The 115,343-nt window shown below is 41.6% G+C and carries 105 protein-coding genes, 1 tRNA gene and 1 pseudogene (1 of these 107 running past the window's edge); 72 read left to right on the top strand and 35 right to left on the bottom strand.

From position 1 onward, the window contains the following. From ulaG to J5M87_RS09180, 8 genes are all read left to right on the top strand, one after another. Nucleotides 1-538 carry the 3' end of an L-ascorbate 6-phosphate lactonase gene (gene ulaG, locus J5M87_RS09215; RefSeq protein ID WP_154607565.1) on the top strand. The gene continues 554 nt to the left of window position 1, outside the view, so only the last 538 of its 1,092 coding nucleotides appear in the window; the start codon falls outside the window, past its left edge; the stop codon is at nt 536-538. 121 nt (nt 539-659) lie between these two features. Further along, nucleotides 660-2,630: a transketolase gene (gene tkt, locus J5M87_RS09210; protein WP_154607564.1), complete on the top strand. Its 1,971-nt coding sequence runs from the start codon at nt 660-662 to the stop codon at nt 2,628-2,630. Nucleotides 2,631-3,055: 425 nt separating this feature from the next. After that, on the top strand, nt 3,056-3,361 hold the full coding sequence (locus J5M87_RS09205; RefSeq protein ID WP_067087181.1) for a PASTA domain-containing protein: 306 nt from the start codon (nt 3,056-3,058) through the stop codon (nt 3,359-3,361). 35 nt (nt 3,362-3,396) lie between these two features. Then, the gene (locus J5M87_RS09200) at nt 3,397-4,116 is read left to right on the top strand and encodes a PASTA domain-containing protein (protein ID WP_154607563.1); all 720 of its coding nucleotides are present in this window, start codon (nt 3,397-3,399) and stop codon (nt 4,114-4,116) included. A 67-nt stretch (nt 4,117-4,183) separates the two neighbouring features. Continuing rightward, nucleotides 4,184-4,882, top strand: coding sequence for a 2,3,4,5-tetrahydropyridine-2,6-dicarboxylate N-acetyltransferase (gene dapD, locus J5M87_RS09195; RefSeq protein ID WP_154607562.1), 699 nt, complete (start codon nt 4,184-4,186; stop codon nt 4,880-4,882). A gap of 9 nt (nt 4,883-4,891) precedes the next feature. Continuing rightward, nucleotides 4,892-6,022, top strand: a complete 1,131-nt coding sequence (locus tag J5M87_RS09190) for an N-acetyldiaminopimelate deacetylase (protein ID WP_154607561.1) — start codon at nt 4,892-4,894, stop codon at nt 6,020-6,022. A 73-nt stretch (nt 6,023-6,095) separates the two neighbouring features. After that, the gene (locus J5M87_RS09185; protein ID WP_154607560.1) at nt 6,096-6,635 is read left to right on the top strand and encodes a 5-formyltetrahydrofolate cyclo-ligase; all 540 of its coding nucleotides are present in this window, start codon (nt 6,096-6,098) and stop codon (nt 6,633-6,635) included. Next, a complete protein-coding gene (locus J5M87_RS09180) occupies nt 6,619-7,296 on the top strand; it encodes a rhomboid family intramembrane serine protease (protein ID WP_154607559.1) in 678 nt (225 codons plus the stop codon). The genes J5M87_RS09185 and J5M87_RS09180 overlap by 17 nt, the downstream gene beginning before the upstream one ends. A 67-nt stretch (nt 7,297-7,363) precedes the next feature. Here the strand turns inward: J5M87_RS09180 and galU are convergent, their stop codons facing one another. Both galU and J5M87_RS09170 read right to left on the bottom strand, forming a co-directional pair. Continuing rightward, nucleotides 7,364-8,263: a UTP--glucose-1-phosphate uridylyltransferase GalU gene (gene galU, locus J5M87_RS09175; RefSeq protein ID WP_154607558.1), complete on the bottom strand. Its 900-nt coding sequence runs from the start codon at nt 8,261-8,263 to the stop codon at nt 7,364-7,366. Nucleotides 8,264-8,274: 11 nt separating this feature from the next. Continuing rightward, complete coding sequence (locus J5M87_RS09170) at nt 8,275-9,291, bottom strand: NAD(P)H-dependent glycerol-3-phosphate dehydrogenase (protein WP_154607557.1); 1,017 nt, start codon at nt 9,289-9,291, stop codon at nt 8,275-8,277. Between the two features lie 152 nt (nt 9,292-9,443). Here J5M87_RS09170 and J5M87_RS09165 point away from each other — a divergent pair, with 152 nt between their 5' ends. Further along, the gene (locus J5M87_RS09165; RefSeq protein ID WP_154607556.1) at nt 9,444-11,153 is read left to right on the top strand and encodes an ABC transporter ATP-binding protein; all 1,710 of its coding nucleotides are present in this window, start codon (nt 9,444-9,446) and stop codon (nt 11,151-11,153) included. Then, a complete protein-coding gene (locus J5M87_RS09160) occupies nt 11,154-12,917 on the top strand; it encodes an ABC transporter ATP-binding protein (protein ID WP_154607555.1) in 1,764 nt (587 codons plus the stop codon). It abuts the gene before it with no gap. A gap of 165 nt (nt 12,918-13,082) precedes the next feature. Here J5M87_RS09160 and J5M87_RS09155 read toward each other — a convergent pair whose 3' ends face one another. The 8 genes from J5M87_RS09155 to J5M87_RS09120 form a co-directional block, all read right to left on the bottom strand. Then, nucleotides 13,083-14,087 (bottom strand): LacI family DNA-binding transcriptional regulator, encoded by a 1,005-nt coding sequence (locus tag J5M87_RS09155; protein WP_154607554.1) that lies wholly within the window; start codon nt 14,085-14,087, stop codon nt 13,083-13,085. Between the two features lie 80 nt (nt 14,088-14,167). Further along, nucleotides 14,168-16,066 carry a heparinase II/III domain-containing protein gene (locus tag J5M87_RS09150; protein ID WP_154607553.1) on the bottom strand — a complete coding sequence of 633 codons (1,899 nt, stop codon included), beginning with the start codon at nt 16,064-16,066 and terminating at the stop codon, nt 14,168-14,170. A gap of 213 nt (nt 16,067-16,279) precedes the next feature. After that, on the bottom strand, nt 16,280-16,573 hold the full coding sequence (locus J5M87_RS09145) for a preprotein translocase subunit YajC (RefSeq protein WP_154607552.1): 294 nt from the start codon (nt 16,571-16,573) through the stop codon (nt 16,280-16,282). Next, on the bottom strand, nt 16,573-17,391 hold the full coding sequence (locus J5M87_RS09140) for a PTS system mannose/fructose/sorbose family transporter subunit IID (RefSeq protein ID WP_154607551.1): 819 nt from the start codon (nt 17,389-17,391) through the stop codon (nt 16,573-16,575). The genes J5M87_RS09145 and J5M87_RS09140 overlap by 1 nt, the downstream gene beginning before the upstream one ends. Further along, the gene (locus tag J5M87_RS09135; RefSeq protein ID WP_154607550.1) at nt 17,378-18,151 is read right to left on the bottom strand and encodes a PTS mannose/fructose/sorbose/N-acetylgalactosamine transporter subunit IIC; all 774 of its coding nucleotides are present in this window, start codon (nt 18,149-18,151) and stop codon (nt 17,378-17,380) included. The genes J5M87_RS09140 and J5M87_RS09135 overlap by 14 nt, the downstream gene beginning before the upstream one ends. A 14-nt stretch (nt 18,152-18,165) precedes the next feature. Then, nucleotides 18,166-18,657, bottom strand: coding sequence for a PTS sugar transporter subunit IIB (locus J5M87_RS09130; protein WP_154607549.1), 492 nt, complete (start codon nt 18,655-18,657; stop codon nt 18,166-18,168). 10 nt (nt 18,658-18,667) lie between these two features. Then, the gene (locus tag J5M87_RS09125) at nt 18,668-19,858 is read right to left on the bottom strand and encodes a glycoside hydrolase family 88 protein (protein WP_154607548.1); all 1,191 of its coding nucleotides are present in this window, start codon (nt 19,856-19,858) and stop codon (nt 18,668-18,670) included. Nucleotides 19,859-19,869: 11 nt separating this feature from the next. Next, entirely contained in the window at nt 19,870-20,298 is a 429-nt protein-coding gene (locus J5M87_RS09120; protein ID WP_181351438.1) for a PTS sugar transporter subunit IIA, read from the bottom strand. Between the two features lie 261 nt (nt 20,299-20,559). Here J5M87_RS09120 and J5M87_RS09115 point away from each other — a divergent pair, with 261 nt between their 5' ends. Genes J5M87_RS09115 through J5M87_RS09100 form a run of 4 tightly spaced genes read left to right on the top strand, consistent with a single transcriptional unit; the run spans nt 20,560 to nt 23,714 of the window. Further along, complete coding sequence (locus J5M87_RS09115; RefSeq protein WP_154607546.1) at nt 20,560-21,375, top strand: gluconate 5-dehydrogenase; 816 nt, start codon at nt 20,560-20,562, stop codon at nt 21,373-21,375. A 16-nt stretch (nt 21,376-21,391) separates the two neighbouring features. After that, on the top strand, nt 21,392-22,033 hold the full coding sequence (locus J5M87_RS09110; RefSeq protein WP_154607545.1) for an RpiB/LacA/LacB family sugar-phosphate isomerase: 642 nt from the start codon (nt 21,392-21,394) through the stop codon (nt 22,031-22,033). Between the two features lie 38 nt (nt 22,034-22,071). Then, nucleotides 22,072-23,073, top strand: a complete 1,002-nt coding sequence (locus tag J5M87_RS09105; protein ID WP_154607544.1) for a sugar kinase — start codon at nt 22,072-22,074, stop codon at nt 23,071-23,073. An 11-nt stretch (nt 23,074-23,084) separates the two neighbouring features. Further along, nucleotides 23,085-23,714 carry a bifunctional 4-hydroxy-2-oxoglutarate aldolase/2-dehydro-3-deoxy-phosphogluconate aldolase gene (locus tag J5M87_RS09100; protein ID WP_154607543.1) on the top strand — a complete coding sequence of 210 codons (630 nt, stop codon included), beginning with the start codon at nt 23,085-23,087 and terminating at the stop codon, nt 23,712-23,714. Nucleotides 23,715-24,182: 468 nt separating this feature from the next. Here J5M87_RS09100 and J5M87_RS09095 read toward each other — a convergent pair whose 3' ends face one another. Both J5M87_RS09095 and J5M87_RS09090 read right to left on the bottom strand, forming a co-directional pair. Continuing rightward, nucleotides 24,183-24,461 carry a hypothetical protein gene (locus J5M87_RS09095; protein ID WP_154607542.1) on the bottom strand — a complete coding sequence of 93 codons (279 nt, stop codon included), beginning with the start codon at nt 24,459-24,461 and terminating at the stop codon, nt 24,183-24,185. Between the two features lie 396 nt (nt 24,462-24,857). Continuing rightward, nucleotides 24,858-28,202 carry a polysaccharide lyase family 8 super-sandwich domain-containing protein gene (locus J5M87_RS09090; RefSeq protein ID WP_154607541.1) on the bottom strand — a complete coding sequence of 1,115 codons (3,345 nt, stop codon included), beginning with the start codon at nt 28,200-28,202 and terminating at the stop codon, nt 24,858-24,860. A 219-nt stretch (nt 28,203-28,421) separates the two neighbouring features. Between J5M87_RS09090 and J5M87_RS09085 the strand changes: the two genes are divergently transcribed. The 8 genes from J5M87_RS09085 (at nt 28,422) to gltX (ending at nt 35,632) form a co-directional block, all read left to right on the top strand. After that, nucleotides 28,422-28,865 carry a dUTP diphosphatase gene (locus J5M87_RS09085; protein ID WP_154607540.1) on the top strand — a complete coding sequence of 148 codons (444 nt, stop codon included), beginning with the start codon at nt 28,422-28,424 and terminating at the stop codon, nt 28,863-28,865. Nucleotides 28,866-28,867: 2 nt separating this feature from the next. Next, nucleotides 28,868-30,229 carry a DNA repair protein RadA gene (radA, locus tag J5M87_RS09080; protein ID WP_154607539.1) on the top strand — a complete coding sequence of 454 codons (1,362 nt, stop codon included), beginning with the start codon at nt 28,868-28,870 and terminating at the stop codon, nt 30,227-30,229. A 179-nt stretch (nt 30,230-30,408) separates the two neighbouring features. Beyond that, nucleotides 30,409-30,903 (top strand): beta-class carbonic anhydrase, encoded by a 495-nt coding sequence (locus J5M87_RS09075; RefSeq protein WP_067087142.1) that lies wholly within the window; start codon nt 30,409-30,411, stop codon nt 30,901-30,903. 429 nt (nt 30,904-31,332) lie between these two features. Next, nucleotides 31,333-32,088 (top strand): TIGR00266 family protein, encoded by a 756-nt coding sequence (locus J5M87_RS09070; protein WP_154607538.1) that lies wholly within the window; start codon nt 31,333-31,335, stop codon nt 32,086-32,088. A 48-nt stretch (nt 32,089-32,136) separates the two neighbouring features. Further along, on the top strand, nt 32,137-32,778 hold the full coding sequence (locus J5M87_RS09065; RefSeq protein ID WP_154607537.1) for a ribonuclease P: 642 nt from the start codon (nt 32,137-32,139) through the stop codon (nt 32,776-32,778). Nucleotides 32,779-32,943: 165 nt separating this feature from the next. Next, nucleotides 32,944-33,390: a LytTR family DNA-binding domain-containing protein gene (locus J5M87_RS09060; RefSeq protein ID WP_154607536.1), complete on the top strand. Its 447-nt coding sequence runs from the start codon at nt 32,944-32,946 to the stop codon at nt 33,388-33,390. A gap of 4 nt (nt 33,391-33,394) precedes the next feature. Next, complete coding sequence (locus tag J5M87_RS09055) at nt 33,395-34,078, top strand: LiaF transmembrane domain-containing protein (protein ID WP_154607535.1); 684 nt, start codon at nt 33,395-33,397, stop codon at nt 34,076-34,078. A gap of 93 nt (nt 34,079-34,171) precedes the next feature. After that, the gene (gltX, locus tag J5M87_RS09050) at nt 34,172-35,632 is read left to right on the top strand and encodes a glutamate--tRNA ligase (RefSeq protein WP_154607534.1); all 1,461 of its coding nucleotides are present in this window, start codon (nt 34,172-34,174) and stop codon (nt 35,630-35,632) included. 298 nt (nt 35,633-35,930) lie between these two features. Here gltX and J5M87_RS09045 read toward each other — a convergent pair whose 3' ends face one another. Further along, nucleotides 35,931-36,296, bottom strand: coding sequence for a MerR family transcriptional regulator (locus J5M87_RS09045; RefSeq protein ID WP_154607533.1), 366 nt, complete (start codon nt 36,294-36,296; stop codon nt 35,931-35,933). 227 nt (nt 36,297-36,523) lie between these two features. Here J5M87_RS09045 and J5M87_RS09040 point away from each other — a divergent pair, with 227 nt between their 5' ends. After that, entirely contained in the window at nt 36,524-36,838 is a 315-nt protein-coding gene (locus J5M87_RS09040; protein ID WP_154607532.1) for a hypothetical protein, read from the top strand. Here the strand turns inward: J5M87_RS09040 and J5M87_RS09035 are convergent. Beyond that, the gene (locus tag J5M87_RS09035) at nt 36,824-37,330 is read right to left on the bottom strand and encodes an NUDIX hydrolase (RefSeq protein WP_154607531.1); all 507 of its coding nucleotides are present in this window, start codon (nt 37,328-37,330) and stop codon (nt 36,824-36,826) included. The genes J5M87_RS09040 and J5M87_RS09035 overlap by 15 nt on opposite strands. 154 nt (nt 37,331-37,484) lie before the next feature. On the opposite strand from J5M87_RS09035, the gene rnpA reads away from it, so the two are divergent. From rnpA to purR, 16 genes and pseudogenes are all read left to right on the top strand, one after another. After that, entirely contained in the window at nt 37,485-37,844 is a 360-nt protein-coding gene (rnpA, locus tag J5M87_RS09030; protein ID WP_067087108.1) for a ribonuclease P protein component, read from the top strand. Beyond that, a complete protein-coding gene (locus tag J5M87_RS09025) occupies nt 37,828-38,640 on the top strand; it encodes a YidC/Oxa1 family membrane protein insertase (protein WP_154607530.1) in 813 nt (270 codons plus the stop codon). The genes rnpA and J5M87_RS09025 overlap by 17 nt, the downstream gene beginning before the upstream one ends. Before the next feature lie 18 nt (nt 38,641-38,658). After that, the gene (gene jag / locus J5M87_RS09020) at nt 38,659-39,615 is read left to right on the top strand and encodes an RNA-binding cell elongation regulator Jag/EloR (protein ID WP_154607529.1); all 957 of its coding nucleotides are present in this window, start codon (nt 38,659-38,661) and stop codon (nt 39,613-39,615) included. A 242-nt stretch (nt 39,616-39,857) separates the two neighbouring features. Continuing rightward, complete coding sequence (gene rpmH / locus J5M87_RS09015; RefSeq protein WP_018368178.1) at nt 39,858-39,995, top strand: 50S ribosomal protein L34; 138 nt, start codon at nt 39,858-39,860, stop codon at nt 39,993-39,995. Between the two features lie 577 nt (nt 39,996-40,572). Next, nucleotides 40,573-41,346, top strand: coding sequence for a TatD family hydrolase (locus J5M87_RS09010; protein WP_280113867.1), 774 nt, complete (start codon nt 40,573-40,575; stop codon nt 41,344-41,346). Between the two features lies 1 nt (nt 41,347). Further along, entirely contained in the window at nt 41,348-41,908 is a 561-nt protein-coding gene (gene rnmV, locus J5M87_RS09005) for a ribonuclease M5 (RefSeq protein ID WP_154607526.1), read from the top strand. After that, nucleotides 41,901-42,405 (top strand): annotated as a pseudogene (locus J5M87_RS09000) (DUF1697 domain-containing protein). Before rnmV ends, J5M87_RS09000 begins: the two are co-directional and overlap by 8 nt. A gap of 454 nt (nt 42,406-42,859) precedes the next feature. Further along, the gene (rsmA, locus tag J5M87_RS08995) at nt 42,860-43,732 is read left to right on the top strand and encodes a 16S rRNA (adenine(1518)-N(6)/adenine(1519)-N(6))-dimethyltransferase RsmA (RefSeq protein WP_154607677.1); all 873 of its coding nucleotides are present in this window, start codon (nt 42,860-42,862) and stop codon (nt 43,730-43,732) included. A 388-nt stretch (nt 43,733-44,120) separates the two neighbouring features. Continuing rightward, nucleotides 44,121-44,984, top strand: a complete 864-nt coding sequence (locus J5M87_RS08990; protein ID WP_154607525.1) for a helix-turn-helix domain-containing protein — start codon at nt 44,121-44,123, stop codon at nt 44,982-44,984. A 547-nt stretch (nt 44,985-45,531) separates the two neighbouring features. Further along, nucleotides 45,532-47,124, top strand: coding sequence for an ATP-binding cassette domain-containing protein (locus J5M87_RS08985; protein WP_154607524.1), 1,593 nt, complete (start codon nt 45,532-45,534; stop codon nt 47,122-47,124). Nucleotides 47,125-47,340: 216 nt separating this feature from the next. Next, complete coding sequence (gene rsgA / locus J5M87_RS08980) at nt 47,341-48,216, top strand: ribosome small subunit-dependent GTPase A (protein ID WP_154607676.1); 876 nt, start codon at nt 47,341-47,343, stop codon at nt 48,214-48,216. A 15-nt stretch (nt 48,217-48,231) separates the two neighbouring features. After that, nucleotides 48,232-48,891 (top strand): ribulose-phosphate 3-epimerase, encoded by a 660-nt coding sequence (gene rpe, locus J5M87_RS08975; protein WP_154607523.1) that lies wholly within the window; start codon nt 48,232-48,234, stop codon nt 48,889-48,891. After that, nucleotides 48,884-49,516 (top strand): thiamine diphosphokinase, encoded by a 633-nt coding sequence (locus J5M87_RS08970; protein WP_154607522.1) that lies wholly within the window; start codon nt 48,884-48,886, stop codon nt 49,514-49,516. Before rpe ends, J5M87_RS08970 begins: the two co-directional genes overlap by 8 nt. A gap of 1 nt (nt 49,517) precedes the next feature. After that, entirely contained in the window at nt 49,518-50,753 is a 1,236-nt protein-coding gene (locus J5M87_RS08965; RefSeq protein WP_154607521.1) for a DNA recombination protein RmuC, read from the top strand. Further along, nucleotides 50,743-51,684 carry a 3'-5' exoribonuclease YhaM family protein gene (locus J5M87_RS08960; protein ID WP_154607520.1) on the top strand — a complete coding sequence of 314 codons (942 nt, stop codon included), beginning with the start codon at nt 50,743-50,745 and terminating at the stop codon, nt 51,682-51,684. The genes J5M87_RS08965 and J5M87_RS08960 overlap by 11 nt, the downstream gene beginning before the upstream one ends. Before the next feature lie 164 nt (nt 51,685-51,848). After that, nucleotides 51,849-52,661: a pur operon repressor gene (purR, locus tag J5M87_RS08955; protein ID WP_154607519.1), complete on the top strand. Its 813-nt coding sequence runs from the start codon at nt 51,849-51,851 to the stop codon at nt 52,659-52,661. Nucleotides 52,662-52,829: 168 nt separating this feature from the next. Here the strand turns inward: purR and treC are convergent, their stop codons facing one another. Both treC and treP read right to left on the bottom strand, forming a co-directional pair. Further along, complete coding sequence (gene treC / locus J5M87_RS08950) at nt 52,830-54,455, bottom strand: alpha,alpha-phosphotrehalase (RefSeq protein WP_154607518.1); 1,626 nt, start codon at nt 54,453-54,455, stop codon at nt 52,830-52,832. 195 nt (nt 54,456-54,650) lie between these two features. Then, the gene (treP, locus tag J5M87_RS08945; RefSeq protein WP_154607517.1) at nt 54,651-56,633 is read right to left on the bottom strand and encodes a PTS system trehalose-specific EIIBC component; all 1,983 of its coding nucleotides are present in this window, start codon (nt 56,631-56,633) and stop codon (nt 54,651-54,653) included. Between the two features lie 190 nt (nt 56,634-56,823). On the opposite strand from treP, the gene treR reads away from it, so the two are divergent. The 6 genes from treR to trxA all read left to right on the top strand — a co-directional run bounded on the left by treR (nt 56,824) and on the right by trxA (nt 62,314). Beyond that, complete coding sequence (gene treR / locus J5M87_RS08940; protein WP_154607516.1) at nt 56,824-57,537, top strand: trehalose operon repressor; 714 nt, start codon at nt 56,824-56,826, stop codon at nt 57,535-57,537. Nucleotides 57,538-57,605: 68 nt separating this feature from the next. Beyond that, nucleotides 57,606-57,917, top strand: a complete 312-nt coding sequence (zapA, locus tag J5M87_RS08935; protein ID WP_154607515.1) for a cell division protein ZapA — start codon at nt 57,606-57,608, stop codon at nt 57,915-57,917. After that, nucleotides 57,914-58,462, top strand: coding sequence for a CvpA family protein (locus tag J5M87_RS08930; RefSeq protein ID WP_154607514.1), 549 nt, complete (start codon nt 57,914-57,916; stop codon nt 58,460-58,462). Before zapA ends, J5M87_RS08930 begins: the two co-directional genes overlap by 4 nt. 413 nt (nt 58,463-58,875) lie before the next feature. Then, nucleotides 58,876-61,209: an endonuclease MutS2 gene (locus tag J5M87_RS08925; RefSeq protein ID WP_154607513.1), complete on the top strand. Its 2,334-nt coding sequence runs from the start codon at nt 58,876-58,878 to the stop codon at nt 61,207-61,209. A gap of 73 nt (nt 61,210-61,282) precedes the next feature. Beyond that, nucleotides 61,283-61,933, top strand: coding sequence for a GNAT family N-acetyltransferase (locus J5M87_RS08920; RefSeq protein WP_154607512.1), 651 nt, complete (start codon nt 61,283-61,285; stop codon nt 61,931-61,933). Between the two features lie 66 nt (nt 61,934-61,999). Beyond that, a complete protein-coding gene (gene trxA, locus J5M87_RS08915; RefSeq protein ID WP_067087935.1) occupies nt 62,000-62,314 on the top strand; it encodes a thioredoxin in 315 nt (104 codons plus the stop codon). 60 nt (nt 62,315-62,374) lie between these two features. Here the strand turns inward: trxA and J5M87_RS08910 are convergent, their stop codons facing one another. Beyond that, nucleotides 62,375-62,674, bottom strand: a complete 300-nt coding sequence (locus J5M87_RS08910; protein WP_154607511.1) for a YbaB/EbfC family nucleoid-associated protein — start codon at nt 62,672-62,674, stop codon at nt 62,375-62,377. 69 nt (nt 62,675-62,743) lie between these two features. Further along, nucleotides 62,744-63,490, bottom strand: coding sequence for a MurR/RpiR family transcriptional regulator (locus J5M87_RS08905; RefSeq protein WP_154607510.1), 747 nt, complete (start codon nt 63,488-63,490; stop codon nt 62,744-62,746). A 131-nt stretch (nt 63,491-63,621) separates the two neighbouring features. On the opposite strand from J5M87_RS08905, the gene pfkB reads away from it, so the two are divergent. The 4 genes from pfkB to J5M87_RS08885 all read left to right on the top strand — a co-directional run bounded on the left by pfkB (nt 63,622) and on the right by J5M87_RS08885 (nt 68,047). After that, nucleotides 63,622-64,554: a 1-phosphofructokinase gene (gene pfkB, locus J5M87_RS08900; protein WP_154607509.1), complete on the top strand. Its 933-nt coding sequence runs from the start codon at nt 63,622-63,624 to the stop codon at nt 64,552-64,554. A 2-nt stretch (nt 64,555-64,556) separates the two neighbouring features. After that, entirely contained in the window at nt 64,557-65,951 is a 1,395-nt protein-coding gene (locus J5M87_RS08895) for a PTS fructose transporter subunit IIC (protein ID WP_154607508.1), read from the top strand. A 19-nt stretch (nt 65,952-65,970) separates the two neighbouring features. Then, nucleotides 65,971-66,417, top strand: a complete 447-nt coding sequence (locus tag J5M87_RS08890; protein ID WP_154607507.1) for a PTS sugar transporter subunit IIA — start codon at nt 65,971-65,973, stop codon at nt 66,415-66,417. 463 nt (nt 66,418-66,880) lie between these two features. Beyond that, nucleotides 66,881-68,047, top strand: coding sequence for an SIS domain-containing protein (locus J5M87_RS08885; RefSeq protein WP_154607506.1), 1,167 nt, complete (start codon nt 66,881-66,883; stop codon nt 68,045-68,047). Between the two features lie 712 nt (nt 68,048-68,759). Here the strand turns inward: J5M87_RS08885 and J5M87_RS08880 are convergent. Continuing rightward, on the bottom strand, nt 68,760-71,030 hold the full coding sequence (locus J5M87_RS08880; protein WP_154607505.1) for a Xaa-Pro dipeptidyl-peptidase: 2,271 nt from the start codon (nt 71,028-71,030) through the stop codon (nt 68,760-68,762). 92 nt (nt 71,031-71,122) lie between these two features. On the opposite strand from J5M87_RS08880, the gene gla reads away from it, so the two are divergent. The 3 genes from gla (at nt 71,123) to J5M87_RS08865 (ending at nt 73,769) form a co-directional block, all read left to right on the top strand. Further along, the gene (gene gla / locus J5M87_RS08875) at nt 71,123-71,974 is read left to right on the top strand and encodes an aquaglyceroporin Gla (RefSeq protein ID WP_154607675.1); all 852 of its coding nucleotides are present in this window, start codon (nt 71,123-71,125) and stop codon (nt 71,972-71,974) included. Between the two features lie 134 nt (nt 71,975-72,108). Further along, on the top strand, nt 72,109-72,840 hold the full coding sequence (locus tag J5M87_RS08870) for a CppA family protein (RefSeq protein WP_230089008.1): 732 nt from the start codon (nt 72,109-72,111) through the stop codon (nt 72,838-72,840). Next, complete coding sequence (locus J5M87_RS08865) at nt 72,837-73,769, top strand: serine hydrolase domain-containing protein (protein ID WP_154607504.1); 933 nt, start codon at nt 72,837-72,839, stop codon at nt 73,767-73,769. Before J5M87_RS08870 ends, J5M87_RS08865 begins: the two co-directional genes overlap by 4 nt. Before the next feature lie 513 nt (nt 73,770-74,282). On the opposite strand, the gene pflB is transcribed toward J5M87_RS08865, so the two are convergent. Next, nucleotides 74,283-76,625 (bottom strand): formate C-acetyltransferase, encoded by a 2,343-nt coding sequence (gene pflB, locus J5M87_RS08860; RefSeq protein ID WP_154607503.1) that lies wholly within the window; start codon nt 76,623-76,625, stop codon nt 74,283-74,285. Between the two features lie 212 nt (nt 76,626-76,837). On the opposite strand from pflB, the gene dinB reads away from it, so the two are divergent. Together dinB and J5M87_RS08850 are read left to right on the top strand one after the other, a co-directional pair. Further along, nucleotides 76,838-77,908, top strand: a complete 1,071-nt coding sequence (gene dinB / locus J5M87_RS08855) for a DNA polymerase IV (RefSeq protein WP_154607673.1) — start codon at nt 76,838-76,840, stop codon at nt 77,906-77,908. 239 nt (nt 77,909-78,147) lie between these two features. Then, complete coding sequence (locus J5M87_RS08850; RefSeq protein ID WP_154607502.1) at nt 78,148-79,068, top strand: 1-phosphofructokinase family hexose kinase; 921 nt, start codon at nt 78,148-78,150, stop codon at nt 79,066-79,068. Nucleotides 79,069-79,817: 749 nt separating this feature from the next. Here J5M87_RS08850 and J5M87_RS08845 read toward each other — a convergent pair. From J5M87_RS08845 to J5M87_RS08805, 9 genes are all read right to left on the bottom strand, one after another. Then, nucleotides 79,818-80,900: a DUF4097 family beta strand repeat-containing protein gene (locus J5M87_RS08845; RefSeq protein ID WP_154607501.1), complete on the bottom strand. Its 1,083-nt coding sequence runs from the start codon at nt 80,898-80,900 to the stop codon at nt 79,818-79,820. Beyond that, a complete protein-coding gene (locus tag J5M87_RS08840; RefSeq protein WP_154607500.1) occupies nt 80,897-81,484 on the bottom strand; it encodes a DUF1700 domain-containing protein in 588 nt (195 codons plus the stop codon). Before J5M87_RS08840 ends, J5M87_RS08845 begins: the two co-directional genes overlap by 4 nt. Beyond that, complete coding sequence (locus J5M87_RS08835; protein WP_154607499.1) at nt 81,471-81,797, bottom strand: PadR family transcriptional regulator; 327 nt, start codon at nt 81,795-81,797, stop codon at nt 81,471-81,473. The genes J5M87_RS08840 and J5M87_RS08835 overlap by 14 nt, the downstream gene beginning before the upstream one ends. A 916-nt stretch (nt 81,798-82,713) precedes the next feature. Next, nucleotides 82,714-85,077, bottom strand: coding sequence for an SF1B family DNA helicase RecD2 (gene recD2, locus J5M87_RS08830; protein WP_154607498.1), 2,364 nt, complete (start codon nt 85,075-85,077; stop codon nt 82,714-82,716). Nucleotides 85,078-85,176: 99 nt separating this feature from the next. Then, nucleotides 85,177-85,770 (bottom strand): signal peptidase I, encoded by a 594-nt coding sequence (lepB, locus tag J5M87_RS08825; protein ID WP_154607497.1) that lies wholly within the window; start codon nt 85,768-85,770, stop codon nt 85,177-85,179. 10 nt (nt 85,771-85,780) lie between these two features. Then, nucleotides 85,781-86,680 (bottom strand): ribonuclease HIII, encoded by a 900-nt coding sequence (rnhC, locus tag J5M87_RS08820; protein ID WP_154607496.1) that lies wholly within the window; start codon nt 86,678-86,680, stop codon nt 85,781-85,783. Nucleotides 86,681-86,980: 300 nt separating this feature from the next. After that, nucleotides 86,981-87,748 carry a CPBP family intramembrane glutamic endopeptidase gene (locus J5M87_RS08815; protein WP_154607495.1) on the bottom strand — a complete coding sequence of 256 codons (768 nt, stop codon included), beginning with the start codon at nt 87,746-87,748 and terminating at the stop codon, nt 86,981-86,983. Between the two features lie 23 nt (nt 87,749-87,771). Next, complete coding sequence (locus J5M87_RS08810; protein ID WP_154607494.1) at nt 87,772-88,629, bottom strand: RluA family pseudouridine synthase; 858 nt, start codon at nt 88,627-88,629, stop codon at nt 87,772-87,774. 4 nt (nt 88,630-88,633) lie between these two features. Beyond that, nucleotides 88,634-89,602: an NAD(P)/FAD-dependent oxidoreductase gene (locus J5M87_RS08805; RefSeq protein WP_154607493.1), complete on the bottom strand. Its 969-nt coding sequence runs from the start codon at nt 89,600-89,602 to the stop codon at nt 88,634-88,636. 913 nt (nt 89,603-90,515) lie between these two features. Here J5M87_RS08805 and pbp2a point away from each other — a divergent pair. From pbp2a to J5M87_RS08775, 6 genes are all read left to right on the top strand, one after another. After that, nucleotides 90,516-92,699: a penicillin-binding protein PBP2A gene (gene pbp2a / locus J5M87_RS08800; RefSeq protein ID WP_154607492.1), complete on the top strand. Its 2,184-nt coding sequence runs from the start codon at nt 90,516-90,518 to the stop codon at nt 92,697-92,699. A gap of 48 nt (nt 92,700-92,747) precedes the next feature. Further along, nucleotides 92,748-92,900: a 50S ribosomal protein L33 gene (gene rpmG, locus J5M87_RS08795; protein WP_075104965.1), complete on the top strand. Its 153-nt coding sequence runs from the start codon at nt 92,748-92,750 to the stop codon at nt 92,898-92,900. Between the two features lie 9 nt (nt 92,901-92,909). Then, complete coding sequence (gene secE, locus J5M87_RS08790) at nt 92,910-93,086, top strand: preprotein translocase subunit SecE (RefSeq protein WP_160463113.1); 177 nt, start codon at nt 92,910-92,912, stop codon at nt 93,084-93,086. Between the two features lie 86 nt (nt 93,087-93,172). Further along, on the top strand, nt 93,173-93,712 hold the full coding sequence (nusG, locus tag J5M87_RS08785) for a transcription termination/antitermination protein NusG (RefSeq protein ID WP_075104967.1): 540 nt from the start codon (nt 93,173-93,175) through the stop codon (nt 93,710-93,712). Nucleotides 93,713-93,926: 214 nt separating this feature from the next. After that, nucleotides 93,927-94,205 (top strand): DUF4298 domain-containing protein, encoded by a 279-nt coding sequence (locus J5M87_RS08780; RefSeq protein ID WP_181351434.1) that lies wholly within the window; start codon nt 93,927-93,929, stop codon nt 94,203-94,205. 636 nt (nt 94,206-94,841) lie between these two features. After that, a complete protein-coding gene (locus J5M87_RS08775; protein ID WP_230082336.1) occupies nt 94,842-94,991 on the top strand; it encodes a hypothetical protein in 150 nt (49 codons plus the stop codon). Between the two features lie 151 nt (nt 94,992-95,142). On the opposite strand, the gene J5M87_RS08770 is transcribed toward J5M87_RS08775, so the two are convergent. After that, nucleotides 95,143-95,213 (bottom strand) — tRNA-Cys (locus J5M87_RS08770). A gap of 240 nt (nt 95,214-95,453) precedes the next feature. Here J5M87_RS08770 and rpsB point away from each other — a divergent pair. Both rpsB and tsf read left to right on the top strand, forming a co-directional pair. Next, nucleotides 95,454-96,236 carry a 30S ribosomal protein S2 gene (gene rpsB / locus J5M87_RS08765; protein WP_067086819.1) on the top strand — a complete coding sequence of 261 codons (783 nt, stop codon included), beginning with the start codon at nt 95,454-95,456 and terminating at the stop codon, nt 96,234-96,236. An 82-nt stretch (nt 96,237-96,318) separates the two neighbouring features. Further along, the gene (tsf, locus tag J5M87_RS08760) at nt 96,319-97,359 is read left to right on the top strand and encodes a translation elongation factor Ts (RefSeq protein WP_154607490.1); all 1,041 of its coding nucleotides are present in this window, start codon (nt 96,319-96,321) and stop codon (nt 97,357-97,359) included. A 44-nt stretch (nt 97,360-97,403) separates the two neighbouring features. On the opposite strand, the gene J5M87_RS08755 is transcribed toward tsf, so the two are convergent. Continuing rightward, on the bottom strand, nt 97,404-98,120 hold the full coding sequence (locus J5M87_RS08755; protein WP_154607489.1) for a GNAT family acetyltransferase: 717 nt from the start codon (nt 98,118-98,120) through the stop codon (nt 97,404-97,406). Between the two features lies 1 nt (nt 98,121). Continuing rightward, entirely contained in the window at nt 98,122-98,472 is a 351-nt protein-coding gene (gene traF / locus J5M87_RS08750; protein ID WP_154607488.1) for a conjugal transfer protein TraF, read from the bottom strand. A gap of 215 nt (nt 98,473-98,687) precedes the next feature. On the opposite strand from traF, the gene J5M87_RS08745 reads away from it, so the two are divergent. Next, nucleotides 98,688-99,146: a CtsR family transcriptional regulator gene (locus tag J5M87_RS08745; RefSeq protein WP_154607487.1), complete on the top strand. Its 459-nt coding sequence runs from the start codon at nt 98,688-98,690 to the stop codon at nt 99,144-99,146. Nucleotide 99,147: 1 nt separating this feature from the next. Continuing rightward, nucleotides 99,148-101,598 carry an ATP-dependent Clp protease ATP-binding subunit gene (locus tag J5M87_RS08740; protein ID WP_154607486.1) on the top strand — a complete coding sequence of 817 codons (2,451 nt, stop codon included), beginning with the start codon at nt 99,148-99,150 and terminating at the stop codon, nt 101,596-101,598. A gap of 1,133 nt (nt 101,599-102,731) precedes the next feature. Here the strand turns inward: J5M87_RS08740 and dusB are convergent. The 3 genes from dusB to gshAB all read right to left on the bottom strand — a co-directional run bounded on the left by dusB (nt 102,732) and on the right by gshAB (nt 106,965). Beyond that, nucleotides 102,732-103,724, bottom strand: coding sequence for a tRNA dihydrouridine synthase DusB (dusB, locus tag J5M87_RS08735; RefSeq protein WP_154632437.1), 993 nt, complete (start codon nt 103,722-103,724; stop codon nt 102,732-102,734). Next, nucleotides 103,717-104,583, bottom strand: coding sequence for an Hsp33 family molecular chaperone HslO (gene hslO / locus J5M87_RS08730; RefSeq protein WP_154607484.1), 867 nt, complete (start codon nt 104,581-104,583; stop codon nt 103,717-103,719). Before hslO ends, dusB begins: the two co-directional genes overlap by 8 nt. An 84-nt stretch (nt 104,584-104,667) precedes the next feature. Then, entirely contained in the window at nt 104,668-106,965 is a 2,298-nt protein-coding gene (gene gshAB, locus J5M87_RS08725) for a bifunctional glutamate--cysteine ligase GshA/glutathione synthetase GshB (RefSeq protein WP_375138170.1), read from the bottom strand. Nucleotides 106,966-107,084: 119 nt separating this feature from the next. Between gshAB and mvk the strand changes: the two genes are divergently transcribed. The 8 genes from mvk to J5M87_RS08685 all read left to right on the top strand — a co-directional run bounded on the left by mvk (nt 107,085) and on the right by J5M87_RS08685 (nt 114,794). Then, nucleotides 107,085-108,020 carry a mevalonate kinase gene (gene mvk, locus J5M87_RS08720; protein ID WP_154607482.1) on the top strand — a complete coding sequence of 312 codons (936 nt, stop codon included), beginning with the start codon at nt 107,085-107,087 and terminating at the stop codon, nt 108,018-108,020. Further along, on the top strand, nt 108,013-109,047 hold the full coding sequence (gene mvaD / locus J5M87_RS08715; RefSeq protein WP_154607481.1) for a diphosphomevalonate decarboxylase: 1,035 nt from the start codon (nt 108,013-108,015) through the stop codon (nt 109,045-109,047). The genes mvk and mvaD overlap by 8 nt, the downstream gene beginning before the upstream one ends. Further along, entirely contained in the window at nt 109,040-110,116 is a 1,077-nt protein-coding gene (locus J5M87_RS08710) for a phosphomevalonate kinase (protein ID WP_154607480.1), read from the top strand. The genes mvaD and J5M87_RS08710 overlap by 8 nt, the downstream gene beginning before the upstream one ends. A 9-nt stretch (nt 110,117-110,125) precedes the next feature. After that, the gene (gene fni / locus J5M87_RS08705; RefSeq protein WP_154607479.1) at nt 110,126-111,220 is read left to right on the top strand and encodes a type 2 isopentenyl-diphosphate Delta-isomerase; all 1,095 of its coding nucleotides are present in this window, start codon (nt 110,126-110,128) and stop codon (nt 111,218-111,220) included. Between the two features lie 120 nt (nt 111,221-111,340). Further along, on the top strand, nt 111,341-111,775 hold the full coding sequence (locus J5M87_RS08700) for a MarR family winged helix-turn-helix transcriptional regulator (RefSeq protein ID WP_154607478.1): 435 nt from the start codon (nt 111,341-111,343) through the stop codon (nt 111,773-111,775). A gap of 15 nt (nt 111,776-111,790) precedes the next feature. Further along, nucleotides 111,791-112,153 carry a DUF1304 domain-containing protein gene (locus tag J5M87_RS08695; RefSeq protein ID WP_154607477.1) on the top strand — a complete coding sequence of 121 codons (363 nt, stop codon included), beginning with the start codon at nt 111,791-111,793 and terminating at the stop codon, nt 112,151-112,153. 444 nt (nt 112,154-112,597) lie between these two features. Next, nucleotides 112,598-113,173 carry a DUF6287 domain-containing protein gene (locus J5M87_RS08690; RefSeq protein WP_154607476.1) on the top strand — a complete coding sequence of 192 codons (576 nt, stop codon included), beginning with the start codon at nt 112,598-112,600 and terminating at the stop codon, nt 113,171-113,173. A 334-nt stretch (nt 113,174-113,507) separates the two neighbouring features. Then, entirely contained in the window at nt 113,508-114,794 is a 1,287-nt protein-coding gene (locus J5M87_RS08685; protein ID WP_154607475.1) for an adenylosuccinate synthase, read from the top strand. The last annotated feature ends 549 nt before the right edge of the window (nt 114,795-115,343 follow it).

Raw genomic sequence — 115,343 nt, 5'->3', positions numbered from 1 at the left:
CCGGACATGTTTAGTGACGCTTCCAGTAGAAGGTGCTGATGCTCAGGATGGTGAATTAGCAGGACTTGCTGTGACAGATGAAGAAATGGCGCGCAAGGCAGTAAACTATGTCTTTGAAACTCCAGGCGGAACCGTATACCACGGAGCAGATTCTCATTTCTCTAATTACTTTGCAAAACATGGTCGCGATTTCAAGATTGACGTTGCTTTGAACAATTATGGTGAAAATCCATTGGGAATCCAAGATAAGATGACGTCTATTGACCTACTTCGCATGGCTGAAAATCTTCGTGCAAAGGTCATTATCCCTGTTCACTATGATATTTGGTCTAATTTTATGGCTTCAACGGATGAAATTTTGGCCTTGTGGAAAATGCGAAAAGAACGGTTACAATATCAATTTCATCCATTCATCTGGGAAGTGGGTGGTAAATACACCTATCCGCTTGACCAAGACCGTATTGAATACCATCATCCTCGTGGCTTTGATGATTGCTTCTTAGAAGATTCCAATATTCAATTCAAGGCCTTGTTATAACATTGTAGAAAGAAAGGGGAATGATGCGCTGGCTAATTCCCTTTCTAGCTTGTCCGCATACCGTTGCGTTATGCGGATATTTTTCATATAATAGTAGGTAGAACAAATGAAGGAGAACCTTATGTCAAACTTATCAGTAAATGCGATTCGTTTCCTTGGTATTGATGCCATTGAAAAATCAAAATCAGGCCACCCAGGGGTAGTGATGGGGGCTGCACCAATGGCTTATAGCCTATTTACCAATCAATTAGCAATTAATCCTCAAGTGCCAAACTGGATCAATCGTGACCGTTTTGTCTTGTCAGCAGGACACGGTTCTATGCTCCTTTATGCCCTTCTTCACTTATCTGGTTTTGAAGAAGTAAGCATGGATGAAATCAAGAATTTCCGTCAATGGGGTTCTAAAACACCAGGACATCCAGAATATGGTCATACTGCTGGAGTGGATATTACGACGGGTCCTCTTGGACAGGGAATTGCGACTGCTACAGGTTTTGCCCAAGCAGAGCGTTTCCTAGCAGCTAAGTACAATAAAGAAGGATATAACCTTTTTGACCACTATACCTATGTTATTTGTGGAGATGGTGACTTGATGGAAGGTGTCTCTGCCGAAGCGGCTTCTTATGCTGGTTTGCAAAAACTAGACAAGCTCATTGTCCTCTATGATTCAAATGATATTAACTTAGATGGGGAAACGAAAGATTCCTTTACAGAAAATGTTCGTGCCCGCTACGAAGCCTATGGCTGGCATACCGATCTTGTAACGGATGGGACAGATGTTGTCGCGATTAATCAGGCAATCGAAACAGCAAAAGCAGCAGGCAAGCCAGCTCTTATCGAAGTGAAAACGATTATCGGATATGGTTCTCCAAATAAGCAGGGGACAAATGCAGTACATGGCGCCCCACTCGGAGCAGAAGAGACAGAAGCAACTCGTAAAGCGTTAAACTGGAACTTTGCTCCATTTGAGATTCCAACAGAAGTGTATGCAGATTTCAAGGAAAAAGTCGCTGACCGTGGTCAAGCAGCTTACGTAGCATGGGAGCAGTTGGTAGCGGATTACAAGGCGGCCTATCCAGAATTGGCAGAAGAAGTGACTGCCATTATTGAAGGTCGCGATGCAGCAGAGTTGAAACCGAGCGATTTCCCAGTACATGAAGCAGGCTTCTCACAAGCCACTCGTAATTCAAGTCAAGATGCGATTAATGCAGCAGCTAAAGTTCTTCCAACTTTCTTGGGTGGTTCGGCTGACTTGGCTCATTCAAATATGACCTACATCAAGGAAGATGGTTTGCAAGACGACGCTCATCGCCTCAATCGCAATATTCAATTTGGTGTACGTGAATTTGCGATGGGAACTGTGTTGAACGGTATGGCAGCACACGGTGGACTTCGTGTTTATGGCGGTACCTTCTTTGTCTTCTCGGATTATGTGAAGGCAGCGATTCGTTTGTCAGCCCTTCAAGGACTTCCAGTAACCTATGTCTTTACACATGATTCAATTGCTGTTGGAGAAGATGGTCCAACGCATGAGCCAATTGAGCATTTGGCAGGACTTCGTGCGATGCCAAATTTGACGGTCTTTCGTCCAGCCGATGCGCGTGAAACACAGGCAGCATGGTACTTGTCATTGATGAGCACATCAACACCTTCAGCTCTCGTTCTCACTCGTCAAAATCTGACAGTAGAAGAAGGAACGGACTTTGACAAGGTGGCAAAAGGTGCTTATGTTGTTTACGAAGAAGCAGGATTTGATACCATTCTTCTTGCCTCTGGTTCAGAAGTCAACTTGGCAGTGAGTGCTGCGAAAGCCTTGGCAGCAGAAGGTATCAAGGTTCGTGTCGTCAGCGTGCCTTCGACAGAACTCTTTGACGCGCAAGATGCAGCCTATAAGGAAGAAATTCTACCAAATGCCATCCGTCGCCGTGTAGCCATTGAAATGGGTGCCACTCAAAGCTGGTACAAATATGTTGGTCTAGATGGTGCGGTACTTGGTATTGATACCTTTGGAGCTTCTGCGCCAGCAGCAAAAGTCATCGAAGAATATGGCTTTACTGTAGAAAATGTGGTAAAAACAGTTAAAGGATTGTAAAATTTCTCATCAGTAGATGCATGATAGGGAGTGAGACAAAAATCGGTATTTGGCAGAAATCGATTTTGTCAATTTTGCTTTCTTATTTCTAGGCTCAAGTATTAACAGTCCATTGGACTGTCCTCGCTCTCTAGTTTCTAAGCTCGGGTATTGACAGTCACTCCTCTGACTGTCAATATCCGCAAGGTTGATGCGGCTTGTAGAATGTTGATTTATCAACGTTTTACAAGTCCGACAACTACTACGTAAAACTGTTAAATCTATAAGGGAATCGGGGCTGGACACTTTTGTCTCAGCCTCTTTTTTGATCAAGGTTTTGTCTAATTTTCAAAGAGTATCAGTGATAAAATCTAGCATTCTTTCTTGAAAGTTTAGCTTGAAAAACCTATAATGGTAAGAAAGAAGATAAAAAAAGGAAATAAGGCATGTTGGAATCATGGCTATGGTTGGCAGGAAGTGCTATTCTAAATGGGATTGACCATATTGGTAAAAAAGAAGTGCCCAATGTTATCGAGTTGGATTTGGCTGAAGCTAAGAAACACCTGACAGATATGGGCTTTCGAGTCAGCGCAGTCTTGCTCAAACCTGAGCGCAAGTATGCCAAGAAACGCTATAATGAAGTCGTTGATTACAGTCCAGGTTGGGTAGAGAAAAAGGGGCTTGTTAAGATCTACTATGTGGATGAAGAAGTTGTAGAAGCGAGCAAGAAAATTGGCTTTTTCCACCGCTGATACTGGTGAGATAGATTAGGAAAAAGAGGTAGTAAATGGCGAAAAAGAAATTACCAGTCAATGGAAAAATGATTGGTGAGGTGGCGAAGATTTTGGATATTATTCCAGATACGACTCGAGTTATCGGAGAAGCTGTCCATGCTGTCGTTCCGCTAGTAGATAAGGTTTTAGAACAAAATTATGAGAAGAAAAATCGCTTGCTTCGCCTGCCTAATCTGATAGATATGAATGTCCAGGAAGCTCAAGAACATTTGGAGAGTCTAGGCTTTACAGTCAGCAAGATTCTTGCGAAACCTCAGCAAACCTATGCAAAAAAACGTGCTGACGAAATAGTTGCTATGGTTCCAAAGTCAGGGAATTTTGAGCCAGGAACCTTAGTAAAACTGTATTATGTGACTCCAGAGATTATTGAAGCTAGTGACTTGAGCATTCCTTTGCCAAACCTCATTGGCTTGTCCTTAGATGAAGCACAAGAACATGTGACAAAGATTGGTTTAAAACCCATTGGCATTCCTCTAAAAGCTCAGGCGAAATATGCCCACCAGCAAGCAAATCTGATTCTAGATATGCAGCCTAAACCTAATATGCTTGTCACTAGTGTGGCAAAAGGAAGTTTGGTCAAACTGTATTACCTAACAGAAGAAGGTTTACAAACTAGCAAACTCTTAGCTCAGACTGCTAATAGCAAGGCACTGAGTCTTCCAAGATTTGTCCAACAGGTGCCAAAACTGCTTCCGAAAAGAAAGAAAAGATAATTATTTCAAATATTCTGAAAATTTGGTATAATAGAAAGCGAATTATTTATTTGAGAATGGAGATGCTATGACAGCAACAAAAATGAACGCCCAAGAAATTATTCAATTTATTGCCCAAGCAGAGAAGAAGACAACCGTCAAAGTAACTTTTGAGGGAGAATTGGTAGCTGCAGTTCCTGAAACAGTTGTAAAACTTGGTAATGTCTTATTCGGTGATTGGAAAGATATTGCACCACTTCTTGCTCATTTGAGGGAAAATAAAGATTATGTAGTAGAGCAAGATGCGCGTAATTCAGCTGTTCCTTTGCTCGATAAACGTGCCATTAACGCTCGAATTGAACCAGGAGCTATTATCCGTGATCAAGTGTCAATTGGTGATAATGCCGTTATTATGATGGGGGCTGTCATCAATATTGGTGCTGAAATTGGTGAGGGAACAATGATTGATATGGGAGCCATTCTTGGTGGACGTGCCACAGTTGGGAAAAACAGCCACATCGGTGCGGGAGCTGTCTTAGCTGGTGTGATTGAGCCTGCTAGTGCAGAGCCTGTTCGCGTGGGTGATAATGTCTTAGTTGGTGCGAACGCTGTGGTAATTGAAGGCGTGCAGATTGGTAGTGGTTCTGTTGTGGCAGCAGGAGCCATTGTTACGCAAGATGTTCCTGAAAATGTCGTTGTGGCAGGAGTTCCCGCACGTATTATTAAAGAAATTGATGAAAAAACCCAACAAAAAACAGCCTTGGAAGATGCCCTTCGGACACTTTAGGAGATAGTCATGCTTGATTTGATTGCGATTCGGCGTGCTTTGCACCAAATTCCTGAAATTGGAATGGAAGAGTTCAAGACCCATGCCTTTCTCATGGAGACTCTTGCTACTCTCTTAAAAGATTGTTCCTTTGCCCAGATTCGAACGTGGGAAACTGGGATTCTCGTTTATTTGACAGGAACAATTGGAGAAAAAACGATTGGCTGGCGGACAGATATTGATGGTCTCCCAATTGTTGAGGAGACAGGGCTTGATTTTGCTTCGACCCATGATGGTCGTATGCATGCGTGTGGGCATGATGTTCATATGACGATTGCTCTGGGAGTGTTGGAGCAGATGATTGCCCAACAGCCTCGTCAGAATATGCTCTTTTTGTTCCAACCTGCGGAGGAAAATCTTGCAGGAGGAATGCTGATGTATGAAGCGGGAGCTTTTGGTGAGTGGTTGCCGGATGAGTTTTACGGTTTGCATGTGCGACCGGATTTGAAAGTAGGACAAATTGCGACCAATCGTGCGACTCTCTTTGCCGGTACTTGTGAGGTGAAGATTCGCTTTATTGGACGTGGTGGTCACGCGGCCTTTCCTCATACGGCAAATGATGCCTTGGTGGCTGCGAGTTATTTCATCACGCAGGTCCAATCGGTGGTTAGCCGAAATGTCGATCCAATTGAGGGGGCGGTTGTCACTTTTGGCTCCATGCATGCGGGAACAACCAATAATGTCATTGCAGAAACTGCCTTTTTGCATGGAACAATTCGCTCTTTGACTCAAGAAATGAGCTTATTGGTCCAAAAACGAGTGCGAGAAGTAGCACAAGGGATTGCTGCTTCATTCGGTCTTGAAGTTGAGATTGAATTGAATCAAGGTGGTTACTTGCCTGTGGAAAATAATCCACAATTGGCTGGCGAGTTAATGACTTATTTTGAGGCAATTCCTGAAGTTGAAGTGATCGATTGTCCCCCTGCTATGACAGGGGAGGATTTTGGTTATCTACTCAGCAAGGTGCCTGGTGTGATGTTTTGGCTAGGAGTAGATACTCCGTACCCTCTGCACAATCCACGCTTAAGTCCCAAGGAAGAAGCCATTCCTTTTGCGGTTGAACATTTGGTAGCGTTTTTGAGATATAAGGTAGAAGAGTAAGACATCAAGAGAGCCAATCCGTCGGTTTACTGCCTATTGGATTGGTTTTTATCGTTGAGAAGGGGAAATAGAAATGGAAAAAGAAGCCATCCGTAAGGAAATTATTGCTCGATTAAAAACTCTGTCCAAGCAGGAAATCAAAAGGTGGAGTGAATGGTCCTGTCAAGCGATTTGTAGTTTATCAGCCTATCAAGAAGCCGATACGATTGCAACTTTTTTATCCATGCCACATGAAATGGATACCTCATTTTTGATTCGTCAGGCACAGCTGGACGGAAAGAAGATTGTGGTTCCAAAAACCTATGGTAAGGGGCGAATGGTCTTTGTTCCCTATGATGAGAATGACTTGGTTCTCAGTTCTTTTGGCGTTTGGGAGCCACGTTCAGATGCAGCTCTTGATCCGTCAGAGATTGATGTGATACATGTTCCAGGACTTGCTTGGAATCAGGCAGGCCATCGGATTGGATACGGTGGTGGATTTTATGATCGCTATTTGGCACAATTTCAAGGAATGACAGTGAGTACCCCGCATGATTTTCAACGGTATGAGTTTAGAGAAGAAGAGTTTGATCAAGCGGTGAGAAAGGTTTTATATTATGAAACAAATGATTAATACACGCCATCCTGTGACCAATGGCCTATTGTTGCTGACGGCGGTGGTGTTTGTGGCTATGCAGATACTGCGGTTTGGTCAGGCAACGACAGCGCAGACCATTTATGATTTTGGTGGTATGTATGGGCTGATTGTAAAAGTGGATCCGACCCAGTTATGGCGCTTGATTTCGCCCATTTTTGTTCATATTGGCTGGGAGCATTTTCTTTTTAATAGCATGACTCTTTATGTTTTTGGTTATCAAATGGAAGCTATTTTCGGCTCAAAGCGCTTTTTTCTACTTTATCTTCTAGCAGGAGTGATGGGGAATCTATTTATTTTATTTTTAACCCCCAGTGCGGTAGCGGCGGGGGCCTCCACTTCCTTATTTGGCCTGTTTGGAGCTATGGTTGTCTTGCGTTTCCAGAGTCGTAACCCATACTTACAGCTCTTAGGACAACGCTATATCGCTCTGTTGCTCCTTAATCTTGCATTAGGCTTATTCAATCCAGAAATCAGCCTAGCTGGTCATGTCGGCGGTGCTGTGGGTGGTGCTATTGCTACTGTTTTCTTACCGACTACTAGTGAACCTTATCTCTTTACACATCAGCAAAGAAGAATGGCCTTGGGAGTTTATCTTCTTTTAGTAATTGGCTTAGTTGCCATTAGCCTTGGCCTATAAAATGAGAATAGAAAAACACGAGCACTCCTACAGATAATTTGCTGTTAGAGTGTGTTCGTGTTTTTTTCTATTTGGTATCGTCTAGTTTTTTGCCTAATTCAATCAGGTATTGTTTGAGGTCATCTTTGACCTGCGGGTGTTGTAGGGCGTAGTCAATGGATGTTTTCATGAAACCAAATTTGTCGCCAACATCATAGCGGTCTCCCTTAAATTCACGAGCAAAGACACGTTGAGTCTTATTGAGTGTATCAATGGCATCTGTCAGCTGAATTTCGTTTCCGGCACCTGGTGCTTGGTTTTCTAAAATAGCAAAAATTTCTGGAGTCAGGAGGTAGCGCCCAATAATGGCTAGATCAGACGGAGCTTCGTCAGGAGCTGGTTTTTCCACAAAGGTATCCACGCTGTAAAGACCGTTGATTCCTTCCCCTTGCGGTGCAATGACACCATAAGCAGAGACTTCTTCATGAGGAACAGGCATGACAGCAATAGTCGAAGCATGGGTTTTCTCGTAGTCGTCCATTAGTTGTTTAGTCAATGGTACAGCATTTGGATTGGTAATATCCATTAAGTCATCACCTAACATGACAACGAATGGTTCATTTCCGACAAAGGCTTTGGCTTGTAAAACAGCATCTCCTAGTCCACGTGGATAACTTTGGCGAATGAAATGTAAGCGAATAGCAGTTGCTTCATCTACTAGTTTTAAGAGATCATTTTTCTCTTTTTCTTTCAGATTGTATTCCAATTCAAAGTTGGAATCAAAGTGATCTTCAATTGAACGTTTCGCTTTATTGGTGACAACTAGGATGTCTTCAATTCCAGACTTTAGCGCTTCTTCTAGAATGAATTGTAGCGTTGGTTTGTCTACGATTGGCAACATTTCTTTTGCCAAGGCTTTGGTGGCAGGTAGGAAGCGAGTTCCCAAACCAGCGGCTGGAATGACAGCTTTTCTAACTTTTTGTGTCATATTTTTCTCCTTTATGACCATTCATTTTCCTGACGGAATTCGCTAGACATGATTTGTTTAATGGCTTCTTCGATACTAGCTCCTTGATAGATGACACTATAAATCGCCTGAGTAATCGGCATGTAAACTCCCAGTTCTTGTGCGAGCTCATAGGCTACCTTAGTGGTAGAAATTCCTTCGATAACCATACCCATATTGCGTTCAATATCTTCTAACTTTTCACCACGTCCTAGTTGGTCTCCAGCACGCCAGTTCCGTGAATGGACAGATGTTCCTGTTACAATCAAATCACCAACACCAGACAGGCCACTGTATGTAAGGGGATTGGCCCCCATTTCAACTCCTAGTCGGGTAATTTCGGTCAAGCCACGCGCAATAATAGCTGCCTTGGCATTGTCTCCATATCCAAGCCCGTGAAGGGCACCTGCTCCGACTGCAATGATATTTTTCAATGCACCAGCCGTTTCCACCCCGATGATATCATTGTTGGTATAGAGACGGAAGTAATGGTTACTAAAGAGTGTTTGGACATATTGAGCGACTTCTAGGTCTTTGGATGCTGCTGAGATCAGCGTTAAATCGCGAATAATGGTTTCTTCTGCATGGCTTGGACCAGACACGACAACTACTTCGCTCCGTAATTCAGCAGGAATTTCTTCTTCTAAAACTGTCGATAAACGCTTGTGGCTTTCTGGCTCGAGACCTTTGGAAGCATGCATCACTACCACCTTGTGGTCTAGGGTTTCAGCGACTTGTTTTGCAACTAAACGCATGACCTTAGTGGGTACGACCAACAGCACAGCATCAACACCGTCTAAAGCCTCGCTTAATTCTTTGTAGGCTGTGATAGCAGAATCTAGGACGACATCTTTGAAATAACGCGTATTGGTATGGTGTTGATTGATTTCGTCGATTTGTTCAGGGATATTTCCCCAAATACGGACTTCGTGGCCATTGTCGTTAAGGACCTGCGACAGGGCTGTTCCCCATGATCCTGGGCCGAGAACGGCAATTTTTTGTTTGTTCATCTTGCTTCCTCTCTGTGGGAGTAATCCTGTTTTTATTTTATCATATTTAGGAAAAATTTGCATAGGCAATTCCTTTTGAGGCTAGCAAAAAGATTGAAAGTCAAGGTTAAATGTGATACGATGGAAGATACTATGTATTCAAAGGAGTTTCTATGCTGATTCGAGCAATTATGAAATACAAATGGTATGCTCTTGCTTCCGTTTGTATGGTTTTCTTATATGTAACCAGCAGTTTATTGCAACCACGATTTTTACAAAATGTCTTAGCAGCTGTAGCAGAAAATGACCAAGCAGGTATCTATCAGCTAGGTGGCTGGTTGCTTGGAATTGCAGGTATGGGATTACTTGCAGGAGCTACTAATACGGTGCTTGCAGCCTATCTTGCCCAATCTGTATCGGCTGATTTACGAGAACAGATGTTCAAGAAAATCCAAACCTTTTCTTATGCCAATATTGAGGCCTTTAATGCAGGAAATTTAGTAGTGCGGATGACCAATGACATTTCTCAAGTGCAAAATTTGCTCATGATGACCTTCCAAGTCTTATTACGTCTTCCCTTGATGTTTGCAGGAGGGGTTTTCTTTGCCATTATGACCATGCCGTCTTTATGGTGGATTGTTCTGCTCATGATTATCCTCATTGGGGCAACGATGACAGTCATTATGGGCGTTATGGGACCGCGTTTTGGTCGCTTCCAGCAATTAGTGGATAAGATTAATGCCATTGCAAAAGAAAATCTGCGTGGGGTGCGAGTGGTTAAATCTTTTGTCCAAGAGAAAAAACAGGCAGAAAAGTTTGAAGCAGTATCGGACGATTTGTTTGCTTTAAATCTCTTCATCGGACGTGGCTTTTCCTTTTTAGAACCTGTCTTTATTCTTATTTCCTATCTGGCTATTTACGCGGCTATTTATTCGGTTTATGGTATGTTGGGACATAATCCAGAAGCTATTAATAAACTCGCTTCTTTCAATACCTATTTGATTCAAATTATGTTTGCCATTATTATGGTTGGGTTTATGGGAAGTAATGCTAGCCGTGCCATGATTTCCATTCGTCGGATCAAGGAAGTCTTGGAAACAGAGCCTGCTTTGCTTTATCAAGATGTGCCAGATCAAGCATTGACAGGAAGTATCCGATTTGATCATGTGACCTTTACTTATCCGACAGATGAACAGCCGACCTTGAAAGAGATTAGTTTTGAGATTGAAGCGGGTCAAATGGTTGGTGTGGTCGGAGCAACAGGTGCAGGGAAATCAACCCTTGCCCAACTGATTCCACGTTTATTTGATCCTCAAGAAGGACGAATTGAAATTGGTGGGGTAGACATTAAAACAGTTAGCCAAACAACCTTGCGCCAAACTGTTTCGATTATTCTACAAAAAGCCATTCTCTTTTCAGGGACCATTGCTTCAAATATCCGACAAGGCAAGCGAAATGCTGATGATACAGAGTTGGAGCGGGCTGCGCGGATTGCACAGGCGATGGAATTTATCCACCGTATGCCAGATCGTTATCAGAGTGGAGTTGAAGAGCGAGGGAATAACTTCTCAGGTGGTCAGAAACAACGGATGTCGATTGCTCGTGGCTTAGTTGCGAATCCGAAAATCCTCATTTTAGATGATTCTACCTCAGCTCTTGATGCCAAGTCTGAAAAACTTGTTCAAGAAGCCCTGAACAAGGACTTGAAAGGAACAACAACGATTATCATTGCCCAAAAGATTTCGTCTGTTGTGAAGGCAGATACAATTTTGGTTTTAGATGAAGGACGCTTGATTGGTCAAGGTACCCATAAGGAATTAGTTGCAACCAATAGCGTTTATCGGGAAATTTTTGAAACCCAGAAAGGAAAGGAGGAAGAGTAGATGAAAACAGCACGATTTTTTTGGACCTATTTTAAACAATTCAAGCTATCCTTTGCCATTATCTTCCTAGCCATTCTTCTTTCGACAGGTATGCAAGTGATTGCCCCTGTTTATATGGGAAAAGCGGTGACGGAGTTGACAGAGTTAGCTCAGAAAATGGCCGCAGGACAGGCTGTAGATCCTTCCGTCTTTTTTGTCACCTTACGGAGTTTGCTTGTAGCCGTTTTTCTCATGGCAGCTAGTGCTGTGACCTATGCCCTTTTGTTTACTAGAATCATTTCCTACTCAACCAATCAGATGCGAAAAGGTTTATTTGGGAAGCTTGAACGTTTAACGGTTCGCTTTTTTGACCAACATCAAGATGGCGATGTCCTGTCTCGTTTTACTTCGGACTTGGATAATATTCAAAATGCCTTTAATATGTCTTTGACCAACGTTGTAACCCAGTCTATTTTATATATTGGTATTGTCATCATGATGTTTGTTCAACATCCGAAAATGGCACTGGTGGTTGTGGCAACGAGTCCGATTGCCTTTGCTTTTCTCGTCTTTATTATCCGTATGTCACGGAAATACACAGATTTGCAACAAAAGGAAGTTGGTCAATTAAATGCTTATATGGATGAGCATATCTCAGGACAGAAGGCGATTATTGTACAAGGATTGCAGGAAGAAGTCATTGAAGGATTTATGGAACGCAATGCCAAGGTTCGACAAGCAACTTTCAAAGGGCGTATTTTTTCAGGATTGCTTTTTCCTGTTATGAATGGTCTTAGTCTTGTCAACACAGCCATTGTCATTTTTGTAGGGTCAACCATTGCCTTGTCTGACAGTAAGTTATCAACAGCAGCAGCGCTGGGCTTAGTAGTAACCTTTGTCCAATATTCGCAGCAATACTACCAGCCAATGATGCAGGTTGCATCCAGCTGGGCGGAAATGCAATTAGCCTTTACTGGAGCGCACCGGATTCAAGAAATGTTTGATGAAACAGAAGAAGTGCGCCCGCAGGCAGCACCAGCCTTTACAGAATTGAAGGATAAGGTTGAGATTGACCAAATTGAGTTTAGTTATGTACCAGGTAAGCCTATTTTAAAACAGGTTAGTATGGTAGCACCCAAGGGGCAGATGACAGCCGTTGTTGGCCCAACTGGTTCTGGTAAGACGACGATTATGAATCTGCTCAACCGATTCTATGATGTCGATGCGGGGAGTATTCGTTTTGACGGAAGAGATATTCGAGAATTTGATTTAGACAGTCTCCGCCAAAATGTTGGAATTGTCTTACAGGAATCAGTCCTCTTTTCGGGAACCATTCGTGACAATATTGCTTTTGGGGCAGATGATGTATCGCAGGAGATGGTAGAAACCGCGGCACGCGCAACCCATATCCATGAGTTTATTATGAGCCTGCCAGAGGGCTATGATACCTATGTAGATGATGAGCACAATGTCTTTTCAACAGGACAGAAGCAGTTGATTTCCATTGCCCGCACTCTTTTGACGGATCCACAAATTTTAATCCTAGATGAAGCCACATCAAATGTGGATACCGTGACCGAAGCCAAGATTCAATCGGCTATGGAAGCTATCGCAGCAGGTCGCACGAGCTTTGTGATTGCCCACCGCTTAAAGACCATTTTGAATGCAGACCAGATTATCGTCTTAAAAGATGGAGAAGTTATCGAGCAAGGCAATCACCACGAACTCCTCAAACTAGGCGGATTCTACGCAGAACTGTACCATAATCAATTTGTCTTTGAATAAACCAAAACAGCACCGTCGGGGTGCTGTTTTTAAATCGCTAAATTGTCTTTACCCCACTAACATCACCAAGAGGATGTAGCCGAAAATGGAGAGGCTATTGAAGATGAAGATTACAGTGTAGTGAATCAATGGTATTAGGTGAGCTTGTTTTGTAATGAAAGGGAATTACCCCATCGTAGACTCCTGCCAGTTGACGCTACAATCAAGGACTTGTTGTTTTTCTTCTTGGTGTCGTCCTTCAATCTGATCGATGAGAATCTTAGTTGCCTGTTGTCCTTCCTCAAAAGCAGGTTGGACAATGGTTGTAATGCTAGGAGAGGAAAGTCCTGTCCATTCAGTATTATCAAATCCCAACAGTCCTACTTGAGGAGCTGTATAGTCTAGTTCTTTCATAGTTTTGAAGACTAAAGGGAGTGCCCAACAGTTGGGAGCAAATACGAGTGTCCTCTGTTCAGGTTGAATTTCCTTTTGTAAAAACTGTTTTATTCGTTCTAAATTGGTGTGTTCGTCTTCAATGGTTAAGCTAGAGTAAGTATGGTTTGCATCGGCCAAGGCATCAATAAAACCAGTTGCTCTTTCGATACGAGTGCTTAAACGACTTGTGTCAGCAGTAATCAGTATGAATTTTTCGTATCCTTTTTTGATACAAGCTTGGGTGACATCGTAGACAGCATCGTAGTTATTGGTTTTGACCCAGCTTGTCCGGTGTTCGTACAATTGACTATCAAAGAAGACCATGTGTTTCTTTTTCTCTTCGATAATACGAGAATATTTCCGGAAGTTAGATGTTGGCTGAATAATAAAACCATCTACTCCAAGGAGCAACATACTTTCTATATAACTGTCTTCACTTTCTTGTTCGTAATTACTATTGCCTATAATGACCTGGTAACCGTTCTGGTTCGCGATATCCTCAATCCCTTTTACAATCTGATTGGAGAAGCTATTTGTAATATCTCCAATAAGGACACCGATTAAGTTGGTCTGTTTTGAATTGAGACCCCGAGCAACGATACTTGGTTTGTAGTTGGTTTCTTGAATCACTTTCTCAATTCGTTCTCGGGTTTCTTGCGACATTTTCTCATATTTTCCATTCAAGTAGAAAGAAATTGTCGTTTTTGATGTTTGGGCCATCTCAGCAATATCTTTTATTGTAAATTTTCTCACCAATCTTGTCCCTCCTAAGCACCTATATTATAACACATTCCTTTTTAAAATGAAGGAGAATAGGCCTGATAAGTGAAGTGTTTCTATGATTTGAGTCGGGAAGAGATTCCAGTTTGTTTGTCATAGACAATAACCTTTCCTCTCATCTTAATTCCGTCAACTAGACAAAGCTTTTCTCCCTTGAAGATATCATCATTTACGAATAAGACTAATTTGTTCCATTCAGAATGACGAATGTCAAAAGCAAAAGCACTTTCTAATAATTGCCCATCAGACTGGTAAACAGGTAATCTTTTTATGATACAATCTTGATTGGCTATAATCGTATAATCGATGATTCGGTTAGAGAATGTCTGAGTTTTGATGAGTTTTTGTCCGGTGACAAGTTCGTTATAGCGTTTCGAAATAAGAGTTGGCTCTACTTCTAGAGGAACATCGCTTATCAATTGCAATTTTCCAAGTTGTTGTGGGTTCGCGACAACTTCTGGGCTTACTATAAACTGCGTCGCAAGTGTGTGCTTACCTTGGCATTGGAGATCGTCAATAATGAACCACACCTTATCAGAAATCATGAGAATTTTTCGTAGATGTAAATAAGATTTAGCATAAGCAGTAGCCTGATAGGCTCCTTCTATGTAATGGTTGTTTAATTGAGTCTGATACTGACAAAAGAGGTGTTGGGGATAGCGATTGTAGGACCAAGATCCAGTAATATCCTCTGGAGGAGTTTGGTCAATGATACAACCTGTATGTCCCAAGGCGCTTTTCAAGAACATCCGTTCTTTGTTATCTTTGTAGGAATAGCGACCGGGATCAATAAAGATTGGCTGTCCTTGGTACTGCAAACAAAAACTATTTTGATCACTGTGTGTATGAGCGCTTCCCATCGGACCGTTTTTAAAGAAAAAGTAACTAGAAGGACTTTTAATACAGACATGTCCAGAATTGTTGAAAAAATGCGCTTTAGGCAGTAGTGGTTGTGACTTCCATTGTTTCCATTGTTCAATTCCTTTGCGCCCTAGAAAAAGAATCGTATGTAAATCGATAGTGGAAGATTTGGAGCATAGGGTTTCATCATTTAGAAAGAGGGCAGATAAGGTGAGAATATCTTGTGTCGCACAAGCATCGCTATCTCCTACAGCAACTGTTTTTCCATCTAGGCCAGTCATCATCTCAATGTAGTAGGCCATTTTCTTTAACAAGGGTTTCAAAAAAATAGCTTTCTCAGGAATCAAGATAGAAAGTTCTAACAAGGCTTTGTAGACTTCTACGTGATATAAAATAGACTGCTCAAATTGTGTGCCATCTTCTAAAATCTGAACTTGAATTTGTTGTTCGAGCTCTTGAACGGAAAATTGATATTCTTCTTCAATATCTAGCTTGTCGGATAAAAAATAGTAGCAGGCGATGATTGGGATGGTCTGTAAAATTCCCCAATTACTCAACGTATATTTGTCTATATAACTAGCCTTCATAAATTGAATCTGCTTCGTCATGGATTGGCAAATCGTCTCTAATTCAGTATCATGGATGACATCAAAATGAATAAGGAAAAGAAGGCATTTTAACCAGGTAAAGCAACGGATACCCGTGTCTAGTGTCCGAGTGGTGAGGGACTGTGGATGGAAGGTAGGAACGTGCTCAATCCAATGAAGGATAAAGTATTTGAGTTGTTGAATGTAGATTACTTTTTCTTCTACGAGGTAGCCTAAAAGAAGAGCGGATAGGTATTCCTGCCTATTGAGCATGTAAGCCCACTCGGGATCATCCTCAAAAAAGCTTTCCCAATTCAGGGGTTGTAGTCGATATTCGTGCGGACAAGGTTCCATGTCCCAGTTTCCATTAAATAAAAAACGGTTATCCATTAGACGCTGATTGGTCTCTTGGATTTTTTGATATTCTTCTTGACAGTGGTTGAGAATGTATTGTTGACAGAATGCTCGGTCAAAATCTTTTAAGTAATTCGTTATCGCTTGTTTCATAGTTCTTCTCCAAAGAAAGAAGCTGGGCAGAAAGCCAGCTTCTCTTACCAAATTTAGTAAAAACACATTGACGCAGTGGTTGATTGACAGGATGTTTGCTTTTTAAGTTACAAAGATTGTCTAATCAACTGTGTAGGGGGTGGTAGTAACATTATCTAGTGGATTATGTTAGTTTAAGCTCAGAAACTAGAGAGAGGACTCTTTTGATAGTTCCTAGTTCTTCCCCACTCCCCTTGTTTTACCCATAATACTTTCTTTTTCAACATATATTGTTACATGGTCAGCGATTTGTAAGATGATGAGCTCTTCTTTTATGGCTACAATTTTTCCATGTATTCCAGATAAAAGTAGAACGTCGTCTCCGACCATTAGGGAGGCAAGATAGTTGTGTCGTTGTTCCAGTTGTTCTCTCAGTAATCGTTGTTGACGAAAATGATGGAGAGATAATAGCAAAAGTGGACTAGCTGCTAATAGAATTAGTAAAATTGAAAAGATCGATAGATGCATTAGCCTAAAATCTTCAACCAGCTACCGATGATTCCGATGATAACGGTAAGGATAACAAGTTTATAGGTTGTCCATTTTTTCTTTTTGATGAGATAGTAGACAACTAATGTGTAAAGAGCAGGTAGTAGAGCCGGTGCCACTTTATCCAACATGCCTTGGATGCTGACAATACTTTGTTTTGCTCCCTCTTTTAGTTCTCCTGCTGCAAAAGTAAATGGCACGTTGATTTTTACAGAAGTTGCTGCTAATCCTGAGATAACGGTAACACCGATAATATTGGCAATGTTCGAAATGGTTGCCATTTGTTCACTTAATTTATCGATAACAGTCGTTCCTAGTTTATATCCATATAAACCAGTAGAGATTTTAATGGTTGTTAGGATAATATTCATCGCTAGGAAGAACATGATTGGTCCTAGAATCAAGCCGTCCCCTGCTAATGATGCTGCTATTGTGGAGAATAATGGAGCTAAGCAGAATTGTGATAGGGAATCACCAATACCAGCTAGTGGCCCCATTAATGCCATCTTGATGCTTCGTGTTTCTTCAGCAGGTCGGTCATTTTCGAGCATGACCAAATGTAAGCTTGTTACGAATGGAACAAAGTGAGGATTCGTATTATAAAACTCGCAGTTTTCTTCTAGAGCTTTATAGAATCCCTCTTTATCGTCTCCGTAGTGTTTTTTCAAGGCTGGATAAAGAACATTTGCATATCCAAGACCTTGGTAATTACTATAGTTAAATCCATTTTGTAGGAAGAACGCTCGTAGGGAAGTTCTTACATAGTCTTTCTTTTCTAATTTTTTAGATCCAGTCATCGTGTGCTTCCTCCTTCACAACAGTTTTTTCTGGTCGATGATAAAATTCAATCAAGGCAAAGATTGTTCCTACGAGAGCGATACCGATTGTTGGGATTTGTAGATAGGCAGCACAGACGTAGCCGAGTAGAACAAATGGAATCAATTCTTTCTTCGCCATAACAGATAGAATCATAGCAAATCCGATTGCAGGAAGCATTTTTCCAGCAACAGTTAGTCCGCTAAGTAAGACAGGAGGAATAAAATCTACAAGATGTAGGAGAGTATCCATTGATAAAGCACCTAGGCAACCGAGAGAAAATCCTAGCAAGGCAAAGAGCCAGATTGTAGCGTTGACAGACCATTTAAATCCTTTTAAATTGCGATTTTTCAATTGCTTCATGGCTGTTTCAGGAGCCCCCGCACGAATAGTGTAAGCAAAGGTTTGTAGGAACTGAATCGCTACAGCTATGGGTGTAGAAAGAGCAAGTGCTGCTTCTGGACTAACTTTTCCAGCGCTAGTAATAGCCATAAGGGTTCCGAATACACCAGGTCCGATTGGGTTAGGTGGAACGGTTCCCCCAGCTCCCACTCCAAATCCCATGTAAGCCAACTCGCCGATTGCTCCCATGGCAAGGGCAGTCGGAATATCACCTAGGATGACCCCAACTCCGAAAGAGAGAATAATACACCTGTTTGTGTAAATCCCAAGAAGCATCCCACTAAAACAAAATGCTGTCCATAAGCCGATCAAGACGGCTTGAAATACATTGATTGTCATAAAAGTCTCCTTTTTTAAATATAATCCAAAATATTAACAGCTGCAGCACCGTCATTTCCACTTGGAGTCGTTTGTGTATTAAATGTCACATGGTAAGTTTGACTTAATTCACGGAGGGCTGCCTTATCTTTTTCGCCGAGGAAGATAGAACGTGTGACCTGTTCTTTTCCTTCGGTATTATGAATGTTGCCAATGTTTGCTTCGGTGATTGGAACACCTCCTTTTACGAGTGTTAGTAGATCCTCTAATTCTTTCACAACAATAAAAATAGTTTGTGCAGGGCTAGCCTTATGAATAACATCAATAACTTTTTGAAGAGGGAAAAATCGCATCGCAACAGATTCTGGAATAACAGTTTTCATCAGGGTTTGCTGAATGCTATCTGTACTAACGGCATCATTTGCTACAATAACAGTATTGCAGCCCAGGGATTTTACCCATAATTGGCCTTGGCCATGGATGAGTCGCTCGTCTACACGAGTCATGATAATATTTGGTGTTGTCATAATTTTCCTCCTACCAGTAAATGGTCCAGTCTTTATAGAATCGCATGAGGGCTTCAAGATAATAGTAATCTCCCCAGATATTTCCTTCGTCTACTCCTTTTCCGGAGTGCCAAGAATACACACCGTGAAGAAGATTTGCTCCCCCAGGGATAGCTTTTTTGTTTGCATAATTTTCAATGAGAGAACGGAGCATTGCGTGCATAGCATACTGATAATGCTGCTTATTTTCATCCGTCTCAGGTAGGTATTTGAGCATTTCGTGGATACCACAAACAGCAATCGCTGTTGCCGAAGAATCTCTTACATGTCCACTACCATCGGAAAAGATAAGATCCCAGTATGAGACAAAATCTTTTGGGAGACGATTTAAGAAATAGTTGGTTACTCCTTTAAAAGCGTCAAAGCAATTCTCATCTTTTAGAAAACGATAAGTTAAAGGGATACCATAAATTCCCCAAGATTGTCCACGTGCCCATGAAGAATCATCGCTATATCCTTGGCGAGTCACTCCTTTTACTGGTAATCCCGTCTCAGGATCGAAATAGAAGGTGTGATAAGAAGAAGCATCATCGCGAACAACAGTATTAATAGAAGCATAGAAGTGATTGTAGGCAACATCATAATATTCTTGTTTACCAGTTTGCTCGTAGGCAAAGAAGAGGAGTTGAATATTTAATAAACAATCAATAATCAAGCGATAGTCTTCTTTTTTGCCAAGTTCTCCCCATGCTTGTATGAAGCCTCCTTTTTCTTGATAGCGTTCCATCAGCTTGTCTGCAGCTTTTAATGAAGCTTCCAGAGCCTGTTTGTTGCCATTTAATTTGAATTCACTCATGCAAGAAGGAGTATAGAGGAAGCCAAGATCATGGTGATCTAATTCAATTCGTTCATTGACTCGATTTAAAAAAGAGAGGACATTTTTATGAGCTAGTACTTGAAACTGCTCGTTTTTACTGTATTCATAGGCAAGCCATAATTCCCCTGTCCAGAATCCATTTGTCCACTCGGTATTGTCCATGATTGGGTAGACATTTTGAGAAGTGGCAGGAGTTGGAAAATTCTCCTGAAAATAATCTAGATTTAGCTGGAGTTGGCCAATCACACGCTGGATAGCCTGCTCTACTTCTGCTTTTGATAACAGTGGAACTTCGGCATATCTCTCTGGGTTGCGTAGTGGTTCAATTGTAATTGTTTTAATCATATTCTCACCCCTCAAATCCCATCGTCTACTGTATCGTCTGCTTGGCAATTACGAAATAGTTGTCGTGCATCTACAATTCCTGTTTGACCGGATGAAATAGCTCTTTCAACAACTTCTTCTAAAGAGCATTCGATTCGAGAAAAAGCGACTTCAAGTAGCATAGAAAGGTTCAAACCCGAAAGCACACAGATGTTTTTGGATTGTTGTTCGAGCATCAGTGTTGAAGCAACTTTGAATGGAGTTCCACCTAATAAATCACACAAGATGAGTGTTTGAGAAGTCTCCGTAATGGATTCTAATAGGTGGTCTTTGACTTGATCGGCAGACATATCTGCGACAAAATCAATAATATGAAGATTTTCTTGGGGTCCAGCAATTAGTTCTAGTGAACTTTTTATACCGGAAGCGAAGTGGCCATGTGCTACAAGTACAAGGTTAATCATAGGTACTCCTTTCTTTGAGTTTACCGGTTTACTTTATATCACTCATTTTATACCAACGGATTCTGCTTGTCAATACTTTTTTCAAAAAAATATAAGCGTTTACACAAAAAAGAGCAGTTCGCTAAAAGGCCATATATAAGAAGAAATAGCGAGTATTAAGAAAAAATAAAAAAACAAGGTCTATTTATTGACAAAACCGGTTTACTAGAATATAATTTGGATATAACGACTTTATATCAAGTGGAAAGGAAGTATCTTATGACAACTCAAAGATTTTCATTAAGTCAATTTTCTTTACAAGGGAAGATTGCACTGATTACAGGAGCTTCTTACGGCATTGGATTTGCGATTGCGACGGCCTATGCGGATGCTGGCGCAACAATCGTTTTTAATGATGTGACGCAAGAGTTGGTAGATAAAGGATTGGCTGCTTACAAAGAACTAGGTATTGATGCTCATGGTTATGTATGTGATGTAACAGATGAAGATGGCATCATTGCGATGGTGAAACAGATTGAGCAAGAAGTTGGTATTATTGACATCCTTGTCAACAATGCAGGAATCATTCGTCGCGTACCGATGTGTGAAATGAGTGCTGCAGATTTTCGAAAAGTGATTGATATTGATTTGAATGCCCCATTTATTGTTTCCAAAGCAGTAATCCCGTCTATGATTGCAAAGGGACATGGGAAGATTATTAACATTTGCTCTATGATGAGCGAACTTGGAAGAGAAACAGTTAGTGCCTATGCAGCAGCTAAGGGCGGGTTAAAGATGTTAACGCGTAATATTGCTTCAGAATATGGTAGTGCAAATATTCAATGTAATGGAATTGGCCCTGGCTATATTGCAACACCTCAAACAGCTCCTCTACGTGAATTGCAAGCAGATGGTTCTCGCCATCCATTCGACCAATTTATCATTGCAAAAACCCCGGCAGCTCGTTGGGGCGAAACGCAAGATCTAACGGGTCCAGCAGTCTTTTTGGCAAGTGATGCCAGTGATTTTGTCAATGGTCATATTTTATATGTAGATGGTGGTATTTTAGCTTACATTGGGAAACAGCCAGAATAAGGAGGAGAGAAATCGAATGAAAGTTGCATTAATCAATGAAAATAGCCAAGCATCAAAAAATCAAATCATTTATGATGCTTTAAAAGAAACAACAGATAAAAAAGGGTATGAACTCTACAATTACGGTATGTATGGTGTGGAGGGAGAAAGTCAGTTAACCTACGTTCAAAATGGCTTGTTAGCTGCAATTTTATTAAATACAGGTGCGGCAGATTTTGTTATCACAGGTTGTGGAACAGGTGAAGGTGCTATGGTAGCATTAAATAGCTTTCCTGGAGTGGTTTGTGGGCTAGCAACGGAGCCGACAGATGCCTATCTATTTTCACAAATTAATGGAGGAAATGCCCTATCTATTCCGTATGCCAAAGGATTTGGTTGGGGTGCAGAGTTGAATCTCAAACTCATCTTTGAACGTTTGTTTGCGGAAGAATCTGGTGGCGGGTACCCAAGAGAGAGAGCGGTTCCTGAGCAACGGAATGCTCGGATTTTAAATGAATTAAAAGAGATTACGCATACAGATTTACTAACGATTTTGAAGACGATTGATCAAGAATATTTGAAAGAAACAATTTCTGGTGAAAAATTCCAAGAATATTTTTTTAGTAATTGTCAAGATGAAGCTATTGCAGCTTACTTACGAGATGTGTTGGCGAATTAAGGGAATAAAGAAATCCTATCTTGAGAAAAGGAGAAATGATGCCAAAGTTATTGCTATTTGGAGAACCCTTAGTCCGTATTACGCCACTCGAATATGCGGAGCTTGGAGATGGCGTACTAAGCCAAACTTTTTTTGGAGGATCAGAAGTAAATATTGCCTGTAATTTACAAGCATTGGGGATTGATACGCGCTTACTGACTGCTCTACCTTCCAGTAAAATTGGCGATCGATTTCTTCATTTTTTGAGTCAACATTCGATTGATACGACCAGTGTTTATCGAGCGGGAGACCGTATTGGTGTTTATTATTTAGAGAGTGGTTATGGTTGCCGTCAGAGTGAAGTTTTTTATGATCGAAAGCATACGAGTATCAGCGAATTGACAGCGAATATGTTGGATATGGATGCTCTATTTAAGGGAGTAACCCACTTTCACTTTAGTGGCATAACGGTGGCAATTGGTTCTTCGGTCCGCCAATTGTTGTTAATGCTAGTACAAGAAGCCAAACGAAGAAATATCCGCATTTCAATGGATTTAAATTTGCGAACCAAAATGATATGCGCATCAGAAGCCAAAAGGGTATTTTCTAAGTTTGCAGCATATGCAGATGACTGTTTTGGGATTGATCCCCTTATGATTGATAATCAAGATATCGCGATGTTTCCACGAGAAAGTGCGAGCTCAGAAGACGTTCGACGACGGATGATACAATTGAAGCAGATATACTCTTTTCAAACGATTTTCCATACCCTCCGTTCAACAGATGAGTATGGAAGAAATTGTTATCAAGCCTATGCTTTGGGAGATTGCTTTGAAGAGTCCCTCATTTTGAAAACACCTGTGCTACAAAGGGTAGGTAGTGGGGATGCTTTTATTTCCGGTGCGCTATATCAATTGATTAGGCAAGCTTCATTAAAAGAAGTCTTAGATTTTGCAGTAGCAAGTGCGACCTTGAAATGTACAGTAGCAGGGGACAGTATGATAAAAAGTGAAGCGGATATTTGTAGTTTACTAGCTGGTAGACAAGATATTGTGCGGTAAAGGAGTAAAGAATGGGTAAATCAGATACGATAAGCACATTAAGGGAAAATAAGGTTGTTGTGGTCATTCGAGGGGCGACAAAGGAAGAGGGGATACGTGCAGCTATTGCATGTGTAGATGGTGGCATTAAAGCCATTGAAGTCGCTTATACCAATCAATATGCTAGTGAGATTATTCAAGAACTTCGTACGTTATATACAAATGATTTGAGTGTCTGTATTGGAGCTGGGACAGTTCTCGATGCTGTGACGGCTAGACAAGCTATTTTGGCAGGTGCTAATTATATTGTTTCTCCGTCCTTCCACCTAGAAACGGCGAAAATATGTAACCTTTATACTGTTCCTTATATACCAGGGTGCATGACTCTCACAGAGATGACAGTTGCGTTAGAGGCTGGAAGTGAACTCGTTAAGCTCTTTCCAGGAAGTGCCTTTGGACCGAAATATATTGCAGCTATCAAGGCGCCATTGCCGCAGGTTGGTATTATGGTCACTGGTGGGGTGTCTCTTGAAAATGCAGCAGAATGGTTTCAGGCAGGAGTGGACGCAGTTGGGATTGGTGGAGAATTCAATACCTTAGCATCTCAAGGAAGGTACGATAAAATTTCAGAGATTGCTAAGCAGTATCGTTGCCTAATTTAGAGAATGAATAATGGGACTGGGATTCAATTGTGATTTCATAGCAATCGATTATCCCCTCCTTTTTATTTTTAGGTTCGGGCTAAAATAATTCACTGGATTATTTTACTCCCACCCCCGCATAGTTGATTAGCTATCTTTGGAACTTAAAAAGCGGACAAAGATGGCAATCAACTACTGTGTTAATCTGTTTTGACTAATTTTGATAAGAAAGTCGGCTTGAGTTCAGCCTCATTCTTTCTTTATCATTGTTAAGCTAAGTAAGTCTGTGAATATTCCTAAAATGATATGAGCTAGGTGAACTGCTCGTATGTTTAGAAGCGTTACGATTAATCTGCCGGCCTGCTATTTTTGCAGGGTAGAACTTATTTTAATCGTAGGCATAGCATTCTTAGCATGAATGTAGAGTAAAACTATATATACATTAGAACAGCACCGCCGGGGTGCTGTTTTTAAACCGCTAAATTGTCTTTACCCCACGAGCATCACCAAGAGGATGTAGCCGAAAATGGAGAGGGCATTGAAAATGAAGGTTGCAAAGGAGACTAGGGGAAGAGTGACCAACTTTTTCACAATTCCATAGACAGTCAACATGATGCAGTAGAGCTGCAAGATGAGAAAAATAGAATAGAGTAACTGGTGGTGATTGATGTAGAAACTTGGTGCCTGATAAAAGGTAATGACCATGGCTAGGTCAAAGAGCCAGATGAGGATACAACTAGCAATAGCAGGACGAATCAATGCTTTCATGGGAGGCCTCCTTTTTGTAATGAGAATACTTATTAGTTTTAGTATACCATAATTTTTTCTTGCTATCCCTTTTTCCTCATTTTTTGCGAATATATAGTATATATTTAGATTATTTGAGGCTTTAGGAGGTAGACATCACTAGACGAGATGTTGATGCGCCTTCACTCTCTATTTTCTAGGCTCAGAAATAAGCTATTAATCTCCGACTTGTTGGAATTTAGTAAGCATGGTGTTGTTTTATTAGGATTTTTAACGATTGTGTCAAACCGTTTAAACGATAAAATCATGATCATCCGTCAAACGGGCAGTTTATTTGTCTCGCATTTTTGGAACGAGACGGACTGAAAGTCACATAATATAATAAGGTTGGGAAAAGGTACCCAACCTTATTATATGTTATGATTTATGTTTGAGCCATTTCAAACTAAAGATTCCTGTCACTAGTCCAAGGACTATGAGTGCTAGAGATGTCAGTTCTCCAGTTTTAGGGAGAATTTTTTTCTGAATAGTACCAGAATTCTGTTGAGTTTGGTCTGATGAGAGGGAAGTTGTTGTCTTGGTTGTAGAACTTGTAGGAGATTCTATTTGCCGGGAATCAGAAGAGGAGGTATCTGATGTCAGGGGCTGAGTAGGGAGGGAGTTTGTTGCTATAGAAGAAATGGTGGAAGTGTTTGTAGATAGGGGAGAGGAGGTAGAAGTTACTGAGCTGGATGCCGTAGGGATAAGTTCCTTGAAGACCTCCTCTGTCGGTGCAGATTCTTGTGTCTCTGGATTATAGTAGGATACCGTATAGCCACTAACTTCTTTTCGAATCATATACATTCCACGTTTAAAGACCTGAAATTGATCTGAGATAGTGGTAACGGAATCATCGTATTTTACAATTCCCCATATACCTTGCGTTGTGTCATAGACGATTTGAGTTGTTTCGTTATTTTCCCAAAGCCCATTCTCTAATGATGCAGATAAGCGTTCAAATTCTTCCCGTGTGACATTCGGAATCATCATGTAAGCGTAGGAATCATTGTCTACTGTGTGTGCTTGGTGAATAGTTATAAATTCGTTTTGAACAGGTGTGTCTGTTTGAGACTGGTTGATAGCTTTCCATGTTCCATCCTGTAGGCGTTTCATCATGGAGATAGTTGCCTTTTTAAAGAAGAAATACCCGATATTTCGATTGGAGTCTCTGGATTCTAGAAAGATGCTTCTAGTATCTTTGTATTCTCGGTCCTGATCTGAAATCATTTCAGGTTGATTATTGACATAAATAGTATATGGATTAGTAGGCTCGTTCTTTCGTTGGTCAATCGTTGTAGAGGCTACGTCTCCTGACGTGTTTTTGATGGCGCTACCCAAGAAAGCAACTTTATCTTTGAATACAAACCAACTCTTGTGAGCAGAGAGCGTTGTATTCCAATTGCTGAATTCCATCGCTGCAGCTGCGTTTTGTTCGTCTAATTTATTGATGCCTACAAAGCCTGAAGGAAGAATCACTTGTCCAGAATCATCTTCTCGAATGCCAGAAGTCTCTGTTGTTCCGGGTAGGGCGTAAGGATTAACAGTTGGCCAGTAGTTGTTGCTGTAATGACTTTGGTCGCCGTTGTAAAGGTAGAACATACCGTCCCCAGTATACCAACCTTTTCGATTTTCCTTATTCATCCCCTCGTAGTTTTTTGTACGACTTGAGAACATGGAGAGGCCAAATCCGAAGTCTTTATCAGCATTGTAATAAGCTAGTTTATCCATCTTGTTAAAGGCAGACAGATAGCTACTACGTGTAGAAGTTGGGATGCTACTATCGTTTAATAATTCTTCCATCAGTCGAATATCACGATAGGTTTTCAAATTGTGAAAACTATCATAGAAGGTATCAGATTGTACAATGGTTTTTATCGCCGATTTTAGACGCATTTTGGTCGCGTCATCAGACATCACAGCGATTCGATGAATACCACGCAGAGCTTCGATAGCTGCAACATGATCATTGCTATTTGTACGGCTAATGGAACGTCCGCGACTGAGATCCATCAGTTCTCCGTGAATGATTAACGGAAGAAATGAGTGGTCAATCCAATGATACATGACTTGTAATTTTTCGTCTGCCAAAGGTGTATCGGTTTTTTGGATAATAGGAAGGAGCTGAGAGAGCCCATCGATCAGAACATTTCCGTAAGCGCCTGTATAAGCTACATTTGTGTGATCAATATAAGAGCCGTCTGGATAGAATCCTTCTCCCTTGTCAACCAAGGAAAAGACTTGCTCGATAGAGCGAATTGTTTCTGAAATTTCTGTTTCGTCTTTGCGTAAGAGCCCAGCAATAATTTTGACACGTCCCATATCCACTAGATTTCCACCCAAAGCTTTAAATGGGTTATTAGTGGTCTGGCGGAATTGGTCGGAATGTGGAACAAATTTTTCAATCACATCTGTATAGCGGTGGATTTCTTCGTCTGAGAAATAATCTTGCATGAGTGAGAGGGTATTGTTGATTGCTCGAGGAGTACCAATTTCATAATCCCACCAATTTCCTACGATTTCTTTAGAAGAGTTATAGACATATTTATCAAGCCAATCGAGTGAAGCCCGAACTGTCCGAATCACGGTTTCATCTTGGTAATATTTTGAATGGGGATTGGTGACTTGCTTAGCCATTTCCTCCAGCCTCCGATAGGTTGCTGTAATGGTCGCAGATTTTTGATAATCGGACAAATCTGGCCAGAGAGAGGTTTGATCTTGGTCTGAGGAGATGGTAGTGAGATGTTTTGTGACATTCTCCTCCAATTCAGTATTGAAAGCAGCCATATGTGGATTGTTAGGATCAAAAAATGGATTTCCTACAATCATATTGTTCCAGTCATGCAGAAGTTGTGTATATTTATCTTCGGTAGAAGGTGAGACAGTAATCGGAATGGATTGAATCAGTTCTTGTTCTTTATAGACATGTACGGTTGTATTTCCTTGTTTGATAGGCTTTAGAATGTTACCTGTTAGTGAGGCGATGGAGGGGTCCTCAACTTCGTAGCGGTAGGGACTACTCTGTAAAATATGTTTTTTGTTCAATGGGAGATGAATTGCCTTTTCTAAGGTATCCTCGGAAGTTGTTCTGGAGACGGTTGTCTCTAATTTTTCGACCAATTCTACATCTTTGAAAGCGACAATACCAATTCCTGTTTCATAAAATAACTCGATTTTGACCTTGTCTGCACTGGGGATAGGCCGGTATTCCTGTTCAATAGTTTGCCAGTCATTGGTACCTGTTACTTTTGGAGAATGAGAGAGATTTTTATTAGCACCTTCTCCTTCAAGAATCCTGACGAAAGCTGTACCAGTTTTATCCTCAGTCATTATTTTAAAACGGAGAATATATTTTTTAGAAGGATCAATTTGGACAGTTTGGTGAACCACAGCACGTAAGGGTTCATCACTAGCAATGATAACACTATTGTCATCTGCCAAAATTTGACGTGAAGGAGAGGAGTTGATATAGTTTTTGTCAATCCAAGCTGACCATCCACTGGCCTTAGAACCAGTCCATGGGTCAGTTTGGTTTTCTGTAGCTGTGAAATCTCCATTCGTCAGAAGGTTGCCACTGGGTTGAGTGATAGAGGTGGTGGGATTTTCATCAACCCCCTCTGCTATGACAGGATAAGGATATGTTGTAAGGAACAGACCACTTAAAGCCACAGCGGATAGGTAGACAATCCTCTTTTTTGACAAGATAGTTTTAGTTGTTTTAGTCATAATAAGCTCCTGTGTTTGTATCATTAAATTTATATAGTAAACCGGTTTATATATTATATCAAAGAAAGAGCAAAATGTAAACAATCACAACAAAGACTACTATTTTGAAGAATTATTTATAGTTAAATCTTTCTTATTGTGATATTTTGTAGTCAAAAGTGAATAGAAATCCGAATATATAGTATAATGGTAAATGATAATTAGACTGAGGAGACAGACATGAGACAACGTGGTTTTGAATTAGTATCACAATTTACAGATGAGAACTTACTGCCAAAGCGGGAAACAGCCCATGCAGCAGGCTATGATTTGAAGGTGGCAGAGCGCGTGGAAGTTGCACCTGGTGAGATTAAACTAGTACCGACAGGTGTGAAAGCCTATATGCAACAAGGAGAAGTTCTTTATCTCTATGACCGTTCGTCCAATCCTCGTAAGAAAGGCTTGGTCTTGATTAACTCGGTTGGTGTGATTGACGGTGATTACTATGGAAATCCAGGTAATGAAGGTCATATTTTTGCCCAAATGCAAAATATTACGGACAAACCAGTCGTACTTGAAGTTGGAGAGCGGATTGTCCAAGCTGTATTTGCGCCCTTTTTATTGGCAGATGGTGACGAAGCAACTGGGACACGTACAGGTGGTTTCGGCTCAACGGGGAACTAAGTATGGCAAAGAAAAAAGCAACCTTTGTCTGTCAGAATTGTGACTACCATTCTCCCAAATATTTGGGCCGTTGTCCCAATTGTGGTGCATGGTCTTCTTTTGTAGAGGAAATTGAGGTCGCTGAGGTCAAAAATGCCCGTGTTTCTTTAACGGGTGAAAAGACCAAGCCCGTTAAACTCAATCAAGTAACGTCAATCGATGTTGCTCGAACTGAGACAGATATGGCAGAATTCAACCGTGTTTTAGGTGGTGGCGTGGTGCCAGGGAGTCTCGTCTTGATTGGTGGGGATCCAGGGATTGGCAAATCAACCTTGCTCTTGCAAGTTTCGACTCAATTAGCTAGTCGAGGAACCGTTCTGTATGTGAGTGGTGAGGAGTCCGCTGAGCAAATCAAATTGCGGAGTGAACGGCTCGGTGATATTGATAATGAATTTTACCTCTACGCTGAGACCAATATGCAAAGTATTCGGACAGAAATTGAGAAGATTCAGCCTGATTTCCTCATTATTGACTCAATCCAGACCATTATGAGTCCAGAGATTTCAAGTGTTCAAGGGTCGGTCAGTCAAGTGCGAGAAGTGACGGCGGAGCTGATGCAGATTGCGAAAACCAACAACATTGCGACCTTTATTGTAGGACACGTGACTAAGGAAGGTACGCTTGCAGGTCCTCGGATGCTAGAGCATATGGTGGACACCGTGTTATATTTTGAGGGAGAGCGCCAGCATACCTTCCGTATCTTGCGTGCCGTTAAAAATCGTTTTGGTTCAACCAACGAAATTGGGATATTTGAGATGCAAGCAGCAGGATTAGTCGAGGTACTTAATCCCAGTCAAGTCTTTTTAGAAGAACGCTTGGATGGTGCGACCGGATCAGCCATTGTCGTTACGATGGAAGGCACACGCCCTATTTTAGCAGAAGTACAAGCCTTGGTGACACCAACCATGTTCGGTAATGCCAAGCGGACGACAACAGGGCTTGATTTTAATCGGGCTAGTCTTATCATGGCGGTCTTGGAAAAACGTGCGGGTTTATTGCTCCAAAACCAAGACGCCTATCTCAAGTCGGCTGGGGGGGTCAAGCTAGACGAGCCAGCGATTGATTTGGCGGTTGCGGTTGCAATTGCTTCTAGTTACAAGGATAAGCCAACCAATCCCCAAGAGTGTTTTATCGGTGAAATCGGCTTGACCGGTGAAATTCGCCGTGTCAACCGCATTGAACAACGAATCAATGAAGCATCCAAGTTAGGTTTTACTAAAATTTATGCTCCCAAAAATTCTCTTGTTGGTCTTGAAATTCCAGTAGGAATTGAGATTGTTGGAGTGACTACAATCGGCGAAGTGCTGAAGAAAGTGTTTGGTTAAACGATTATTAAAACTGTATGGAAAGAGAATGCTAGTCTTTCACATGAAATGGCTAGCTTTTTGCTTTTCTTACCTATTCGGAAGTAACAGTAAAAATCTGCCTTACGAAGCCCCATGGCTGACAAATGCAAGGCAAAATGATAGTCTAGTATGAAAAATGAGTTAGGAAAGGAATGTTTATGTCTTATTTTCAACAGTTTATGAAAGCCAATCAAGCCTATGTGGATTTGCATGGGACACACCATTTGCCCTTGAAACCAAAGACCAGGGTAGCGATTGTGACCTGTATGGATTCGCGGCTCCACGTGGCACAAGCCTTGGGATTAGCGCTTGGAGATGCCCATATTTTGCGGAATGCTGGAGGTCGTGTGACAGATGACATGATTCGCTCGCTAGTCATTTCCCAACAACAACTAGGTACTCGGGAAATTGTGGTGCTACATCATACGGATTGCGGTGCGCAAACCTTCACCAACGAGAGTTTTCAAGCGGACTTGCAGGAAATCCTAGGTGTAGATGTGTCTCATCAGGACTTTTTGCCCTTTAGTGATGTAGAAGAGAGTGTTCGTGAGGATATGAACTTGTTGCGGCAATCTCCTTTGATTCCAGAGGATATTATCATCTCTGGTGCAGTTTATGATGTTGATACGGGGCGTATGACAGAAGTTGTCTAGTGAATTGAATAAGAACCTGTATTCACAGCTCAGCAACATTCAAGGCTTATTTTTAGCTGCTCATCGTTGCTTTTTTTCGAAATACAGTCAGTATTCCTTCAAAAAAGTGCCTTGATTATCGTAAAATAAGCTCCCGCTTAGAATGACTTCGCTTATGAATACGGGTTCTAAAGATTAGGACATCGTTAAGAACGGTCCAGTGGACTGTTGAAGGTTTGAAATAGGGATTATGGAGTAATCCTCAATTAACGCCAGTTCTATCTGCAGCTCCTTGCCTTGTCCTATTCCTTTCTCAATCCACTATATTGTCATGAGGGTGTGATGCGCGTATTCAATGAAAATGGAAAATTCATCTGCTATCAGGCTTGACAGGTTTTGAGGAAAAGTGTATACTTGTATTAAATAAACGATACAAAAGGAGGCCTTACAATGCCTGATAATCGAATGAACTATACTATTGATAGCAATATGCAATTTCCGCTTGTTGAAATTGCCCTAGAAAGAGGGGAAACAGCCTATATTCAGCGGGGAAGCATGGTCTATCATACACCGAGTGTAACCTTAAACACCAAGCTGAATGCGCGTGGTGGCTCTGGTCTTGGGAAGCTCATGGGAGCCATTGGTCGCTCTATGACATCTGGCGAGTCAATGTTTATCACAGAAGCTATTTCAAGCGCTGATGACGGCAAGCTAGCCCTTGCACCCTCTATGCCAGGTCAAGTCATTGCACTTGAATTGGGTACCAAGCAATATTGCTTGAATGACGGTGCCTTTTTAGCCCTTGATGGATCTGCCCAGTATAAAATGGAGCGTCAAAGTGTAGGGCGTGCCTTGTTTGGTGGACAAGGTGGTTTCTTCGTGATGACAACAGAAGGACAAGGAACTCTACTTGCGAATGCCTTTGGTTCGATTAAAAAATTGGAACTACACGGAGGAAGTATCACGATTGACAATGCCCATGTCGTTGCTTGGAGTAGAGAGTTGAACTATGATATTCATCTTGAAAATGGCTTTTTGCAGTCTATCGGTACAGGCGAAGGCGTGGTCAATACCTTTACGGGCTACGGTGAAATCTACGTTCAGAGCTTAAACATTGAAACCTTTGCTCAAGTCATCGGAAGCCATATTATCACAGGTGGTGGAGATGGTGGCGGAAAAACCACTTTATTGGATGCATTTTTGTAACATCTGCGGATAAGTAGAATAGATAGTGGATTGAATAAAGGAGTTTGTATGACCTTATTTCCTGCTCTAGCAGCTTTTCTTTCCTACCAAGGGGACAAATATATGGCACCTGAAAAGGCAGGAGAATTGCGTACCAGTATGCTTGAAATGAAAATAGTAGCTCAGACTGCACGTAAGGAATTTCAGCAACTAGCCCAGGCTTTTCATCGGTTTCAACCACATTTAGACATGCACCGTACGAGCCAATGGATGAACCAAGCCCAGATTGCAAGGCCTCATTTTTGGACCTATTTTCAAGCAGAAGGAGCTGTCAGCGAGCCGATGTTTGCCTTACGGTTGTATGGGGATCAAAGAGCTTATGGTATCTCAGTAGAGGTGAGTTTTGTGGAGCGCAAAAAAGATGAGCAAAGTCTAGCCAAGCAAAATCAAGTCTTACAAGTCGCAATAACAGACTCTCTTTATTATATGGTACAGGAAAATGGTGAAAGCAGACGAGTAGCAGGGACAGAAGCCAATCGTGCCTTATTACTTGAGCAGCTAGCTCAAGATAAGATTCGTAAGGTCTTGGTCAAGGTGGATGTGGATTTGACAGAGGCAGCCTCTATCGAAGCAGTCCTATCTCAGTTAGGAGAAGCCTTTGCAACCTTGCAACCATATTATCAGGCCACCAGAATGCCATTAGACGATTAAAAAGAAGGGAAGAAATGCCATGCTGAATTGCGGGCAGGTTCTTCTTTTTTATTTTCCTTGAAGATTATGACCACTTAGTGGTGAAAATGGACCAGTTACTGAATTGGTATTGTGTTTGAAGTGAATCCTGTTATAATAATCTGTATAAAAAATAAGGAGGGAGTTATGAAGATACGGATTGAACTAGATGATGGCCTTGATGATGTCGAAGTGGTCATCCGGGCTGCGAATCTGACCGATCAGGTAAACCAGATACAAAGCCTTTTGTCAAAGATGAATCAGCCGTCCTTGGTTTTTTATAAGGAATCGAGTGAGTATTTTGTCAAGCTGGAAGAAATCTTGTTCTTCGAAACAGATGGTGCGAAGATTTTTGCCCATTCAAAGACGGATGCCTACGAGGTAAAATTAAAGCTGTATGAACTAGAAGAGATCTTACCGATTACATTTTGTCGGATTTCAAAGTCCAGTATTGCGAATGTACGATCGGTGTACTCACTTGATAAATCCTTTTCGGGAACCAGTCGGATTCGATTTGCGGATACGCACAAGGTGGTTCATGTTTCACGGCATTATTATCAGTTATTAAAAGAAAGATTACAGGAATTGAGGTAGTCCTATGAAAAAGTATGTATTGGGAATTGGCTTGTTAACCTTGTCAGGCTTGGTCTTGTTTCAAAACTATTTGCCACGGTTTGATTTTTCAATTTGGAAAATAGTCTGGCTTGTCGTGTTGGTAGCAGGCTTGGTGAATGGTCTGGTGAGGAGAAGATTGTACGATAGTTTCTTCTTTGGAACTTGGTTGTTTATCTTGCTGAACAAGCAGTATCATTTTTTAGTGGTGGATACCAAGACAATCATTGTCGGTGCTATTTTGGCCTGTCTGGGTTGTCACATTCTCTTTAAGCCCAAGCGGAGAAATATTCGCTTTTTGGGAGATTTCAAGTCTGTCGCAAGTGGTGGAAAAGAAGCTATGGTCGAAGACGAAGACAGTGTAGCCTTTGGTAGCTCAACCCGTTACATTCACGACACAAATTTTGTACGTGACACGATTGATGTCGCTTTTGGTAGTGCGACGATTTACTTTGACAATGCTGTCATGGCTGGTGAGGAGGCGGTATTTGAAGTGGATGCTGCATTTTCAACTGTTCGACTCTACGTGCCAGCTACTTGGCTGGTGCAAGTCAAAGCAGATAAGGCTTTTAGCAGTATTCAGCAGGTATCTCCTCCTACCGTATTTGACAAGAAACTCGTGGTCAAAGCTGACTTGGCATTTTCGACCCTTGAAATTATCAGCTTATAAGAAATCAGCCCTTGCGGCTGATTTTTTGGCTCAAAGCAGGGAATATGTGCTATAATGGTGGTATTGAATTTTGACAAGGAGAGCTTATAGCAAATGACAAAACCTATTCGTGTGCGTTACGCACCAAGTCCAACAGGGCTATTACATATCGGAAATGCGCGGACGGCGCTCTTTAACTATTTGTATGCTCGTCACCATGGCGGAACCTTTTTGATTCGGATTGAGGACACGGACCGTAAGCGCCATGTCGAAGACGGGGAGCGTTCGCAGCTGGAAAATCTACGGTGGTTGGGAATTGATTGGGATGAAAGTCCAGAAACCCACGAACAATACCGTCAGTCAGAGCGTCTTGAAATTTACCAACGATATGTCGATGAGTTGTTGGAAAAAGGCTTAGCCTACAAGTCTTATGTTACCGAGGAAGAATTAGCAGCTGAGCGTGAGCGCCAAGAAGCAGCCGGTGAAACGCCGCGCTATATCAATGAGTATCTTGGGATGTCAGCTGAAGAAAAAGCGGCTTATGTTGCAGAACGTGAGGCGGCAGGCATCATTCCGACCGTTCGTCTAGCTGTAAATGAAGCTGGTATCTATAAATGGACAGATATGGTCAAGGGTGAGATTGAATTTGAGGGTGGTAACATCGGTGGCGACTGGGTTATCCAGAAAAAAGATGGCTATCCAACCTATAACTTTGCTGTTGTAATTGATGATTACTTGATGAGAATTTCCCACGTTATCCGTGGGGATGACCATATTGCCAATACCCCTAAACAGCTCATGGTCTATGAGGCCCTTGGTTGGGAAGCACCAGCATTTGGTCACATGACCTTAATTATCAATTCTGAAACGGGTAAAAAGTTGTCTAAGCGTGATACCAATACGCTGCAATTTATTGAAGATTACCGCAAGAAAGGCTACCTACCAGAAGCTGTCTTTAACTTTATTGCCCTTCTTGGTTGGAATCCTGGTGGAGAGGATGAAATCTTCTCTCGTGAGGAATTGATTCAGCTCTTTGATGAAAATCGTCTCAGTAAGTCTCCAGCAGCCTTTGATCAGAAGAAATTGGACTGGATGAGCAATGACTACATCAAGAATGCCGATTTTGCAACGATTTTTGAACTGGCTAAACCATTCTTGGCAGATGCAGGTCGTTTGACAGATAAGGCTGAAAAATTAGTGGAATTATACAAACCACAAATGAAGGCAGTTGATGAAATTGTGCCATTGACCGATCTTTTCTTTGAAGATTTTCCAGCTTTGACAGAGGCTGAAAAAGAAGTCATGGCAGGCGAAACAGTTCCGACGGTTCTGACAGCTTTTAAAGAAAAATTAGAAGCAATGACCGAGGAAGAGTTCAAATCTGAAAACATCTTCCCACAAATCAAAGCGGTTCAAAAGGAGACTGGTATCAAGGGTAAAAACCTCTTTATGCCAATCCGTATCGCTGTTTCAGGCGAGATGCACGGACCAGAATTACCAGATACCATTTATCTGCTCGGCCGTGAAAAATCAATTCAGCATTTGGATAATATGTTGGCAGCAATTGAAAAATAACAGAAGAGAGGCTGGACTCAGGTTCAGCCTCTCTTATCATACTGTTTATTCATATCAAAGTAATCCGTTTTTCATGTAAGAAGTCTAGCCTAGAAACGAAGTGATAGATTTTTTGTGAAGAAAACCGAGCTTAGAAGTAAGGTACGCAATTTTTTATGAAAAAACAGCCAACTTAGAACCAAAGTGCCCGATTTTTCATATAAGTAGCTCAGCTTAGAAACGAAGTGAAGAATTTTTTACGAAAAAATGCGAGACTTGGAACCTAGGAAACAATTTTTTATCAAAGAAGCGAGTTCCTTTACTTGCTTTCTGCTAATTTTTTATCGAGTTGCTCAATCAATCCGCTCATGTTGTGGATTTGCTTTTGTAATTGCTCAATCATTTTTCTGTGTTCAGCTACTTCCTTTTGTAGGACCTGACGGTTTTCGAGCCATTGTTCTCTGGTGCCACACATGGTGTCATGGACTTCTTTCATTCGTTGAATGGCTTTGATAGAGAGACCTAGCTCTCGTAGTTGGAGAATGTTTTCAAGTTCTTGACAATCTTGCTCGCTCCAGCTATATTGTCCTTCTTGGATAGTTGGCATGAGCAATCCTTTCTTAATATAGAATCGAAGGGTATCTCGGCTAATCTTGTAGGTTTGAGTGATTTGTCCAGTTTTCATGGAACTCCTTTCAAGTAGGGTTGACAGGGGGAGTGAGAAAGAACTCAAAAATGTTAAATAGAGTTCGTATTCTCACCCCCGCACAGTTGATTAGGTTATCTTTGGAGCTTAAAAAGCGAATAAAGATACCAATCAACCACTGCGTCAATCTGTTTTACTAGCTTTGATAAAGGAAGTTGGACTTGAGTTCAGCCTATATGTTTTAATGGTGAACAAGGAGGAAAGAGATGTTTCAGTTTTTGATTTTCTTGTATGTTACCTTGCCATTTTTGGTAGCTTTATGGATGAAAGAGCGGATTTCTGTACTTTGGCGACTCTTGTATGCTCTGCCAATGGTAGTGGCTTTCGTTGCTCTTCTGGGATCAGTTATATTGTCTTTTCATCAGACTCTTGTACAGGGCTTACTAGTAGTTAGTGTCTTACTGGCTTGGCTCATTCGTCCCTTAGTAGGAAAATTTGTTTTTGGTCAGATGCACCTATCTCATTTTGTTGTCCACGGTCTCATCAGTCTGTTGCTCGTATTGGGATTATTCTTTTTCTAAAATCAACTGCTCGACATACTCCTTTTGCCGTGGGATGATGGGTTGAGTTTCTAAAAAGTTTGGAAGGTCGGCTGGTGCTACCCAGACGAAATCGCTTGTTTCTCCGTTCTGGACAGTAATAATATCTTTTTTAGCGTCAACCTTTGCCCAGTAGAGGTCAAAGATACACTGGTCATCGTGGGCCACAAAGTGGTGGTAATGAATGAGCTGACTAGCCTGTAAATGGATTCCGGTTTCTTCTGCCACTTCACGTAGGATAGCTGTTTCAGGACTTTCGTTAAGCACAGCAGAGCCGCCTGCGGTTGCTTCATAGTAATGAGGGTAGGATTCCTTTTTGTCATCTCGCTGCATGAATAGGATACTACCGTCTGTGTGAATCAGAATACACTCGACGACCAAGTGGTAGAGGCCTTGAGGGATTGCTTTTCCTCGCTCTAGGATATGCTCTGTCTTTTGTCCGTTCTCTAAGTAGGCGTTCCAATATTCCGTCATGATCTACTCCTTTGATTTTGTGGTAAAGATAGGATATCATAAATTTTCAAAAAAATCTGCAAAAAATCATGGGAAAGGGCATAACTAAGCAGTTTATTGGCTTTTTTAAAAAATATGGTATAATAGAAGTAATTTTGAAAGATGGAGTTAGATTTTGAAGAAAACGTATCGTGTGAAGCGTGAACGTGATTTTAACGATATTTTTACACAGGGTAAGAATGTGGCCAATCGGAAGTTTGTTGTCTACCGATTAGCGAAAGAACAAGCGCATTTCCGAGTCGGTTTATCTGTCAGTAAAAAATTGGGAAATGCAGTAACGCGGAATAAAATTAAACGTAAAATCCGGCATGTTTTGATAGAAAGCGCTCCTTATCTAGCAACGGATGATTTTGTAGTCATTGCTCGTAAAGGGGTAGAAAATCTATCCTATCACGAAATAAAACAGAATCTTCTACATGTTTTGAAACTAGCTAATTTATACCAGGAAGGTGTTTCGCTTGAAAAAGAACATTAAATGGGCGAGCTTACTCACCCTGTCCTTGCTCTTACTGACAGCTTGTGGCAGAGGAGATGTAACCAGCCAATCGACCGATGCTTGGGAACGACTGATTTATTGGTTTGCAAGTATCATTCAGTTATTGTCAATTAATGGACAATTGGGAATAGGGATTATCCTCTTTACCATTCTCGTTCGGACTTTACTCTTGCCACTTTTCCAAATGCAGATGACTTCTTCTCGGAAAATGCAGGAATTGCAACCCCAGTTACGAGCTCTTCAAGAGTTGTATCCAGGAAAAGATTTAGAGAGTAGACAACTTCTGACAGAAGCTACTCAGAAGCTCTATAAGGACAATGGCGTTAAAATGTCTGCCTCTATGATTCCTGTTTTTATCCAGATGCCCATCTTGCTTGCCCTCTATCAAGCATTGACGAGGGTACCAGAACTGAGAGTTGGCCATTTCCTTTGGCTAAACCTTGGGGCAACAGATCCGTATTACATCTTGCCTATTTTGGCTACTGGCCTTACTTTCTTGAGTATGTGGTTGAGCAATAAGGCTGCACCAGAACGCAATGGTGCGATGACGGTTATGATGTATGCCATGCCCGTGCTCATTTTGGTATTTGCCCTTACAGCAGCAAGTGGTGTTACCCTCTACTGGACGGTATCAAATGCCTACCAAGTCTTCCAAATCTTGGCCTTGAACAATCCCTTTAAAATCATTGCAGAACGTCAAGCAAAAATCGAAGCCGAACGGGAACGTCAGGCTAAGATTCGCAAAGCTCAGAAAAAAGCACGCAAAAAGAAATAGGATATTAGGAGAGAGAAGATGAAATTTACAGGAGCAACAGTTGAAGAAGCAATCCAAAATGGATTGGCAGAGTTGAATATTCCTCGCAAAAGAGCGCATATTACTGTACTTGCCCGTGAGAAGAAAGGTTTCCTAGGTTTTGGAAAACAGCCTGCAAAGGTGGATATTGATGTCATCAATGAAACGACCGTTGTCAAGGCTAATCAAAAAGCAGTACGTGGTGTGCCAAGTGAAGTCAATGAATTGAATGAACCGGTCAAGAGTGTATCAGAAGCGACGATTGACCTTGGCAAGGTTGTCGCAGCTGTGAAAGAATTTGAGAAATCTGGTCAACACTTGGAAGATGCAGTCAAGGAGAAAATCTTAAAGAATAAAAAGGATCCTAAGACGATTTTAGCGGAAACAGGTCGCATTGAAATTATCAAAGATGAGGACTTAGTTGACCAAACAGCCGCTGAAACGGAGACGACAAGTTTTGAAGATTTGGATATTAAGGTTGAGCAACAATACGATATTGATCAAGTAGTTGTAGAAGTTTCGGACTATATCCAAGAAATTTTGGACGACATGGATGTGGAAGCGCGCATTGAATCGACACACAATCGCCGAACCATCAATCTTCAAGTTGACACAGACGAGCCAGGTCGTGTCATTGGTTATCACGGGAAGGTCTTGAAGTCTTTGCAACTATTGGCGCAAAATTTCCTCTATAACCGCTATGAACGTAATTTTTATATCACTATTAATGTCAACGACTATGTGGAACATCGTGCAGAAGTCTTACAAGGCTACGCTCAAAAGCTAGCTGAGCGGGTGTTAGAAGAGCAAGAAGCTTACCACACTGATCCAATGTCAAGTAGCGAACGAAAAATTATCCATCGCATTATTTCCAAAATGGATGGTTTGACTAGCTATTCAGAAGGTAGTGAGCCAAATCGCTATGTTGTTGTTGATATTGACGGAAAACATGATTAAAGGGAATAGAAGTTGAGCAGTAGTGCTTGGCTTCTTATTTTTTTGTTTTATCTTTCCTGAAAATTTCTTGTATTTCAGATAGATTTTCATAAAAAGAGAGCAAATTCTCCAATTTTAGAGGAATGTTGAGCGAGAATAACTTGACAAAGCTAGTAGAATCAGATAGAATAGTTAGGTATGTTTAGTAACTGATCAAAACTAGCCGGCTAAACGAATACAAAATCTATGAGGAGGTATTCATCGTGAAACGTACTTTTCAACCAAGTAAAATCCGTCGCGCACGCAAACACGGATTCCGTAACCGTATGTCAACTAAAAACGGCCGTCGCGTGTTAGCAGCTCGTCGTCGTAAAGGACGCAAAGTGCTTGCAGTGGCATAATAAAACGATAAAAAAGCCAGCAGAAACTCGAGTCTGTTGGTTTTTTTGTAATAAAAGCGATATAATAGAACAAACTAGTTTGCGGGTTTTATACTCTATTCCTATCAACAGTAGCATTTTTCGATACGTTATGAGGTCGTGCGGACGCAAGCAACCTCCTTCGGAGCTTCATTGCTAAATGTTGCGTCTACGGTCTTAATATTTCCACCATACCACTACAGCAAAAGTATCCTATGTTTAAACATCGTCGGCTTACTGTATTTCCACCCTGATATAATCACTATCCTAACGTTGTCAACGCAACCAAATTTATATGTTTTAAGTTTATAAATGGTGGATAAGTTGTTTATTGTTGAATATCAATGAGTATGATTATTTCATCGAAATCATCATTTTGTTAGTATTTGCTATCAGTTATATCTTAGAGAAACCGCGAAAGAAGTGAGCCTAAAACGATATTTTTTCGACCGAGGATTAACAATGACGGTTGCAGATTGTGCTCGTATGATTTCAGAAAATAGCAAAAAGAAGAAAGAATATGATTGGGTAACTACCAAAATTATAGGAGAAAAAGATGATTCAGATTTTTGACACCCATACCCACTTAAATGTGGAAGAGTTTGAAGGGTGTATTGAGGAAGAATTGGCCTTAGCCCATGAAATGGGAGTAACACGAATGAATGTGGTGGGGTTTGATCGGCCGACGATTGAACGTGCCCTAGACTTAGCAGAGCGCCATGAGCAGGTCTATGCGACCATTGGTTGGCATCCGACAGAAGCAGCTAGTTACACGGATGAGGTGGAGCAGTTTTTGCGAGAGAGTCTTACTCATGAAAAAGTCATTGCTTTAGGTGAGATTGGCTTGGATTACCATTGGATGACGGCTTCTAAAGAGGTGCAGGAGCGGGTATTCCGCCGGCAAATTGCCTTAGCCAAAGAAGTAGACCTTCCCTTTGTTGTCCATACTCGGGATGCTTTGGAGGATACCTATGCGATTATCAAGAGTGAGGGGGTAGGCCCTCGTGGTGGGATTATGCATTCTTACTCTGGTTCTTTGGAAATGGCAGAGCAGTTTATCGAACTAGGGATGACGATTTCTTTTTCAGGAGTTGTCACCTTTCAGAAGGCAACAGACATCCAAGAAGCTGCGCTTCATTTACCACTTGATAAGATTTTAGTGGAAACGGATGCGCCCTATCTAGCTCCTGTTCCCAAGCGCGGGAGGGAAAATCGTACTGCCTATACCCGCTATGTGGTGGAGAAGATTGCAGAGCTCCGTAGCTTGTCTGTGGAAGAAGTGGCAAGTAGGACCTACGCTAATGCGCAAGAGTTGTTTGGGTTAAAAGACTGATATGAAGCGGAAAATAGCAGAAATTATCGTAGTCGAAGGTCGAGATGATACGGCTAATCTCAAACGGTTTTACGAAGTAGAAACCTATGAAACAAGAGGGTCGGCCATTTCGCAGGAGGATCTTGAGCGGATCAAGCGATTGAATGACCTACATGGGGTGATTGTTTTTACAGATCCGGACTTTAACGGGGAGCGGATTCGAAAGATCATCATGGCAGCTGTTCCAACAGCTAAGCATGCTTTTTTAAATCGAGATGAGGCAGTTCCCGGTTCTAAAACCAAGGGAAGATCGCTCGGGATTGAACATGCTTCTTTTGAGGATTTGGATCGGGCACTCTCACAGGTGCTAGGTGTAGCGGAGGAACAATCTCGTTTTGATATCACACGGAGTGATTTGATTCGTTTCGGCTTTCTTGCAGGCTTAGATAGTCGCAAGCGTAGGGAATACCTTGGAGAACAGCTCCGTATTGGCTATACCAATGGCAAGCAACTCTTGAAACGCCTTGAGATGTTTGGCATTTCTTTGGCGGAAGTGGAAAAGGTTATGGAGGGGTATGAGTAAGAAAGTTATACTGTTGCGTGGCTATGCTGACAGGGCAAAATCGCATTCCCAAGATGTCTTATCTGGTAGAAATTTTACAAGAGGTAGGATTCGAAGCAGTCAAAACATATATTCAAAGTGGGAATATCGTGTTACAGACCACGAAGTCAGACGAAGAAATCAAGCAGACTGTTCACGATGTGATACGTGAGAAGATTGGGGCTGATTTGGCGGTGATTGTCAAAACGCCCCAGCAATTGGAAAGGGCTGCGGCCGAACAGCCCTTTGATGCTTCACACGACAGAACTCGAATTCATTTGGTTTTTACAAATGACATTATCGCCCAAACTAAACTCGACAAACTACTTCAGGAGGATTTTGGCGATGAAAAGCTGGTTCAAGGTAGCGAATGTCTGTGCTTGTATCTGACACGCGATGCGAAAAAGAAACGCTTATACACAAATTATCTCGAAAAATGCTTGGACAGCATTATGACAGTACGCAAATTAGTATCGTAGAACGGTTGATGGGGATGTAAGGAACAGGGTAAAAATCTATTGCCTCGCTCTTTATGGGCTTACTATCTAGAGAAAGGAATTGAATACGAGCTAAAAGTGTCGAGAAAATAGTGGCTTTTTAGTTTGTATGTACTTTTAGAAACAGAAAGGAACTGAACCCGGGCTACGGCCAGTGCCAAAAAGATAGTTTTTTTGTAGATGCCAGCATCTCCGTACAAAAACTCCTACTATTGCCTCGCTCTTTATGGGCTTACTATCTAAAGAAAGGAATTGAATACGAGCTAAAAGTGTCGAGAAAATAGTGGCTTTTTAGTTTGTATGTACTTTTAGAAACAGAAAGGAACTGAACCCGGGCTACGGCCAGTGCCCAAAAGATAGTTTTTTGCAGATGCCAGCATCTGCATGCAAAAACTCCTATTTTGGCTTTGGCCGTTTTACGCCCTTGGTATCTTATATGAGAATTGCAGATTATAGTGTGACGCGTGCGATTTTGGAGCGTCATGGTTTTACGTTTAAGAAGTCCTTTGGTCAGAATTTTTTGACGGACACGAATATTTTACAGAAGATTGTGGATACGGCTGAGATTGATGAGTCGGTCAATGTGATTGAGATTGGACCAGGAATTGGAGCCTTGACGGAATTTTTGGCAGAACGGGCAGCGGAGGTTATGGCTTTTGAAATTGACGACCGCTTGGTGCCGATTTTGGCGGATACCCTCCGTGATTTTGACAATGTGACCGTGGTCAATCAGGATATTTTAAAGACCAATTTGGTGGAGCATATCAAGCAGTTTAAAAATCCTGAGTTACCGATTAAGGTGGTGGCTAATCTTCCTTACTACATCACGACTCCAATTTTGATGCATTTGATTGAAAGTGGGATTCCATTTAGCGAATTTGTCGTGATGATGCAACGTGAGGTAGCGGACCGGATTTCTGCTGAGGCCAATACCAAGGCTTATGGTAGCCTGTCCATTGCGGTGCAGTATTACATGACGGCAAAAGTTGCCTTTATCGTACCGCGTACAGTCTTTGTACCAGCACCAAATGTCGATAGCGCCATTTTGAAAATGGTGAGACGTCCAGAGCCTGCGGTCGCGGTGACAGACGAAAAATTCTTTTTCAAGGTGGCAAAGGCTAGCTTTACTCACCGCCGCAAGACCTTGTGGAACAACTTGACCAGCTATTTTGGCAAGGGTGGTGGTGTCAAAGAAAAGTTAGAGGTAGCACTCGAGTCCGCAGGTTTGCAGCCATCTGTACGTGGTGAGGCTCTTACTTTGGCAGATTTTGCACGTTTGGCGGACAGTTTACTAGAGGTAGGCTTATAATCGATGCTATTATATGATGAGATATATTTCAGAATGTAGACAAACCCTCACAATTCAGAAAAACAGTACAACGATATTTCATTTTCTGTAGTTTTAAGGTTAGAAAATTTGCGAGCCTAGCGAGCACAATACCGCCACCTCCGCCGTGCTAAAAGTGGGAGTGAGACAGACGTCGTGATTTCGTTGAAATCGATTATCCTCGCTCCTTTGTTTCTGGGCTCGGGCTAAAATAATCCACTGGATTATTTTACTCCGAAGGAAGTCGCTAATGTCCGAAAGCACATGAGGATGGTGGCAATAAAAAGACTTCTTCTTCAAGCTGATATTTTTATTAGATAAGCAATTTTTAACATTATTATCCCGTATTTGCAACGAGAGGTACAACTGAATGAATCATTTTGGAAAAACATTTAAATTTATCAGAGAAGGTAAAGGCTTGAGTCTTGCAACGGTTGCTAAAAATCATGTGTCTACGTCTCAATTATCCCGTTTTGAAAATGGAGAATCTGATATAACCGTACAAAAATTGATTCAAGTTTTAGAAGAAATGAATGTCTCTTTGAATGAATTTATACATGCTTGTCAAGATTTTAAAGAAGATGAATTTAGTCGAATGATAGGTCAGTTAAAAATACATGTGTACAATAGAGATAGTATGAGGATGAAACAATTATTATCTGAGCAATTAATGAAAGTAGAATTGGGAATACACGAGGAATTTCATAGGATAAATGCTATCTTAATTAAGTGTAAATTAAAAGAAATAGAAAAGACAGTTTTTGTTACAGCTGAGGAGATAACTTATCTGACGGATTATCTCTTTCGAATAGAGAACTGGGGATACTATGAGTTACGATTATTTGCAAATATTATGGAAAATCTAAGTCATAGATATTTGATGTTATGCTGTAGAGAGTTAGTAGCTAGAACAGAGTTTTATAGTGAACTACACGAATATAAGTTATTGCTATCTCAAATATTATTGAATGGGTATCTAATTTGTATTGAACGAAGTAAGTTTATAGAAGCAGTGTTTTTTGAAAAAATGATTGCTAGTCATTTTTTTGATGAGACGGATATATTTAACCGTTTGCTTTTTCATTATTGTAAGGGATATTATAAATATAAAAAGGATAAAGATGTAAATGGTATTTTAGAAATGCGCAAATGTATTGGTTTATTACGTTCTGTAGATAGTCATCATTTAGCTAATTGGTATGAAAAGATGTTAGAAAATATACCAAACAAATAGCGATTGCATATATGGGAATTATTTCGATGTATTTTATTTATACTTTATAATTAAAGTACAAGATAGGAGGCATCGGTATAGGTATGTATTTTCAAATAAGATTTCGTGGCAAGAGATAAATGACTATGTGTACATTGTGAATGAAGAAACGGGCAGAGTCTATTATTTGAAACATGTAAGTTAGTGGATTTGGAAAGCAATCGAAAACTCCATAGACTTCCATAATATAGTGAAAGAGTTAAGCGCAGACTATTCTTTAGAAGACACAAAAGTCAAATAAGAAACATACTCTTTTCTGATGAAACTAGTACAGGAGGGGTTATTGTATGAAGAAGAATAGTTTCTAAAAAATGGAAACTTTTAGATTATCAGCTTGTTTCCATTTGTGATAGGTGCCCAGCTACATCTTACTCAGAAGGAAGAGGTTCTTATGGCTGTTCTAGCATAGCTAAAAAGAGCAATCTAATCAGAATTGATGTTAATATATGTAAGCTGGGAACAGGGGGGATTCCTTCACCCCTTTTCTTATTCAATACAAGGAGAACCTATGAAAAAGATTATCTACCAGCTCAGGTATATCATCCTTATTCAGATATGTTTTCACATATTCTACAGTTTGACCAATGTTGTTTTGCCGGAATTAAACAAATACCTGTTTGATCGGATTTTTAATCTTGGTGTGATAGGTCTTGTGTGGCTTTTATTTGCCTATGCTTTGACCATTGCCAGCAATTCGCTCTTTCAATATATTTCTCAGGTTTATGAATGGAAAGTGTCGAAGGCATTTTTTATAACAGTCAAGAAATGGTTGGCAGAAGTAGTCTTATCGCAGCCTTTGGCGCAATTTTCAGAAAAAAATGTTTCGGCTTATCTGTCTATTTTTGATAATGATATCGAAACCATTGAGGAAAGTTACCTTAGTTCGATTTTGGATATAATCCGTTCGAGTATGAGCTTGCTTATCTATGCGGTTTCTCTCTTTCTCTTTGTTCATCCGCTTGTAGCAGTAGGCATTATTTTGGCTTCGTTATTGGCTGTTTTTGTGCCTAAGTTGGTTTCGGAACGGCTGTCCAAACGGCAACGAGCCTTTTTACAGGACTTGGAAAGTTACTTTCAGGTGGTGACAGATTTATTTTCTGCTAAAAATAGGGTGAATAAAGAAACGTTTTCACATATTAGTCATGTTCATCACCAATCTTTACAAGGTACAGAAGAAGCGCGTTTCCGATTCGGAAAGTTTAAGACATTTACAAATGTGTTGAATGGTTTTTCTATGTTTATTGTCCAATTAACAGCGTTTGGTTTAGTCGGTTATTTATTGCTTAAAAAAGAATTGACAGTCGGAGCAGCCATTGCTACGTTTAGCTATGTGGAAAATTTCATCTATCCCATGAAATATATATTGTTGGATGTGAACGCAATCAATGCAACGAAAGAAACTGTTCGGAATCTTGAGAGGTATTTGGATGGAGAAGTGTTGCTGCCCCAGCCTCCTAGTTATCCAGTCTTTGATGCGGTATCGCTTGTGGGGCTAGGCTATCATGTGGGGGAGATGAGGGTAAGAGAGCTTTCCTATTGTTTTGAAAGAGGGAAAAAGTATGCGATTGTTGGTCAGTCAGGAAGTGGGAAGTCTACCTTTCTTCGTGCTTTAGCAGGTGAGATAGCGATAGACGAAGGTGCTATCGTCCGAAAAGAGGGAGCTGACGAGCATCTATTTGACCCAGACGCGCTTTTCTATTTAAGTCAATTTGAGCAATTTTACCATACAGATTTTGAAAACAATATCTCAGTATATGGTAGCTATGAGAGAGGCAGAAAAGAAGTCGAGCAACTCTTCTATAGCTTGCCAAGCAGTCTTCAGGAACGTCTACAGTCTGTGATAGATCCAGATCAGCTGAGTGGCGGTGAAAAAAATATTATGGGGATATTTCGCGCGTTGATGAGTGGAAAAGATATGTTGTTGCTAGATGAGCCAACCTCCCATGTAGATCCTCAGCTTACGAAGCGATTGCTGTTTGCTCTTTCAAAATTGGATGATAAGTTGATGGTCATTGTGTTGCATGAATCCGATCCAGAAATATTGTCTTATTTTGATACAGTACTGCTTGTTACAGATGGTTCTATCTCAGAGATTCGTTGAGAGAATTCGTGGGTTCGGGAATAAGAAAATGAGCAATTGATATGATGCAAGTGCCTCTGATAAGGGGCTTTTTGCATTTCTTTAATAAAGTTCCTTGAAACTCGTCATTCTATATGAATTTTTGATATAATAGGGACAAGCATACTTGATGAAACAGCGTCTAAAAGGGATTTGGAAGTTGATTTCTGAGAGCAGATAATGAAAAAAGGAGCAGATTTGCAAGGTATTATTATGAAAGCCCTTGCTGGATTTTACTACGTAGAGTCCGATGGGCAGATTTATCAGACACGAGCGCGTGGGAATTTTCGAAAAAAAGGGCAAACGCCTTACGTGGGAGATATTGTCGATTTTTCTGCAGAAGAGCAGTCAGAGGGTTATATTTTAAAGATTTATGAGCGCAAAAACAGCTTGGTACGACCGCCAATTGTCAATATTGATCAGGCAGTTGTTATCATGTCAGCCAAAGAGCCTGATTTCAATGCCAATCTCTTGGATCGCTTCTTGGTCTTGCTAGAGCAAAAAGATATGATGCCAATCATTTACATCTCAAAGATGGATTTGCTGGAAAAGCAAGACGAGTTGGACAGTTATCGTGCGATTTATGAGCAAATCGGCTATCATTTTGTTTCCAGTTTGGAGGAATTAATACCTCTCTTGAAGGATAAGGTAACGGTATTTATGGGGCAGACAGGGGTTGGTAAATCGACCTTGCTCAATAAAATTGCACCAGAATTGCAATTGGAAACAGGTACAATCTCAGATAGTTTGGGTCGGGGACGCCATACGACACGAGCTGTCAGCTTCTATAACGTTTATGGTGGAAAAATTGCTGATACTCCGGGATTTTCTTCGCTCGATTACGAAGTAAAAGAGGCAGAGGCACTTAATGATTGTTTTCCAGAAATTGCTAAGGAAAGTCAAGCTTGTAAATTTCGGACCTGCACCCATACGCATGAGCCAGATTGCGCTGTCAAGCCTGCTGTGGAAAAACAGGTGATTTCCCAAAGTCGCTACGACAATTATCTGCAATTTTTATCGGAAATTCAAAATGTGCGTGAAATCTATAAAAAAGTCAGTAAAAAAATGAAATAGAAAGTTGGAATTCCTATGTCACATTATAAAATTGCTCCCTCAATCCTTGCTGCGGATTATGCGAATTTTGAAGCAGAATTGAAACGTCTTGAGGCAACTGGTGTGGAGTATGTCCATATTGATATTATGGATGGGCATTTTGTCCCCAATATCTCATTTGGTGCGGATGTGGTAGCTGCAATGCGCCCACATAGCAAGCTAGTTTTTGATTGCCATCTGATGGTGTCTAATCCAGAGCAGCATATTGAGAATTTTGCGCGTGCAGGTGCAGATATTGTGACCATTCATGCGGAAGCGACCCAACATCTTCATGGAGCCTTGCAAAAAATTCGTTCTACAGGTATGAAAGCAGGTGCCGTTATCAACCCAGGAACACCTGTCGTGTTGATTGAACCGGTCTTGCATATGGTAGATCAGGTATTATTGATGACAGTCAATCCAGGTTTTGGTGGCCAAGCCTATCTTCCTGAAGTAGCAGAAAAAATAGCGGAAGTAGCACGTTTGCGTGAGAAAAAGGGCTTGTCATTTGATATTGAAGTAGATGGTGGCATTGACAACAAGACGATTGTATCTGCGAAAGAAGCAGGGGCAAATGTCTTTGTGGCAGGTTCCTACTTGTTTAAGGGAGACTTGCAAGCAAATGTTACGACCTTGAAAGCGGCTCTTCATGATTAAAATTGCTCTTGTTGCAGGGGGAGATAGAGGAGCTATTTCGCCTGATTACGATCTTTTTGTTGGAGTGGACAGGGGGGCGCTTCATCTTTTGGAGCAAGAGTTGCCTCTTGATATGGCAGTGGGTGATTTTGATTCGGTGACGGATGAGGAGCGCAAGCGTATTGCCCAAACTGCGAGAGTTTTTGTGCAGGCACCGGCAGAAAAAGATGATACAGATTTGGAACTGGCGCTGAAAGAAGTCTTCACACGTTATCAAGGAGCAACTGTCACCATTTTTGGAGCGTTTGGTGGCCGTTTGGATCACATGATGAGCAATCTCTTTCTCGCTAGTGAACCGGCATTAGCACCGTATATGCGGCAGATTGAGCTAGTGGATGATGTGAACATTGTCCGCTTTTATCCAGCAGGACAGTATACAATTGCTCCGATTGAGGGAATGACCTATGTGTCCTTTATGCCGTCTGATGACAGTCGCTTGAGTATCTCTCATGCCAAATATCCCTTGAATGAGAGCAATTATTTTTTCAAAAAATGTTACAGCAGTAATGAATTTATCGGAAAAGAAATCGAATTTACAATAGATAAGGGGTATGTTGTGCTCATCTATAGTCGAGATAGGAGGTAAAATGGCGGATATCCTAGCCTTTGTAGCAATAATGGTTTCAGTGTTTACGTTGTTCCGTCTAGAGCAACACATGAAGCGCTTATCGGCACAATCAGAAGATATGGCAGACCATCTGTCAGACCAGCTCACCTATCTTTTAGATCAAAAAAATCAACAAACCCTTGCCCAGCAACAAGTTCTACATCAGGATATGACTGATTTACGTAGGGAGTTGTATCAACAATTGACAGCCCTGCGGCAGGAAATACACCAGTTACTGTCGCAGAATCGTGATATGGCAGATCAACGTTTACAGGCTATTCAGGCTTCGAATGAGAAGCGACTGGAAGAAATGCGTCAGACAGTCGAGGAGAAGTTAGAACAAACCTTGCAAACTCGCTTGCAAGCCTCATTTGAAACGGTATCGAAGCAATTGGAATCCGTTAACCGTGGTCTTGGAGAAATGCAGACGGTAGCACGTGATGTTGGAGCGCTCAACAAAATTCTCTCAAATACTAAAACGCGTGGGATTATGGGCGAGTTGCAATTGGGACAAATTATCGAAGATATTTTAACACCCTCCCAATACGAACGAGAATTTGCTACAGTAGCAGGTTCTAATGAGCGGGTAGAATATGCGATTAAATTACCGGGTCAGACCAAAGAGGATGCGGTTTACCTTCCGATTGACTCCAAGTTTCCTCTAGCAGATTACTATCGTTTAGAAGATGCGTATGAGGCGGGTGACAAGGAGCAGATTGAGTTGCACCGTAAACATCTCTTAGCTTCTGTCAAACGCTTTGCTAAGGATATTCAGCAGAAGTACTTGAATCCACCAGCAACGACGAATTTTGGGATTCTCTTTTTACCGACAGAAGGTCTGTATTCTGAAGTAGTTCGTAATCCGATTTTCTTTGATGAACTGCGGCGGACAGAGCATATTGTGGTGGCGGGGCCGTCAACCTTATCTGCCCTCTTGAATTCCTTATCTGTCGGATTTAAGACCTTAAATATTCAGAGATCTGCTGATGATATCAGTAAGGTTCTGGGGAATGTCAAGTCAGAATTTGGCAAATTTGGGACAGTATTGATGAAGGCTCAGCGCCATTTACAGCATGCTTCAGGCAATCTAGACGACCTCTTGACACGGCGGACCAATGCGATTGAGCGTACCCTGCGCCATATTGAATTACCAGATGATACGGACTCGTTTACCCTATTGAATTTCCAGGAGGAAGGGGAAGAAGATGAAAATTAACCAAATGAAAAAAGATGAGCTCTTTGAAGGCTTTTATCTGATTAAGACAGCTGATGTTCGGCAGACAAGGGCTGGAAAAGATTATCTTGCCTTGACTTTCCAAGATGATACTGGAGAGATTGAAGGAAAAATATGGGATGCCCAACCAGGAAAGATTAAAGATTTTACGGCAGGTACTGTCGTCCACATGCAGGGGCGGCGTGAAGTATACAACAATACACCTCAAGTTAATCAAATTATCTTAAGGTTACCAAAACCGGGTGAGCCGGCTGATCCAGCGGATTTCAAGGAAAAGCCCCCTGTCAATGTAGAAGATACGCGCAAGTATTTAAGTCAGATGATGTTTCAGATTGAAAATGCTGTCTGGCAACGTATTGTACGTGCCTTATATAGCAAGTATGACCAGGAGTTTTATTCTTATCCAGCTGCTAAAACGAACCATCATGCCTTTTACTCAGGCCTATCTTTTCACACAGCGACCATGGTTCGTTTGGCAGATAAGATTGGAGACATTTATCCCCAGCTCAATAAGAGTTTGTTGTTCGCAGGAATTATGCTACACGATTTAGCCAAGGTCATTGAATTATCTGGTCCTGACAATACCAACTATACTGTACGAGGCAATCTCATCGGCCACATTTCCCTGATTGATGAGGAGATTACCAAGGTATTGATTGAGTTAGGAATCGATGATACCAAGGAAGAAGTGACAGTTTTACGCCATGTTATTCTTAGTCATCATGGCTTACTCGAATATGGTAGTCCTGTTCGTCCGCAGATCATGGAAGCAGAAATTCTTCACATGATTGACAATATTGATGCGGAGATGATGATGATGTTAACAGCCTTGGATAAGGTAGGACCAGGGGAAATGACCAGTCGAATCTTTGCAATGGATAACCGGGCTTTCTATAAGCCAGATATCGACTAATGAGGCAAATAATTGAACGACTGATTCACTTATAATGCAGAATACTGCAAGGTGATAGGTATAGAGTATCAATAAAATACGAAAAAAACGGGCTAATGCATAAAAAAAGTTCGTTTTTTCCTTTTTTATGATATAATATTAAAAAAGCAAAGAAGGAATCGACTATGAAATTAAGAAGAAGTGAACGAATGGTTGTCATCTCTCATTATCTCATCAACCACCCCTATGAATTGACGAGTTTAAATATGTTTGCAGAGAAGTATAGTTCTGCTAAGTCGTCGATTTCAGAGGATATTGCTATTATTAAAAAAGCCTTTGAAGAAAGTGCGATTGGCCACATTGAAACCATTACAGGAGCAAGTGGTGGTGTCGTTTTTACTCCTTCGATTTCAGAGGAAGAATCTCGTGCAATTGCTGAGGAATTACGGGGTCAAATGGCAGAAAGTAGCCGAATTTTACCAGGGGGTTATATCTATTCTTCTGACTTGCTCTCAACCCCTCATATTTTAAAAAATGTTGGTCGCATTATTGCAAATAGCTTCAAGGATGAGCAAATTGATGCAGTGATGACGGTTGCGACAAAAGGAGTTCCGTTAGCCAATGCGGTTGCTAATGTCTTAAATGTTCCTTTTGTTATTGTGCGGCGTGATTTAAAGATTACAGAAGGTTCAACGGTTTCTGTCAACTACGTTTCAGGCTCTAGCGATCGAATTGAAAAAATGTTTCTGTCTAAACGTAGTCTTAAGGCTGGTAGTCGTGTCTTAATTGTTGACGATTTCCTAAAAAATGGTGGCACCATTAACGGGATGATTAGTCTCTTATCAGAATTTGATAGTAGTTTAGCTGGTGTAGCCGTTTTTGCAGAAAACCAAAAAGGAGCCCGCAACGTAGCAAATTACAAGTCATTGCTTGCTGTTACCAACATTGATGTCAAAGAAAATAAGGTTGATGTTGAGTTGGGCAATATTTTTAAATAAAAGAAGATTTTATAGTGGATTGAGAAAGGAATAGGACAAGGCAAGGAGCTGCAGATAGAACGGGACGTTCATTAAAGCGACTTAACGATGTCCTAACCTTTATTCAATTCACTGTATCAAAAAACTGGATGTGCAGGTTGAGCAGAATCCAGTTTTTTTATTCATTTTTTAATCTTTTAAGATTGCGAGGGTCTGATAGGGTTTTAACGTGATGGTATTTGCAATCCTTGTATCTGCGTAGTTGCTGATGAGGACTTGACCGTCAACGTACTCCGCTGGGATAGTTAATTCGACTTCTTTGGCAAAGAAGTTGTTGAGGACGAGGAGTTTTTGTTCCCCTAAGTGCCGTTCAAAGGCATAGACGCTGTCGCTGTCCGTGTAAGCTGCGGTGTAGTCACCTTCAGCAATGATCGGCATTTCTTTGCGCAGGCGAATCAGCTCTTGATAGAAGGTAAAGATTGGGCCTTCTTTTTCAGTTTCAACATTGATTTCTGGGTAGGATTTTCCAGCTTTGAGCCAAGGGGTACCTGTCGTAAAACCGGCATTTTTGCTAGCATCCCATTGCATTGGTGTACGAGAATTGTCTCGGGATTTTGCTTGGATAATTGCAAAGGCCTCCTCTGGTGTTTTGCCCTCGTCCAGCATGATTTGATAGGCATTGAGACTTTCTACATCGACATAATCGTCCATAGAATCATAGTCAGGGTCTATCATACCAATTTCTTCACCCATGTAGATATAAGGCGTCCCACGTGAGAGGTGGATAGAGGCAGCTAGCATAGTTGCTCCCTCATTACGGAAATTCTTCACATCAACAAAGCGATTGAGGGCTCGTGGTTGGTCATGGTTGTTGTAAAAAAGTGCATTCCAACCGTTTCCTTCACTCATGCCTTCTCCCCAAGTGTGGAAAAGGCTTTTTAATTCCTCAAAATCAAAATCCATAATGGACCATTTTTGTCCGTCCTTGTAGTCGACCTTGAGATGGTGGAAATTAAAGGCCATGGCTAATTCTTCACGATCAGGGGCTGTATAGAGAATGCAGTTTTCAATGGTCGTTGAAGACATTTCTCCAACTGTCATAAAGCCCTCTTCTGCTCCGAAAGTTGCATGGTTCATCATTTGGAGGTAGTCGTGTGTGATTGGACGGTCGGTATAGGCAGGTTTGCCGTCATTAATTGGACAATCTTCTAGGACTTCCTCTTTCCCAATCAGGTTAATGACATCAAAGCGGAAGCCCTTGACCCCTTTGTCTTTCCAGAAATTCACGATTTTAAACAATTCCTTGCGAACAGCAGGATTACGCCAATTGAGATCAGCCTGTGTCACATCAAAGAGGTGGAGGTAGTATTTGCCAGTATCGCCAAAAGGTGCCCATGCATTGCCACCAAATTTTGACACCCAGTCAGTTGGTTTATCGCGTAAGATGAAGAAATCTTGGTAATATTGGTCACCAGCAAGAGCTTTTTGGAACCATTCGTGGTCAGTTGAGCAGTGGTTAAGGACCATGTCCAACATGAAATCAATCCCCAATTCTTGGCCAGTTGCAATCATTTCCTCAAAATCTGCCATTGTTCCAAAATCAGGATTAACCGCAGTATAGTCTGAAATGTCATAGCCGTTATCTCGTTGGGGGCTAGGGTAGAAGGGATTGAGCCAAATCATATCGATTCCGAGTTCTTTCAGATAAGGCAATTGTTGGATAATCCCCTGTAGATCCCCAACACCATTTCCAGTTGTATCCTTGAACGATTTGGGATAAATTTGATAGACGACCTTGCGTTTATCGATTGCCATGTAATTCTCCTGTTCTATTGAATGTAAAGGCAGAAGCTGAGTTCCTTCCAACCCATGTCAGAATGGTGGTGAAAGAGAGCTCAGCTTCCGTTGTTCATTTATACTCTCTAAAAACCGAATTCTGACGAGGTAACGAAACCGCAGGTAGAACGGAAGTTCATTTTAGCAACGTCAGAGTTTGATGTTTGACGAGTATTAGGCTTTGAGGATTGCTTGTCCGCGCTCTACTTGGCGTGGTAAGTCTCCGAGGATTTCTGCTGGGAAATCAGTATGGTTCGTAATGATAACAGGTGTTTCTACAACAAGACCAGCTTCCTTGATAAGGTTAATGTCAAAGCTAATCAACTTGTCACCTGCCTTGATATGATCTCCTTGTTGAACATGAGCTTCAAAGCCTTTTCCTTCGAGAGTGACCGTATCCATACCAATGTGCATCAACATTTCAACACCATTTGATCCTGTGATACCGACAGCATGTTTGGTTGGAAAGAGAACAGATACGACACCGTCAATCGGGGCAATCAATTCGCCCTCACTTGGTTCAATCAAGATTCCTTGTCCCATAACGCCAGAAGCAAAAACTTGGTCTGTTGCAGTTGCTAAATCTTTTGCTTGACCAGTTAATGGGCTGATGATGTTAGTAGGAGTCGTTGTTTCGGTTACTGGAGCAATAACTTCTTCCACAACCTCTTCTTTTTTCGCAAACAACCCTGTTTTGGCAAAGAAGAAGGTCAGAATGAATGGAACGACAATTGCAATGGCCATGGTCAACAAGAAGGAGCCGAAGTATTTTGAGTTAATGGAAAGAATAGCTGGTAAGCCACCGACACCAATCGCATTGGCTTGGACATTTAACATGACACAGACCAAGCCTGCAAGAGATGAGCCAATCATTCCTGCGACAAATGGATAGATGTATTTCACATTCACCCCAAAGAGGGCAGGTTCTGTTACACCGAGGTAGGCAGAAATAGTAGCAGGAAGTGCAACTTGTGCTTCACGCTCATCATGGCGTTTCATAAAGAAGTAGGCAAATACAGCAGAACCCTGTGCGATATTTGATAGAGCAATCATTGGCCACAGACCAGTTGTGTGAGTAGCAGTATCGGCCATTAGCTGAGTATCAATGGCATTGGTCATGTGGTGAAGACCTGTGATAACAAATGGAGCATAAAGGGCACCAAAGATAAGACCAAAGAGCCATTTCAGTGGACCTGTTAAACCAGCAAATACGACAGCTGATAAGCCTTTACCGATTGCCCAACCGATAGGACCAAGTACTGTATGTGCAAGGATGATGGCTGGAACGAGTGAAAGGAATGGCACTAAAATCATAGAGACCACTTCTGGAGTGACCTTGCGCCAGAATTTTTCAAGGTAGGCAAGTGACAAGCCGGCAAGAAGAGCTGGGATAACTTGTGCTTGGTAACCAATACGAGCAATTGTTGCAAAGCCGAAGTTCCAAGACCAGTTTTCAGCGATTTCTGCTGCGGATGTACCCGGTACAGCATAGGCATTGAGTAATTGTGGAGACACCAAACAGATACCCAAAACGATACCAAGAATCTGAGTGGTTCCCATTTTACGGGTGACAGACCAAGTGATTCCAACTGGTAAGAAGTGGAAAATTGCCTCACCTGGCAACCAGAGGAAATGGTTGACTCCATTCCAGAATGGTGAAACCATGGTAATAGTGTTCCAGACAGGATTGCCATCTGCATCAAAAACTTTGGCACCATCTGCTATTTGTTGTCCCAACCATGGCATCCCCACAGATTCTAAGACATTACGGAAGCCGAGAATCAATCCCCCAACGACTAGAGCTGGAATGATTGGTGTGAAGATTTCTGCTAGCATGGTCATGACACGTTGAATGGCATTTTGATTGCTTTTTGCGGCAGATTTAGCAGCTTCTTTTGAAACGCCTTCGATACCTGAAACAGCTGTGAAGTCATTATAAAAGATAGGGACATCGTTTCCGATAATGACTTGGAATTGCCCAGCATTTGTGAAAGTCCCTTTTACGGCAGGAATGTTTTCGATTGTTTTAACATCTGCTTTTTTCGGATCTCCCAAAACAAACCGCATACGTGTGGCACAGTGCGTTACAGCTGTGACATTTTCCTTGCCACCGACTGCTTGAAGTAGCGTCTTGGCATCTTGTTCAAATTTTCCCATTGATTATTTCCTTTAGACGATAGTTGAACTATGTCTCCTTTCTATTTCAAAAATTTGTACGGACAAATTTTAAGAACAAGCCTATTGTATCCGATTTCAAAATAGAATGCAAGCATTTTTGTCAAAAAAATCTAAAATTTGTTATAATAGGTTCAGTTGTATGATAAAAAGCAGACCAATGGAAAGAAAGATGAAAAAATACCAAGAAATTTTCAATGATATTAAGGAAAAAATAACAGAGCACATCTACCCTGCAGAGCATGTCTTACCCACTGAAAAAGAGTTACAAGCTCAGTATCAGGTGAGTCGCGATACGATTCGAAAGGCCTTAGCGATGCTAACGGAGCGTGGATTGATTCAAAAGGTACAGGGGAAGGGATCGCTGGTCTTAAAACAAGAATTGCTTGATTTTCCAGTATCAGGCCTTACCTCCTATCAGGAATTGGCCCAGTCACTTCGTATGGAGAACCAGACAAAAGTGGTGAGTTTAGAGTTGGTGACTGTCACGAGTAGTCTAGCGCAGTTAACAGGTTTTGAACCCTATCAACAAGTATGGAAAATTGTCCGTACAAGATCGATTGACGGTAAGGTATCGGTTCTTGATACGGATTATCTTTCCAAGGAATTTGTTCCCCATTTGACCAAGGAAATCGCCCAAGTCTCAATCTATGCCTATCTTGAAGGGGAGTTGGGACTGGATATTGCCTACGCGCAAAAGGAGATTACGGTTGAGCCGACCAATCGAGAAGAAAGGGAATTGATGAACAGTAAGGATGATTATCTGGTTCAGATTCGATCCCGCGTTTTTTTAGGAAATACTCAGCAATTTCAATACACAGAAAGCAAGCATAAGATTGATAAGTTTCGTTTTGTGGATTTTGCTCGGAGAAAGAATGCACTTTGAGCCTTTGAGTGGTAGGGAGATTAGCCAAATGGCTGATTTTACGATATAATATGAGTTGAGGTAATTTTATGGCAAACTTAAATCGATACAAATTTACATTTGGAGAAAAACAGTTAACGCTCACGACAGAGCATGATAATCTCTTTATGGAGGAGATTGAGCGCATCCTACAGGAAAAATATCAAGCCATCAAGGAAAAAATGCCGACAGCAGATTCTGAAACCTTGGCCCTATTGCTTGCAATCAATGCCTTGTCTGTTCAGTTGAAACGAGAGCTAGAGCATGAAAAGGTAGAGGTAGAATTAGCTAGTGTCAAAGAAAAAGTGCTCAAGAAAAATGTGACTCTCCTAGACTTAGATGAACTCGAGGATCCATCATGATAACCCTAGTCTTGTTGATTCTTTTGGTTTGGAGTTTTTATATTGGCTACAGTCGGGGGATTGTACTACAAAGTTATTATACCTTTGCTAGTATTTTTTCCCTCATTGTCGCAGCTGGTTACTATAAGCGATTGATTGCTCTTCTCTACTTATGGGTCCCCTTTACAAATGCTGCGCAGGGAGCGAGCACCTATTATTTTGAACCGCAATACTTGTTTAGTCTGGATAAGATATTTTACGCCGGTTTGGCATTCTTGGTCGTTTATGGAGTCGTCTATACCTTGTTACGCCTGTTGGGGCTACTGGTACACCTCCTACGCTTTGCTGATCCAGATACGAGAGTGACCAATCTCATCAGCGGTGCCTTGGCTGTACTTGTGGCTATTGTGTCTTTACAGATTGTTTTGACAATTGCAGGGGCTATTCCACTAACAGTAGTGCAAGATACGCTTCATAAAAGCTGGCTGGCCAATACACTTATCCAATACACTCCGATTACAAGTAGTTTATTTAAAAAGTTATTACTTGCTTCGATTGGACAGTAAGCAAGTAGTTGGTTGAGTGGATTGCGACTCTAGGAAAATCAAGGTTCGACTCCCACTCTTGAGTGAACGGTGTCAGAATTTGATTGGTGACGAGTATGAATTGAAAAGGGGTTGAGCACGTGTTGCCCAGTCCCTCTGTTTTTACTTAAAATCGGAAGGTGTATGCCACCATTCAAATAGGCTCTTACCATGAAGATGTAAAGGGAAAGCTTTTATAGTGGATTAAGAAAGGAATAGGACAAGGCAAGAAGTTGCAGATAGAACTGGCGTTAATGGAGGATTACTCCATAATCCCTATTTCCAACCTTCAACAGTCCACTGGACTATTGAAGCAAAGCGACTGAACGATGTCCTAACCTTTATTATAGTATTAGGAATGTAGAATGAAAGAGGACGAACCTCGGAGAAAGAAAATGAACCAGAAAATTATGGAAACCTTGGAGTTTCACAAGGTCAAGGCCTTGTTGGAACCCTTTATTGTAACAGAACAGGGAGCCTTTGAATTACGGGAGCTTGCGCCTATGACGGATGCAGCACGGATTCAGCAAGCCTTTGATGAAATGGCAGATATGGCTCAACTCTTTGTTGAGCATCCGCATTTTAGCATGGGAGCAATAGTTGATATTGCACCGGCCATGAAGCGGCTGGACTTGGAGGCAGATCTCAATATTCCTGAAATCTTAGCCGTAAAAAAGGTGTTAGAAGTCTCAAAAGAATTAGCAGATTTTTACCAGCAATTGGAAAATGTCTATTTGAGTCAATTGCCGTCCTTGTTTGAAAAAATTGAGCTATTTCCCCATATCCAAGGCAGTTTACAAGCTATTAACAATGCGGGTTTTGTAGAGGATTTTGCTAGTGAGAAATTAGCCAAGATTCGCAGGAATATTCGGGAATCAGAAGATCAAATTAGACAGATTTTACAGGATATGCTGAAAACCAAGAGCGATATGCTGACAGATACCGTTCTAGCTAGTCGGAATGGGCGCAATGTCCTACCAGTCAAAAATACCTACCGCAATCGTATTTCAGGTGTGGTGCATGATATTTCTGCTTCTGGATCGACCGTTTATATTGAACCTCGTGCGGTCGTGTCCTTGAATGAGGAAATGACCCATGCCAAGGCAGAAGAACGCCATGAAATCAGTCGTATTTTGCAAGAATTATCTGCTATCCTTCGGCCAAATAGCCACATTATTCGCAATAATGCTTGGGTCATTGGACACCTTGATCTAATCCGTGCCAAGCATGTGTTTGCTAGAACGTATCAGGCGAGTATTCCCAGTCTGTCCTTGTCGAAAGATATTGCCCTATTAAATGTTCGTCATCCACTTCTAGTTCATCCTGTTCCCAATGACCTGTATTTCAAAGAGGGTTTGACAGCGATTGTCATTACTGGTCCCAACACAGGCGGGAAAACGATTATGTTGAAAACGCTAGGTCTAACTCATCTCATGGCCCAGTCTGGCTTGCCAATCCTAGCAGATAAGGGCAGTCGAGTTGGTCTGTTTCATGAAATGTTTGCAGATATTGGTGATGAGCAATCGATTGAGCAAAGTTTATCAACCTTCTCCAGTCATATGACCCATACGGTTGATATTTTAGCACGGGCTGACCAAGATTCTCTTATCTTATTTGACGAATTGGGAGCAGGAACGGACCCACAGGAGGGAGCGTCGCTTGCCATGGCCATTTTAGAAGATTTGCGCTTACGTGGCATTAAAACAATGGCAACAACCCATTATCCTGAGTTAAAAGCCTACGGGATTGAGACAATTGGTGTGGAAAATGCCAGCATGGAATTTGATAGCCAGAGCCTGCGCCCGACCTATCGGTTCATGCAGGGAGTTCCAGGTCGCTCTAATGCCTTTGAGATTGCAAAGCGTCTCGGCTTATCAACAGCTATTATCAGGGATGCGGAAAACATGACCAGCACCGATAGTGATGTGAATCACATTATTGAAAAGCTAGAAGCGCAAACAGTAGAAAGTCGTAAGCGTTTAGATACCATTCGTGAAGTCGAGCAGGAAAATCTCAAGATGAATCGCGCCTTGAAGAAACTCTATCACGAATTTTCACGAGAAAAAGAAACAGAGTTAAATAAGGCACGTTTAGAAGCACAAGAGATTGTGACCATGGCTTTGGCTGAAAGTGATGAGATTCTGAAAAATCTTCACAGCCAGGCTAGCTTGAAGCCACACCAGATCATTGAAGCCAAAAGCAAGCTGAAAACATTAGCACCAGAAGTCGTAGATTTATCGAAAAATAAGGTCTTAAAAAAGGCCAAAAAAGAAAAGGCTGCGCGCGTGGGAGATGATATTTTAGTCACGAGCTATGGACAGCGCGGTACCTTGACCAAGCAGTTGAAAGACGGTCGTTGGGAAGCCCAAGTTGGCTTGATTAAGATGACGTTGAAATCAGACGAATTTACCCTTGTTAAGGCTGAAAAAGAAGAAAAGCCAAAACAAAAACAGGTCCATGTCGTCAAACGCACAACTGGAAAAGGGCCTAAGGCCCGCCTCGACTTGCGTGGCAAACGCTATGAAGAAGCCATGCAGGAATTGGATGAATTTATTGATCAGGCCTTGCTGAACAATCTGTCGCAGGTTGATATTATCCACGGTATCGGAACAGGTGTCATTCGTGAGGGAGTGACCAAGTATCTTCGCCGTAACAAGCAGGTCAAGGAATTTGGCTATGCCCCGCAGAATGCTGGGGGCAGCGGTGCAACCATTGTGACCTTTAAATAATATATCCCTTGACAAACTTGATTTTTTTGGGGGGGTAAAATAGTGGTATCTTTTAAAGCAAGGAGTAGGAAATATGCTTATCAGGAAATACAAGTCGAGTGATGAAAAAGGCTGGGTCTATACTAAGGCACTTAGCTATCTCTTTTCTCCTTTTTTTGATGATAGAGAGACAGCCAAGCCTACCTTGAATAGGGATATCTATGATGACCGCATTGAGTGGGTAGCAGAAAAAGATGGTCAGATTGTTGGTTTGCTAGATATAGACATTTACAATCAAGAATGTAGCCAGTCCTATCTGTATGCGCCCGCAGACAAAGTGGCCTATTTTACCAATCTAGCAGTTCACCCCGATTATCAAGGACAGGGCATAGCTCAAGCACTCTATGACCGGGCTTTACAGGAATTACAAGAATATCAGGTAGAACGATTAGCGATTTTCACACGTGAGGGAGATGTGGCTAATCATCTCTATCAAAAATGGGGTGGCAAGTTGGTATGTAGCGATTACTTAGTCGTCGGTCAGCCAAAGGATACGCCTACTTTCCGTTTCGGTGTTGATGTAGAAAAGGCTAGCCTATCTTTGATAGACATGGCTGGACAGCCACTGCCTTACTACCTCAGAGAGGGGATTTATATAGTTGCTAATCAGGCGGATTTGGACTTGTTTGACATTGAGGAATGCTACCAAGAATTCACCTATGTCATAGATATTTGCCTTGCGTAGCAAATATTTTGAAAAAGTTTCCTTTTAGTGTAGAATAACAATACAAAGAAAAAAAGGAGAACAATAATGGTTCAAGCAGTTACTGATGCAAACTTTGTCGAAGAAACCAAAGAAGGTCTTGTATTGATTGATTTTTGGGCAACTTGGTGTGGTCCATGCCGTATGCAAGCCCCTATTTTGGAGCAATTAGCAGAAGAAATCCACGAAGATGAATTGAAAATTTTGAAAATGGATGTGGATGAAAATCCAAATACAGCTCGTGAATTTGGGATTATGTCCATTCCAACCCTTCTCTTTAAAAAAGATGGAGAAGTTGTCAAACAAGTTGCTGGCGTACACAGCAAAGATCAAATTAAAGCAATTATTGCTGAGTTTGCATAAGTCAAAAAACCAAGGAAAACCTTGGTTTTTTACTTTGTATGATGTGAAGAGTAGCCGGGTTTAAAAAGGTAATTTTCCGGCAAATGCCCCTAATTTTTTCTGGGTTGTTTCATCGATTTTCGTAAGGGCTTGATTGACGGCTTGAATCGTCATCTCTTCTAGGGTTTCCACATCCTCTGCATCTACTACTTCAGGCTTGAATGCGATAGAAACGAGCTTTTTATCCCCCGTAAAGGTGACGGAAACCAAGTCTTGTGCTGATACTCCGGTAAATTCTGTTGCGGCCAGTTCAGCTTGGCTCTTCTCCATTTGCTTTTGCAATTTTTGCGCTTGCTTCATCATTTGTTGCATATTCATCATAGTATATCTTTCTCCTTTAAACTAACGAATCGTACATGATACGTGATATGGTCTATTATATCACATTTTTTAGCGCAAACTAGCAGCATAAGCATCTAATAAAATACGGGATAGGATGAAGAGTGGAAGTCTGGAATGAACCTCGAAATCAGGGAAGTAAGAGAGGTCCGTTTTAAAACCAAAGAGAGTGAGTGGTGCTAATTTGGCTAATGAGCTGCTTTGATTTGCACTAATGAGTAGAGTTGGTACCTGATTTTCTACACAATTTTTAGCAGCATCTACAAGAGATTTGGTTTCCCCATTTAATGAAATCATAATGACAAAGGTTCGCTCTGACAATCGTTTGCTAATGGGGCGAATAATATTAGGATCAGTATGCAGTTCGCAATATTTATTGACCAATTGAAATTTTACGAGCATCTCACTAGCAATTAATTCGGAAAAACCTCTGGCAAAGAGAATGATTTTTTCGGCTTGGTGTATAAGTGGTATGCTTTTTTCAAGCGTATCAACATCAATCATGTTGAGTGTTCGAATCACTTCTTGGTAATTTTTTACAATAGAACGTTGGGTGTCTTCAGATAAATCGTGATTGGATAGTACATGAAGATTGTCTCGTCTTTTTAACTGAATGTCGTGTTTAAAGTCAGTAAAGCCTCCGAATCCTTTCTTTTTTAAGGTTCGAATAATGCTGGCGTTTGATACACTGGCTGCTTCGCTTAATTCAGAAATGGTTAATTGAGCGATGTGATCAAAATGTTGATTGATATAGCGCCAGATGTATTCTTCTGTATCGGTCAATCGGGTATTGGTCATGAGAACTCCTCTGAAAAAATGTTCTATATTGCGACAAAAATTGGAAACGCATTCACGAATAAAGTGGTATTCTAACTATACTAGAACTATTCTGAAAAATCAAGCAAGAGTCAAAGTACCAGGAGGGATCGATGGCAATTTATACCTGTACAATGAATTTAGCGATTGACTTAGTCATTGAAACGCAAGAAATGTTGGCTTCTAAGGTGAATCGTACATCGTCAAGTGATATACAAGCAAATGGCAAAGGAGTCAATGTATCCTTTATTTTAAAACAATTAGGCATAGATAGTACGGCGATAGGGTTCTCTGGAGGTTTTACTGGTCGTTATATCAAAGAGGTGTTAGATGAAAAAGGAATTTCTCATCGATTTGTGGAAGTAGACGGTCTGACTCGTGTAAATGTTTTTACCAAAGTAGTTAATCTTCAACAAGAATTTAAGTTGGTAAACCAAGGGCCGATAGTCTCTCAAGAAGCGCAAGAAGAGCTGTTGAAACAGATTGAACAAATGCTTGCGGGGGATTATTTGATTGTATCAGGTAGTCTGCCTCAGGGAGTTGGATCACAAGTCCTCATAAGGATTGCTCAAATTTGTAGCGAACGGAAGATTCGTCTGATTTTAGACAGTAGTGATCCGATCGTTCGGGAGTGTTTACCATATGCGCCTTATTTATTAAAACCAAACGATGAAGAACTGGCTGCTTGGTACCAACTAGAATCTATGGATAAAGATCAGGCTATTCAATATGCCCAAAAATTAGTAGAAGGAGGAGCTAGACATGTTTTGATGTCATTAGGAGAGAAAGGGGCGGTATTTATTGATTCAGACTTACAAGTCTATGAATGCAATGCACCCAAGGGAGAGGTAGTCAATACGGCTTGTTCGGGAGATACCTTGTTAGCAACATTTTTAGCAGGCTTATTAAAGGAGAAACCGATTCCAAAATGTTTAGTAACGAGTGTAGCTGCAGGGTCATCAACTGCCTTTCGTACAGGATTGACAGACTTTAGCGATGTCAAAGAATTAGAACAACAAATTAAGATCAAAAAACAGGAGGTTTGAAAATGGCAAGATATACAGTTATAGCAGCAACTGGTTGTCCAACAGGGATTGCGCATACCTTTATGGCTCAAGAAGCGCTTGAGCAAGCAGCTAAGGCAAAGGGAGTTTCGATTAAGGTAGAAACTCATGGACAAATCGGGATTGAAAATGAATTGACTGCGGAAGAAATAGCAGCAGCAGACGTAGTGATTATCGCAGCTGATAAAGATGTGAAGGCAGAACGATTTGCTGGAAAGCGAGTCATTGAAGTATCCGTAGCAGATGGGATTCGTAAAGCAGAACAACTAATTAGCTCTGCTTTAGCTGGAGAAGGAAAAGTAAGGACTGGAGAAATGAAGTTGGAATCCTCTTCCAGTCAATCTGTGGCTAGCCAGAGTGTTGGTCGGCAGATTTATAAACATTTGATGAATGGCGTATCCCATATGTTGCCGTTTGTAGTCGCTGGAGGTGTTTTGATTGCCATTTCTTTCTTGTTTGGTATCTATTCATTCGATCCAGAAAGTAGCCAATATAATTGGTTCGCTGCGTTATTAAAATCAAATATTGGTGGACCAGCTATGGGTATGATGGTGCCAATTCTATCTGCTTTTATTGCTGAATCCATTGCCAAGCGTCCTGGTTTTGTTGCAGGTCTAGTAGGTGGTTTGATGGCTTCTAGCGGTGGATCGGGCTTTTTGGGAGGAATTGTTGCAGGTTTTGCTGCAGGATACATTGTATTGGGCTTGATGAAACTTTTTGCTGTCTTGCCAAAGTCGCTTGATGGGCTAAAAGCAATCTTCCTTTATCCAGTATGTGGTGTGTTTCTAACTGGCCTAGTCATGGCAGTCGTTAATTCTCCGATGGTGTGGATTAATGAGAGTATGATGGCATGGTTAGCTGCCTTTGAAAATGCAAATCCGTTTATTTTAGGAATTATCATTGGTTGTATGTCTGCGTTTGACATGGGTGGACCAGTTAATAAAGCTGCCTATGTAACAGGAACAGCCTTGTTGGCTCAAGGAAATACGAGCTTTATGGCGGGTGTTTCAGCAGCTTGTATTACACCGCCCCTTGTAACCTTTGTCTCAACGACTTTGTTTAGAAAATATTATAGTGAAGATGACAGAAATGCAGGTCTTGCGAATTTAATTTTGGGTTCAACCCATATTACAGAAGGTGCGATTCCTTTTGCTGCAAAAGATCCAATTCGTAATTTACCGACGTTTATGCTAGGTTCTTCTATTGCAGCTATTTTGACGTATATGTGGAAAGTGCAAGTTCCTGCACCGCACGGTGGTTTTCTTGTCTTGCCAGTCGTAACTCATGCTTTTTTATGGGTATTGGCTATTGTCATTGGTGCAGTAGTTGCTGGTGTGATTATGGGGCTACTGCAAAAAGCACGTGTTGAAAAGGGCTAATGCGCTAGGAAGGTAAGATATGATTTGTCAAGAATTGATTCAGGTACATCAAACATTTCAAACACAAGATGAGGTCTTTGATTATTTGGCACGTTTAGTGACGCAAGAAGGTTATGCAACAGATGTAAAACAAGTAGTTGAAGCTTTGTGCGAACGTGAAGCTCAGAGTACAACAGGCATGATGGATGGTTATGCGATTCCTCATGCTAAATCTCCTGCTATTCTTAAACCAGCTATTGTTGTATTGACCTTAGAGGAAGGTATTGATTGGCATTCATTGGATGGACAAGCTACTCGTTATATTTTAGCCCTCTTTATTCCAGAAACAGAAGCTGGCAGTACCCATTTAACCCTCTTGTCTCAGCTAGCACGTTTGTTAATGAGAAGAGAATTTAAGCATCAGTTTGAAGCTGCGAAAACAAGTCAAGACTTAAAAAATCTCCTTGAAACCTTCTTGGGAGTGTAATCGCTTAGCTTATCATGGAAATCCTATCGCTAGTTGATAAACTAGCGATATCAGCTTGAAGAAAAAGTCTTTTTATTGCCACCATCCTCATGTGCTTTCGGACATCAGCGACTTCCTTCGGAGTAAAATAATCCAGTGGATTATTTTAGCCCGAGCCCAGAAACAAAGGAGCGAGGATAATCGATTTCAACGAAATCACGACTTCTGTCTCACTCCCACTTTTAGCACGGCGGAGGTGGCGGTATTGTGCTCGCTACGCTCGCAAATTTTCTAACCCTAAAACTACAGAAAATGAAATATCATTGTAATGTTTTTCTGAATTGTGAGGTTTGTCTACATTCTGCTATCGCTAGTTGATGAACTAGCGATATTTTTAATATATTAACCTATTTTATATTGACGAAAGCGTTTTTATGGAGTATAATAAAAGAAAACTGGTTATAACCACTAAGGAGGAAAAGTAATGTTTCATCTACCAAAAGAAGAATTAGAAAGATTGGGGGCTAGTATTACTGTAGCTGAGATTTATCAGCAACCAGATTTGTGGAAGGAAGCCTATCAACTCTACCATGATAAATTAGAAATCATTACAGCCTTTTTAAATGATATTAAGGCTAAACATGATTTTATTCAGGTTATTTTTACAGGTGCAGGAACCTCCGATTTTGTTGGTCAAACGATTGCCAATTATTTGAATCAGGTCAATGATACCAAGCAGATTCGGTTTATTACTGTTGGATCCGTTGAGATTGTAGCTCGTCCGCATGATTATCTACAAGCAGATATTCCAACGATTCTTGTGTCCTTTGCACGTAGTGGAAATTCTCCAGAGAGTTTAGCAGCTGTCGAAATTGCCAAACAATTAGTGGATACCTTATATCAAGTGACTATCACCTGTGCACCAGAAGGAAAATTGGCACAAGCAGCTGAAGGAGATGCTACAAATCTTCTCTTACTCCAGCCGGCATTATCAAATGACAAAGGTTTTGCAATGACTGGTAGCTATAGTTGTATGTCACTGACCGCCTTACTCGTCTTCTCACCAGAAACAGTAGAAGTGAAAGCAGGTTGGGTGGATACCGTTGTGGCTCTTGGTCAAGATGTATTAGACAGAGAAGACTATGTGCAAGACTTGGTTGAACTTGATTTCGAGCGTGTCATCTATCTAGGTTCTGGTGGTTTCTATGGTCTAGCTCATGAAGCGCAGTTAAAAATTTTGGAATTGACAGCTGGAAAGATTGCAACCATGTATGAATCTCCACTTGGATTCCGTCATGGGCCAAAATCTTTGATTAATGAAAAGACCATTGTCATCCTCTTTGGATCAAATGATGCCTACACTAGGCAGTATGATGTGGACTTAGTTAACGAGGTCTATGGTGACCAAATCACAACGCGTATTGTGGTACTTTCTGCTGACAAACTTGCGGGTACGGATGCTCCAAACTTTGTTCTTGCAGAAGGCGGAGCGGACTTGCCTGATGTATTCTTGAGTTTCCCATACATTTTATTTGGTCAAACTTTTGCGACTATGACAGCCTTGAAATGCAAGAATCTTCCAGATACTCCATCACCAACAGGAACAGTAAACCGTGTGGTACAGGGGGTGACAATCCATCCACTATCATAAAATATAGTGAATTGAAGCAAGGTTAGGATATCGTTAAGTCGCTTTTACTCGTCAAAAATCAAAGTCTGACGTCGTTAACTCACCTTGCTTCAACAGTCCTGTGGACTGTTGAAGGTTGGAAATAAGGATTATGCAATAATCCTCAGCTAACATTAGTCCGAACTAGTGGTTCAGTGGAAACGAGCTATGTTCGCTCTATTTCCAGCCTTCCACAATTCTCAATTGCAAGGGGCGAGCTGCACTCGTTCTATTTCCAGCCTTCCACAATTCTCAATTGCAAGGGGCGAGCTGCACTCGTTCTATTTCCAGCCTTCCACAATTCTCAATTGCAAGGGGCGAGCTGCACTCGTTCTATTTCCAGCCTTCCACAATTCTCAATTGTGGAAGCTAGTCAGATTTTGATTTTTATAGAGTATTGATGAACGTCAGTTCTATCTGTAGCTCCTTGCCTTGTCCTATTCCTTTCTCAATCCACTATAGAAAGACACACTATTGTTATCCGGAATGCGTACAGCTTCTGTGGTCATCAATAGTGTTTTTTCTATCACAAACATTTGTTATCGTCTTCTGCCATTACATTCTCGATTGCGCAAGGGAAACGATCAAGACTGCAGAAATCAATAGAAAAAGTAGGAAACAGCCTGTGTTTACCTACTTTTTTATCTAGTTACTTTTGGAAACAATTATCGTTTTTTAGCTAAAAGATGCTATCTTATTCATGCGGTAGGGTTAAAGTTGACTGTTCTAAGTCGACTGCTATTTGCCAGTCGCTGTTGTCACGAATGGTGCATTCAAAGTCTGTTGTGTATAGCACCAGTCGTAGTGTGCTTCCTTTGCTGAATTTGTAAATGGTTGGCTGCAATTCCCATTCAATGTCCAGCCATTCGTCAGCAGGTACTTTTTCGATTGTCAGGAGATCCGTGCGGTTTTGTAAGTTTAGGTAGCCCTTGCTGACCACACGGTAGGGGCTTTCTACAAATGGAAGTTCCATTAGATTTTCAGCAGCATAGAAGCGACCATTATCAAGGCTAGCACGGGCTTTTACACCAGGTATAGGAGTTAGCCGCTTACCAGCTCCAAAATCGATTAGTTGAGCAGACAGTAGCCCTTTTTCTACGCTTGATTTGACGCGGAGATGAAGGCATGCTCGACCATTTAGCTGTAGCTCTTCTGTGATAGGGATGTCAATTGTAATTTGCTGGGCCTTATCGTCAAAGAGGTCTTGTAGGAAGCTCGGATAAGCCTTGCCGTATTTGGTAAATTGCTCCTCGGGATACTGGTTGGAAATGGTGTTCATTCCTTTTCCAAGAGGGAATAATTCTTCCTTTTGTCCACCAAATTGGTCTAGTTCTACCCAACTTTGTTCTGCACTGTTGTCTTGCCAAATGACCTTAGGAAGCTGATAGTGATTCTCTTGGTCGAGCAATTTTTTTGTGAGCAGGGCATTCATGGACTCTCTAAAATCAATAGACTGCCAATTGTTCATGTAGACATGTGCCCCATTGTGGAAAAAGAGGTGTTTGCTGACATGGTCTGGCAGAGCATGGAACATATTCCACACATGAATAGGTTTCACATTCCAATCTTGTGAGCCGTGGGTAAAGACAACCTCGCATTGGACCTTATCTGCATGGAGGAGATAATTGCGGTCGTGCCAATATTGATTGTAGTCGCCTGATGTGCGATCAAGTGCCTGTATTTCAGCTTCAAATGCAGTTTGGTATTGGGATTTGCTACGTAAGAAATCACCTGCATGTAGGCTCCGAGAATAGGTAAGAGCTGTCAAGCTATCCAAGTCTTCACCAGGATACCCTCCAGGGCTTGTCACCAATCCGTTTTCACGATAATAGTCATACCAGGAAGAAATCCCAGCTTCAGCAATGATGACCTCGAGACCATCTACAGCTGTTGTCGCAAGGGCATTTGACATGGTACCCAAATAAGATAAGCCAGTCGTTGCAACCTTTCCATTTGCCCAGTCAGCCTTCACGACTTGTGAACGAGTATGGTCTGTATAGGCTCTTGCTCGATGATTTAACCAGTCAATGACAGCCTTAAAGCTATAAACTTGTTGGTAATCACCAGATGTCATCATACCTGTTGAACCGAGAGTTCCAACACCTGATACATGAATACTCGCAAAGCCACGAGCTAAGAAATAGTCATTGAGTGAGTAAGAGTTGATATGCCCAACCTTCTCAGTTGCAGTGCTAGTAGGAAGTGAGCGTTCATCAGCAGGAAGAGTTGTAATGTCAGTTGGCTTAACTGTAATTGTGTGAGGCGCTTTGGTAGCTAATTGGCCTTCCATTTTATGAAGAGCCTTGTCACTAGCTTGGTCGTTGATTCCTTGATGATAGGGACTATTGGTGATGACAGCAGGAACTTTTCCTGAAAAAGCAGGGCGTAAAATGGATACTTTGACAATATCTGTCTGTCTGGATTTAGTCGTATCAACGGGTGTTTCAACATACACGACTTCACGGATCACCTGATTCGTTGCAAAAGTTGCCAAGGATTTTCCGTTGAAGAAATGATAGCTATGATCTTCGGGAATCAGACCGTCGCTAATCAATTGATCAATGAGGGTATTACCAGACTTGGTGCGTGTTGCGAGTAATTGGTAGAGGTTTTCAATCAGATTGCCATAGGTAATCGGAAATTGAGTGCTTGAGACAAATTCTGTCACATCTGTATAATCGACTCCAGGGACAAAGCCTAATAATTGGAAAGCCACCTGGTAAAAAATTTGAGGATCTAATTCGCTCTCTGATTGAAAGAAGGTCAAGAGGTCCGTCTCCCAGTCAGCGATGAGATTAGACAAGGCGATATCCGTATTGGTCGTCAAAAAGAAAACCTTACGGACAAAGTGTTCCAAATTTTTCTTGTTGCTTGCTTCAGATTGGAGGGTAAATCCTAGGCTTTCTAACTCTGCTAGCATGTCTTTTTGGGGTGTTTGGATATAAGAAAATTGATTAAAACGCATACATTCTCCTAAATGTTAAATTAGTCTTTACATTACCTATTATAGCTGATACAATAGTGTTTGTCTAAAACTTAATGGAGGAAATGAAAAAAATGGATGTAGCAGTACATGTAAAGTACATTACAGAATTCCTTGCGACAGCGCTTCTAATTATTTTAGGAAACGGAACTGTAGCAAACGTTGATTTAAAAGGCACCAAAGGAAACAACGCAGGTTGGATCTTGATTGCCATTGGTTATGGTTTAGGTGTTATGATGCCAGCCTTGATGTTTGGAAATGTTTCTGGTAACCACATCAATCCAGCCTTTACAATTGGTTTAGCCGTATCAGGTTATTTTGATTGGGCCTTGGTTCCAGGTTATATTGCAGCACAGCTTCTTGGTGCGATTGCAGGTCAAGCAGTTGTCGTTGGTGTTTACCGTCCATACTTCTTGAAAACTGAACATTCAAATCATGTCTTGGGATCATTCTCAACGATTTCAGCATTAGATGACGGTACAACAGCTAGCCGTAAAGCATCATGGGTGAATGGATTCTTGAATGAATTCTTTGGTTCATTTGTCTTGTTCTTTGGAGCAATGGCGATTACCAAGCACTACTTTGGTGCAGAAGTTCTTGGTTTCTTGGCAAAACAAGGTGCTGATTTGTCAGACACAGCAGCTAAATTACAAATTACAAATTACTTGAATCCAGGATTGAACGTGGCTCATATGGGTCTTGGTTTCTTGGTAATGGCGCTTGTAGCAGCAGTTGGTGGACCAACTGGACCAGCGCTTAACCCAGCTCGTGACTTGGGTCCACGTATTTTGCACCAATTATTGCCAAAAGCTGTTCTTGGTCAAGCAAAAGCAGATTCAAAATGGTGGTATGCATGGGTGCCCGTTCTTGCACCAATCGCAGCAGGTATCAGCGCTATTGCACTTTATAAACTAATCTACGGATAAAACAGATGAGGTCTTTAAGGCCTCTTTTTTGTATCCACAGTACAGAATATTTTGCCTAGATTTACAGTCAATTATTTGTAAAATTTATCGTTTTCCATTACAATAGAGAAGTATCGAAGTAAGGGAAATGGGGAATGATGAAAGAGAAAATTATGATTCCTGCGATTCGGATCAACAATCGTAGGATAAATCAAGCATTTTTTGAAGCAAACCTAGGCTTTAAAACCTATTTAGAAGATGCTGCTTTTGTTGAACTAGGTGCGACTGCAAGTGCAGTAACCAAGTTAGTCTTGATTGAATCGCCAAGTATGCGGACAAGGACCGTTGTGGGCTTGAAAAAGCTCCATAAAGTCGTGATTCAGGTAGCAAATCCGTTAGAAATTGAAGCCTTGCTAGCACGTGGTAGTCGCTTTACCAAACTCTATAAAGGGTCTAATGGCTATGCCTTTGAAAGTATATCGCCAGAAAATGATACTTTTTTGCTTCATGCAGAAGAAGATGTGGCAAAACTTGTAGAAATATTGCCACCAGTAGCCTTTCACTCCATAGAGGGTTTTGAGAAGTTAACGGATTTCTCTGTTGAAAAAATTATTCTCAATACTCCTCAGCCTGAGGTTAGTCGTGCTTTCTATCAAAACATCTTACCAGGACAGGAAGTAGTAGCCTTTCGTGAAGCTGTTGGACAGGACTTATTGGCGGAAGCAGGAGAAACATGGGATATCGATAGTTTGCGGATTCTAGTTGCTGCTGATATGGACTGGTCAAGTTTGGAGGAACAACTACCACATTCCTTCTTCAAAGACAAGAAAGGACGCTTTTTACAGACAAGGGATGAAAGCAATATTGAACTGTGGTTTGAAAAATGAAGGCTATTTTAGAAAAAATTGAGCAGCAGATGGCTGAGCGTTTATATCGTGGTGCTAGTTTAGCCCTCTATCACTACGGTAGCTGGCACGATTACTATATCGGCCATAGCGAAGAAAATGTCGTGACTCAAGCAGGATTGACCTATGATTTGGCATCTGTTTCAAAGGTTGTCGGAGTAGGCACAGTCCTGATTTTTTTGCTAGAAGAAGGAATTATTGAGCTGGATAAGCCATTAAAAACCTACTATCCACCATTTCATGATGCCAGTATTACCCTTCGCCAGCTAGTTACCCACACGACAGGGATTGATCCCTATATTCCTAATCGAGATTCTCTTGATTTTGTCGGGCTCAAAAAGGCGATAGCAGAAATTCGAGTGACTGCTGATAAGCGTTTTCGCTATACAGATATCAATTTGATTTTGCTTGGCTTTATGCTCGAAGAGTTACTTGGGCAACCGTTAGATATAATCTTTCAAGAGCGCATTTTTAGGCCGTGGGATATGGCAGAAACACAATTTGGACCAGTCAAGACGGCTGTGCCGACGGTTAAGGGAGAGCAGGCAGGTTTGGTGCATGATCCTAAGGCCAAGGTACTAGGGCTTCATTGTGGCTCAGCAGGTCTTTTTTCGACATTGGCAGACTTGAAAAGATTCCTCAACCATTATTTGGAAGGGAAATTTGCGAGGAATTTAGCTCAGAATATCAGTTTCTCAAAACCCCGTTCAATCGTTTGGAATCTTGAAAATGGTGGTTGGCTAGACCATACAGGTTACACAGGTCCTTTTGTCTTGCTTCATCCTCAAAAGCAGCTGGCCGCGATTTTCCTGACCAATCGCACCTATGATGAAGATAATCGTCCCTTGTGGATTGAGAAGCGAAAAGAGCTGTATCAAGTAATTGTCGAGACCTTGGAGCAAAGTCTCTAATAAAGGATTGAGACAATGATTGTTCCAGTAGCATGAAATAGAAAAAAGAGAGGAAGCACACTCATGATTTCAAAGCCTTGACTGTGCCTTCTCTTTTATTTGTAGATAGAATTTATAGTGAATTGAATAAAGGTTAGGGCATCGTTAAGTCGCTTTTACTCGTCAAACATCAAAGTCTGACGTCGTTAACTCACCTTAACTCACCTTGCTTCAACAGTCCGGGGGACTGTTGAAGGTTGGAAATAAGGATTATGCAATAATCCTCAGCTAACATTAGTCCGAACTAGTGGTTCAGTGGAAACGAGCTATGCTCGCTCGATTTCCAGCCTTCCACAATTCTCAATTGTGGAAGCTAGTCAGATTTTGATTTTTATAGAGTATTGATGAACGTCAGTTCTATCTGTAGCTCCTTGCCTTGTCCTATTCCTTTCTCAATCGACTATTACCAATGGTGTGATGAAAGGATTTGAATAGAAAAAAGTGATTCTGATTGTTCAGAACCACTTTTTATGTTTAGTTACCTGAAATTTCGCGAGCAGCATCGTCCATTGAAAGAACTTCGTGGAAGACACGCTGTGTCAATTCAGTTTTTTGTTCCTTAGTGAGGTATTTAGTGTTTACACAGTAACCTGAGATACGTACGATAACATCTTCACCGTTCATAATCTTGTCATAAACATCTTGAAGGTCCATAACGTTCAAGTTAACGTGTTGTCCACCATTTTCAAAGTAACCATCAAGGATTGTTACCAAGTTGTTAACTTGCTCATCGAATGTCTTACCGAGTGCTTTTGGTGATACTTGAGTTGTCAATGAAATTCCATCATTTGCATGTTTGAAGTTCAATTTAGACAATGAATTCAAGTTTTGTAACCAACCACCACGAGATTTAGATGTTGGGTTTGCACCTGGTGGGAAGAATTCTACTTTAGAAGTGTTAACAGAACCATCTTCGTTAAGGAATACTCCACGGTGAACAGGTGAGTTAGCGGTTTGTTTAGAGTAAGCAACGTTAGAAGTGATGGTCAAGATAGAAACAGTTGCTTCTGCGTTCTTGTACAATTTATGTTTGTTCAAACGTGAGAAGAATGCTTCCATGAGCCATTTTGCAATGTCATCTACACGGTCATCATCTTCACCGTAACGTGGGAAGTCACCAGTTACTTCGTAGTCATAGATAAAGCCATCTTCGTCACGAATAGGTTTTACTTGTGCGTATTTAATCGCAGAAAGTGAGTCAACTGTATTGGCAAATCCACAGATACCGAATCCCATGTTTGCACGAAGGAAGGTTGGCAAGAAGGCCATTTGTACTGCTTCGTAGTTGTACTTGTCAGTCATGTAGTGGATAATGTTCATCGCATCTACATAAGTGTCAGTCAACCAATCAAGCGCTTTTTCAAAGTTTTTGATAACTTCGTCGTATTCGAAGACTTCAGAATTGTTTGGCTCTACACAGTCAAATACTTTGTAGTCTTTGTGCACATCGTCATAACCGTTGTTCCAGCTTGAAAGAAGGGCTTTAAGAACGTTAACACGAGCTCCGAAGTATTGGATATTGTGGCGTTTGTCTTCGCTTTCTGGATCAAGTGGTGATACACAGCATGAGATACAGCTCATTTCACCATATCCGTCTTTGGCCATTGTTGTTACACCCTCGTATTGGATAGAAGAGTGTTTGTGGCTCATTGACATACAGTAGCGACGGAATGAATATGGAAGTTGGTCAGACCAAAGAACAGTCAAGTTTGGTTCTGGAGAGTTACCGATGTTGTCAAGAGTGTTCAAGAAACGGTAGTCCATTTTTGTAACACGGTGACGACCATCGTTACCCATACCTGCCATAGAAGTAGTAAGGAAAGTAGGGTCTCCTGAGTAGATTTCGTCAAATGCTTTTGTACGCGCAAATTTAACTGTACGAAGTTTCAATACGAAATCATCTACAAATTCTTGGATTTCTGATTCAGTAAATGTACCACGAGCCAAGTCACGTTCTGCATAGATGTCAAGTACGATTGGCACACGTCCAAGTGATGTTGCTGCACCGTTAATCACACGACATACTGCCATGAAAGCGATGTTTACCCATTGGATAGCTTCTTTTGTATTCAAAGCAGGACGGCGTACATCAACACCATAGTGGTCACCCAAGCGAACAACTTGTTGCAATGCTTGGTATTGCATGTTGATTTCTTCACGAAGACGGATTGATTCTTCGTCGATTTCATTGATAGAGTTCCAGTCTGCAACTTTTTCTTCCATCAAGTAGTCAGCTCCGTAAAGAGCAAGACGAGCGTACATACCGATGATACGTCCACGTGAGTAAGCATCTGGAAGACCAGAAACGTGGTGAGAATGGCGTGCACGACGGATGTCAGATGTGTAAGCACGGAAGATACCGTCGTTTACAGTTGTTGCGTGTTTAGTGTAGATTTCATGAAGAAGTGGGTCAGGAGTATAGCCGTTTTCAATCAATGTTGTTTCAGCCATACGGATACCACCACGAGGCATGAAGTTCAATTTGAACAACTCATCGTTTTGAATACCGAAGATTACTTCGTTGTCTTTGTCGATGAAACCAGCTGGGATATCGGCAATAGAAGTCGCACGGTCAATATCCATTGGGAAACGAGTGTCTTCGTATCCTGCTTTTGTTTCTTCGATGATTTTCTTAATGTGGAGAGAGCGTTCCGTTGGACCTGCAAGGAAACTTTCGTCTCCGTCGTATGGAGTGTAGTTAGCTTGAACGAAGCGAGTTACACTAGCTTTATCTTGCCAGTCAGTACCTTTGAAACCGTCCCAAGCTTGGGCGAAAATGTCTTCAGTTACATTTTTTGTTTTAACTTTTGTTGACATGAGGGTTCTCCTTTAATATTTAGGCGCCATGCGTCTTTATGCCTATTATTATACCACTTGAGACCACTTTCTACAAGGCAAAAATACTTGAAAATAAATGAAAAAACTTACAGGGTTCTTACAATTTTTCATTGCGTTTTCAATAGGTCTGTAGCGAATTTTTAGCAGAAATAAAAAAGATGCGGTATACTAGAGAAAAGGTGGTAGACAGTATGCTCATTTTTCCTTTAATCAATGATACTTCTCGAAAAATTATCCACATTGATATGGATGCTTTTTTTGCGGCCATTGAAGTACGAGACAATCCGAGCTTGAAAGGGAAGCCTGTGATTATTGGGCATGACCCTCGTTTGTCTGGAGGTCGTGGAGTTGTTTCAACCTGTAATTATGAAGCCAGAAAGTTTGGGGTTCATTCAGCAATGAGTAGCAAAGAAGCCTATGAGCGTTGTCCACAGGCGATCTTTATTGCGGGAAATTATGAAAAGTACCAAGCAGTAGGACAGCAAGTGCGGGAGATTTTTCATCGTTACACAGACCTGGTAGAGCCGATGAGTATTGATGAAGCCTATTTGGATGTAACCGAAAACAAAAGGGGTATTAAATCTGCGGTAAAAATTGCAAAGCTCATTCAGCATGACATCTGGAATGAACTGCGCTTAACCGCTTCAGCAGGAGTATCGTATAATAAATTTTTAGCTAAAATCGCTTCAGATATGGAAAAACCGCATGGCTTGACCCTTATTTTGCCAGATGAGGCAGTCGCTATTCTATCCTCCTTGCCTGTTGAGAAATTTCATGGGGTGGGTAAGAAAACGGTTGAAAAGTTACATGACATGGGAGTTTATACAGGTAAAGACCTTCTTGATATTTCAGAGATGACCTTGATTGATACCTTTGGTCGCTTCGGCTATGATTTATACCGCAAGGCACGGGGAATTTCGAATTCTCCTGTCAAGGTCAATCGTGCCCGTAAATCAATCGGCAAGGAACGAACTTACCGTAAGCTCTTGTATGTGGAAGAAGATGCGAAGAAGGAACTGGCAGGTCTATCCAATCGGGTAGCGGACAGCTTACAACGCCATCAGAAAAAAGGACGGACTATTGTCTTAAAAATCCGCTATGCCGACTTTACAACCTTAACCAAGCGAGTGAGTATTGAGGAAGCAACGGATCAAGCCGATGTCATCCATCAGCAGGTAGAAGGAATACTCGAGCATATCGCTGATTGGAGTAAGGGAATTCGCTTGCTAGGAGTGACAGTTACGAATTTTATAGTGAATTGAATAAAGGTTAGGACATCGTTCAGTCGCTTTGATGAGCGCCAGTTCTATCTGCAGCTCCTTACCTTGTCCTATTCCTTTCTCAATCCATTATAATGAGTAGCTAGAGTGATAGGAGATGAACTTTTTTTCTATAATTTGACTATTCGCATAATTAGTATAATGATATATACAAATAAATATATACAAACGATATAAAAGGTGGTACAATAAAAGAAAACGCCTAAGGAGGCCTTTGTGTCATGATTCATTTAGTTTGTCCGAATCCTGCTTTAGATCGAACGCTGTTAGTGGAGCGCATTGAGAAAAATATTCCACTTCGTCCGAGTGAAGTAAGGGAATACCCTGGTGGAAAAAGTTTCAATGTTGCTTATGCTCTCAAGGAAAATGGTGAATCAGAGTATGTGATTCATACCATTTTAGGAGGCCGAATCGGTCAGTATATTCAAGACTTGAATGCAGATAAGGGCAATGCCTTACAGATTGTTGAAAATTCGCAAAATACCCGCACATGTAACATTTATATGGAAACAGAGACAGGTGATGTGACCTTGTTTTATGAGAAGGGCTTGGATTTGACGGAAGACCTGCTAGCCCAATTTACCAAGCAATTAGAAGATAATCTTTCTGAGGGAGATTGGTTGGTCTTTTCCGGTAGCTTAATGAAGGGCATGCCAGATGATTATATCAAGCAGTTGATTGATCGCCACCCTGGGGTTCATACAATTGTGGATACCAGCGGAGCAGCCTTGCGAGCAGCCTATCAATCGAAGCCAAGTTTGGTCAAGATTAACAATGAAGAACTCAAGGATATTTACCCAGAATTGGATGAAAACAGTCCAGAGCAGATTTTAGCGATTTTAAAAGAAAAAACACCGCATGAGAATATGATTGTCACCATGGGGGCTAAGGGAAGTTTAGCCAAGATAGGGGATCGTTTTTTCCGAGTAGCTCCTCTGCGTGTTGAGGCACTGAATCCGATTGCGTCTGGCGATTTCTACTTGGGAGTCTTGGTCAAGGGGTTGAGTTGCAAAGAAGCCCCTGAACGCTATCTCCGTGAGGCAGCAGCTTTTTCAGCAGCCAACTGCTTGCAATATTTCCCAGAGGTGGACAAAGAGCAGTACAACGCATTACTTGAAAAAGTAACGGTTGAGGAATTGTAGAATAGGAGGAGATCGTATTCAGGCTACCATAGTCTTTGAAAAGATTGTGTAAGAAGTTATAGTGAATGGAATAAAGGTTAGGACATCGTTAAGTCTCTTTTACTCGTCAAAAATCAACATCTGATGTCGTTAACTGACCTTGCTTCAACAGTCCTGTGAACTGTTGAAGGTTGGAAATAAGGATTATGCAATAATCCTCAGCTACCGTTAGTCCGAACTAGTGGTTCAAAGGGGCGAGCTGTGCTCGTTCTATTTCCAGCCTTCCACAATTCTCAATTGTGGAAGCTAGTCAGATTTTGATTTTTATAGAGTATTGATGAATGCCAGTTCTATCTGCAGCTCCTTGCCTTGTCCTATTCCTTCATAAGATACGAGGGCGTATAAAGCACAAAGTGAAAATAGGAAGTTAGACGAAGGGCCAGCAGACTCTAGGAAGACTTATCTTTTTCACACAGTGCTTAGCCCGAGTTCAGTTTCATAAGATACAAGGGCGTTAAGCAACTCCTAGACAAAATAGGAAATCGAAGCAGGTTGGCTTGCAACCAACGAGATTTATCCCTAAAGGGAGCCCTCTGCTGTAACCAACTAAAGTTGGAACATCTGCGTCCCCACTAAAGGGAGCCTCAGCTGTAACCAGCTAAAGTTGGAACATCTGCGTCTCTTTTTTACACAGCTCTTAGTCCGTATTCAGTTTTCAATCCACTATAAAAAGAGAAAAATCAGTAGTGTTGGGCTACTGATTTTTTGTGTTACTGGCTTGATTCCAGTGAGCCAAGGTTAATTTGTTCATTGGTTGTGCGAATAATCAGTTTATTTTGGGCGTCTTTTGGACTGTGGATAAGTTTAGCACCGTCTTTGTTTTCTTCGACTTTGAGGTTTTTATATTCATTCCCTAATCTGATTCCCATCTGAGTTAGATGTTCTTTTCGGAATGCTTCTTCTTGGGCTTTAGCAGCTTCGCTACCTTCTGACTCAGCATAGGCATTTGGAACGTGATAAACTTCACGCAGTTTCTCCCAATCATAAGAGACAATCACATCAAGCTGGGTATCTTTTTGGCTCTTTTCGGATAATCTAATGTTGATATCTGCGTGGTATGGACCAGCGGTCTCCATTTTGGCGGTGCCGAGAATGGTCGTATCATGCAGCTGAATGGAGTCAGCTTTTTGAATCGTGACATTTTCAAGTGTACTTGTTTGGTAGGATTGTATTGCAACGGGCGTATCAATCGTCATATTTTTCAGGTGAGAGTGTTGGAAGGAAATGCTTCTACCACTAGATATACGGACTAATCCACCTTCTAGTTTAACATTCTCAGCATCGACAAAGCCACTCCAGTCGAGGTTTTTGATGTGAACCTTATTGAGCAATAAAGAATCCATATAGTTCCAACCAGATAATGTTTCAAGTGTTTTTTCTTTGGGAACAAGGATGGTCAATTCTCTGAGTTCGTGATTGCGTCTCATATGGATAGCCAGTTCTTGTCCTAGGAATTGCATGATGCCTTGAATATGGAATTTGGGATCTTTCCCTTGGATGGTGAGGGTTTGCTTGTCCTGCTTGAGCGCAAGGGATCGATAGCGGAAATTATCAAAATTGGCATAGCGGACATGGAATTTATCATCTGGGGATTCGTCGACCTGAACCGTCCTTGTTTGGGAATCAATCGTGATTTCTTTGATGTCTTTGTAGGTTTCTTCTGTTAAGCTAGGAGTAGCAATGGCTTGGATATCTTCAATACCTCCCATAAAGTAGCCAACACCGCAAAGAATTAAACCTAAAATCAAGGCAATAAAGCCGGTTAATAAGGTAATCGTAACTTTCTTTTTCATGCTGTTTTACCTCGCTTTAAAATCCATTGAAAAATCAATCTGACTAGGCGACCTGACCAGTAGGCAAAGAGTCCTGTGATAATGTAGAGAATAGCTGCACCACCGATAAGACCAATTCCTGTACCAAAGCCCATGAGAAAGGCTGGGAGGGATTGACCAAGGAGGCTAAAGGCTTCCCAGATAAGGTAACCACCTGTCACGATGAGCCCAAGTCCTAACAGAAATGCTAAGAGGATGAGTCCTGCAACTCCTGCGATTATCAGAAAAAGGATGCCGATTAAAAAGAGCAACAAGGGAATAGCAACAGGAAGTGACAAGAGAGCAACTGCAGCGAGCCAAATGGTTTTGGTCTTGCTTTTTCGTTCTGCGGTCATTTCTTCTTCGATATGACGGTCAAGGATATTATTGATAATATCGCTAGCCGCTTCTTTTGGAGAGCCTAATTCTTCAATCAAGGCTGCTTCACCTTCTGGACCTGCATCATCAAAGTATTCTTTAAAGTAGTTAACGGCTGCCTGATATTCTTTGTGGGGCAGTTTTTTCAGGTGTTTTTCTAACTGTTCCATGTATTCAGTTCTTGTCATGACGAATGCTCCCTTCTATAATGCCATTGATTGTAGCTGTGTATATATCCCAATCTTCCTTGAGTCGAACCAGTTGCTCGTGTCCAAGTTGGGTTAAACCGTAGTATTTGCGCGTGCGTCCCTGGTATTCTTGGGAATAGGTAGCCAAATAATCATTCTGTTCCATTTTTTTTAAAATGGGATAAAGGGCAGATTCCTTGATATTGGCAATGAGCTTAATTGTCTGACTGATTTCATACCCATAGGAATCCTTGGATTCTAGAATTGCTAGGATGAGAAATTCTGTCAGTACAGCGGGTACAGGAAAGTACATTTCAAGACCTCCTTTGCTTTGAATATAGGTTTATATTGATTATATATAAAAATTTAGTATATATAAAATATACACCTATAATCCAAAAATGTCAATAGATTTTATATGAAAAAACGGTAGAGTGGATTGAGAACTGAACACGGACTAAGAGCTGTGTAAAAAAGAGACGCAGATGTTCCAGCTTTAGCTGGTTACAGCTGAGGCTCCCTTTAGGGATAAATCTCGTTGCTTACAAGCCAACCTGCTTCGATTTCCTAGTTTGTCTAGGAGTTGCTTAACGCTCTTGTATCTTATGAAACTGAACACGGGCTAAGCACTGTGTGAAAAAGAGACGCAGATGTTCCAACTTTAGTTGGTTACAGCTGAGGCTCCCTTTAGGGATAAGTCTTCCTAGAGTCTGCTGGCTCTTCGTCAGACTTCCTATTTTCACTTTGTGCTTTATACGTCCTTGTATCTTGCGGAACTGAACACGGGCTAAAAGCTCGGAAAAAAGATAAATGCTCCTAGAAGCTTCCGCTTCTTCGTCGTATTTCCTATTTTTCATTCGCTTTTTTAACGCCCTCGTATCTTATGAATAGGACACGGCCAGGAGCTGCAGATGGGACTGGCGTTCATCAAAGCGACCTAATACTCGCTAAAAATCAAAGTCTGACGTCGTTAACTCACCTTGCTTCAACAGTCCAGTGGACTGTTGAAGGTTGGAAATAAGGATTATGTCATAATCCTCAGCTAACATTAGTTCGAGCTAGTGGTTCAGTGGAGACGAGCTGTGCTCGTTCTATTTCCAGTCTTCCACAATTCTCAATTGTGGAAGCTAGTCAGATGTTGATTTTTATAGAGTGTAACGATGTCCTAACCTTCATTCCATTCACTATAAAAAGAAACTGAAGAAACGGAATGGTTTCTTCAGTCGGGATTATTTATTCTTAAAAAATGCCTGGATATCTTCTTCTGTAATGCCAATCATGGGATCGATGGTCAGGAGATTTTCTTCGGTGAGAAGATAGGTTTCAGGTGTATCTTCTTCTTCCGTATCAGTTTGAATTTCGTAAGCTAGTTCTGTCTTTCCTATATCGAAGCGCTCCTTAAGGTAGGTCTTGCGAGTTGTTCCCGCATTTTTAACAGCATAGTCAAAGGCGCTGTAATCTCCCAAGAGAATGAGTTTGCTTTTGGAACGAGTGATAGCGGTGTAGAGGAGGTTTCGCTGGAGCATGCGGTAGCTGGTTCGTGTGATTGGTAGAATGACCACCTGAAACTCGCTCCCCTGTGATTTGTGGATAGACATGGCGTAGGCCAGAGTGATTTTGTACCATTCGTTTCGTGGATAGACTACCTCGCTACCGTCAAAGTTAATGGTCAGCTCATCTTGCTTGGAATCCGTATACTTAGCAGGCAGGAGATCGGTAATGTACCCCAAGTCTCCATTAAAGACATTGGCTTCGGTATCGTTGACCAAGTGAATGACTCGGTCCCCTTGACGAAAGTGGGTATCGTTTTGAAGAAATTCAATTTGGCCTTCTCTCAGAGGATTGAGGAGAGCTTGAGTGGTGATATTGAGCTGGTCGATACCGGCATGACCGCGATACATAGGGGCTAGGATTTGTACTTCTTGTGCCTTGATTCCTGACTGGACAGCTGCGCTGACAATACGATCAATCAAGGCGGGAATTTGCTCGTTTTGGGCTTCAAAATAGGAACGATCAGCTTTTTTCTCTCGGAAATCAACAGGAAGTTGTCCTTGCCGGATATGGTTTGCCAAGGTGACAATAGTTGAATCGTCTGACTGGCGAAATATTTTTTCGAGAGTAATGCTCGGAATAGCAGGGATATTCAGTAAATCAGCCAAGACTTGACCAGGGCTGACAGAGGGTAATTGTTCAGCATCCCCCACAATTAAGACCTGAGTATTGGATGAAATATGCTGAAAGAGCTGATTTGCGAGCCAGGTATCCACCATGGAAAATTCATCAATAATGATAAATTCAGCGTCTAGATACTCGTCTCGGTAGCTTTCTTCTTGTCCTTCTGTCAAGCCAAGATGCCGGTGAATGGTTGCACTCGGTAGGCCTGTTAACTCATTCATGCGCCTAGCTGCTCGACCGGTTGGTGCAGCTAGTAAAATTGGACACTCTCCTGTCATCTTGGTCAGGTTAATTCCGTGGAGCATAGCATAAATGGAAATAATCCCATTGATGACCGTTGTTTTTCCAGTCCCTGGTCCTCCTGTTAGGATAAAGAGGGGATTGTTGAGAGCTTGGTGAATGGCCTGACGTTGAATGGTGTCATATTGGAAGCCTGAAAGCTCCTCGACTTCTGCAATGGCTTGGTCAATCTTTTCTGCAGAAAAGGTCTGGACTTCTTGCTTTTCGAGTAAACGATTGAGTTGCTTGTGGATACCTTGTTCTGCAAAGAAGAGGGAATTATCAAAGATTTTGGTGTCAATCTGTTGGACCTTACCGTCTTGAATGAGCCCTGTCAATTCTTGAGCAACCAGAGCTGGATCGAGTTCAATCTGACGAGCTGTTTCCAGTACTTCTAAGGTGTGTTCCAGTAAATCACGTGCTTCCACGTAAGTATCCCCTGTTTCCATTGACTGGTGAAGCAAACTAAAGAGCATAGCAGCCCGGAAGCGCTGGGGAGAATCGTTTGCAATTCCTAAGTTTTCGGCAATTCTATCGGCAATCGTGAAACCGAGTCCCTGAATATCTTCAACCAGTTGATAAGGATTTTCAGTAATAGCATCTAGTGTTTTTTCCTTGTAGTGGTCCTGGATTTGAAAGGCTAGTTTGTTAGGAATACCGTATTCAGCTAGTTTTGCGAGGGTCACTTCCGTTCCATAGTTGAAATGCAATTTCTCAAGAAAGGCCTGACGGTGTTTGGCAGAAAGCCCCGTAATTTGCGTTAATTTCTCGGGCTCAGCAAGAATATGATCAATGGTATTTTCACCGTAGAGTTCGACAATTTTTTCAGCTGTTTTCCGACCAATCCCCTTGAATTGTTCGCTTGAAAAATACTTAATCAGCCCTGTAGAAGTTGGCTTGCTGCGTTCATAGCGAGTGATTTGGAGTTGCTGACCATACTTGGGGTGGGTGACGAGATGACCATAAAACTGATAATCTTCTCCTTCAATGACATCAGCGATTGTACCTGTAACGATGATTTCATAATCCTCATAGCCACTATCGGTATCGTCGATTTCAAGTAGGAGAATCTTATAAAAATTGGAGGGATTTTCAAAAATAATCCGCTCGATTGTTCCTGTAAAATAGAATTCGCTCATAGTACTTCCTAATAGTGTAAGATAGAGAAAAATCACAAGCCAATCGTTCTCCAGATTGACAATAGCTGCTGGATGTTACCGATAAGCCTGTGATTTGTGTTAAAAGCCTTGGATATGATTAAATGGATAAACGCGAGAGATGATTTTTCCTTTTATGGCCGATTTTCTAAAGGTTCCAACCTTGCGACTATCTAACGAAACAAGTCGGTCATCTCCTAATAGATAGTATTGGCCTTCAGGAATTTGAACGGTGAAGGTTGGATTTCCTTGGGCGTCTATCGTGAAGGCTTGAGCATCTTGTGCCAGTAGTTGGAAGCGTTGACTGTAGGAGTAGGTAGATTGGAGTTTATCCTGAGCAAATGCAGCCTTGTATTCGTCCAAATAGGCTTCTTTTATTTCTTCTCCGTTGACATAGAGGCGATCATTCTCGTAATGAATGGTATCGCCAGGCAAGCCAATCAAACGCTTGACAATGAGTTTTTCTTTTCCATTATCCTCAGTTTCACTTGCGACAACAATATCAAAACGGTTAATTTGCCCGACTTTTAACATAATCAATCGATCCTGGTCTTGTAAGGTCGGATCCATTGAGTGGCCGTCGACACTAACGAGACTCCAAATAAAGAGCCTAGAAAGGATAATCAGTGCGATAATAAAGGAGAAGAGTCCCCATTCTTTCAAAAAATATTTCATTACAGATACCTCATTTACGATTTGATAAGAGTGCGTGTGCCTTTTGAGTATTGGCAAAATGTAGTTTAGCGGTCTGTTCTAGCCCAGTCATGCCATATTGAGCTAGAATATCCCGAGCGACTTGGTCTGATGGCTTTCCAGCACCTGACGGCAGATAATAACCGATTTCTTGGCTTAATTGGGCTAGGTTTTCCAAAAACATGGCGCGTGCGATAATGGATGATACAGCGACAGCTAGGTATTTTCCTTCAGCTTTTTCTTCTAAGGTGATAGGATTTGGAAAATGATTGCTTTCTTGTGCCAAATAGCGATTGTAGTTTTTACTGCTAGTAAAAGCATCGATAACAATCTTTTGTGGTTGCACTCCTTTTTGTAAGAGCAGAAAAATGGCCTGATTATGCAGCGCAACCTTGACAGAAACTGCATTGTAGCCCTTGTCAATAACTTCATTGTATTTCTTTGGGGTCAATAGCAGAGCTTGGTGCGTGATGTTTTCTTTTAACACTGGTGCGATTTGGCAGATTTTCTGGTCTGTTAGCCGTTTGGAATCATCTACCCCGAGCGATTTGAGAAAAGCATGATCCTTTGGGGTTACAAAACTTGCAACAACAGCCAGTCCTCCAAAATAAGATCCATTTCCTACCTCATCTGTCCCAATCATTGGAACTTGTTGGGATTGTATTGGCTGTTGAGGAGATTGTTCGTCTTGGTAGCCCCAGTTCTGCGCCAGGGAACCTGCCTTTTCCCCCTGAAACATCAGCTTACCTGACTGATAGAGGGTGATACTGACCCCTTCTACCTTGAAAAAGGCTTCAACATATGGATTGTTATTTGGCAGTTGATAGTTAGCATACTGCGCTTTTATCTGTTTTTTTTGTTGATGATCTACCGTTATTACAAGATTGTTCATCTTCCTATTGTACCATAAAAGGAGCAATGTGTGGAAGCAGAGAGTGATTTGGTAGGCAGAAACTGTGAAAAATTCTCTCACTAAAATAGGATTGTGAACACCTCTCCCTCTCCTCATTTTTAGAGAGTCTTGCGAATTAGGTGAGGCCTCAGTTTTTTGGGAATAAAAAAATAAGAAGCAGGCAGGTAGCCTAGCTTCTCAAGGAGATTCTCGCCCCTAAAAGGAAGAGACGATATGAAAAAGAAAAGTTTTTTAGGATAGATAGAGTATAACCTGACAATCTTAAACTTTTCTTAAATCTCAATTTATTTTTTCTGAATTGGCTAAAGTTTGTGTTGCCATGAGTCGTTGGACCTGTTTTGGTCGGATCAGAATCAGACCAATTAGCATGACAACCAACCAGATACCGATTGCTATCCCATTTGGCTTGGAAGTGGATTCGACACCTGCAGTTGCTAAAATTGTACCCAAGTCAATCATAAAGTGGATGAAAATGGTCCACCAAAGGCTGCCTGTCCGAAGGACAACTGCAGCAAAATAAACTCCCATGGCCGTTGCGTAATAAACTTGATAGAGGGTCACATCCAGGTCCTGTACACGGAGATTGACCAGATGAGCAAGTCCAAAGATGAGACTAGATACAAAGACTGCTTGGAGAACTTGCTTGTAGGAATGAATACCGTCTTTGAGAGCCACTTGGAGTAAGATACCACGGCAAAGATATTCTTCTATAAAACCAGCGCCCAAAGCAACGGTGAGGGCTGTTGGCAAATAATGTTGATTTTTAGTAAGACCAAGCAGTAAGAGAGGAATGCTGATGAGAAAAAGATAGACTAGACTAAGCCAATTGACACGCAGTTGTTCCAATAATCCCACTTTTGGCTGTAAGGGAACCTTAATGCGTAAAGGCCTATGTATGGCTAGAAAAACAATCAGTGCAAGTAAGCCAGTTTTGATGACATAGTAAGTTGTGCCTGATAGAAAATAGTCTAAAAATCCTAAGCCCCAATTGGCCACAAGTAATAGTAAACTACAAAGAAAGAGCGTTCGAGTGGTTTCTTTTGACATAGATATCTCCTTTTCATACTATCCTATAGAGTCTGTTCAAAGCTATCTGAAAGAGCATGGACAGAAATGGTCTCTAATGTAAAGGGATGCGTAAAGGTAAGTTTGTGGGCATGAAGCATAAGCCTATCTGCAACAATGTGGCTATATAGAGGGTCGCCGACAATTGCGTGTCCATGATGTGAGAGATGGACGCGAATCTGGTGGGTTCGTCCTGTTTCCAATTGGCAGTTGACTAGACTATAGTTGCCCATCTCTCTTACGAGTGTAATCCTTGTTTTAGCCACTTGGCCATGTTTAGGGTCAACGATTCGTTTGCGCCGATCATGACGATGTCGCCCGATTTTGTCGGTCATTGTCCATGTTTTTTTCAGCAGATGACCTTGGCAGAGGGCGAGGTAGTCACGGTAAATCGCCTTATCCTCTAAGAGCCTATTTAGAATAGGGAGGATAAAGGGATTTTTGGCAAATAAGATAGCACCACTCGTTTCTTTATCGAGGCGGTGAACCACATAGCAGGTCTGCTGTACGTAAGCAGAAACATGATTCAGAAGGGCGATTTCAGTAGGATCATTGCCATGTGTTTTCATGCCTTCTGGTTTATTGACAACAATCAGGTGCTCATCTTCATACAAGACTTCCACAAGCTCGCTCGTCCCCCAAGGGATGACTTTCTCCGGATAATCTTCTTCGTCAAAGATTAACTCAATCAGGTCTCCTGCTTGAATCTCGCTTTGCCAATGGACAATCTGTTGATTGACCAGAACATGCTTTTTGGTTCGCAGGAAATGGCGGATTTTTCGTGGAATTAAAAAATAGTCTTCTAACAATTCTTTGACACTCATGGCGGGAAATTGTTCAGGAATGGTAATGGTATATTTCATAGAATTATAAACTAGAGGAGTGCTTTGGTTGCACCTTTTCAGTGGGATTGATAAAGTGCATGGCATTGTTAACAGCAGTTGGCGCTTCACCTAATCCTGTCGCAATCAAGTCAACCTTTCCATCGTAGAAGCAACAGTCTCCAACTGCATAAATCCCAGGGATAGACGTTTCTTGCTTGCTATTGACTAAGATCCGATTGCGTTGTAAATCCAACCCCCATTCTTTCAAACTACCGACGGAAGACTTGAAACCATAGTTGACAAAGAGGTGGTCAAAAGGCAAGGTCAGAGTTTCTTCGCTTTTGACCTTGGCAAATTCAATCGCTGTCGCCTGTCCATTTTCTCCCTGAAGTGCTTTTGGAACGTATGGTGTATGAATCGTAACATCTGATGCTTTTAGGGCTTCAACACTATGCTCCATAGCCCGGAAATTGTCCCTGCGGTGAACAATGTGAGTCGTATTTGCCAGATGATGAAAGGCAAGTGACCAGTCAACCGCAGAATCCCCACCACCAAGGACGACTACATTTTGATCCGCATATTGCTGGATATTGGCTACATGATAGTGGATATTTTCAAAGGCATCAGCCTGTTCGATTTCTAGCGGACGTGGCTTGAAAGCACCGCCTCCCATGGCAATAATAACGGCTTTAGAAGCGTGTTTGCCCTTTGATGTTGTAATGGTAAACTGCTCGCCTTGCTCAATCCCAATCACCGTTTCGTTGAGGCAAATACTAGTTTCAAATGGTGTAAGTTGGGCTAGAAGATTATCTGTTAGTTCCTGTCCTGTCAAATGTGGAAAAGCTGGAATATCTAACATCTTTTTTTCAGGATATAGAATAGCAGGTTGGCCACCTAGTTGGGGAAGTGAGTCAATAATTTTTACCTTGGCCTGACGTAAATGCGCATAAAACGCGGTAAATAAGCCGACAGGGCCCCCTCCGATAATGGTAATATCATATAGTTCAGTCATTAAAATCCTCTTTTCAGTCAGAATATCTCTATTTTACCATAATCATAAACAATATGGTTGAAATGATAGAGAGGTTATTCACGGTTGCGGTGTTTTGGTTTTTATACAGGCTATTTGCTGCTGACTTGGTTTTATATAGTGGATTGAGAACTGAACACGGACCAAGAGCTATGTAAAAAAGAGACGCAGATGTTCCAACTTTAGTTGGTTACAGCTGAGGCTCCCTTTAGTGGGGACGCAGATGTTCCAACTTTAGTTGGTTACAGCTGAGGCTCCCTTTAGGGATAAGTCTTCCTAGCTCCAAAGGTATAGTATACCTTTGGCTCTTCGTCTGACTTTCTATTTTCACTTTGTGCTTTATACGTCCTTGTATCTTGCGGAACTGAACACGGGCTAAAAGCTCGGAAAAAAGATAAATGCTCCTAGAAGCTTCCGCTTCTTCGTCGTATTTCCTATTTTTCATTCGCTTTTTTAACGCCCTCGTATCTTATGAATAGGACACGGCCAGGAGCTGCAGATAGAACTGGCATTCATCAATACTCTATAAAAATCAAAATCTGACTAGCTTCCACAATTGAGAATTGTGGAAGACTGGAAATAGAACGAGCACAGCTCGCCCCTTTGAACCACTAGTTCGGACTAATGGTAGCTGAGGATTATTGCATAATCCTTATTTCCAACCTTCAACAGTCCACAGGACTGTTGAAGCAAGGTGAGTTAACGACGTCAGATTTTGATTTTTGACGAGTAAAAGCGACTTAACGATGTCCTAACCTTTATTCCATTCACTATACTATTTCCACTATAATTATGGACTTGTTCCTCTTCCAAAGCTGGTTTTAAAGGTTTTATCAGGCTGAATGATGTAAAATGTAGTATAATGGTACAAAATTATGTAGAAGGAGAGAGTATCATGGACGAATACGATGTGAGAGAAGATCAGGATCGGCTTACAGAAGGTCACCAGATGCGCCGCAGTCGCCGCAAAATGACAGAGGGTGAAGCAAAACCAAAGAAAATATCCCACATTCCCGAACCGATCCGTCGGTTTTGGCGCCGCTATCAGCTAACGAAGATTTTTTTGATTATCCTTGGACTGCTCGTCTTAACAGTGGGAGGTTATTTGTTTTTCCTAGCAAAAACGGCGAATGTTGGCGACTTGCAGGCTGCTTTAAAAGCGACAACTGTCATTTATGATAAGGATGGCAATGAAGCAGGTGCCTTGTCTGGTCAAAAAGGGACCTATATAGAGCTAGATGCCATTAGTCCGAATTTGCAACAGGCTGTTGTTGCGACTGAAGACCGCACCTTTTATAAAAATTCAGGTATCAACTATAAGCGAACTCTTCTTGCGGTATTGACCCTTGGAAAATCTGGTGGTGGCTCAACCATTACTCAGCAGCTGGCCAAAAATGCCTTTCTTACCCAAGACCAGACCATTAGTCGAAAGGCACGCGAGTATTTCCTTGCTCTTGAGATTAACAAAAAGTATAGCAAGGAAGAAATTCTCACCATGTACCTAAATAATGCTTATTTTGGGAATGGTGTCTGGGGCGTTGAAGATGCTAGCCAGAAATACTTTGGGACATCAGCCAGTCAACTAACAGTAGAACAAGCAGCAACTATTGCCGGGATGTTAAAAGGCCCTGAGATTTACAATCCTTACTATTCGATTGAATATGCCACTAACAGGAGAAATACCGTCCTTCAAGCGATGGTTGATGCGGGTTATCTTGATCAAGCGACTGCTGATACTGACGCGCAGATTGATATTAGCAGCCAATTACATGACACCTATGGAGGCAGGCAGAGCAATTATAGCTACCCTTCTTATTTCGATGCGGTTGTGGCAGAAGCCATTAACCAGTATGGTTTAAAAGAGAGCGATATTATCAACAATGGCTATCGGATTTATACAGAGTTAGACCAAAATTCGCAGGCCAGCATGCAGCTGATTTACAATGATGAAAGCCTCTTTCCAAGTTCAGCCTATGATGGATCGTATGCGCAATCTGCAAGTGTTGCTATGGATCCGAAAACGGGTGGCGTTCGTGCCTTAGTGGGACGGGTAAATAGCTCAGAGGATGTAGCCTTTCGTCAGTTTAACTTTGCGACCCAATCAGAGCGAAGTCCGGGTTCTGTGATTAAGCCGCTGGTTGCCTACACTCCTGCTGTGGTAGCTGGCTGGTCCATTGACAAGGAGTTAGATAATCATACAGAAACCTATGGCACCTATACCTTGCATAATTTTGATCATTCTACATCAGAGACGATTCCGATGTACCAGGCGCTTGCTATGTCTTATAATCTGCCAGCTGTAGCAGCTGTTAATGCATTAGGGCTTGACAAGGCCTTTGAGTATGGGAAAAAATTTGGTCTCAATATGGATAAGGTCGATCCTGTTTTGGGAGTGGCTATCGGAAGTGGAGTATCGACCAACCCCCTTGAGATGGCTCAAGCCTATTCTACTTTTGCCAATGGTGGGGTTATGAAAGATGCTCACTTGATTACCCGTATTGAAACGGCTAGTGGAAAGGTATTGGTTCAACACAAAGAATCAAGCAAACGTGTTATTGACCAATCCGTAGCAGACAAAATGACCTCCATGATGCTAGGGACCTTTACCAATGGAACAGGAGCTAGTGCAGCCGTTTATGACTATACTATGGCTGGTAAAACAGGAACAACGGAAACAAGCTTTCATCCGGACTTAATCAATGATCAGTGGGTGATTGGCTACACTCCCGACCTTGTGATCAGTCAATGGATTGGATTTGAAAAGACCGATGAACAACACTACATTGATGGCAATAATTTCTGGATGGCTGCCAACGTCTTTCAAACAGTAGCGGCTTCTCTCTTGCCAAATACAGCAGGGACGGACTTCACAGTTGAAAACGCCTATGTTCAAAATGGTATTGTTTCTTCAAGCCAGTCAAATCCCCTGTCAACTATTGGGAATTACCAAGAACAGATCAATGATATCAAAAATAAAGCCCAAGACTTGCTGGAGCAAACCAAGCAAGAAATCGTGGATGCACAACTGCCAGAACGGGCAAAGACTCTCTGGGATAACCTAAAGAGTTGGTTTGAGTAGTTGCCAAATCAAAGAAAACATGATAGAATAGCAAAGATGGAGGGCTTTATGGCACTGAAAAAAGCAAGCCTAGCGTGTGCAGTCTGTGGATCGCGTAATTATTCAATCAAACTCTCTAGCAATCCTAAGCCGACACGATTAGAAGTAAATAAATATTGTAAACATTGTGGTCAATATACGGTCCACAAGGAAACCAGATAGGAGACTGTTGTGAAATTTTTAAAAGATATTGTCCGGATTTTAAAAGATACGACTTGGCCAACAAAAAGACAGAGCTGGAAAGATTTTATGTCAGTGATTCAGTATACCGCCTTTTTCGTAGCAATTATTTACCTATTTGACCTTGTCTTATCTCGAGGGATTATCAGCCTCATCAATCTTTTCTAGAAAATGCTTGCAAGACGAAAATTGCCATGCTATAATGAAGAAAAGGGAAAGCCTTCGGGCTTTTTTATTATGAAAGGAAGCGAGCTATGTTAGATAGTTTTGATAAAGGCTGGTTTGTACTTCAAACCTATTCAGGATATGAGAATAAGGTCAAAGAAAACCTTCTTCAACGAGCGCATACCTATAATATGCTTGAAAATATCCTTCGTGTGGAAATCCCTACTCAGACTGTCCAAGTGGAAAAAAATGGGGAAGTCAAAGAAGTAGAAGAAAATCGTTTCCCAGGGTATGTCTTGGTCGAAATGGTCATGACAGATGAAGCCTGGTTTGTTGTGCGGAATACACCAAACGTTACAGGATTTGTCGGGTCACATGGGAATCGTTCAAAACCAACACCACTTTTGGAAGAAGAAATTCGCCAAATTCTAGTGTCTATGGGACAAACCGTTCAAGAATTTGACATTGATGTCAAGGTGGGGGATACGGTTCGAATCATCGACGGAGCCTTTACGGACTATACAGGAAAAATTACTGAAATTGACAATAATAAGGTAAAAATGGTCATTTCTATGTTCGGAAATGATACGATTGCCGAAGTGAATTTGAGCCAAATCGCAGAATTGTAAGCTGGATAAGAACAGAGGGAATGCGTGTCAAGCACCAGTTCTCTCTTTTGTTTTATTTTGGAAATATCGGTCTGAAGACTGATTTCATTTGGACTAAAAGAAGCTATACTGTATTCAATCCTAAATATTTTTCATAATCTCCTTAAAACACTAGCAAATCCGCTAGTGTTTTTGCTATACTGAAACTATGAATGATATCAAAAAGATCCAAGAAATGGAAGAAATCTTAAACCAAGCAGAAACAGTATTGACAAATGTGGAGCAGTCTTTAGAGATATTTGAGCAGTTTCAACCTAGCTTAGCTAGCTTATTTGCCTATTATGAAAGCAAGGAATGGATGCGTCACTATCAAATGGATGAGGCAGAACAACTCCCAAAAGATATGGCGCGTGGTGTATTGTCAGAAGATGCTGTCTATAATACCATAGCTCGTCATCGTGAGCTGATGAAGAAGATGAAAGAGCTAGGAAATAAAGATCATTCCTCTATATAGAGAAAAGGGAAAATCTCTATCTTAGGACAGATGTGTTTCAACCTTGCTTAGTTTATGCTATATTCAAACTTAAAATTTTTCATAATCTCCTGTACCAGTCTATCCGCTGGTTTTTTGTACTACAGATATGGTTTGCGATGCTTAATCAACAAATTTATAGTGAATTGAATAAAGGTTAGGACATCGTTAAGTCGCTTTTACTCGTCAAAAATCAAAGTCTGACGTCGTTAACTCACCTTGCTTCAACAGTCCTGAGGACTGTTGAAGGTTGGAAATAAGGATTATGCAATGATCCTCAGCTACCATTAGTCCGAACTAGTGGTTCAAAGGGGCGAGCTGTGCTCGTTCTATTTCCAGCCTTCCACAATTCTCAATTGCAAGGGGCGAGCTGCACTCGTTCTATTTCCAGCCTTCCACAATTCTCAGTTGTGGAAGCTAGTCAGATTTTGATTTTTATAGAGTATTGATGAACGTCAGTTCTATCTGCAACTTCTTACCTTGTCCTATTCCTTTCTCAATCCACCATAGTATCTTTGATTGAAATGTTAGTGGTATTCTTATTGTTCCTGTTCTGTTATTCTTGCCTGTTCTAAATGTCAGCAGAAAAAAAGAAATAAAGTAGATGAGGGGATTATTTTGGTTGATACGGAGCTTGTTCGTGAGCACGAACGTTCTAAGATTATCAATAAAACTGTTAAGCTACCAAGCTGGCTTGTTGAACTAGGAAAAGAAAACAAGGTCAATTTTAGTCAGCTATTGCAAAAAGCAATCCGGAAGGAATTGTAGGTATAGCGGTGAAATTCTCCTGAGTATCACAGAAGGATTTTTTGCCCCATTTGCTCACTAACTTTGTTAAGTTTAACCGAATAAGAAAATCAAAAAAGCCCGATTTTACGGGCTTTTCACTTGGTTAAATCCTGCTAAATCAGGTACTAAAAGGCGGTAGACGGATTTGAACCGACGATCAAGCTTTTGCAGAGCCGTGCCTTACCACTTGGCTATACCGCCATAACAAATAATATTCTACCGAAAAAAAGACGATTGGTCAAGTGGGAAATGGTCTATATTTGCATTTATTCTCATTAGAAGCAACAAATCCCTTGCCAAATTACTAGAAATTTGGTAAGATAATAGAGTTGCAAAAAGCAATAAATACTCATCTCAAATCCATTGTGGGCCTGTTGCCGTAAGGTTGGACTGCAAGTTGACGTTTGAGAGAGGAGAATAAACAAAAAGGAGACATTACTCATGGCAGTAATTTCAATGAAACAACTTCTTGAGGCTGGTGTTCACTTTGGTCACCAAACTCGTCGCTGGAACCCTAAGATGGCAAAATACATCTTTACAGAGCGTAACGGTATCCACGTTATCGACCTTCAACAAACTGTAAAATTAGCTGATCAAGCATACGATTTTATCCGTGATGCAGCAGCAAACGATGCAGTTATCTTGTTCGTTGGTACGAAAAAACAAGCTGCAGAAGCAGTGAAAGACGAAGCTATCCGTTCTGGTCAATACTTCATCAACCACCGTTGGTTGGGTGGAACTCTTACAAACTGGGGAACAATTCAAAAACGTATCGCTCGTTTGAAAGAAATCAACCGTATGGAAGAAGAAGGAACATTTGACGTTCTTCCTAAGAAAGAAGTAGCATTGTTGAATAAACAACGTGCTCGTCTTGAAAAATTCTTGGGTGGTATTGCAGATATGCCACGTATTCCAGATGTTATGTTCGTTGTTGACCCGCATAAAGAGCAAATCGCTGTTAAAGAAGCGAAAAAATTGGGTATCCCAGTTGTTGCGATGGTTGACACAAACACTGACCCAGATGATATCGATGTTATCATCCCAGCAAACGATGATGCAATCCGCGCTGTTAAATTGATCACTGCGAAAATGGCTGATGCAATTATCGAAGGTCGTCAAGGTGAAGATAGCGTTGAATCAGTAGAAGCAGAATTGGCAGCTACTGAAACCGAAGCAACATCTATCGAAGAAATCGTTGAAGTTGTAGAAGGCGACAACAATTAATAAATCGTAAAACATCCTAAGGGGCGGGGCTCAGCCCTCCCCTTTTTTCTAAATATAATAAACTAAAATAGGAGATCGAATAATGGCAGAAATTACAGCTAAGCTTGTAAAAGAATTGCGTGAAAAATCTGGTGCTGGTGTCATGGACGCGAAGAAAGCCCTTGTTGAAGTAGATGGTGACATCGAAAAAGCAATTGAGTTGCTTCGTGAAAAGGGAATGGCAAAAGCAGCTAAGAAAGCTGATCGTGTAGCAGCAGAAGGTTTGACTGGTGTTTACGTAGATGGAAATGTAGCAGCAGTTGTTGAGGTCAACGCTGAAACTGACTTCGTTGCGAAAAATGCTCAATTCGTTGAATTGGTAAACGAAACAGCTAAAGTAATCGCAGAAGGCAAACCAGCTAACAACGAAGAAGCACTTGCACTTACAATGCCTTCAGGTGAAACGCTTGAAGCAGCTTACGTAAATGCAACTGCGACAATCGGAGAAAAAATCTCATTCCGTCGTTTTGCCTTGATTGAAAAAACAGATGCGCAAGCATTTGGTGCGTACCAACACAATGGTGGGCGCATCGGAGTTATCTCTGTCATCGAAGGTGGCGATGAAACACTTGCAAAACAAGTATCAATGCACATCGCTGCGATGAAACCAACTGTTCTTTCATACAAAGAATTGGATGAGCAATTCGTGAAAGATGAATTGGCACAATTGAACCACAAAATTGAACAAGACAATGAAAGCCGTGCAATGGTTGGTAAACCAGCCCTTCCATTCTTGAAATATGGATCAAAAGCACAATTGTCTGACGATGTAATTGCTCAAGCAGAAGAAGACATCAAAGCAGAACTTGCTGCTGAAGGCAAACCAGAAAAAATCTGGGATAAAATCCTTCCAGGTAAAATGGATCGCTTTATGCTTGACAATACAAAAGTTGACCAAGCATACACACTCCTTGCACAAGTTTACATCATGGATGATAGCAAGACAGTTGAAGCCTACCTTGACTCAGTAAACGCTAGCGTTGTAACATTTGCTCGTTTCGAAGTGGGTGAAGGAATTGAAAAAGCAGCGAACGACTTTGAATCAGAAGTTGCTGCTACAATGGCTGCGGCTCTTGGTAAATAAGGATAGATAAAAAGGGAAACGAATGTTTTTCCCTTTTTTAGTGTTTATCGTAGGATATAAGTATCCCAATGTTCATCTGTGACATCTGTAAAGAGTGATTTAAGTGTCATTGCACAGGGATCCACATCATCTGCTTCAAAGGTAATGGAGCTATATTGCTGAAAGAGGTAGGGAATCAGTTGATTGAGAAAGGGTTGGAGGCAGTCTGTGCTTTTTCCCCAAAGATAGGCAATTTCATTTCCGTCAAGAAAAGCGAGACAAGTGATATCGTCTTTTTCAATGTGATAGTAAACAGTGGAAGGAAGTTCCTTGAAAAACTCGTCTTTCTCTCCTGTAAATGGACTGATTGCCTTATGCCTTTCCTGATAATGATTCAGCAATAGATTGCAACAACGATAATAGATGTTTTCCGTTTGTTCTGCCATTTGAAATTGAATGGGGGCAGGATTTCCAAGGTAATCTTGCACACTAACTTCCATTTCATAGCATTTCCGCAAGCATGTAAAACCTCCTGCCTCTAAAAAAGCGATGAGGGTCTGGTCTGCAGAATCAAGCATGACCTGCAAAGGGCGCTTGGTATGCTGGAGAATGGCTTGGAAAAGTGAAGGAGCAAGGCTTATATCGTACTGCTTCAACTGAAAATTTAGATAAATATTTTGGTTGTGATACGGATTTTCCTTGAAATGGATTGTGCCAATCGATTGATTTTTGTGGTAGAGGGTTACAGAATCGGTCTGAAACTGGAATTGTAAAGCTGTCATATTAGCCTGCTAAAAAGTGATGGATTTCTTCTTCCGTCATGGAACTGTCACAGCGAACCTGAACACCTGTTGCACCTGAATATAAGAGGGCTGGAACCGTAACGGCTTGGTAGCGCTGACGAAGTTCTTGGAGTTGTGGGTCAGGATTAGAGCTGTCGATAAAATAGACGGTTAATCCAGCAGCTTGTGCAACGCTATGGAGTTTTGGTACAAAGCGTTGGCAATAAGGGCAGGTCGCACGCCCCAAAAAGAGAATGGCTTGTTCTTCCTGCGTGAGTAAACGTTCAGCTTCTTCGATAGAAATTGCTGTAAAATCTTGTACGAGTTCTTGAAATGAATTGGTAAACATCATAACTCCTTTCTATACCTTAGTATAGGAAAAATGAGGAAGAAAGGCAAGAGATAAAGAAGTACAGTTCAATCTGTTAGCAAAAAAAGGGAAGCGATGCTCCCTAAGATGTTGCAATCTACATCCCTTGAACAAACAGAACAGCGTGGCTTTTGCTTTTCAAAGTTTGTGATTTACGATATAATAGTCAAAGATAGTCAGAGAAAGAGGTGGATTCTATGGCGATGAAAAATACATCTGATTATATTGAAGAGCATATCAAGGCGATTTTAGAACAGGTAAGTGTAGCAGAGTTGCGTAGGAGTGAATTGGCCAGTCGGTTTGAAGTCGTACCAAGTCAGATTAATTATGTGATTAAGACACGGTTTACGGCTAGTCGTGGCTATATCGTCGAAAGTAAGCGTGGTGGCGGTGGCTACATCCGCATTGGTCGTGTCACCTTCTCAGACAAGCATGAGTTAGTGCGCGATTTACTACATAATATGGGGAAAGAAGTATCTGGGACCGTTTTTGCGGACATTTTACAGCTCTTATTTGATGAGCAGTTGATGACGGAGCGAGAAGGCAATCTCTTGTTGTCAATTGGTAGTGATGAAGTGCTAGGAACAGATGCAGCTGCTATTCGTGCAAGGATGCTACGACAACTATTACGACGATTGGATAGGAAAGAGGATTAGGATGAGATTTTCAAAAGGATTACAACGCGCCTATGAGGATGCACAGTTCATTGGACAACGCTACATGTGTAACTATTTAGAAACCTGGCATTTATTATTGGCTTTTGTCATCAATCCAGATACAATTGCGGGAGCTGTTTTGGCAGAATACCCAGCGGATATTGCAGATTATGAGCAGGCGACTCGCTTGGTAACAGAGCGTAGCTATCGTGAAGAATTAGAAGATTTTACGGTATTGCAAACCTCAAAGCGTTTGGATGAGGTAGCGCGGTTTGCTAAAAAGATTGCGGAAGTTGTAAAGGCTAAGCAAGTGGGAACAGAGCATATCTTTCTAGCAATGTTGCTTGATAAACGGTCAGTTGCTTCACAAATTTTGGATAAGGCCGGTTTTCATTTTGAAGATTCGGAGAATAAGGTTCGCTTTATTGACTTACGGAAGAATTTGGAAGCTAAGGCTGGATTTTCAAAGGAAGATTTAAAAGCCATTCGTAGTATGATGAAAAGTGGTCGTGCTAATCGTCCAACTATGGCCAATATGATGGGCATGCCGCCAGCACCGCAGACGGGTGGTTTAGAAGACTATACACGAGATTTGACTTCCTTAGCTCGTGCAGGACAGATCGAGCCAGTAATTGGTCGGGAGTCAGAAATTTCTCGAATGATTCAGGTTCTATCTCGTAAGACCAAGAATAATCCTGTCTTAGTAGGAGATGCAGGTGTTGGGAAAACAGCCTTGGCATTGGGGTTGGCACAGCGAGTGGCAGATGGAGCAGTGCCAGCTAGTCTAAGTAAGATGCGGGTCTTGGAATTGGACTTGATGAATGTCATTGCAGGAACGCGGTTTCGTGGCGATTTTGAGGAGCGGATGAACAATATCATCAACGATATTGAAGAAGATGGGAATGTTATCCTCTTTATTGATGAGCTACATACGATTATGGGGTCAGGTAGCGGAATTGATTCGACCTTAGATGCAGCCAATATCCTAAAACCAGCTCTTGCACGGGGAACCTTGCGAACAGTTGGTGCAACGACCCAAGATGAATACCAAAAGCATATTGAAAAAGATGCAGCCCTGTCTCGTCGATTTGCGAAGGTGACAGTAGATGAACCAAGTGTGGCAGATAGTATTGCTATTTTACAAGGTTTAAAACAGGCTTATGAACGCCACCATAACATTCAGATTACAGAGGAAGCTGTTCGTACGGCTGTGCTGTTTGCTAAACGGTATCTGACCAGCAAAAATTTGCCAGACTCAGCGATTGATTTACTTGATGAAGCAAGTGCAACGGTGCAAAATCAGCAAAAAGTTAGTGGCAAACAGTCTGAATTGTCTGCGGCTGATCAGGCATTGATGGATGGAAAACACAAGACAGTCAGTCAACTGTTAGTTAAGGAATTGGAGGAAGAAAACCGAGAAATACTGGGAGATGCCCAAGTGACAGAAGAAGATGTCTTGTTAACCCTTAGTCGCTTATCTGGTATTCCAGTTGCAAAGTTGAGCCAGACAGATGTGAAAAAATATTTGAATTTAGAAGCTGAATTGCACAAGCGTGTGATTGGCCAAGATGCTGCTATTTCTGCAGTTAGTCGGGCGATTCGACGCAATCAATCTGGTATTCGGACAGGCAAGCGCCCTATTGGTTCCTTTATGTTCTTAGGACCTACGGGGGTCGGAAAAACAGAGTTGGCAAAGGCTTTGGCTGAAGTATTATTCGACGACGAATCGGCTCTCATTCGTTTTGATATGAGTGAGTATATGGAAAAATTTGCGGCTAGTCGCTTAAATGGTGCTCCTCCTGGTTATGTTGGCTATGAAGAAGGCGGTGAGCTAACCGAAAAAGTCCGCAACAAACCTTATGCCGTTCTGTTATTTGATGAGGTTGAAAAAGCACATCCAGACACCTTTAATCTTTTGCTGCAGGTATTAGATGATGGTGTCTTGACAGATAGTAAGGGACGAAAGGTTGATTTTTCGAATACCCTCATCATTATGACATCTAACCTTGGGGCAACAGCTTTGCGTGATGATAAGACAGTTGGTTTTGGTGCACTTGATTTGTCTCAGAGTCAAGAGCACGTTGAAAAACGTATTTTTGAAGAGTTGAAAAAAGCGTACCGACCAGAATTTATCAACCGAATTGATGAGAAGATTGTCTTCCATAGTCTGAGTGATCACGATATGCAAGAAGTGGTGAAAGTGATGATTCGGCCCCTTCAAGCAGTTATGGATGAAAAAGGTATTCAGTTCAAGATACAGCCTTCTGCATTGAAATTACTAGCAAAAGAAGGTTATGATAGAGAAATGGGCGCGCGACCACTCCGTCGTGTTATCCAAAAGAAAGTCGAAGATCCATTAGCAGAAATGCTGCTACGTGGGGAATTACAGAGTGGCAGTACACTAAAAATTGGTGTAAAAGCTGGCGAATTAAAATTCGATAGTAGTCGATAAGACAACATAAGCGGTTGGGTTCTTTAATCCCAATCGCTTATTTTTATGCTGATACAGTAGTTGTAGGCCTTGTCAAAGGCAGATTTTATTGTGTTATTTTATTTTATAAAATCTGATGTAGAAGGTAGACTTATTGTCTAGTGAGATCCACTCTTGCTGAAAAATACCTATCTAGCTTCTAAGTGACGTCTTTCTCTATTGAAAACCTGTCGATTGACTACTAAGTCAGTCGTTTTTCAGTAACATTATTTGAAACTAGCTTTTAGGGAGTTCATCTTTTCATGAAACGTTCAGGACTAATTGCTAGTGAGGCTTTTTCTTATCAAAAATCTCTTTTCTCGCTTTCAAGTCTTGTGTTTTCTGATGAAAAAAGGCTTCCGCACGGTTTAGTGAGGGGGTCTCACGTAAAAAACAGCTTGTCTAGGTTTCAAGTAGGAGTTATTCACAACATATAGTGAATTGAATAAAGGTTAGGTCATCGTTCAGTCGCTTTGCTTCAACAGTCCAGCGGACTGTTGAAGGTTGGAAATAGGGATTATGAAATAATCCTCTGCTAACATTAGTCCAGTGGACTGTTGAAGGTTGGAAATAGGGCTTATGGAGTAATCCTCAATTAACGCCAGTTCTATCTATAGCTTCTTGCCTTCTCAATCCACTATACTATTTAGGAACAGCTCTTAGGCAGTCTATCTTGTAATCAATAATTATATCATCTTATTTTTAGAGAATAAATGAAAAGCTGGACGTGAGTCCAGCGCAGCTTGAAGAAAAAGTCTTTTTATTGCCACCATCCTCATGTGCTTTCGGACATCAGCGACTTCCTTCGGAGTAAAATAATCCAGTGGATTATTTTAGCCCGAGCCCAGAAACAAAGGAGCGAGGATAATCGATTTAAACGAAATCACGACTTCTGTCTCACTCCCACTTTTAGCACAGATGAGGTGCGGTATTGTGCTCGCTACGCTCGCAAATTTTCTAACCTTAAAACTACAGAAAATGAAATATCATTGTAATGTTTTTCTGAATTGTGAGGTTTGTCTACATTCTGAAGCTGGACGTGAGTCCAGCGGTAATCCAAAACCTAGAAATAAGAAGAAGTTGCTTTCTGCGAATCAAGCCTTCTGTCTGTTATTTTATTTTTTATAGGCTTCACGTGCTTGGTTAAAGAGTGCTTCAACTTCTGCAACAGTTTCGGCACGGGCAACTGTTCCACGGATTTTAGCGGCACCAGCTGTTCCGCGTAGATAATGAGGAGCTAATCCACGGAATTCACGGACAGCAATGCTCTCTCCCTTGAGGTTGACCAAGCGAGTAAGGTGTTCAAAGGCAATCTTGAGCTTATCTTCAAAACTCAAATCGGGCAAGATTTCCCCTGTTTCGAGATAATGATTGATTTGCTCGAAGATGTAAGGATTTCCCATAGCAGTTCGTCCGACCATAACAGCATCCGCACCAACTTCTTCAATCCGTTGGCGAGCATCTTGGACAGCCCGAATATCTCCATTTGCGATGAATGGGATTTTAGTGAGGGCCTTTGCGACATTGCTGAGCGTTTCAAGGTCAACGGTTCCAGTATACATTTGTTCCCGAGTGCGACCGTGCATGGCAAGAGCAGCCACTCCAGCACTTTCTGCAGCGAGGGCATTTTCAATAGCTAGGCCAGGATCAGCCCAACCAGTCCGCATTTTGACGGTTAAGGGAATGTCAAGGACAGAGGTTACTTGCTTGATAATATGGTAAATTTTATCAGGGTCTTTGAGCCATTTAGCACCTGCTTCATTTTTGATGACCTTGTTCACGGGGCAGCCCATATTGATGTCGACAATGTTGGCCTTGGTATTTTTTTGGATAAATTCCGCAGCGCGTGATAATCCGTCAGCATCTCCACCGAAGAGTTGGATAGACATTGGAGCTTCGTTTTCTTCGATGTGCAACATATGCAGGGTCTTTTCGTTATTATAAAGCAGTCCTTTTTCAGAAATCATTTCCATGACAACCAGTCCTGCCCCCATTTCTTTTGCAATGGTACGAAAGGCGGAATTGGTAACACCAGCCATGGGAGCTAGGACTGTACGATTGGGGATTTCGACATTTCCAATCATAAAAGGGGTGTTGAGATTAGTCATTGATGAGTTCCTCCAAGTCATGTTCGTCAAATTGGTAATGGGTCTGGCAGAATTGACAGGTAATGGCTGCTCCCTTGTCTTCTTCTTTCATTTCTATTAAATCTGTTTTTGGGAGGCTAGCAAGAGCCTGTAAGAAGCGTTCTTTTGAGCAATCACAGCTAAAGCTGAGTGTGTCTTCGGATAAGCGTTTAAAAGGTTGCTCACCGTAAATAGCTTCCAGCAGAGCCTCGATATGATTGTCAGACTCAAGCAGGCTAGAAATAGCAGGCATATTCTGAAGCCGTTGTTCAAATTGTGCAATTTCTACTTCTGTGGCATCTGGTAGAACTTGAACCAGAAAACCACCTGCCACCTTGACCTTGTCTTCTTCATCAAGTAAGACATTGAGTCCAACTGCGGATGCTGTTTGTTGACTTTCAGCCAAGAAGTAGGCAAAATCTTCACCAATTTCTCCTGAAATTAGCGGTGTCATCGAGTGGTAGGGATGTCCCATACCATAGTCGGTAATCACTAAAAATTGTCCTTGACCAACAAGAGGTCCTACGATGACTTCGCCCGTCGCTGTCTTTTTCAAGTCAATGTCTGGGTTTTGAATATAGCCCTTAACATGACCATTTGTATCTGCCACGCTGATAATGGCGCCAAGAGAGCTGTTTCCAAGGATTTTAAGAGTCATTTTGGTGTTGCCCTTTTCATTTGCAGCCAGCATCTGATTGGCAATCAAGGTACGCCCCAAGGCGACAGTTGACGAAGCCATGGTATCATGTTTTTCTTGAGCAGTTTGAACCGTTTCTGTGCTATCTAATACAAAGGCACGAAAGTGCCCATTTTCTGAAATTGTTTTAATCATTTTGTCCATAAGAATTATTATAGCATAAGAGCGACAAAATGCCAGTCAGTGGGGTTTAGGAGAATATGAAAAAGACTGAAAACTACTTCAGTCTTATGAAATTATCTCAGGAAATAATTTTGCGATAATCTTGGGTGTTAGTTCTTGTCCTGGTCCTTGGTAGCAATAGGTGTGCATATACATGGACGGATTGAAATTGAGTTCGATACAGGTACAATTAGGATCGTCTTTAGTGGAAGGGAGGGATGAATCTGGAATAATCAAGTCAACACCGCATGTCCAAGCTCCGATAGCTTTAGCCATATCAGCTGCTAGCTGTTTATAGCTCTCATCCATTTGATCCGTCACATCAATCGAGTCACCACCTGTTGAAATATTGGAGTTGCCCCGTAGTTCAGCCTTTTGACCAGCTTCTAAAACAGTATCTGGCTGATAGCCCTGCTGATTCAGCATGAGCTTTTCAATGTCTCCTAACTGAATGATTTCAAGTGGGGAACGGTGGTCACGCCCACGCAGCGGATCTTGGTTTTTGATGTCAACCAACTCTGCGATTGTATGGATGCCATCTCCTACCACATTTGCAGCAACACGTAGTAATACAGCCTCGCATTTTCCGTCTAGGACAAAGAAGCGGTACTCAGTACCTGCAATGAATTCTTCTACCAAGACTTGTGTGTCTTCGGCAAAGGCAATGTCAAGGGCTTTTTCATAATCTTCTAGGCTAGCGCCATCTTGGAAAATGGAAATCCCGAGGCCAAAGTTAGTGGATTTTGGCTTAACAACAATAGCGCTTTTTTCAATCTGCCCATAGTAGCGTAGCGCCTCTGTCTTGCTTGAAAATTCTGCACCTGCTGGGACAGGAAATCCTGCTGTTGCAAGAATTTTTTTGGTAACCGTTTTATTCGCCATAGCAAGAGGGACAACATAGTTATCTTTAGAGGTCATATTGCCGTTTTTGACATATTCAACATGGTCTTTGTGCCAGAGTTTGAGGAATTGATCTTCTTCATCGAGAATCTCAAGATTGATTCCTTTTTGCAGCGCATCAAACATCAGCATTTGAGTAGAGAGTTCCATGTTTTCATAGCCTTTAAGGGCGTATGGTGCACTCCAAGCGTATTCATGAAAGTTGATTCCTTGCTTGCGTCCCAAATCCTCTAGGGAATGTCCTTCTAGTCGGTCGACTAACTGTCCTGATAGGGTCAGTTGAGGATGGGCAACTTGCTGTTTGACAGTTTCTAGTAATTCTTGATACGTCTCATCTAATTGGAAATGACTGACAACGGCCTGCATAGCGTCAAGAATGGTTTGCGTATCAGCCTCTTCTGGTAGGGGAGTGAGCGGATGAGAAAGGGCAATTTGGTTATTTAGTCGAGCAGCGGTTAAAAGGGTATCATCTACATTTTCAGGGCGATCAATCCACAGGAGGGCAAGCGCAAAGAGATGGACAGTATCCAAGGTTTCTTGGCTAATAGCAAGAAAATCAAAGGGATTTAGGTCAAAGCAGCGAAATTCGAGGTAGCGAATCCCTTTTGTGAGATAATCCCGATTATGCTTATGGCCCCGCAGGCGGACGGCGGAGTAAAATTCTTTTTCCGCAGAAAGCTGTCCTGTCTTGACATAGTGTTCGATATCCTGGACATAGGTTTCTAAATCAGCAAAGGAAACATGAATATCTGAAGAATTAACATAACCATAGGAGCTATTGCGCAAGGAACGAACAGGGTGGGCTAATTCTTCTTGTAAAAATCCTTTTTCGGCTACCACACTAGCACCATACAAATACGTTAAAAACCAGCGATAACGTAAAAATTGCTGTGCTAACTTGAGATAGAGATCATTGGTAAAGGCGATTTGGGAGTCGTAGTTGCTTGCTTCGAATAATTGTGTGATTAAGTCTGCCCCTAATTCTAGGTTGTAGTGAATGCCTGACATGGATTGGAGTAATTTTCCATAGCGTTGTCCAAGTCCTTGTCGGTATCGGTACTCATAGTCATTTTCCAGTTGGGCAATTCGGATCTCATCTTCTCTTGCTTGAGGAGGCATGGACAGTGGCCAAAGGTATTCATCAGGATTCATGGAACGATAAGCGACGTCTGTAATAGCGCCTAATACCCGTCTAGCCTCTTTGGTTGAAATGCTGACGGGAGTAATTAATTCCAATTGTGATTCGCTATAATCGGTCTGTATATAGGGGTGAAATTCTCTAGAACCTAGTTTTTCAGGATGAGCAGTTTGTGCGATACGATGCTTGGTATTCATGCGTAGTGACTCGCGTTCTAACCCAAAACGAGCCTGCAAAATAGGAAGATTTTTCGGTGCTTGTTGCAGTAAATGGTTCATATTCATAGTAATATTCCTCGTCATATCTGATAGTAATATTGTAGCGATTTTACTAGTGAAAAACAAATTTCCGCTACGTTTTCCTCCTTTTCATTCTTTGTGAAATAGAAAATAGTAGAAGGTTTTTTCTGAAACGTGGTATAATATAAGCTGCATAAGGAGAAATCATGGTTGCAAGAGGAATATCAACAGGAAAGATTATTTTAATGGGAGAGCATGCAGTAGTGTATGGCCAGCCAGCTATTGCCATGCCTTTTTCTGCTGTTCAAATTACGGCTGAAGTTCGAGCTGAAGGTCAAGCACTCTCTGTTAGTTGTGATTTTTATCAAGGTCTGGTTCATGAAATGCCTAAAATTTGGGAAAGTTTGAAACATGCAATCCGCTTTTCACTTTATCGGATTGGGGCACCGACTGATCCTGCTATTCATATTGAGATTCAATCGACCATTCCAGCAGAGCGCGGGATGGGTTCTAGTGCAGCAGTGGCTACAGCGGTGGCACGAGCTTTATTTACCTTCTATCAAAAGACCTTGTCAGATGAAGAATTGTGGGAAATCGTCCAGTCGTCTGAAAAGATTGCGCATGGAAATCCGTCAGGGATTGATGCGACAACGGTGACAGGAACAGCACCTATCTTTTTTGTGAAAGGTCAAGAGATTGAGCCGGTGACTCTTTCTTTGAATGCCTATCTGGTTGTTGCTGATACAGGAAAGACAGGAAATACTTTAGAAGCGATTACTGATGTAGCACATCTTTATCAAGAGCAGGCAGAAGCTATCCATTGGATTGAGGCCCTGGGAGAGTTGACCAATCAAGCGAGGGATTATTTGGCGCAGAATCAAGCCGCTGAACTTGGTCAGGTGATGGATTATGCGCAGAGCTATTTGCAGAAGTTGAGTGTATCAGATGAAAGTTTAGATAGCTTGGTTGCGATTGCTCGCCAAAAGGGGGCATTGGGTGCCAAATTAACAGGTGGTGGCCGGGGAGGTTGCATGATTGCTCTTGCCAAAACGAAGGAAATAGCGCAAACTATCGCTCAAGCTCTCACATCAGCTGGTGCTCGCCAAACATGGATACAGTTTTTAGGAGAAGGACATGAGTAAGAAAGTAGGGATTGCGCGTGCCCATACCAATATTGCGTTAATTAAATATTGGGGAAAGCGGGATAAGGATTTATTTTTACCAATGAATTCCAGTTTATCCTTGACATTGGACGCTTTTTACACAGATACCAAGGTTGTCTTTGATGATGCCTTGACGGCAGATGCGTTTTTTTTGAACGGCCAAAAACAATCCGAAAAAGAAAATAAAAAAATTTCGCAATTTTTGAATTTATTTCGCGAATATACAGGTGAGCGACGATTTGCTTGTGTTGAAAGTTTGAATTTTGTTCCAACAGCTGCTGGTCTAGCCAGTTCAGCTTCCGCTTTTGCTGCTTTGGCATTAGCTACTGCAACTGCCTTGGATTTGGACTTGTCTCGTGAGGAATTATCAACCTTTGCCAGACAAGGGTCAGGCTCTAGTACCCGTAGTCTGTTTGGCGGATTTGTCGAATGGGATATGGGGACAGGAACAGCAGATTCCATGGCTCATCCGATTGACGATGCTGATTGGGACATTGGGATGATTGTTCTTGCGGTGGATACTGGAAAGAAAAAGATTGCTAGTCGTGAGGGTATGGAGCATACAGTTCAGACTTCTCCATTTTATCCGATGTGGGTCGAAACTGCTGCTCGAGATTTACAAGACATTAAGGATGCTATTGCACAGCGCGATTTTGAGCGAGTAGGACAACTGACGGAACACAATGGCATGAAAATGCATGCGACCACCTTGTCTGCAAATCCTCCGTTTACCTATTGGACGGCAGATAGTTTGAGAGCGCAGGAGGCTGTCCGCCAAGTAAGAATGGACTTGAATTTGCCGGCTTATATGACCATGGATGCCGGTCCGAATGTCAAAGTGCTTTGTAGAGCCAGTGATATGGATTATCTCGTCGCTGCCTTGAAAGAATATTTGCAAGCAGAGCAAATTTTAACCAGTCTCCCGGGCTGCGGTGCTTATGTCTTATTGGAGACAGATTGGCAGGAATCTGAGCGTAGCTTTTCCAGAGGTGTGGAGCATGATTGAGGCAAGTGCATCAGGAAAGTTATATTTAGCAGGAGAATACGCAGTTGTTGAAGCTGGTTACCCAGCAGTTATTGCAGCGGTTGAACAACGCTTGGTTGTCTCTTTACAACAGGCAGAGAAAGGGACGATTCGTTCTACTCAAAATCCTGAACTGGAAGTGTTTTGGTCTCGTCAGGAGCATCAGATTTACGCAAGTTCGTCTAATCCCTATCAGCTGATTATCAGTAGTATGCAGGTGGTTGAAGACTATGTCCGTACGTTGGGAGTAGATGTGTCTACAGTCTATCGCATTGCTGTTCGATCGGATTTGGATGATCAACAATCGGGAGCCAAGTATGGACTGGGTTCATCAGGAGCTGTAACGGTTGCAGTGATTCGGGCTTTATTAGCCTACTATCAGCAAGAAATTGTACCGATATTGGTGTATAAACTGGCAGCAATTGCGCAATTAAAAAACAATATGACTGGCTCTTTTGGGGATTTGGCGACGTCTAGTTTTGGTGGAGTTATCTCTTATCATTCTGTCGATCGAGCCTGGCTCAAAGCAGCAATAAAGCATGCTTCAATTCGTGATGTGATAGAGCAAGACTGGAAAGATTTAGCGATTGAGTTGCTGGAGTTGCCAGACGGATTGGAATTGCTAGTAGGTTGGACGGGGGCTGCAGCCTCAACGGATCAATTAGTAGCAGCCATGCACCGTCAGCTGACTCAAGAAGAAAAAGAGCTTTATCACCAGCAATTTTTGGCTGAAAATAGGCTCTGTGTGGAAAAATTGATTCAGGCCTGTAAAGAAAATGATGCAGCCGTTTTTGAAGAAGCGATTGCAGTGAATCGTCAACAACTACGAGACTTTTCGGTCAATATGGGAATTGTCATTGAAACCTCTCAACTGACACGATTATGCCAGTTGGCTAAGGAACAAGGGGCTGTTGCTAAATCCTCAGGAGCAGGAGGTGGCGATTGCGGTATTTGCTTCGTCAGATCGCTGGCTCAAAAAGAAACAATTTGCAGAGCTTGGGAAGGGGCAGGGATTAAGCCTTTACCGCTTTCCATTGCTTGTAGAGAATAAGGAGAAACCATGTTTGAAAAAGAAGTTGTCAGTCCAAATCGGAAAAATCAACATGTCGCTTTGGCCAACCAACAATTTACAATGGAGTCAGCTAGTGACTTTGAACAGACACGTTTTGTACACCATTCTCTACCAGAGATGAAAGTAGCGGATGTATCGTTAAAAACATCAGTCGCTGGTCTTGATTTTGAGATGCCCTTTTTTGTTAACGCTATGACAGGTGGTAGCAAAAAGACAGGGGAAATCAATCAATTGTTAGGGATTCTCGGCCATGAAACCAAAATTCCTCTAGCGACAGGATCAATCAGTGCAGCTCTAAAAGATCCAAGTCTTGCACAGACTTTCTCAATTATGCGTAAGGAAAATCCTCATGGAATTATCTTTGCGAATTTGGGGGCTCATCATGATTTGGATAATGCTAGGAGGGCTGTTGAGTTAGTTGAAGCAGATGCATTACAACTTCATGTAAATGCACCTCAGGAAATGGTGATGCCAGAAGGTGATCGTGATTTTTCGATGTGGCTAAAAAATATTGAAACCATTGTTGGCAGTATTGAAGTACCTGTGATTGTAAAAGAGGTCGGTTTTGGTATGAGTCGTGAGACTGTTTCGCAGCTATCGTCAATTGGTGTGCGAACAGTTGATATTTCTGGAGTAGGTGGAACAGATTTTGCTAAGATAGAGAATGCTCGTCGGATAAAGAGTTCTTATGACTACCTACATGGCTGGGGGCAATCAACAGTTGTCTCCGTAGTTGAAGCGATGAGTCTGCCTGAGCAGATTCGTCCAGAAGTGATGGCTTCTGGAGGCGTGAAAACCCCGTTAGATATTGTGAAATTGCTGGCCTTGGGTAGTAGTGCAGTCGGTCTGTCTAACCGTATGTTACAGTTGGTTAAGAATAGGCAGTCTGTTGAGCAGGCTATTGAAGAAGTAGAGCTATTTTGTGAAGGTATTGCTGCTATTATGACCTTGTTGGGAGCTAAATCTGTAACGGATTTGCATCAAACAGATCTCGTATTAGCACCAGGAGTCCAAAATTGGTGTCAAGCTCGAGGCATTGATTGGGTTTCTTATGCAAATCGCTCGGCAAATCATATCGGTTAAGTAGTTGAATAGTTATTTTCGAAAAAATAGTGAAAATTTCAAGCAAATTGCTTGATTTTTCCTTTTTTTCAATATATACTTGACGAGTCAATAATTGATTAATCAACAAAAGGAAATGTCATGACAGCAATTAATCACCTACTTTACCAGCTCCATATAACAGATCAGGTGGTGACTCAGTTATTTGAGAAGCGCTTGGAAATCAGCTTGACACGCTATGAACTATTGCAAGTGTTGCTAAAAGAAGCTCCTTGTAATCAAGTCCAAGTACAGCACGTTTTGCAAATTGATCAAGCCGCTCTAACACGCCATTTTAAGATTTTAGAAGAAAAGGGTTACGTGACTCGAGTCCGTAATCCACATAATCAGCGGGAAATGCTTGTTGATGTGACAGATTTTGCAAAGGAACAGCTACTCTTATCGTCTCCACCTTATCATGTGTCTGTAAAGGAGCAGATGGAGGGGATTTTATCTGCGGAGGAAAGAGTTACTTTGCGAGATTTACTTGGTAAGTTGGTAATCGGTTTAGAAGAAATTGTGATTGACAAAGATTAGAAAGAAGGAAATGAGATGTCATTATTAACGACTATTTTAGCTACGATTGTTGCTCTTGAGCACCTCTATATTTTCTATCTTGAAACGATTGCGACAGGTTCAGACAAAACGAGTCAAACGTTCAATATGAGTAAGGAAGAATTAGCCCGTCCGTCTGTTGCTGTTCTCTTTAAAAACCAAGGGATTTACAATGGCTTGTTAGCTGTTTTTCTCTTGTATGGTATTTTCATTTCACACAATTTAGAAATCGTTACGATTTTCATTCTATATGTGATTGGGGCAGCTGTTTATGGCGCGATGACCTCAAATAAAGCTATCCTCTTAAAACAAGGTGGACCAGCTATCTTGGCTCTTTTGAGTAGTTTATTATTGGGATAAGACGAAGAAATTTCTTTGTTTCATCTTGAAGAAAAAGTCTTTTTATTGCCACCATCCTTATGTGCTTTCGGACATCAGCGACTTCCTTCGGAGTAAAATAATCCAGTGGATTATTTTAGCCCGAGCCCAGAAACAAAGGAGCGAGGATAATCGATTTTAGCGAAATCACGACTTCTGTCTCACTCCCACTTTTAGCACGGCGGTGGTGGCGGTATTATGCTCGCTACGCTCGCAAATTTTCTAACCTTAAAACTACAGAAAATGAAATATCATTGTACTGTTTTTTCTGAATTGTGAGGTTTGTCTACATTCTGAGACGAAGAAATTTCTTTGTTTTTTTTGTTGGATGAGGGTAGCTTAGGCTAACATCCTAGTAAAATCTTTTTCTATTAGTTGAAAAAGTATATAATAGAGATAGGAGCAAAAGTAGAGAAGGAGAATGTTATGAAAGTAAATCATACAACAGTAAAAATAGTATCAATGCTAGCCTTGGCAAGTTTGTGCATCCTAACAGCTTGTTGGTCAACCAAAAAGAAACAGGAGACCGGAGATAGTCAGTCTCATTCATCTATGGTTCAATTATCTATATCTAGTAGCCAATCCAAGTCAACTACAACTAGTGCTTCTTCTGTTAGTGAGACGAAGGAGAGTGCTCAGGCAGTGGAAAATCGATTGGGAGAGATGAATATTGCGGAGCTTGTTCAAGGAAACTATGCGACGGTCAGTGGTAGTTGGGTAGATGCTTCAGGGAATCAATTAACGTTTGATGAAAAAGGTTTAGTATCAGATGTGTATACTGGCTATGGCTTATCTGCGACAGATTATGGGACAGCCTCTGGTGGTGTGTATGGTGGTGATACGGGAGGCTTTTTACTTGAATTCATCCCGGCAGGCGTGACCATCAAGAGTAATGAGCAGTTTACAGATACATCTGATAGCAGCAGAGACCGGATATGGACAGGTGTTGGAATCAATACCTTTGCGGAACAAGGACAATTTTATTATCGAATAGAGGAATAGACGCTGATTCCGTGTTACTTGTAAATAAGGCTGCCTGTTGTTGTTTAGTTGCAGATCAATATTTTAGCTATTGGTAAGTACGCTTAGAAACCTTCCAGTCAAACGATTGGGAGATTTCTTTTGTATTATTTCAAAAATAAATTGTTCAGTTTTTGCAAAAAATAGTGAAAGAATTTCTATGAAATAGGGATATTTCACGGACAATGCTGAGGCCTCATCTTGAAAAAATCGCTAAAATCGGCTATAATGAATTGTAAGAGAAACTAGCAGGTGAGAGTCCTGCCGTGCGTGAAGAAAGGAAGCAGAGCTTTCTCTGCTGTAAATAAGTAAAGATATGACATCAGTTGTTGTTGTAGGAACCCAGTGGGGGGACGAAGGTAAAGGAAAAATCACCGATTTCTTGTCTGCCAATGCAGAAGTGATTGCACGCTACCAAGGTGGTGACAATGCAGGTCATACGATTGTCATTGACGGCAAAAAATACAAGTTACACTTGATTCCGTCAGGGATTTTCTTCCCAGAAAAAATCTCTGTAATCGGAAACGGTATGGTGGTCAATCCAAAATCTTTAGTCAAGGAATTGAACTACTTGCATGAAGAGGGCGTGACAACAGATAATCTTCGGATTTCAGACCGTGCCCATGTTATCTTGCCTTATCATATCAAGTTGGACCAATTGCAGGAAGAAGCCAAAGGTGACAATAAAATCGGAACGACCATTAAAGGGATCGGACCTGCCTATATGGATAAGGCTGCGCGTGTGGGAATCCGCATTGCAGACCTCTTGGATCGCGAAATTTTCAGAGGGCGCTTGGAGCGTAATCTAGCAGAAAAAAATCGTCTGTTTGAGAAATTGTATGATAGCACAGCGATTGCCTTTGATGAAATCTTTGAAGAATACTACGAATACGGTCAGCAAATCAAGCAATATGTGACGGATACTTCGGTGATTTTGAATGATGCCCTCGACCAAGGTAAACGAGTTCTCTTTGAGGGAGCACAAGGTGTTATGCTTGATATCGATCAAGGAACCTATCCGTTTGTAACCTCATCAAACCCAGTTGCAGGTGGTGTAACCATTGGTTCAGGTGTTGGTCCAAGCAAGATTGATAAGGTAGTTGGGGTATGTAAAGCTTATACTAGCCGTGTAGGTGACGGACCATTCCCAACGGAATTATTCGATGAAATTGGCAATCGTATTCGCGAAGTGGGGCATGAGTATGGTACAACCACAGGTCGTCCACGCCGTGTCGGTTGGTTTGACTCAGTCGTTATGCGCCATAGCCGTCGTGTATCAGGTATTACAAACCTTTCTTTAAATTCAATCGATGTTCTTTCAGGTCTTGAAACGGTAAAAATCTGTGTCGCCTATGATTTAGACGGACAACGGATTGACCACTATCCAGCAAGTCTAGAAGAACTCAAACGTTGCAAACCAATTTATGAAGAATTACCAGGTTGGTCTGAGGATATTACAGGGGCACGCAGCCTAGAAGAACTCCCAGAAAATGCACGGAACTATGTCCGTCGCGTCAGCGAACTCGTTGGCGTTCGCATCTCAACCTTCTCAGTCGGCCCAGGCCGCGAACAAACCAATATCTTGGAAAGCGTATGGGGCTAAAACAACCCTGACGGGTTGTTTTAGGTTGAAGATAGAAATTCGCGGAGGCGAATTTTCTTCTTAACAAGGTGCAGTGCACCTTTTTAGGTTGGAAATAAGGATTTGTGGTAACAAATCCTCCGCTTGATAAGGTCCGGGGGACGTTTTTAGGCTGGAAATAGAAATTCGTGGAAGCGAATTTTCTTCTTAACGAGGTCTGGTGGACTATTTCAATCGGGAGATAGGAACTACTGACAGGTAGTTTCAGAATGTAGACAAACCTCACAATTCAGAAAAACAGTACAATGATATTTCATTTTCTGTAGTTTTAAGGTTAGAAAATTTGCGAGCGTAGCGAGCACAATACCGCTACCACCGCCGTGCTAAAAGTGGGAGTGAGACAGAAGTCGTGATTTCGTTGAAATCGATTATCCTCGCTCCTTTGTTTCTGGGCTCGGGCTAAAATAATCCACTAGATTATTTTACTCCGAAGGAAGTCGCTGATGTCCGAAAGCACATAAGGATGGTGGCAATAAAAAGACTTTTTCTTCAAGCTGGGATTTTGCATCA

Origin of the sequence: Streptococcus sp. zg-86 (assembly GCF_017639855.1) — a bacterium.
Lineage (GTDB): Bacteria > Bacillota > Bacilli > Lactobacillales > Streptococcaceae > Streptococcus > Streptococcus zhangguiae.
The sequence above is the reverse complement of the archived record's forward strand: the minus strand, read 5'-3'. Positions and strand labels throughout refer to the sequence as shown.

Bases quoted from the DNA above. Each gene is read 5' to 3' on its own strand.
- tkt (WP_154607564.1), top strand. From the start codon at position 660: ATGTCAAACTTATCAGTAAATGCGATTCGTTTCCTTGGTATTGATGCC.
- J5M87_RS09205 (WP_067087181.1), top strand. From the start codon at position 3,056: ATGTTGGAATCATGGCTATGGTTGGCAGGAAGTGCTATTCTAAATGGG.
- J5M87_RS09200 (WP_154607563.1), top strand. From the start codon at position 3,397: ATGGCGAAAAAGAAATTACCAGTCAATGGAAAAATGATTGGTGAGGTG.
- dapD (WP_154607562.1), top strand. From the start codon at position 4,184: ATGACAGCAACAAAAATGAACGCCCAAGAAATTATTCAATTTATTGCC.
- J5M87_RS09190 (WP_154607561.1), top strand. From the start codon at position 4,892: ATGCTTGATTTGATTGCGATTCGGCGTGCTTTGCACCAAATTCCTGAA.
- J5M87_RS09185 (WP_154607560.1), top strand. From the start codon at position 6,096: ATGGAAAAAGAAGCCATCCGTAAGGAAATTATTGCTCGATTAAAAACT.
- J5M87_RS09180 (WP_154607559.1), top strand. From the start codon at position 6,619: ATGAAACAAATGATTAATACACGCCATCCTGTGACCAATGGCCTATTG.
- galU (WP_154607558.1), bottom strand. From the start codon at position 8,263: ATGACACAAAAAGTTAGAAAAGCTGTCATTCCAGCCGCTGGTTTGGGA.
- J5M87_RS09170 (WP_154607557.1), bottom strand. From the start codon at position 9,291: ATGAACAAACAAAAAATTGCCGTTCTCGGCCCAGGATCATGGGGAACA.
- J5M87_RS09165 (WP_154607556.1), top strand. From the start codon at position 9,444: ATGCTGATTCGAGCAATTATGAAATACAAATGGTATGCTCTTGCTTCC.
- J5M87_RS09160 (WP_154607555.1), top strand. From the start codon at position 11,154: ATGAAAACAGCACGATTTTTTTGGACCTATTTTAAACAATTCAAGCTA.
- J5M87_RS09150 (WP_154607553.1), bottom strand. From the start codon at position 16,066: ATGAAACAAGCGATAACGAATTACTTAAAAGATTTTGACCGAGCATTC.
- J5M87_RS09145 (WP_154607552.1), bottom strand. From the start codon at position 16,573: ATGCATCTATCGATCTTTTCAATTTTACTAATTCTATTAGCAGCTAGT.
- J5M87_RS09140 (WP_154607551.1), bottom strand. From the start codon at position 17,391: ATGACTGGATCTAAAAAATTAGAAAAGAAAGACTATGTAAGAACTTCC.
- J5M87_RS09135 (WP_154607550.1), bottom strand. From the start codon at position 18,151: ATGACAATCAATGTATTTCAAGCCGTCTTGATCGGCTTATGGACAGCA.
- J5M87_RS09130 (WP_154607549.1), bottom strand. From the start codon at position 18,657: ATGACAACACCAAATATTATCATGACTCGTGTAGACGAGCGACTCATC.
- J5M87_RS09125 (WP_154607548.1), bottom strand. From the start codon at position 19,858: ATGATTAAAACAATTACAATTGAACCACTACGCAACCCAGAGAGATAT.
- J5M87_RS09115 (WP_154607546.1), top strand. From the start codon at position 20,560: ATGACAACTCAAAGATTTTCATTAAGTCAATTTTCTTTACAAGGGAAG.
- J5M87_RS09110 (WP_154607545.1), top strand. From the start codon at position 21,392: ATGAAAGTTGCATTAATCAATGAAAATAGCCAAGCATCAAAAAATCAA.
- J5M87_RS09105 (WP_154607544.1), top strand. From the start codon at position 22,072: ATGCCAAAGTTATTGCTATTTGGAGAACCCTTAGTCCGTATTACGCCA.
- J5M87_RS09100 (WP_154607543.1), top strand. From the start codon at position 23,085: ATGGGTAAATCAGATACGATAAGCACATTAAGGGAAAATAAGGTTGTT.
- J5M87_RS09095 (WP_154607542.1), bottom strand. From the start codon at position 24,461: ATGAAAGCATTGATTCGTCCTGCTATTGCTAGTTGTATCCTCATCTGG.
- J5M87_RS09090 (WP_154607541.1), bottom strand. From the start codon at position 28,202: ATGACTAAAACAACTAAAACTATCTTGTCAAAAAAGAGGATTGTCTAC.
- J5M87_RS09085 (WP_154607540.1), top strand. From the start codon at position 28,422: ATGAGACAACGTGGTTTTGAATTAGTATCACAATTTACAGATGAGAAC.
- radA (WP_154607539.1), top strand. From the start codon at position 28,868: ATGGCAAAGAAAAAAGCAACCTTTGTCTGTCAGAATTGTGACTACCAT.
- J5M87_RS09075 (WP_067087142.1), top strand. From the start codon at position 30,409: ATGTCTTATTTTCAACAGTTTATGAAAGCCAATCAAGCCTATGTGGAT.
- J5M87_RS09070 (WP_154607538.1), top strand. From the start codon at position 31,333: ATGCCTGATAATCGAATGAACTATACTATTGATAGCAATATGCAATTT.
- J5M87_RS09065 (WP_154607537.1), top strand. From the start codon at position 32,137: ATGACCTTATTTCCTGCTCTAGCAGCTTTTCTTTCCTACCAAGGGGAC.
- J5M87_RS09060 (WP_154607536.1), top strand. From the start codon at position 32,944: ATGAAGATACGGATTGAACTAGATGATGGCCTTGATGATGTCGAAGTG.
- J5M87_RS09055 (WP_154607535.1), top strand. From the start codon at position 33,395: ATGAAAAAGTATGTATTGGGAATTGGCTTGTTAACCTTGTCAGGCTTG.
- gltX (WP_154607534.1), top strand. From the start codon at position 34,172: ATGACAAAACCTATTCGTGTGCGTTACGCACCAAGTCCAACAGGGCTA.
- J5M87_RS09045 (WP_154607533.1), bottom strand. From the start codon at position 36,296: ATGAAAACTGGACAAATCACTCAAACCTACAAGATTAGCCGAGATACC.
- J5M87_RS09040 (WP_154607532.1), top strand. From the start codon at position 36,524: ATGTTTCAGTTTTTGATTTTCTTGTATGTTACCTTGCCATTTTTGGTA.
- J5M87_RS09035 (WP_154607531.1), bottom strand. From the start codon at position 37,330: ATGACGGAATATTGGAACGCCTACTTAGAGAACGGACAAAAGACAGAG.
- jag (WP_154607529.1), top strand. From the start codon at position 38,659: ATGAAATTTACAGGAGCAACAGTTGAAGAAGCAATCCAAAATGGATTG.
- rnmV (WP_154607526.1), top strand. From the start codon at position 41,348: ATGAAGCGGAAAATAGCAGAAATTATCGTAGTCGAAGGTCGAGATGAT.
- rsmA (WP_154607677.1), top strand. From the start codon at position 42,860: ATGAGAATTGCAGATTATAGTGTGACGCGTGCGATTTTGGAGCGTCAT.
- J5M87_RS08990 (WP_154607525.1), top strand. From the start codon at position 44,121: ATGAATCATTTTGGAAAAACATTTAAATTTATCAGAGAAGGTAAAGGC.
- J5M87_RS08985 (WP_154607524.1), top strand. From the start codon at position 45,532: ATGAAAAAGATTATCTACCAGCTCAGGTATATCATCCTTATTCAGATA.
- rpe (WP_154607523.1), top strand. From the start codon at position 48,232: ATGTCACATTATAAAATTGCTCCCTCAATCCTTGCTGCGGATTATGCG.
- J5M87_RS08970 (WP_154607522.1), top strand. From the start codon at position 48,884: ATGATTAAAATTGCTCTTGTTGCAGGGGGAGATAGAGGAGCTATTTCG.
- J5M87_RS08965 (WP_154607521.1), top strand. From the start codon at position 49,518: ATGGCGGATATCCTAGCCTTTGTAGCAATAATGGTTTCAGTGTTTACG.
- J5M87_RS08960 (WP_154607520.1), top strand. From the start codon at position 50,743: ATGAAAATTAACCAAATGAAAAAAGATGAGCTCTTTGAAGGCTTTTAT.
- purR (WP_154607519.1), top strand. From the start codon at position 51,849: ATGAAATTAAGAAGAAGTGAACGAATGGTTGTCATCTCTCATTATCTC.
- treC (WP_154607518.1), bottom strand. From the start codon at position 54,455: ATGGCAATCGATAAACGCAAGGTCGTCTATCAAATTTATCCCAAATCG.
- treP (WP_154607517.1), bottom strand. From the start codon at position 56,633: ATGGGAAAATTTGAACAAGATGCCAAGACGCTACTTCAAGCAGTCGGT.
- treR (WP_154607516.1), top strand. From the start codon at position 56,824: ATGAAAAAATACCAAGAAATTTTCAATGATATTAAGGAAAAAATAACA.
- zapA (WP_154607515.1), top strand. From the start codon at position 57,606: ATGGCAAACTTAAATCGATACAAATTTACATTTGGAGAAAAACAGTTA.
- J5M87_RS08930 (WP_154607514.1), top strand. From the start codon at position 57,914: ATGATAACCCTAGTCTTGTTGATTCTTTTGGTTTGGAGTTTTTATATT.
- J5M87_RS08925 (WP_154607513.1), top strand. From the start codon at position 58,876: ATGAACCAGAAAATTATGGAAACCTTGGAGTTTCACAAGGTCAAGGCC.
- J5M87_RS08920 (WP_154607512.1), top strand. From the start codon at position 61,283: ATGCTTATCAGGAAATACAAGTCGAGTGATGAAAAAGGCTGGGTCTAT.
- trxA (WP_067087935.1), top strand. From the start codon at position 62,000: ATGGTTCAAGCAGTTACTGATGCAAACTTTGTCGAAGAAACCAAAGAA.
- J5M87_RS08910 (WP_154607511.1), bottom strand. From the start codon at position 62,674: ATGATGAATATGCAACAAATGATGAAGCAAGCGCAAAAATTGCAAAAG.
- J5M87_RS08905 (WP_154607510.1), bottom strand. From the start codon at position 63,490: ATGACCAATACCCGATTGACCGATACAGAAGAATACATCTGGCGCTAT.
- pfkB (WP_154607509.1), top strand. From the start codon at position 63,622: ATGGCAATTTATACCTGTACAATGAATTTAGCGATTGACTTAGTCATT.
- J5M87_RS08895 (WP_154607508.1), top strand. From the start codon at position 64,557: ATGGCAAGATATACAGTTATAGCAGCAACTGGTTGTCCAACAGGGATT.
- J5M87_RS08890 (WP_154607507.1), top strand. From the start codon at position 65,971: ATGATTTGTCAAGAATTGATTCAGGTACATCAAACATTTCAAACACAA.
- J5M87_RS08885 (WP_154607506.1), top strand. From the start codon at position 66,881: ATGTTTCATCTACCAAAAGAAGAATTAGAAAGATTGGGGGCTAGTATT.
- J5M87_RS08880 (WP_154607505.1), bottom strand. From the start codon at position 71,030: ATGCGTTTTAATCAATTTTCTTATATCCAAACACCCCAAAAAGACATG.
- gla (WP_154607675.1), top strand. From the start codon at position 71,123: ATGGATGTAGCAGTACATGTAAAGTACATTACAGAATTCCTTGCGACA.
- J5M87_RS08870 (WP_230089008.1), top strand. From the start codon at position 72,109: ATGATGAAAGAGAAAATTATGATTCCTGCGATTCGGATCAACAATCGT.
- J5M87_RS08865 (WP_154607504.1), top strand. From the start codon at position 72,837: ATGAAGGCTATTTTAGAAAAAATTGAGCAGCAGATGGCTGAGCGTTTA.
- pflB (WP_154607503.1), bottom strand. From the start codon at position 76,625: ATGTCAACAAAAGTTAAAACAAAAAATGTAACTGAAGACATTTTCGCC.
- dinB (WP_154607673.1), top strand. From the start codon at position 76,838: ATGCTCATTTTTCCTTTAATCAATGATACTTCTCGAAAAATTATCCAC.
- J5M87_RS08850 (WP_154607502.1), top strand. From the start codon at position 78,148: ATGATTCATTTAGTTTGTCCGAATCCTGCTTTAGATCGAACGCTGTTA.
- J5M87_RS08845 (WP_154607501.1), bottom strand. From the start codon at position 80,900: ATGAAAAAGAAAGTTACGATTACCTTATTAACCGGCTTTATTGCCTTG.
- J5M87_RS08840 (WP_154607500.1), bottom strand. From the start codon at position 81,484: ATGACAAGAACTGAATACATGGAACAGTTAGAAAAACACCTGAAAAAA.
- J5M87_RS08835 (WP_154607499.1), bottom strand. From the start codon at position 81,797: ATGTACTTTCCTGTACCCGCTGTACTGACAGAATTTCTCATCCTAGCA.
- recD2 (WP_154607498.1), bottom strand. From the start codon at position 85,077: ATGAGCGAATTCTATTTTACAGGAACAATCGAGCGGATTATTTTTGAA.
- lepB (WP_154607497.1), bottom strand. From the start codon at position 85,770: ATGAAATATTTTTTGAAAGAATGGGGACTCTTCTCCTTTATTATCGCA.
- rnhC (WP_154607496.1), bottom strand. From the start codon at position 86,680: ATGAACAATCTTGTAATAACGGTAGATCATCAACAAAAAAAACAGATA.
- J5M87_RS08815 (WP_154607495.1), bottom strand. From the start codon at position 87,748: ATGTCAAAAGAAACCACTCGAACGCTCTTTCTTTGTAGTTTACTATTA.
- J5M87_RS08810 (WP_154607494.1), bottom strand. From the start codon at position 88,629: ATGAAATATACCATTACCATTCCTGAACAATTTCCCGCCATGAGTGTC.
- J5M87_RS08805 (WP_154607493.1), bottom strand. From the start codon at position 89,602: ATGACTGAACTATATGATATTACCATTATCGGAGGGGGCCCTGTCGGC.
- pbp2a (WP_154607492.1), top strand. From the start codon at position 90,516: ATGGACGAATACGATGTGAGAGAAGATCAGGATCGGCTTACAGAAGGT.
- rpmG (WP_075104965.1), top strand. From the start codon at position 92,748: ATGGCACTGAAAAAAGCAAGCCTAGCGTGTGCAGTCTGTGGATCGCGT.
- nusG (WP_075104967.1), top strand. From the start codon at position 93,173: ATGTTAGATAGTTTTGATAAAGGCTGGTTTGTACTTCAAACCTATTCA.
- J5M87_RS08780 (WP_181351434.1), top strand. From the start codon at position 93,927: ATGGAAGAAATCTTAAACCAAGCAGAAACAGTATTGACAAATGTGGAG.
- rpsB (WP_067086819.1), top strand. From the start codon at position 95,454: ATGGCAGTAATTTCAATGAAACAACTTCTTGAGGCTGGTGTTCACTTT.
- tsf (WP_154607490.1), top strand. From the start codon at position 96,319: ATGGCAGAAATTACAGCTAAGCTTGTAAAAGAATTGCGTGAAAAATCT.
- J5M87_RS08755 (WP_154607489.1), bottom strand. From the start codon at position 98,120: ATGACAGCTTTACAATTCCAGTTTCAGACCGATTCTGTAACCCTCTAC.
- traF (WP_154607488.1), bottom strand. From the start codon at position 98,472: ATGATGTTTACCAATTCATTTCAAGAACTCGTACAAGATTTTACAGCA.
- J5M87_RS08745 (WP_154607487.1), top strand. From the start codon at position 98,688: ATGGCGATGAAAAATACATCTGATTATATTGAAGAGCATATCAAGGCG.
- J5M87_RS08740 (WP_154607486.1), top strand. From the start codon at position 99,148: ATGAGATTTTCAAAAGGATTACAACGCGCCTATGAGGATGCACAGTTC.
- dusB (WP_154632437.1), bottom strand. From the start codon at position 103,724: ATGACTAATCTCAACACCCCTTTTATGATTGGAAATGTCGAAATCCCC.
- hslO (WP_154607484.1), bottom strand. From the start codon at position 104,583: ATGGACAAAATGATTAAAACAATTTCAGAAAATGGGCACTTTCGTGCC.
- mvk (WP_154607482.1), top strand. From the start codon at position 107,085: ATGGTTGCAAGAGGAATATCAACAGGAAAGATTATTTTAATGGGAGAG.
- mvaD (WP_154607481.1), top strand. From the start codon at position 108,013: ATGAGTAAGAAAGTAGGGATTGCGCGTGCCCATACCAATATTGCGTTA.
- J5M87_RS08710 (WP_154607480.1), top strand. From the start codon at position 109,040: ATGATTGAGGCAAGTGCATCAGGAAAGTTATATTTAGCAGGAGAATAC.
- fni (WP_154607479.1), top strand. From the start codon at position 110,126: ATGTTTGAAAAAGAAGTTGTCAGTCCAAATCGGAAAAATCAACATGTC.
- J5M87_RS08700 (WP_154607478.1), top strand. From the start codon at position 111,341: ATGACAGCAATTAATCACCTACTTTACCAGCTCCATATAACAGATCAG.
- J5M87_RS08695 (WP_154607477.1), top strand. From the start codon at position 111,791: ATGTCATTATTAACGACTATTTTAGCTACGATTGTTGCTCTTGAGCAC.
- J5M87_RS08690 (WP_154607476.1), top strand. From the start codon at position 112,598: ATGAAAGTAAATCATACAACAGTAAAAATAGTATCAATGCTAGCCTTG.
- J5M87_RS08685 (WP_154607475.1), top strand. From the start codon at position 113,508: ATGACATCAGTTGTTGTTGTAGGAACCCAGTGGGGGGACGAAGGTAAA.